The sequence below is a fragment of the Legionella longbeachae genome (genome assembly GCF_004283175.1).
Classification (GTDB): domain Bacteria; phylum Pseudomonadota; class Gammaproteobacteria; order Legionellales; family Legionellaceae; genus Legionella; species Legionella longbeachae.
Genome location: NZ_RXNW01000006.1, coordinates 1 through 115,343, shown reverse-complemented (window position 1 = coordinate 115,343; position 115,343 = coordinate 1). Strand labels below are relative to the sequence as shown.

Below are 115,343 nucleotides of genomic sequence, written 5' to 3'. Positions count from 1 at the left end.
GGGAGATACTCCACGTGTAGTGCAAACTACAGACAGAGACGTTTTGAATAATGCAATTGATATGCACAATGAGCGTCTTCAAAACCGTATGCAAGAGTGGGCTAAAATCTATCCCAATGCAGATTTTCTCTACATTAACATGCAAGAGTACATGGAAAGGGCTTTAAAAAATCCAGGAAACTATGGTTTTACTAATGTTCAGGATGCATGTATTGATGTGAAGCTGCCTATGTATGATGCATTTCGTACTTCGCCTTTTGCCCATAACTATGTACTACGTTATGCGCAAGTCCTCCAGTACAGAGATGAAAGCTTCGCAGCTGGAGATAAAAACTATCATGTTTGTGATACTCCTGATAGTTATTTATTCTGGGATGAAATCCATCCAAGCACCCGAGCTCACGGATTAATCGCTTTTGAAGTATGTAATGCTATGAAAGACCATGGGTATTCAGTAACCTGCAAAAATCCCATTGAGTAATTTAGATTGGTTTGCTAACTAACAGCCCTGGGGACAACTGCTATTTAAAGCTAATGGCAGTCTGTCTTTGGGAGGATAGCTGGAGACTGGGTTATTCTTGCTGTTTCAGAATCAAATCTCGATTTTAAACCCCGGGAATTTTCCACGGGGTTCAGTATTTTAGTCCCGTGCTTCTGCATTCTGCGGACAAGCCATGAAACTTCGGAGTAAAGGGCGAGACTGGAGATGTGAAGATTCAGGATATTCTTGGGAGGATAAAGGTGATTTAAATCCTTTCAAATTCTTTGGCCATGCGTGTTAGTGATTTATTTATCTTTATGGCATAATTCCAGTTTTTATTGATTTGTGTATCGTTCAACTACGGTTTAGTGAAACGAGGAGTAGGTAATGTGTGGAATAATCGGTGCTGTATCTGAAAGGGATATTAGTAAAATTTTACTCGAAGGATTACGACGTTTAGAATATAGGGGTTATGATTCTGCGGGCATTGCGGTAATTGATAGCCAGGGCTATTTAAAGCGCGTACGAATTCAGGGTAAAGTACAAAATTTAGCCGATGCCATGCAAGAAACCTCAGTTATGGGAAATATCGGTATTGCTCATACTCGATGGGCTACACACGGAAAGCCTTCAGAACAAAATGCACATCCTCATTTATCTCATGATCAGATTGCCCTGGTACATAACGGGATTATTGAAAATCATGAAAAGCTGCGTCAGGAACTAACCACTAGAGGATATATTTTTACTTCTGAAACAGATACGGAAGTTGCTGCTCATTTGATTCACTACTATTATCTTCAAAGTGAAAATTTACTTGCGGCCGTGCAGACCGCTGCTGCAGAAATGCATGGTGCTTTTGCCCTGGGGGTTATCCATCAGCAAAGGCCTATGGAGCTGGTTGCAATCCGCAAAGGAAGCCCTTTGGTTGTTGGCATGGGTATTGGTGAAAATTTCATCGCTTCGGATAGCCTGGCATTAAAAGCTTTTGCTCAATCAGTGCTTTATTTAGAGGAAGGTGATAGTGCGTATGTTACTTCCAAAAAAGTTGTCATTTATAATTCATCAAAAGAAATTGTTGAGCGCCCCTCTCATTTATTAACAAGCAATGCCGAAATTGTAACTAAGGGGCCTTATCGACATTTCATGCTCAAAGAAATCTCCGAACAATCAAGGGTCCTGGCTGATACTATAGAGGGGCGGGTGAGTACTGTTGAAGTGCTTAGAGCCAGTTTTGGCGAACGGGCTTCTCGTGTATTTCCGTTAATCAAACAAATTCACATTGTTGCTTGCGGTACCAGTTATCATGCGGGAATGGTTGCTAAATATTGGTTGGAGTCCCTGGCCGGGTTACCTACGCAAGTTGAAATTGCCAGTGAATATCGTTATCGCGATGTAGTCGTTCCTAATGATTCATTGTTTATCACGATTTCTCAATCAGGTGAGACAGCGGATACTCTTGCGGCCTTACAGAAGGCAAAGAGTATGCCGTATTTAGCCAGTTTGGCTATTTGTAATGTAGCAACGAGTACTTTAGTGAGAGAGGCTGACTGTGTCTTTCTAACCAGGGCTGGTGTCGAGATTGGTGTGGCGTCTACCAAGGCATTTACTACTCAATTAGCTGCACTTTTGATGCTTGCTACAGCCTTGTGTCACGATAGTCGAGCTAACGAGGTTCTCAAACAATTACAAGAGTTGCCCGCATGCTGTGAACGGGTCTTAAAGATGAATACTGAAATTGAAGGTTTAGCTTCTCTATTTGTGAATAAGGCACATGCCTTATTTCTAGGACGTGGTGTTGAATATCCAGTTGCTTTAGAAGGCGCATTAAAGCTTAAAGAAATTTCTTATATTCACGCTGAGGCTTATCCTTCCGGAGAGTTAAAACATGGGCCACTCGCTTTAGTTGATGAAAACATGCCCGTCGTGGCTGTTGCCCCTAATGATGAACTGCTCGATAAATTAAAATCTAATTTGCAGGAAGTAAGCGCGCGAGGCGGCCAATTGTTTGTTTTTGTGGATGACAGCCAAATCTGGCGGGCAAATGGAGCACACCTAATTAAGGTTCCCTCTTGTGGTTCTTGGGTTGCTCCTATAATTTATACGATTCCTTTACAGTTATTGGCTTATCATGTTGCTGTTGTTAAAGGTACAGATGTGGATCAACCACGTAATCTTGCCAAATCAGTAACTGTTGAGTGATAATGTGGCGTTTTTTTATAAGTCATCCTTAATTTGGTTTCTTGCTTTTTATCCTTAAAAAGAGAGAAATATAATTGTGTAGCTTGGTTGAAGCAGGTTATAGCGTATCATCACCAGTTACATGATATTAAGATTTAGGGGTGAGATAATTAATTGTTATCTATTTATGTGTTACGGGGATGTAAATGACTCAAGAGATGTCGGGATTAGCTGCAATTATTGCGCAAGAAATTAAAGTTAAGCCAGCGCAGGTAGAGGCGGCCATTCGTCTGCTGAATGAGGGAGCAACAATTCCTTTTATTGCTCGTTATCGCAAGGAAGCTACTGAAGGACTTGATGATATACAATTACGTTTTATTGATGAGCGTGTGCTTTATTTGCGTGAATTAGACGAACGTCGTGCTGTGGTTTTACAGTCAATCCGCGAACAAGAAAAATTAACTCCTGAACTTGAACAGAGCATTTTAGCTGCAGATACTAAAACGCGACTTGAAGATTTATATTTACCCTTCAGGCCTAAGCGTCGCACCAAAGCACAGATTGCTGTAGAGGCGGGGCTAGATCCATTGGCTCAAACGCTTTGGAAAAATCCAGAACTGGATCCTGAAGAGCAAGCTGCACTTTTTGTTAATCCTGATGCTGGAGTCGAGGATGTCAAGGCTGCATTAGAAGGGGCGCGCCATATATTAATGGAACATTTTGCTGAAGATGCAGATTTGATTAATGAATTACGTGAATATTTATGGCAACATGGTATCGTTAAATCAGTAGGAAGCGCCAAGAAAAAAGAAACAATAAATAAATTTTCAGATTATTTTGATTATGCTGAGCCAATTAAAAAAATTCCGTCACACCGTGCTTTAGCATTATTTCGAGGTCGCCGCGAGAGTGTCTTACAAGTGAGTTTGGTGTTACCTGAACATGATTTGTCTTACGGCGAAGATAAAGTTGCAGCCCATTTCCAAATCGCTGACCGCCAAAGAAAAGCTGACCATTGGTTGTTAGAAACCGTACGTCTTACATGGAAAGTCAAATTATTTACCAAGCTTGAACTCGAATTGCTTACTCGTTTACGTGAAATCGCAGATGAAGAAGCGATTAAAGTTTTTTCCAGGAATTTACGTGACTTATTACTTGCAGCCCCCGCTGGTCCTAAAATAACCATTGGACTCGATCCCGGAATTCGAACAGGAGTTAAAGTAGTTGTCGTTGATGAAACAGGTAAATTACTTGATTACACTGTTGTTTTTCCATTTGCGCCACAACACGAATGGCATTCAGCAATTACGGACTTAGCTAAACTTGCTGCTAAGTACCATGTTAATCTCATTAGCATCGGTAACGGAACAGGTTCCCGAGAAACGGAGCGATTAGTTTCCGAACTCATCAAAATGTATCCCGATTTGAAACTCAATAAAGTAATCGTAAGTGAGGCAGGGGCGTCTGTATATTCGGCTTCGGAAATTGCATCACAAGAGTTTCCTGATTTGGATGTAACGTTAAGAGGAGCAGTCTCAATTGCGAGACGGTTACAGGATCCACTTGCAGAATTGGTAAAAATCGAGGCCAAATCAATCGGTGTGGGTCAATACCAGCATGACGTCAATCAAACTCGCTTGGCTCGAAGCCTTGATGGTGTTGTTGAAGATTGTGTCAATGCAGTTGGAGTGGATGTTAATACGGCTTCAGCCGCTTTGTTATCCCACATTTCAGGTCTTAACGAAACTTTAGCTAAAAATATAGTGCTTTATCGTGATGAACATGGGGCATTCAAAAACAGGATGGAATTAAAAAATGTTGGTCGTATGGGCGAAAAAGCCTTTCAACAAGCAGCTGGATTTTTACGCATTATGAATGGTGATAATCCTTTGGATGCATCTTGTGTTCACCCAGAGGCCTATCCATTGGTTGAAAAAATTATTGCTAATAAAAAAGTAGATATAAAAAATTTGATTGGTAATAAAGAACAATTACGTAGCGTGAATGCAGAGCAATTTGTTGACGAACAATTCGGTTTACCGACCATTAAAGATGTATTGAGTGAGTTGGAAAAGCCAGGTCGTGATCCTAGGCCTGAATTTAAGACGGCACAATTTAAAGAAGGGATTGAAGATATTGAGCATTTACAAGAAGGTATGATTCTTGAAGGTGTGGTCAGTAATGTAACTAACTTCGGAGCTTTTATTGATATTGGTGTCCATCAGGATGGCTTAGTTCATATTTCGGCAATGACGCATAAATTTATCTCAGACCCACGTACTGTAGTGAAAGCTGGCGATATCGTAACCGTGAAGGTGGTCGAAATAGATAAAGAAAGGAAGCGCATTGGCTTGAGTATGAAATTAGAAGATGAACCTTTAAGTACCCCAGCCAAAAAAACAGCTAAACCTGCAGAAACAAAAAAAGTGCATCAGGCCAAAAAAACCGAACATAAGAAAAAACCGGAAATGAGTAAAAAAGCTGAACCCGTTAAAAAAACTGTATTTAATACAGCAATGGCAGATGCATTAGCTAAATTAAAACGAAATTAATAAATGATCATGTAGCTGAAGGCCTTGTAGCCAAAAGCTACTGGATAAGCCAATAGATTTTTCGTGGTGCCCACTGACTTTGGGCGCTCGCGAATAAGTCCTGACAAAGTGGCATAAACCTGCTGCCAGGCTTTTTCCGATGCTTCCTCAGGAAACAAGTCTTAGGACGTAGAGATAAAGATGACTTGAATGGCAAATAGATTAATTTTGATTTTATCGATACATAAATACGGTGGAAAATAATGACCAATACTCCAAAGGGAGACCTTGCTATCCAAACTTTGGCAATGCCCGCAAATACTAATGCTAATGGCGATATATTTGGTGGATGGATAGTCTCGCAGATGGACTTGGCGGCAGGAATCTTGGCAAAAAGATTGGCTTTGGGGCGCGTGGCAACAGTTGCTATCCATTCTATGAGTTTTTTAAAACCAGTCCATGTTGGTGATCTTGTAAGTTGTTATGTGAACCTGGTAAAGCAGGGTAATACCTCGATGACGATTTGCGTGGAAGTATGGGCTCATCCTGCGATTCAAAGAGAGGCATATCAAGTTACTGAAGGTGTTTTTGTGTTTGTGGCATTAGATGAAAAAGGTAAAGCAAGACAGGTGCCTAAGCAAACATGACCAGTAATTCTCCAGAGCTGTACCGTTTATTAACTGAAATGGCAACATTGATTGAGCAAAACTCCGAGCCTGATCCTCAATTATATATTTTATTTTTCCAGCAGCCAGAACTTGCCTTTAAGCTCATCGATATTATTAATAATTTAGAAGAAAAGTTAGATGAGGGACTTTCGGTTTATTCCGCTTGTATTTTCGCTTTGGATATTTGTGTCGCTCAATTACAAGGTGCTGCGGAATCGAATAAAATCAGTGCTAAGACATTAATCCAATTAATGGATCATTTAGCACAACTCATAAATTCTCAAAAACATACATTAAGTTTCTGGTTGCCTATACTGAATTCATTTTATGAGTCTCATGTTGAGCTTACAGAAGATTTAAAAAATGCTTACTATGATTTGGCAAGCGAAGAGGAGGAATTAATTAATGAAGATGAGTCTTTATCTCATTTAGATGCGATTCGTGATTTAATTCATGAATTATCAGATCTTTCTGTTTTTGATATTGCTGAAAATTTCTTTGCCCAAAGCTATGCCATGCCTGCTGATTTTTTTGCAGATCTTCTCGTTGATTTATACAACATCGACGAAGGTGGGGATATTGCCTTACTTATATTGCTGCATCCAAAGGCAGACGTGCGAGAAATAGCCATTGAGACAATGGGCCAAGTTATGGATATAGTCACTTTAACCTCTATTTCCCTTTCACGGTTACAGACTGTTAAGTATTGGTATCCTGATAACTATCATCCTCTCTTTGATTCCTGGATAAAAATACAACGTAAAAAGGGCGTTGTATTTGCTCCTGAACCGGAACCAGGTCATTCGACAATCAGGGCAACAGAAGTGGATGGAACTGGCTCTCAAGGTATTTTTCTTCATATAGGTAGCGGTAGAAAAAATAGGCTTTGTGGGTTATTGCTCAAATATGACCTCGGCCTTAAAGATGCATGGATAACACCTGCAATTTCTTCAAAAGATGTGAAAGATTATTACAAACAAGCTTTTGATGAGAATGTGACCCTACGCGAAGTTGATTTATCCTATTTTACCATGATTGTAGAACATTTCCTGGCGGTAACCGTAGAACATGGTGAAATACCCAGTGTTCATTTTTTAGAAATTCAAGAATTACTTGGAATTCGATTGCGACCGCAAAAATTGGATATGGACTATTTATTTGAACAATTAGGCGTGCAAATTACTCCTTTTACTCAAGAAACAATCAATGAGTCATTGCAGCGTTCAAAATCTTGGCTTAAGAGTAAATCATTTACTGAATCCTGGTATTTGGAAAACCCGATAATTGATAAGATAGTCAATCACAACAGCAGTTTTGTTGATGGAATCAGAGTTTGCCGCATGAAAGAAGCTATGGATGCAGTATTCAGCGAAGAGATGGAGTTACATCGTGTAAAATGGCAATTTCATTTTTTATGGGTTGCTTTATGGATGAAGGCTAAAGAAAAAAGAAATGAAAAAATATGGCGGGATAGTTTTCTAATCGCTTATTCAATTCATGAGGGTGTACCGCTTAGAGAGATTCCGGTAATGCAGGAGATTTGTAGGCAAACGGTAATTAATAGCGTAGAAACCATGCAAGAGAGACGGACTCATTTGAGCCAGGAGTGAAAAAAACATGTTTACTGGAATAATTGAAAGTAAAGGTGTAGTGATTAGTAATTTGAGCCAAGATGGTGCTAATCGGTTGATTATTTCATCCGCTTTTGAACAATTGCATGCAGGCGAAAGTATTGCCGTTAATGGTGTCTGTTTAACTTTATTACCTTCAGATGGCTTGGATTTGTGCTTTGATGTTTCTCCTGAAACTTTGAGTCGAACTACTTTAGGACGTTTAAAAACAAATGATGAGGTGAATTTAGAACGAGCTATGCTGGCATCTGCACGTTTTGGTGGCCATTATGTGAGTGGACATGTAGATACAATAGCTCAAGTTCATTCTATGAGGCAGATGAATGACTTTGTTGCAGTAGAACTTGGTGGGTTTGACGCTAATGCAATGTTGTATTTAATCCCCAAAGGGAGTATTACTGTTGAAGGGGTGAGTTTAACGATTAATTCGGTTGATGATCAATGCATTAAATTAATGCTTGTTCCCCATACATTATTGAACACCACCTTGAGTTTTTTAAAACCAGGGCAAGAGGTAAATATTGAGTTTGACTACCTTGTTCGTATTGTTGCCCATCAATTGCACGTTGCAGGAAAATTAAACGCTCAGACCCCGTTATGAATTAAAAGGAGGAGTTCATGACCCAATATAGAGCATCTCGCTGGCCTCTTCTTTTTTTTGCCACAGTAGTGATAGGTATTTTCTCAGGATTTGGCGGGATGTTTTTGGCTATATTGTTGCATTTTTTGCAGCACTTGGCATATGAGCATACTGTATTCCCAATTCTTGGAAATGAGAGCTTCCTGTTTGTTGCAAGTGTTGCAACTCCATCAATGAGAGTGATCATTCTACTGCTTTGTGGTTTCATTGCAGGGTTTGGTTGGTGGGCTGTTTTTCGTTATGGAAGGCCTTTAGTGAGTATTGCAAGTGCAATTAAGTCACCAAGACCTTATATGCCTATAAAAACAACTGTTGCCCATGTATTGCTTCAAATTATAACTGTTGCCTTAGGATCACCTTTAGGACGCGAAGTCGCTCCTCGGGAGTTTGCCGCAACGTTTGCATGCTGGCTTACTAATAAAATGAAACTCCATCCCAAGGAAAGTCGAATACTTGTCGCCTGCGCTGCTGGAGCAGGGCTTGCAGCGGTCTATAATGTTCCCTTTGGCGGAGCCATGTTTACTTTAGAGGTTTTACTTGGTTCTTTTCATCTATTTGCCGTGATTCCTGCAATTACTACGGCTGCTATAGCAGTAGTCATATCCTGGATTGGTTTGGGTAACCAGTCTTTATACCATACACCTTTTTTAGTACTTGATACATCAGTCGTTGTTTGGGCAATTATATCAGGACCTCTTTTTGGTTTTACCGCATATTGGTTTAAAGAAATGACCATCAGAGCTCAAAGTAGGGCTCCGCGAGATTGGAAAATCATAGTATGTTGTTTATTAAATTTTTTTCTCATTGGACTTATGTCGATCTATTTCCCAGAAATATTGGGAAATGGGCGCTCTGCTGCCCAGCTAGGTTTTGATGGAAATATGTTAGGATTAGGGGTAGCCATAGCTCTATTTATACTTAGAGTTTTAATTGTTTGTACCAGCATACAGGCGGGTGCTTCGGGTGGGTTACTCACTCCCTCTCTTGCAAATGGCGCTTTAATGGCTGTTATTCTTGGAATTCTTTGGAATTATATGTGGCCTGGAATATCTATATCTGCTTTTGCGGTAATAGGTGGCGCAGCGTTTCTTGCTGCGGCACAAAAGATGCCCATTACAGCAATTGTGCTTATCATTGAATTTACTGGTATTAATTTTAGCTTTTTTATTCCTATATTGTTGGCTGTTGCAGGATCAATTAGTATGTTTCATTATTGTGCGCATAGACGCTTGGTTATGGTGATGAGTTGATCCTTTTTCCATTGTTACTTCAATTCGGCGAAGATTGAGGAATTCTGTTATTGCCATTTATTTTATGATAAATTGGCGCTCTTTATCGTATAAATTGTGGATATTCTTAAATGCTCAAAGTAATGACTATAGTTGGAACAAGACCAGAATTGATCAAAATGTCTCGTGTCATTGCTGAATTTGATAAGTATACCCAACATGTTCTCGTTCACACGGGGCAGAATTTTGATTATGAACTTAATCAGATTTTTTTTGATGATTTAGAAGTTCGTAAGCCAGATTATTTTCTTGATGCAGTTGGTGATACGGCTGCACGTGCTATCGCCCAGATTATTGAAAAAGCAGATGAAGTTTTGGAGAAAGAGCAACCTGATGCCCTCCTTCTTTATGGTGATACAAATTCATGTTTGTCAGTTATTGCTGCCAAGCGACGAAAAATACCGGTATTCCATATGGAAGCTGGTAATCGATGTTTTGATCAGCGTGTTCCTGAGGAGCTTAATCGAAAGGTACTCGATCATTTGAGTGATATTAATCTGGTATTATCAGAGCATGCTCGCCGCTATTTAATCCAGGAAGGCATCCCCGCAGAACGGGTGATTAAAACCGGATCGCACATGCAGGAAGTATTGAATCATTTCATGCCTAAAATTTTAGCATCAAATGTTTTATCGCAACTTGATTTAAATCCACAACAATATTTCCTGGTGAGCAATCATCGTGAGGAAAACGTGGATATTCCAGCGAATCTAAATGACTTACTGGAAACCTTATGTGCGTTAGCCAAAGAATATGACATGCCTATTGTTGTTTCAACCCATCCAAGAACAAGAAAGCGTTTGGAAGCGCTCAATGTAACTCAACTGGATTCACGTATTCGCTTTTTAAAACCTTTTGGTTTTCTGGATTATGTTAAATTACAAATGGAAGCTTATTGTGTTTTATCGGATAGTGGCACAATTACGGAGGAAGCCTCCCTGTTAAATTTGCCGGCAGTTACTATACGGAATACGCATGAACGACCTGAAGGGATGGATGAGGCAACGTTAATAATGTGTGGGCTTAAAGCTTTTAGCGTCCTAAACGCGGTGCGTATTGTTACCTCCCAACACGATCAAAAAACACGTACATTTGCAGTCGTTTCTGATTATGAGGGTGGATCTGTCTCCAAAAAAATAGTTCGAATCGTGACCAGCTATGTCGATTATGTCAATCGTGAAGTATGGTCAAAATAGAGTGGTTTTAGGCGACCGTTTAAGAAAAGTTGATTCAAATTCTTCTTTGGCCCGGAGGCAAAGTCGTAAACTGGGGGCATGAAGCAAGAGATATCCGGATTACAACTATTTCTAATCTTAGCTTACCAAGAGGCAAGCTACTCCTTGAGCGGATAGAACTTATATTCTTTGAAAGTACTGATAGAGTTTCGTTTTTTCCCATCCTGGTTGCAGTTTTAGGGTTAATAAAAGAGGTATATTTTTGATGTCTTTTACGTAAGTAATATCCTTGATACACTGAGCATCAGTACTGGAGTACTCTAAAGAATCAATCCAATAAGAAGGAAGAAATGCTTCATCAAGAATGTCACGGCCTGCTCCATTATGAAAATTATAAATTGGCAAAAAATAGATTGTTGAATGTTCACTAGGGAGCGTTAGAGTTTCTTCCGTATTACCCAAAATAGGTGGTTTTTCAAGATAGTGGAGCTTAAATGAGATTTGACTTAAGGGGCATTTTGTTTTGCTTGTGATTTTGAGATAGAGCGTATCTAAATAAGAAGATTGAAGATCTTTGTTTTTCAAGGGTAATTTTATAGTGTAGTTTTTGTTATCTTCATTTAAAATTGGGTTAATTGTTTCCGTCCTTGCCTCTAAGTAATTGTTAAATAATTTATTTAAATTATTTTCTTGGTAAGAGCGCAGTGATACCATAGAAATACCCAAAATTGTAAAACTCATTGTTAGAGTTAACAAAATTACTTTCCATCGTGCTCTAATTTTGGCTTTAAGCTCTTCGAAAAGTACTTTGTTGGATTTGTTTTGGATGAGAAAAATGCATTGTTGACACAAAAAGCCAATGAACCATAAACCAACAAATTCCAAATAAAAATAATGCCTAGGATCAAACTGTAAAACAGGGTAAGTTCCTAAATATAGTAAAGCAAATATCAAAAATAATGCTTTTCTCAATTGAAAACAGGCTATGATTGCAGTTACAGCAAAAGGAAGTATGGCGATTATATTTCTTAACAGAGCATAGTTAAAAATGTGCTGCCAAAGTCCATGAATAAAAATTACTGGAACCTGTAGAATACTGGCGTAAATTCGCACTAAAAAATCTGCCGGGAATGTCGTGAGATAATGTAATAAAAATAGGGTGCTGTAATAACTGTAATTTTTTGTGGCTGTTGGGATTAATCCTTCAATACCGTAAATTCTTTGAGAAAAACTATTAACAGCGGTAAATGGTATCAAATCTCGGTAAGCAGGGATCACTGAGTAAGTTTCAGGTTGCCCTAAACCCAAGTTTGGAGTGAAGGAGTCGGCTAATCCAAGAATAATAATATGGGCAAGATCACCACCACCATGCTGATGCAAAGCATATAAAACTGGAAACCCAGCGCTGAAAAAAGCAATCAATAAAAGAACTATAGCTGCTAATTTATTTTGAAAGGTATTTTTATCGACTTTTACAAAAAAGAGCATAGTTATAAGAAAAAATGGCAGCATTACCAGTAAATCTATTCTAAATCCTAACCCTAGTCCTAAACATATCCCAGACAAAATAGAGAATAAGAGCAGGTTTTTTCTATTGGGAGGCGCGATTACTAATTTCCCCAGAATCCAGACTACAACGAGCAAAAAAGGAGCAACCGAATAATCTCTCAGATGAGTTACAAAGTACATTTGCAAAAAAGAAGTCGCTACAAATAGGGAGAAAAAAAAGGAAAGGAACTGATTCATTCCCAAGCGAAAAATAGAATAGGTAGCGAGCAGGCTGATACTATACAAAATCAAAAAAAGAGGAATTAAATAATCCCAATTAACACCTAATATTTTCCATAAGATTCCTGCACTTAAAATCATATAACGTTCTAAGCTCTGGAAATAATTTAGTGGAGTTGGATGTGTCTGAGGAAAGTTTCTACAATCAAATGTGTTTGTTTTATTGTCTAAGAAGGCTTTTAATGAATTGTTTATAGATGCTGGATTGGCAAACTCATTGCCACACGCGAACATCACTGCCGGAGCGAATTCATTTTGGTAAAAGAAGGATGGGTAATTATTATGAGTAATCGAATAATAAGTATAAAAATTACCAAATAATATCAGAAGAATGGGGAGTACAATTTTTTGCCAAGATAAGTTGGAGCTTAATTTTTTTATTTTAAAGAACATAATACTCAATAAAGTAGCTTTTGACATGGATTGTTTATCCCACTATTTCTGTATTTAAACTGTGAACTTGCTGAAGGAGTTCATTGATTCTTGATTGCGATAAAATATCAGTCTGATATTCTTCAATTTGTCTCATTGTCATCTTGCGCATGTCCTCAGCTTTTTCATAAGCTTTATACCAAGCAACAGTTTTTAGCAATGCTTTATCTAAATTCCAAATAGGTTTCCAATTTAAGCTTCGTTTTGCTTTCGAACTGTCCAACTTTAAAAGAGATGTCTCGTGTAATTGCGGTGAGGATATATATCGAATACAGAGTTTACTATCCCATAATTGTTTGACCCTATGGATTATCCAATCAACTGATTTAATATCCTGTTCCTCCGGGCCAAAATTCCATGCTTGTGCGTAATTATCAGGTAACAAAAAAAGAAGTTGCGCTAGCTGCAAATAGCCACAAAGTGGTTCTAAAACATGCTGCCAGGGTCGCAAAGCGTGTGGGTAGCGCACCAAGAATTCTGATTCGCTCAGAATACTACGTACAATATCAGGAATAAGTCGATCTTTGGCCCAATCGCCACCGCCAATAACATTACCAGCGCGTGCCGATGCTAAGCCACAAGGGTATTCTTTGTTTTGATAGTAGGAATTACGAAACGCTGAGGTAATTAGTTCAGCACAAGCTTTGCTATTGCTATAAGGATCATAGCCGCCTAAAGAATCTTCCTCTCGATATCCAATCAGGGACTCTTTATTTTCATAACATTTATCAGAGGTTACGTTGACCACTGCTTTTGTTGTTTTCGTAATTCTGATTGCCTCAAATAAATTTACAGTGCCCATAATATTTGTTGCGTATGTCTCTCTTGGATCCTCATAAGATTGGCGTACTAAGGACTGTGCTGCCATATGAAAGACTATTTCAGGTCGATGCTCAATGAAAACATTCTTAAGAGTATCAAAATCGCGTACGTCACCTATAAGACTGATCATATTTTGGCTGACATGAGCAAGAGTAAATAAATTTGGGGAACTTGGGGCATCAAGAGAGAAGCCTATTACTTCTGCTCCCAGTTGTTGTAACCATAAAGCCAACCAACTTCCTTTAAAGCCAGTATGTCCAGTAATTAAAATTTTTTTGTTTTTCCAAAAAGATAAATCCATTACCAAATTTTCCATGGAGCTTGATTGTTTGCCCATAATTCTTCCAAATAGTTTTTGTCCCGCAAGGTGTCCATTGCATACCAAAAATCTTCATGTTGGAATGCGGAAAGTTGATTGGCTTCGGTCAAGCGCTCCATGGGTTCGCGTTCCCAGATAGTCGTATCATCGCTAATGTATTCTATGACTTGAGGCGATAATACAAAAAATCCTCCATTTGCCCATCCATTACCACCATAAGGTTTTTCTTGGAAATTGATAATCTTTTCTCCGTCTATATTGATGGCACCAAATCGTGCGGGAGGTTTAATTGCTGTTACTGTAGCAAGTCTCTTTTGTAATTTATGGAATTTGATTAATTGGGTAATATTTACGTTTGCAACCCCATCTCCGTAAGTAAAACAAAAGTCTTCTTCTCCCAAGTGCTCTCTGATTCGTTTAAGACGTCCCCCTGTCATGGAGTTTTCACCAGTATCAACTAAGGTCACTCTCCATGGTTCAGAGTAGCTTTGATGAATTTCAGTAGTATTTTTCTGCATATCGATAGTTACATCAGAAGTATGATAAAAGTAATTAATGAAATACTCCTTGATGAGGTAGCCTTTGTAGCCTAAACAGATAATAAAATCATTAATATTGTGCGCAGAGTAAATCTTCATAATATGCCATAAAATTGGTTTTCCACCAATTTCGATCATAGGCTTGGGTTTTAAGAGTGTCTCTTCACTTATTCGGGTTCCCATGCCCCCAGCTAAAATTACTGCTTTCATAAAATGTACCATCCTATCTATTTTTTATGCTGCCTTGTAATAAACACTAAATGTTTATTCCCTAAGAAGCTTAAGCCAGATGTTATTAATATGGTAATAATGCCACTTAATGAACTATTGTTCAGAAAGCTATTACATCCTTTTAATAGGCCAATGCTTATTAAGTAAATGACACAATATAAGGCTACAAATTTTATTAATAACGCTTTGTCATTATTTTTAAAAACCCATTTACCTGTTGCTTTGAAACTAAAAAGCATGCCGACACACCAGGTTATTGATAGCGCATAGATATAATAAAAGCCTAATTGACTAAGAATTAAATACAGAAAGCAACTAAAAAGAGTGTTAATGCTGCCTACTAAAATATATCGACATAGTTGATTATCAATTTTAGAAATGATTTTACTAACCGGAGTGTTTTCTCTTCCCTTTTGTATGATTTTTTGAACAAACACGTTCTTATACACGTTGATGCTCATAATGATTTTGAAGAAAGTGTGTAATATTGTGCTCCAAGCGGTAACCATCCTAACATACGATCAAATTTTTGAAATAAGGGGTTATCAAAAGGAGTAAATAAAATATAAGTATTCTTTAATAACATTAGTCCTGTTTGTTGCATCATTTTTCTCATTAACTTACTACGAATTAATACCGCATCCTTATCAAGAGGGCAGTTCTTGACTACTTTGAGTGTGAAAGGATTAAGAGGATTATGCTCGAATATAACAACCAGGCCATTGACTTTTACTACTCGTTTCATTTCTTGTAAAAAATTATTCCATTGCATTGGGGGGACATGATGCATGACGCAAATTGCATAGGCAACATCAAAGGAGTTCTCAGCATAGGGCAAAGTGATGCCATCATATGTTTGATAAGCAACATTGGGATTCGTTGTCTGGGCAATATCGACTACTGAAGAGGCTACATCAACTCCAGATAATTTAAGCTTATTATTATTTGCTAAAAGATAAGGATGAATTAAGCCATGACCGCAACCGACGTCTAATACATTAATACTGGGATTATTTTTTAAGAAACTATTATTGTGAAATAAATGGGTTAGATAATCTGCTTTGATTCGAGTAAAAAAATCATGGGAAAGACCTGAAAAGGCCAAAGATTGATTGATTTGTTCCGAGTATGAGTCACTATATCGATCAAATTCGGCTGGTGCTTTAGATGTATTATCCTTTTTGTTTTCCATATTTAATTCTTGTTAATGATGTTGGGAAGATTGATTGATTGTTCAATTATGGTCATGGGATGATAACGCAGTTGTTTGTATATTCTACCTAAATACTCACCTATAATACCTAAAAAGATAGCATTCAATGCAGTAGAAAATAAGATTAATACCACCTGTGTTGTAAAACCTGAAGGCCAATTTCCACTAAGAAATAATTTCCCAAACATATAAAAAATTGCTAATAAAAAGGTTGTAGTGGCAACAAATAACCCAATAAGTGAGGCGAGGCGTAAAGGTACAATCGAATGACTTACGATACCATCGATAGCTAATCCAAACAAACGGAAGAATGGAAATTTGCTTTTACCATGTTGACGTGCTTGGCGATCATAAGGGAATGCTATCTGTTTGGTCGCTAACATGGAAATCAATCCTCGAACATAGGGTGTGGCGTCATGGATCGTTTGCAGCTTATCAAGAATTGAGCGATCAACTAAGCGAAAATCACCACCATCAATGGTGAGATTGTCCTCAGAAATCCGTTTTAATAATCTATAAAATATCTTTCGAGCACTTTGTAATAAATAATTTTCTTCGCGTTTGTTTCGCTTTCCTACTACGACATCATATCCCATTTCCCAGTAAGATAAGAGTGTTTCAAATAGAGCAGGAGAGTCCTGTAAATCACAATCTAATTGAATTGCCGCATGACCTTGTGCTAAGCGATAGCCTGTTAGCAATGATTTGTTGAACCCAAAATTTCGAGTAAATCTCGCTATTCGTACGCGAGAATCACGCATTGCGAGTGTTTGCAATTCCTGATAGGTATTATCCACGCTATGGTTATCGGTAAAAATGATTTCAAAGTCATACTTATTCGATAATTGATTTTCAAAAACCTGTTTCACTGCTTCATAGGCTCGATCTATATTGCCTTCTTCATTAAACACAGGGATAACTACGGAAATGAGAGGCTTATCTTTTTGATCAGACTTGATCATGCTAGTATCGATCTTATCCATAATGCGTAGGGTTTGATAATCTTGTTTTTGAAAAAAATTTAAAGTATCGTATCACATCGCAATTTTACTATCAAATAGGCTTATGTACGCACGATCAGGAATAAAAAGCAGGCCAAATCATAACCTTTCATCAGGATTTTTACAGTGTTGCCAAATTTGTGGTTCAGAAAATTTAGAGCAAGTACTTGATTTACGTAATCAACCTCTTTGCGATAGTTTGCTCACGGCCGAACAGCTCAAAGGACCTGAGACTTTTTATCCTTTATGCCAGCTGTGGTGCAAAGATTGTACTCTTTCACAATTGAACTATGTGGTGCAGGGGGAGGTGGTATATCATCAAAATTACCCTTATCGAACTGGCGTAACTCGAGAATTAGTAGCCTATCAACAACAGATGGCTTCGGAATTGGTTCATGATTTAAATCTTTGCAATGATGATTTAGTCTGCGATATAGGTTCAAATGATGGAACATTGCTGTCTGCATTCAAAGCCAAACAGATGCGTGTTATGGGGATTGAGCCAACCAATATTGCCCATATAGCTAATCAAGAGGGGATTGAAACGGTTCATTCACCTTTTAATCAAGAAATTGCAACCCAAATCGTTAAAACAATAGGTCATGCAAAATTAGTGACCGCTACAAATGTGTTTGCTCATATGGCGTCCTTAGGTGATGTGATCGAAGGTCTTGAGATTCTGGTTGCTGATGATGGTTTTTTCGTTCTTGAAAACCATTATTTGATACCAGTTATGGAGCGGTTACAATTTGATACTATCTATCATGAGCATTTACGCACCTATTCCCTACGCTCATTAATTACATTATTCAGCTATTACAATTTTACTGTGGTTGATGCCAAAGAGGTGTCGCGATATGGTGGAAATATTCGAGTATATGTTGCTAAAGGAAAAAACCATACGCCCAAGGCATCTGTCAATGAGCTCCTGGCTAAAGAAGAACGAACAGGTTTATCTAATCCTGATTATTACAGACAATTTGGTCAGAAATCGATAAACTTGAAAAATCAATTACTTGAGTTTATTGTTCAGTGCAATCAAAAAAACTTAAGTATTGTAGGAAACTCTTGCCCAGGCCGGTGCAGTACTTTATTAAACTTTGCTGGAATAGGTCCTGATTTGTTGCCTTACCTGGGCGAACAGCCAACTTCACTGAAGTTAAATAAGTATTTACCAGGAACTCATATTCCCATTGTTAACAATCAACGTTTGATTGATGAGCAACCGGAGTACGTTATTATTTTAGCTTGGCATTATGCTGAACCTATCATGGAGCAATTGCGAGCACGCGGCCTACGCTCTAAATTTATTCTTCCTATGCCAGAATTTAAAATTATTGAGTAATTGCATTGGTAAATTTGTTATGTCTTTTGGGTGGAGGGCGATGGTCGCGAGTATTGCTCTCCGTATTGCTTGAAAGCTATCCAGATCTGACGGTTATTTGGGTTACCAAAAATGGTTATGCAGCTAATGTTAATTGGTTGAAAAGTCAAAATATTAATAATGTGTTGATCACCCCTGAAGAGGATCTGGCTTGGAGTTTAAGTCCCCAAGCAGTAATTGTTGCAACTTCATCAAGCACGCATTCTAAATACATTAAGCAAGCCATAAGATTAGGAATTCCTGTTTTATCCGAAAAGCCATTTACTCTTGGTGTGAGTGAAGCACAAGAATTGATAACTCTAGGCAAGCTCAATAAAGTTGCTGTCGGTGTCAATTTTGAGTTTATATATGCAAGTTATTTACAGGACTTTGCAAGTTATCTAAAAAATACTGCAGTTTCTACCCTGGATCTTATTTGGCAAGATCCCTTTTGTGAAACACGACATGGCGAAAAGAAAATTGGTGATATCTATACCCCATTGATGCATGATAGTTTTCAGCATTGTTGGTCATTACTTTATTTTTTATTTCCTGATGAAACCCTGAACATCACTAGCGTTACTTATAATGAAGAAAATTCAGTGGCTGTAGTAGAGGCTACCTTAGGAGCAAAAGCGATAAATATTTGTCTCTCTCGTAGAGCATCACAAAGGACTCGAAAAATTGTGGTCAATGGAGGGAGTATCGTTCTTGACTTTGCAAGTGAACCAGGAAACTTATTAGTTGAGCAAAAAGTGATTCAAAATCAATGGAGAGGAGATCGTCCTCTTTGCTCCGTTTTTAATAGCTTCTTCAAGGTCATTAAGGAACCGCAATTACTGCAAGAATGGCCGCTTAATATCTGTAACTGTTTCGCTGTAATTGGTTTAAGCGTGCAAGCAACAGAGTTATTAGAGCAAACTCAAAAAGGTTGTATTGAAAAACGATACCCACTTTTAGCAGAAGATAGAGTTACTAGAAATTTATTAGTGGATTTTTTTCTCCCTAAACTCACTGCAATGGGTGAATACCATCAGGCGTCTGATTTGGAAGAACAGATTGCTTTCTCAAATCACATTATAAATATGCTGTTGTCGACTTCATAACGAATGCTAAAGTATTAATACCGCAAACTATCGGGAAAATGGGCGACCAGCATTCGCGAGCCTGTAGACGTCAAGTGCGCCTCATCCCAAGTCATTAATTCCTTTTTTTTGCCAGCCCTTGCTGTTGTCAAACATCCTTTTTGGTTACATAAAATTTTAATAGGAGAAATATAATTAATTTCTTGTTCTTTTGCAAAAAGAAAGAGTTTTTTATCAAGTTCTTGTGCGTGTAGATCCACTTCCAGTACTAATCGTTCCGGTAGGGTTTTGAGTCTGTTTTTTCTAATATTATTTAATAACAAAGAAGGTAAATTATCTATCCAGCTTGGGACTGGACCTATAAGAGTAATATTGGTTATCCCGAGAAGCTGTAGTTGCTTAATGGTAATTGCCACTTTTTGCCAATCATAAGCGTTCCATCTCGCGGCTAAAATGACTTCATTTGGTTTTTCTTCTTTTATCCGTTGAAACACAAAGTCGTTGATTTTCTTGCAGTGAGGGCGATCGGATTTATTCAATCCTAAAATTGGAGGACAAGCAGAAGCTGTCAATTGAGTAATGCTTTTGGTCATTTTTAATTGTTCTTTTAACCCTGGATACAGATGAGCGGCATGAGAATCACCCCACAAAAAAATAGATTTATATTTTGGGTTGCCAATCGTACAGCTCTTTGTTCTAAAGGCATCGTAACTTTGATTTGGTTTTAAAAAGCAACTACCTTCTCTATAAACAGTGCGATAATCATAATCAGCATAGTTGTTAATTTCATTCATCAGTGGAGGAAAACGAAAATGAAAACCGTTGTATCTATAGGTGATAAATCCTAAAGTACCTGACAGAATAAGTAATAGGGCAAGAGAAATGGTGATTGGTTTTTTATGTAAATTATAACGAACGGGTTTTTCGATAAAACAGTAAATAGACCATGCGCCTAAAACACTTATGAGGCAAATAAAAAGGCGAATCTCCCAATTTAAACTGTTTCCAGTCATTATTCGCGCAAATGATAAAAGAGGCCAATGAATTAAATAAATGGGAAAACTAATCAAACCAATCCAGACCAAGATCTTATTTTTCAATATCGTATGATTAATCCAGGCCTTGGGTCCCCCGGAAATGATTAAAAATGTCCCCATGGTAGGTAATAGAGCCCAAAACCCAGGAAAAGTTTTTTCTTGATTTAGTAATAAGGCGCTTATGGCGATAAATGTTACGCCTAATATGGATTGAAAGTTAGCTTGTCTGGCAAAATAATTAGGTTGATATAACTTAAAATATGCTAGAAATCCGCCTATTAGGAGTTCCCAAAACCGAGATAGAGGTGAATAAAAACCAGCAACAGAATTTGTTTTAATGTAAATAATATTTGTTATAAACGATAAAACGATAAAGGCAGTTAAAATAAAAAGGTTATATTTTCGTTTCCAGAGAAAGCTGATTAATAAAGGCCAGAAAATATAAAACTGTTCTTCAATAGCAAGTGACCATAAATGCAATAATGGCTTTGTTAGCGCACTTTGATCAAAATAGCCAGCTTCGTTCCACAAGGTAAAATTAGAAATAAAAAATGCGCCAGAAGCGATATGTTTTCCAAGTTGTTTGTATTCATTAGCAAATAAAAGGCACCACCCGATGGTATAGCAGCCAATCAATGTGACTATTAGGGCAGGAAAAATACGCTTGATTCGTCGTGCATAAAAATGTAAATAGTTAAATTGGTTTTTCTCTAAATTTTTAAAAATAATCGAGCTAATAAGAAAACCTGAAATAACAAAAAAAACGTCCACACCAATAAATCCACCAGGTAACCGTTCAGGAAAAGCATGAAAGATTAATACAAGCAAAATGGCAACGGCGCGTAAGCTATCTATATCTGGTCGATAACCCAAAGTACCATCCTCGAGAATCAACTGCTTTGGTGGAAGAGAACGGATGATGGTTGAATCCTTGTTCAAATAAAATCATAAGAGAAAGTTTGGATGCAACTATAATGTAAAAGGGGCCATTTTTTCAATAGAGGTTTTTACAACCGTGATGGTGCTGGTCAATTGCTAGGCCGATGATAAAAGAGCTCGACTTATGCACTTTGGTATAATATCGCAATTTAATATTCATGAGATAGCATCTCCTTTAATCAGGGAATGTATTGCTGAGTGTTTATTTTTCATTAAGTTGAAAAGATTGTGGTAAGAACTACATTTGCTACTTATAATTCTCTGCAATTAGGTATATCTTCAAAAATAAAGAAGACCATAAGTAAAATTAGATTTTAATGATGTAAAATATGATGCTTAAAAAGTTGCTTGCCCCATGAAAATATCCAGTAAATTATTACAAACTTCTTTTTTTTCCGGGATATCAACACTCGTTAAAATCCTGACGGGCATGGTAAGCCTAAAAATAATTGCATTGTATGCTGGGCCAGAAGGTGTAGCCATACTTGGCCAATTTATGTCATTGGCGAATATTTTTGCCACCATTGCCGGAGGAGGCATTGCTTTAGGAGTGATAAAATATGTTGCCGAATATGGACAGACAGGAGAGCTTCGGAGCTTTTTACCCACCGCGACTCTCTATACGTTATTATTTTCTTTTGTTACAACATTGCTAGGTTTTATTTATAGCCAAAAATTGGCGGAATGGATTTTAGGATCAACTCAATATGAATACTTGATACGTTGGACTGCATTTGTTCAATTGTTTATCGCCCTGCACTTATTATTGTGTGCCATTTTAAACGGGTTTAAACAGATTCGCCTGTTGGTCAGCATAACAATTATATCCAGTTTGCTTAGCCTTATAATGATGAGCTGTGCCGCCGTTTTTTATCCTTTAAAAAGTATTTTGTGCGCTTTTGTGATTGCACAATCATTGGCGGTTGTTATTTCATTATTATTTGTCTTCCGTAAAGATTGGTTTCGCCTCCTTTTTTCCTTGAATATCAAAAAACAATATTTAATTAATTTATTGCGTTATTCATTTATGAGTAGTGTCAGTACATTAACTGTGCCTCTTGCTCAAATCGTTGTTCGTAATGATTTAAGTGCATTGTTTGGATGGGAGAGTGTCGGTTATTGGCAGGCAGTTGTACGTTTATCGGATGCTTATTTATTGTTTGTTACTGCGGCATTAACCACCTATTATTTACCGCGTTTATCAGAGTTACAAACCCCCCAAGCTTTAAAACAAGAAATTAGAGATACCCATCGAATTTTTATGCCGCTTATTGGTTTTATTTTAATCGTCATTTATCTTTTTCGGGATTTTATCATTAACCTTCTGTATAGCAAAACATTCAACCCAGCAATGGAGTTGTTTTCCTACCAACTTTTGGGCGATTTTTTTCGCATAGCAAGTTGGTTATTTACTTATTTGCTCTTAGCTAAGGCATGGACAAAAACATATGTTTTTACTGAAGTCATTTTGAGCATCATTTTTGTAAGCCTTAGTCATTTGCTTGCAAGAACATATGGATTACCAGGAGTGACTTATGCTTTTGCATTGACTTATTTTGTTTATTGGTTGCTCATGGGCATGATTGTGCTTTTCTACTTTAAGCAAGAAAATAAAAATTATAAATTAGCAGCCACTTCTTAAGTAACTGCAGATGACTTAAAGATTCCATTCTGATTCCTATGTCCCGGAAACAAGCCGCGGGAGGTCAAGGTATTCAAGAATAGACAATTTGAAGAGACAGGTGTTATTCTACGTGCCACGAGACATTGTGCCTGGATTAAGCTTGCTTATTAGTTTTCAATGTGGTTTTTTTATTTTTATGTAGTTAGAACCTAAATATGGACACTTATCGATACTGTAGATTAAATGAAGCAAATTTTGCGGATTTGATGCGCTTAGTAAAAGTGGTCTATGGCGTTGATGTCAATATGGCCCAATTTAAAAAGAAATACGCAACTGATTGTTTTGGGGCATCTTACGTTGGCTATATTGCTTATCATAATGAGACCAATGAAGCTGCTGCCTACTATGGAATTTTACCACTGCGAGTCAAGCTCAATGAAACCGTTGTTATGGCAGCACAATCGGGCGATACCATGACCCATCCAGATCACCGCAATAAAGGGTTATTTGTCGCACTTGCCCAGCAGACTTATGAACTTGGAAAAAGCTTAGGTATCCAATTTGTGTATGGTTTTCCTAATAAAAACTCTTATCCTGGTTTAGTGAGAAAATTAGGATGGACGCATGCATATGATATGCTTTCTGTAAATTTGTTGGTGCCTACTTTGCCTTATGCGCGTTTACTGAAAAAAAAGGATCAAGCTGTTTGGCATAGCAATACTGTATTACGTTTATTAAAAAAATGGTTTACAGCGCATGAAGTCTTACCTGAAAAACTTCTTTCTGTTCAAAAAAAAGAGCAGGGTGTGATACATGATCACGATTTCTTTAATTATAAACTGGGTCATAATTGTATCCTTTTACAATATAAAGAGGTTTTCCTGGTTTTAAAAGTTGAAAATGATAGCATTGGAATAGGAGCTCTATATAATTATGGAAAATCTTCCGATGTAAGAAAGGCATTACGCCGGTTGAAATTTATTTGTGCGTTAATGGGGATTATGAGGATCAAAACGTATTGCTCACCTAATCAATTAGCAAATATTAATATGGGCGCGTTTGGATTTTCCAAAAAGAGCCTGGCTTATTGTTATATTAATTTCAGTGCTGATGCTGACTTAAGAACACTTAATTTTACCTACTTAGATTATGATACCTTTTAGACCTTTTCTGCGACATAGCTACCTTTCCATTTTGGGAAATTTCAAAAAAATTTCTCCTTGTGTGCACATTTTAAATGGCCATATTATTGGCGATCAAAGAAAGCGTGGTGAGTACAAATTTCGCCAATTATTAGACTATTTATCGAATCATGTTGACTTTTTAAATATAGAAAAAGCATGTGAGTTAATTATGGCAAAAAGCCAACTCACTCGCCCTGCTGTAGCATTTACTTTTGATGATGGCTTTGATGATTGTTATCATGAGATTGCTCCTGTTTTGGACGAGTTTGATGTTAATGCTGCTTTTTTTATTAATCCTAATTTTACTTATGGTAATGATGACTATATTCGTAAATTTCTTAAGGAAAAAGCACCACATCTAGCATTTAGAAGACCCATGAATGTGGACATGATACAGGAGTTACACCATAGAGGTTTTATTATTGGTGCACACGGGCTAGATCACGAACGCTTAGTAAGCAGTGATTCCATGTTTTTGGAACAACAAATTATCGAATGTAAGAGAAGAATAGAAGATATGTTGCAGAATGAGTGTGCTTATTTTGCTTGGCCCTATGGTAAGTATTCTGATATCTCTGAAAAAGCTATGGAGATGGTGCAAAACTTATATCAATATAATTTTAGCTCTGATAAATATACTTATTATACCTCAGATAAAGTATTTAATCGCAGACATTTCGAGTGTAATTGGCCGGCAAGCCATCTTTATTATTTTCTTTCAAGCCAGCGACAACATGAGCCTAGTTAAAGATTTGATCTGTTCATGTTATACAAATAGTGTTTATAATCTGGATAATTTACAGGATGCTGGTTTTCGATCCAGTAACTCATATTTAGTATTAAAGATTATATAAAAGGACAATGATGTTGGAGAACCCACAACCTTTAGTTTCTATTGTTATTCCTGCTTATAATGCTATGCCTTATTTGGAGGAAGCAATAGAGAGTGTTTTGTCTCAGGATTATCCGAATATTGAATTGATTGTTTTAAATGATGGTTCAAAAGACAACACGGCTGAATTTTTGCAAAAATACAAAGGTCAATTTTATTATGATTCTCATGCGAATATGGGACAAGCAGCGACACTGAATAAAGGTTGGCATTTGAGCCGAGGAGAGATTATTGGGTATTTAAGTGCCGATGATCTCTTAGCCAAAGATGCAGTAAGTACTGCGGTGGGTACGTTTCTGGAAAATTCGGATATTATCTTAACTTATCCTGATAATTTTGTGATTAATAGTCAATCTGAAGTCATTCGTAAATATACAGCGCCTGAATATGATTATTATGATTTTGTTTACCATGCAAAATGTAGAATTGGAGTAGGCTCCTTTTTTTTGAAAGCAGCATTCAATCAAATTGGCGGTTGGGATGCGAAATATCGTTTGATGCCTGATTATGCATATCAATTACGCTTAGCAAGAATAGGTAAGTTTAAGTACATACCCAAAGTACTTGGTTATTCTCGAGTGCACTCTCAGGCTTTATCCGCTAATAAAGTAAGTCCTGAAACAGCTGATGAATTCATAACTGTAATGAAAAATGAATTGACAATAACTCATGATAAAAAATTAATTGATGCAAAAGACGAAATATTAAGTCGGTCTTATTTATTTGCGGCTAGAACTCATTTAGAGTCAGGTCGCTATAAAACAGCGATACGTTACCTGGGGATTACGATAAAACTTGCTCCACGTCAATTGCTTAAGCAAGACATGTATCGAATTATTCTAAATTATTTTACAAAAAAACTTTATCTAAAGAAATTACCGAAGGTAAATAAATGACTGTGAAGATACTTAACCCCCAATATGGGTTTGTTTTAGTTTTATTTTTATTTCTGTTATCCCTGTTGGGATTAAATTCTTATCAAGGATTTTCTCTTCATTATTTTGCTTTTGACATCATTTGGTTAGCAGTGCTTTTCTCTGCGTTATGTTGTTCCCAATCGTATGTCATTTGTTACATCCAGATCATGTTATTCTTGGGGTTTTGGGTAAAATTAATGGCCCATCTAATTTTAGGCGTATTTTTTGTTGAGCCGACGGGATATTGGACCTCTAAATTTGCAAATCCAGAAATGTGGGATCAGGTTTTGCTGACATCTAGTTTCGCTGCATCTGGGGTTCTATTGGCTAATTTATTGTTTTTCATAGGTACGAAAAACGGACCTCAAAAAAAAGATGAATTGAATATTCCTCAATGGTATCTCAAACACAGTAACTTTCTCTGGTATTTTCTCGTTTTGTTTGGTGGCACAGTGAATCTCATCAATTCCATTTACTCTATTTCAGTGACAGGATTACGGCCGCAGCTTGTTTTGCCCTTTCATTTAAATGCGTTAATGATTTGGGGTATGGTGATTGTTGTTCCATTATGCATGGCGACATTTTTAGGATGGGAACGTGAACCGGAGCAAAAGAAGAAGCGATTTTATTGGGTTTGCTTCATGGCATTTATTACGGCCTTATCTGCCTTAAGCCGAGCAATTTATATTTTCTGGACTTTACCTTATCTATTAATCCTAATTTCAGGATCTAATTTTTCTTTGAGACGGTTATCTTTATGGGAAAATAGAAGGGTCATTTTTGTTTATTTGACTTTTGCCGCTTTGTCTTTAGTTTTAGTAAGCGTTATTCGCGCCCAATATTATACAGTAGATACAGTCAATACGAAGCAAAAAATTGCCACTTTAACTACCCCTCAATTAGAGGAGAGGGTTACAGAAAAGAAATTTTCTAATCAATTAAAAAAACTATTTGTAGGGCGATGGGTTGGGTTAGAAGCTGTTATGGCAACTACGGCTTTTCCTCAGTCTAGTTGGACTTTCTTTAAAAACAGTATCCTGGCCAAACCTTCCGTAGGTGATGTGGGATGTTATACACGTTATGTGTTAAAACTTAATAAGTATGTTAACGCTACTCCAAAAACTATGTTTTCATCATTACCCGGTTTAGTTGGTATATTAAATTATGCCCATTCTCACTTTTTAGTTTTTGGGGGTATGTTTGGTGTTTGTTTTTTATTGTGCGCTATAGAATGGATGAGTTTTTTGATGTTGAGAAATAAGTTCTTACTCTCACAACTAGGGTTAATATTGGGTTATTGGTGTGTTTCAGGACTAAATATCCCTTATTTAGGCTTCATTAATTTATTAGAATGTCTTTGTGTTTTATTGTTATTAAAATTAATGGATCCATGTTACAACTGGCTTATGAAGTATTGGCCCAATAGGTCCTCTCCTGCTATAGCATGATCTTTTCATTATAAAACTGAGGGAAAATAATAGGGTGCTTAAAAAAGTTACGGTTGTTAATGCTACAGCACTTAATTCAGGTGGAGCATTATCCATTCTACGTCAGTTTTTATCTCATGTTCGTGATGATGAAATTTATTATTTTTTTATTCATCCCTCTCTAAATCTAACTGTGGAAAATGAGAATGTTTATTTGATTAAAAAAGAAACGGCCACGATCGCAAAAAGACTTCTTTGGGACAGTTGGGGACTCAAGCGATGGTTAAAAAAGCATGGGATAGAGGCTAAAAGCGTAGTATCCCTGCAAAATACTTCTTTCGCTTATCAAAAGGGTATCTCTAAATTTATTTATTTACACCAAGGCCTGCCTTTGCATGCACAAAAATGGTCGTTTCTGAAGCGCCGAGAGCGGCGGCTTGCTCTTTATAAGTATATCTATCCCTTATTTATTTTTTTACACGTAGATAAAAAAACAAAATTCGTTGTGCAAACTCAATGGATGAAACACGCTTTATGTGCTCGTTTCAAACAAAAGGAAGAAAATGTCTATGTGATTAAGCCCGATATTTTGAGAAAGGACATCAACACCATTACTCCCTTGCAGTTGCCTTACACGTATACCTTGTTTTATCCTGCAACCAGCGCGTCTTTTAAAAACCATGAAGAGATTATTTATGCGTTAAATGAGTTTAAGAAAAAAAATGCAGCAACCTCTATTGGAGTTTATTTAACAATTACCGCAGAGGAAGATAAAGAGCTGACTGAATTAATTCAGAGTTTAAATTTGCAAGAAAATGTTCATTTTTTAGGCCCATTAAGTTATGAACAAGTCCTTATTTATTATAAATCATGCACTACGGTAGTTTTTCCCAGTTATATTGAAAGCTTCGGTTTGCCCTTGGTGGAAGCAGCCATGTTTGGAAAGCCATTAGTTGCTATTGATGAAGATTATGCGAAGGAAGTTATTTCTTGTTACCCAGGGGCGCTTTTTGCTCCACGAAACGATCCTGAAAAATGGATGAATGCTATAGAGAAGTCTTTTTCCTATATTAATATTGAGCCCTATTTCCCGCGCTATGAGACTTGTTGGGAGGACTTTTTCACATTAGTGCATGGAGGATAATTATTTAGCTAAAAAGTAAAAACTTATATCAGTTTGATTGATTTGTCCCTGGTTCATTGTTTATCATTAAGAAGCGGGATCTGTTGCTGATGCTCTTAAATGTAAGGCATCCTTTTTATACCTGAATAAAAATCGTTCTCCCCATGCTATTCCGGGTTTTTCAATAAATTTCCAAGACAAATGGGCCAGGCCAACAATAACGGTTAATACAGCAAGTACCAAGAGATTATTTCCTAACCACGAATCAGTAGTGATGTAGCGAATCAGCTCCCCAGTCTGAGGCTCTTTTAACATGGGAGCAAAATTATGGTGGCTTAATGCTGAGGCAACTATAGATGCACTTATTAATAGAAAAATCACTGCAAAATGAATCATATAAATGGAGTAAGATAATGTTCCTAATCTCCTAAAAAATGAGTGTTTCAATAGGGAAGAGAAAAAACCACCTTCTAGAGAATAGACAATGATGACCATACAGAACCAAATGCTGGCAATGATTCCTTGATGTTTGATATTCCAATTTAAAATAACAAATATCATAACTAAACCTAATCCTTCAAGTAGCGTCAGGGTTTGTTTTGATAAGGAATAACTTAAGATTTGTTGATAAACATAATATGCGAGGATGCCCGCAAAAAAACAAGAACAGACTCGTAAAATGTTATTATTAAGAATATCTAAATTCATTGCTAATGCAAAAAAGGAAAATCCAGAGATAATGGCAAAAAGTGAAACACTAAATTTACGGCTTGATATGAGTATTACAGCAAAAAGCATATAAACATAGAGCTCAGCACTAATACTCCATGAAGGGCCATTAAAGGATAAAGGCTCAACTTGATTAAGCCAGGATTGCAATAATAAAAGATTGGGGAGGACTTCCTTCAATGAATTTCTTCCTGAAAATGCATGACCATTGAAATTAAATCCTTTCGTTTCAGCGTACCATTTCCCACATTCAAAAAGAATGAATAAAGCAAGCATAAAAAAATGAAGAGGATAAAGTCGAAATATGCGTTTAATGATAAATGGGCTAAAATCACGATAATTATTGAAGGCGTCCTTATATGTATGAAATAGGACAAACCCGCTTAAAACAAAAAAGAACTCAACGAATAAATGAGCGTTCCTAAAAAAATTAAATTCTGTGATGGTGCCGGAGACGTGCAGATGAAAAATAACTACAGAAAGTGCACACACTCCTCTGAAGCTATCAAGCACGACAAAACGTTTCGTTTGTATCATTGAGATCTATTTATCCGGTCTTTGGTGTCATTAGTTTATAACAATTGAATTTACTTGAACATCTTAAATAGATTTGAAGAGAGCAGATTAGATAAAAAGCTTTTGAGTTACAGCTTAAGAGTTGCGAACTATTCTCCCTGCTTATAAATAAGCCCCTGCATTGGATCCTGATCCTTGTCCGCCGGAGCCTGCAAACAAGTCGTGGAAAGGGGGTAATTGCAATTAGAGGTTTAATTTTTAGTTGTGCTCAGTGGAAAAATCTCTTAACATCGGCGTAAAGATTTTCTTCATTTTATGACTTTGAGCATTTAATTCAAGAAACTCAACCAATCTATCTCAAGAAACAAGTGAAAATTTTAGTCGTCTCACAATATTTTTGGCCTGAAACATTTATCATAAATGAATTAGTGCAGTGTCTTGCAGCGCAAGGACATCAAATAGAGGTCGTTACGGGCAAGCCTAATTACCCTGAGGGCAACATTTTTGAAGGCTATAGTGCCTCAGGTCACCATACTGAAACCTTTCATGAGATTCCTATCCATCGCGCGCCTCTTTTCCCTCGAGGTAAAGGCAGTAAAAGATTAGTATTAAATTATTTATCTTTTATCGTTAATGGTCTTTATCATTTTCCCCGGTTTGTAAGAGGAAAGCAGTTCGATGTTGTTTTTGTATTTGTACCTTCGCCAATTACTTCGGTAATCCCTGCCATTTATTTAAAATGGCGTTTAAAAGCTCATCTTGCCGTATGGGTACAGGATTTGTGGCCTGATAGTGTACAATCTACGGGATTTATAAAAAATAGATTGTTATTAAAAATCATTGGTTATGTTGTAAAAGGTATCTATGCCGCTTCTGATACTTTATTAGTACAATCAAAGGCATTCCCTGCTTTGATGAAAAAGTATACTTCCCTGGAAAAAGTAGTTTATTACCCTAATTCATTTCTAGAACCAGTGACACCCATCACCCATAAAGAGCTCCCCGCACACCTATTATCGGAGCTTGAGTCTTATACTTGTTTTGTTTTTGCGGGCAACTTGGGTACTGCGCAAGCACTTGAGACAATTATCAATGCCGCGGAGAGAATTTCACATTTAACCCAATGTAAAATTCTCTTAATCGGTAGCGGCAGTATGAGCGACTGGCTGTTACTTCAAATAAAGCAACGAAAGATACAAAACGTATTAATCCCTGGTCGATTTCCACCGGTTGTAATGCCTGCTATTTTCTCGAAAGCAGCAGCTCTTTTAGTCACTTTAAAAAAGGATGAACTCTTTTCTAATACTATACCTAGTAAAGTTCAAGCTTATTTAGCGGCAGGTCGACCCATTCTAGCTGCATTAGATGGAGAGGGGGCGCGTATTGTTAAAGAAGCACAAGCAGGATTAGTTTCACCTGCTGAGGATGCTGATGCGCTAGCCAAAAATATGGAAAAATTATATTATATGCCTGTTTCTGCGCGCGAAAAGCTGGGAAAAGCCGCGAGAGATTTCTTTTTGAAACATTTTGAAATGACAACGCAGAGTCGTAGGCTCATTGAAATTTTTAATAATAAAATTAAAAAAGAGGTAAACTGATTTTGAAAATTCTGGTTCTAGGTATAACAGGTATGCTGGGTAGTGCAGTGTTTCATACGTTTAACCAGCAGCAGAATGATTTTGAAGTTTGGGGTACTTTAAGAAGCAGGGAAGGTTTAAACTATTTTCCAAACGGTGTTCATCCTTACCTCATTTCTGATACAGATGTACTTAATTTAGATGCCTTATGTAAAGTTCTTGAGCAAGTTCGTCCCAATGTTGTCATAAATTGTGTTGGATTAATTAAACAATTATCAAGTGCTAAGGATCCCTTATCTGCGTTGCCTGTTAATGCGATGTTACCTCATCAATTAGCCCGGTTGTGTCAATTAGCAGGAGCACGATTGATTCATATTAGCACCGACTGTGTTTTTTCTGGGAAAAAGGGTTTTTATACAGAGAATGACAATTCAGATGCCGAAGACTTATACGGTAAATCAAAGTTTATTGGTGAAATTACAGAGAGTTCAAATGCAATCACTCTGCGCACTTCAATAATAGGGCATGAATTCAACAGCAAATCCGCATTAGTTGAATGGTTTCTTTCACAGGAGCTATCTGTTAAAGGATATGTAAATGCTATCTTTTCAGGATTACCTACCTTCGAATTAGCGAGGGTCATGCGTGATTATGTTATTCCTAAACCCGAGCTTTCGGGACTTTATCATGTTGCAGCTACCCCTATTAATAAATATGAGTTGCTTTCCTTGATCGCAGAGGTATATAAGAAAAACATAAACATCATAGCTGACGAAGAATTAAGGATCGATCGCTCTCTCAATGGCGAACGATTTAAAAATGCAACGGGTTACGTTGCTCCTGATTGGCCACAATTGATTGCTTTAATGCATAAATCAAAAAATTTATATGAGGATAAATAAGCATGTTCAAAGATAAAGTTCTGATGATTACAGGTGGAACCGGCTCCTTTGGGCATGCTGTTTTGCAACGATTTTTAAAATCTGACATTCGTGAAATACGGATTTTTAGCCGTGATGAAAAAAAACAAGAGGATATGCGTAACGAACTGAATAACGATAAAGTAAAATTTTACATTGGTGATGTTCGTGATTATTCATCAGTAGCAGATGCAATGATTGGAGTAGATTATGTATTCCATGCTGCAGCGTTGAAACAAGTCCCATCCTGTGAGTTTTATCCAATGGAGGCAGTGAGAACTAATATTCTGGGTACAGATAATGTTTTGGCTGCGGGAATAGCCCGATCAGTAAAAAGAATAGTGGTGTTAAGTACAGATAAAGCTGTTTATCCCATTAATGCCATGGGCATTTCCAAAGCGATGGCAGAAAAGATTGTCGTTGCTAAATCCAGAGTTGTTCCTGAAAATGGCCCCATCATCTGCGCTACACGTTATGGGAATGTTATGGCGTCAAGAGGATCTGTGATTCCTCTTTTTGTCGCGCAAATCAAAGCAAATCAAGAGTTGACGATAACAGATCCTCAAATGACCCGTTTTTTAATGTCGCTTGAAGATTCTGTTGATTTGGTACTACATGCTTTTACTTATGCAAACCAAGGCGATATTTTTATTCAAAAATCACCTGCGTCTACTATTGCTGATTTAACCCAAGCATTAATTGAAATTTTTAAAAGCACGAGTAAAGTAAAAATTATTGGTACTCGACATGGTGAAAAATTATATGAGTCTTTAATTTCCAGGGAAGAAATGGCTAAAGCAGAGGACATGGGGCGATATTATCGTATCCAAGCGGATAACAGGGATTTAAATTACAAGAAATATTTTGTTGAAGGCGAGGAAATTATCTCCAATTACGAAGATTATACTTCACATAATACGCAGCAGCTAACCATACACGAAATTAAAGACTTGCTCCTCAAATTAGACTTTATTCAAAATGCACTCGATAATAATGATACAAAGTTATATTAACTGTTCGATAAGTCATTTATAAGGGATTTTATCTATTTAATCATAAAGAATCAGCTTTAAATATGTTGGTATTTTTTGTCTTTTATGAATCAGCGCTCATTTTGATTTAACTTTGATCCTGCTTTTTGTCAGGACGCATATTTTTTATATACTTACATGAATAGGTGAGTGAACGTTTACTACAATACCTAATGTTGTATTCATTGAATGAAACATTTGAGAAATGAATAATATGGCATATTGTCGGAATAAGTCGATTTTAGCGCAGGACAATTCACTAAAAGCAGGGGATTTTGATGCGGATGTTTTGATCGCAGGCGCAGGTCCTTCTGGGGCGATATGTGCTTATTATTTGGCACAAGCGGGCAAAAAAGTAATACTCATAGATTCTCATTCCTTCCCAAGAGATAAGGTGTGTGGAGATTTTGTTTCTCCAGTGTCTTTAAAAGAATTAATGACGCTCGGTATTACCGATCTTCCTGAATTCAAAGCAACTAACATGATTACAGAAGCGACAGTTTATGTAGATGGCCAGAAATTGATAACGGACAATATCCCTCAAATCAAAGACTTTGTTAATTATGGTAGAGTCATTCCGCGTGTCTTGCTTGATACTTGGATAGTTAACGCAGCAAAGCAACAGGGAGTTAACGTTATTACTGACTGTAAGCTTGTGAATTATTTCGTCAATGAACAGGATGTTAGGGTTGAATGCGAGCAACACGGTAAAAAAAGACGCTTTTTAATCAAAATTTTGGTTGGTGCAGATGGAAGCAATAGTACGGTTGCGAGAATTCTTCAAGGTAAAAAACCAAATCCAAAACATAAAATTGTAGCAGTGCGTGCCTACTGTGAAAATATTAATTGTATACCGCACCAAGCAACGCTTTTTTTTACACGAAACACTTTTCCGGGATACTTTTGGTTTTTTCCCACATCATCTACAACCGCTAATGTCGGCATTGGTATGGTATTAAAAACATTTCCCAAAAATGAAACTAATTTGAAAGCCATGCTGTTGGAAATGATAGGAAATGATCCTTTTTTTAAAACAAAAATTAGCCAGGGAATGCAAATAACTAAAATAGCAGGTTGGCCTTTATCTTGTTATGACCCCAGTACAATTAATGTAAAAGACAGAGTCTTACTCACTGGTGATGCAGCAGGATTTATCAATCCGTTTACTGGTGAAGGGATACAATATGCTTTACAAAGTGGAAGATTAGCAGCCGAAACCATCATCGGAAGCTTCGAAACAGAGAATTTTAGTGCTGGCTCATTGAAACGTTTTGATACTAAAGTGAGTGAAGAAATAACCCATGATTTGAGTTTTGTAAATATTGTGATGCAAATAACACGCAATCGCAATCTAAATGTGTTGTGGTTAAATATCCTAAAAATCATTTTATATCAAGCAAAGAAAAACCCCAAACACGCTTCTTTAAGCGGTGGTTTTTTTGTGGGAATAGTTCCTATGTATAGACTATTATCGATTTCATATACTAGCAAAACGATACTGGACAGCATCTCTTGTTTCTTCAAGACGAAGAACATTTTTAAACAAACAATCATTTTTATACGCCTACAAATTGTGCAGGTATTTAACCAAAAAATGACTCACTTAAGCTGGATGACATACCTTGGTAAGTCGGTACTTTTATTCATGCGACTTAGTATAAAAGTAGGATTTATAAAAATACGCATTTTTTTAAAACGATTGTGTAGTAGAGCCTGAGGCCTATGGAACAGTTAACGGCTCCATTGCAAAAACGAACGGTAGCTTTTCAAAAATATTTGCTTGGACGACGTCGCATTGTTGAAACAGTTTTGAGCAAAATCAATTTGCCCCCCGCGACATCGGAGGCTTGATAAGTTTTCCACTTCCCTCTTATCGGGCTTAGCTGCTTATATGCCCATGTAGAAAAAGGCTTCCCTAAAATACACTCACTAAATGAAAATTTGGAAATACTTAAGTCAAACTGAGGTCAACCCAATTTTTTCTTTAAGTCTGCCAGGGTTCTGCTTCCAGTACAAAACATAGCTACTTTTAATTCGTACTCTATTGTCTGCATGCATAAACTAACTTGTTCTGATGATTTCAGTGCTGCTTCAAGCATTGGTTTTGCATAACCAACAGTTGTTGCCCCAAGTGCAAAAAGCTTAGCGGCATTTAACCCGTTATATACTCCACCAGATCCCCAAATTTCGTAAGAGGGGTTTAGTTCCATTGCTAGTTTTACTGAGGTTGCAGTGTCTATTCCCCAGTTTTGAAAAGTTATGGCTGCCTGTTGTCTAATTGGGTCATCAGTGGCTCTATGCCCTTCAATTCGTCCCCAGTGAGTTCCACCCAATCCCCCTACATCAATCGCTGCAATCCCAATATCATTTAAGCGCACCATTGTTTCACGTGAAAAACCGCAACCAGTTTCCTTTACTATAATGGGCAATTCAAAGTTTTTTATTAGATGAGCTAAAGCATGCCAACAACCTCTGTAGGTTGTCGTTCCTTCAGGTTGTATGCATTCCTGCAATGGATTGCAATGAATGATTAATGCATCAGCCTGCAATGCATCGGTTAAGCGTTGTATGTCTTTTATGGATGTTTCAATTAATTGAGCTATCCCTAAGTTGCTGTATAAACTGACTTCTGGAAAATCTTGACGAAGATCTCGCCATTCAAAAGCTGCCTTGGGATCCGTCAGTTCGCGTCTTTGTGAACCAACGCCCATTGCCCAACCATTTTGTGCGCAGGCTTCAATAAGGTTTCGGTTGATGTGTTTTGCACGCCGATGTCCTGCAGTCATGGAGCTGATAAGAAAAGGTTTTTCAACTACCTGGCCCAATCGACTCCCTTTGATAGAAACATCATCAAAATTCAAATCAGGAAGAGCTTCATGGATTAAATTAATATTATCTAAAGTACTTAAATCAGCAGTTTGATTTTCAGGCATTAAGGCTAACTTAATATGATCTTGTTTGCGTTGTTCAAACTGCTCGAGGTGATTTGTCATGGATTTTATGCCTGCTATTTTATAATTGACTAAGGATATGGAACGCAGCTGTATTGGCTATTCTATATTCTTAAAATTATATTTTCCACCCACAGTGTGTTTAATTAGGTATTTAGTTCAACCCATGCAGCATAAGATTCCATGAACTTTTTAACGAATTGTACCGTTTCTTCTTTTTTGATTTTTCCCTGGCCATCAAATAAATCTCCTGCCCCCCCAATGTAGGCTTCAGGTTGTTGTAATATGGGAATATCCAAAAATACAAATGATTGCCTTAAATGATGATTGGCGCCAAATCCACCAATAGCCCCGGGAGAAACGCTAATCACTGCACCAGGTTTTTTGCCCCACACACTTTGGCCATAAGGACGAGAGCCTACATCAATTGCATTTTTCAGTACGCCGGGAACGGAGCGGTTGTATTCAGGGGTTATAAACAGTAACCCTTGACATGATTTTATTTGCTCACGAAATTGTGTCCAAGCAACTGGAGGCCTATTTTCATCATCAAGATCTTGGTTGTATAATGGCAATTCACCAATTTCAATAATTTCTAATTCCATTGAGGAAGGTGACAACGAAATGAGTTCGTGTGCCATTTTTCGGTTTAAGGATTCTTTGCGTAAACTTCCAACCACAACGCCAATTTTTTTAACCATAATACGATTCCTTGTATTTCAGCTGTTAATGCGCTTGTTCTTTGATATAAGACATGATAACCAAAGGTGAATTTTGATTATAACATCATTCAATGTATGTTGTTTATTTTGATGAAATATTATGATTTTCTTGAAAAACCCTACCCCAGTAATAACGATGTATTAAAGCAAATAGGGTTTTAAATAAATGTATTAGGCTACTACTTCAACTTCTTCAGCTTGCGGACCTTTTTGACCATTACTTGGTTTGAACACTACTGTAGCACCTTCTGCAAGAGTTTTAAACCCGGTGCCTGAAATTGCACTGAAATGAACAAAATAATCTTTACCGCCACTTTCTAAAAAACCGAAACCTTTGGACTCATTAAACCACTTTACTGTACCACGAATTTTATCTGACATTTTAATTTCCTAAATTGTAACTAATACATTGTAGCATTATTTTATTAATTGTGCTGTTTTTTTCTCAAAAAATTTTTATTTTTTGCAAAACAACAATAATGCATTTCTATCATAAATCATTTTGACTAAAAATTCTAATACATTACACGTGTTTGATCATATTTTGCTAAATATTGTTATGAATCGTGCCAAATAGATAACCGATTAGCGCTTTTGTTCATTTTAGATGATATAAGCCTTTATAAGGATTTGCTTGCAGGACTCTCAATAAGCTCCAAACCATCTTCTTTTTTTAGGAATGTAAAAATAATACCGGAAAAAAAAGTAAGGATTCCCAAGGTTATAAACGTATCATGGAATATTTTGACTGAAAAGGTCTGATGTAACGAGTATTTATAGGTGAAAAAATCAACCAATATAGCTGAAACAGCGAGTCCAAAACTTTGCGATAATTGTTGAATCGTACTCATAATGCTGGTGGCTGCACTTAGGTCATTTTCAGTAATGTTAGCATATGCAAGCGAGTTCATGCCGGTATACTGCAGCGAAACCAGAAATCCATAGGCAAAAGTTAAAATGGCAATATCATAAATGGATGAGTTTGCATTAATTGAAAAAAAAGACAATAAAGACAAGCTCACAAAAAAGGTATTAATTATTAATAAATTTTTATAACCAAGACAACGTAATATATACACAGAGAAAGGTTTCACTAAAAATACGCCCAATGCTATAGGGGTGAGAAGTAAGCCCGATAAGCTCGGTGAATAGCCTAAGCCCATTTGTAACAATAAAGGCAATAAAAAAGGAACACCACCAAAACTCAAGCGGGTTAATAGATTTCCCAGTACTGAAATACAAAAGGTACGGGTATGCAAAAGTTCAACCTGAACAATAGGATGCTTTCTTTTAGAGGAATGTTTGGTATATGCGCATAATAACAAAAAAGCGGTGATTAACATCATCGATGTTTGCGTCATTGTCACATTGGATTCACTGAACAGGGATAAACCAAAAGTTAAAACAGCTAGCCCGCAACCAAATAGGACAAATCCTAATTTATCTAAAGGAGGGACTTGGCGTGACGGTAAATTAGGCAGCAATTTACTTGCTAAACAAATGGTGATTATCCCTACTGGTATATTGACCCAAAATATCCACCGCCAAGAAAAATGGTAACTAATAATCCCTCCTAATAATGGACCCAACATCATGCCTACGGAGGCAACCATAATCACCATGGTCATTTTTGTAATTAGTTCATGTCGCGCACTGGTTCGAAAAATAATGAGGCGCCCTATAGGGACTGTAAATGAACCACCGATGCCCTGAGCAATACGGGCACAAATCAAGTCCAATAAGTTATGTGTGAATCCACACCAAATAGAACTTAAAGTAAATACCGCGACAGCGGTTATAAATACTGTTTTGATACCAAATCTGTCTGCTACCCAGCCACTTATAGGAATAAAGATTGCTAAACTCAAAAGATAGCTGATGAGTGCCAACTTTAAATCGATGGGATCGACATTCAGACTATGCGCCATCACAGGGATTGCTGTGTTAATAATGGTTGTATCTACTGCTTCCATAAACATGGCTAATGCAACAGTAAATAGGATGATGTTTTTTCTCATGGTATCAATTGAGCAATCAGGATGATTCATACATATTATTGTAGCTTGTACTGTATTGAAAGCTACAATAATATGTGTCAGTTACCGTTCAAGTAGAAGGCTTTTTAATCCTGCCAAATGAGTTTTTGCTAAATGTTTTGATTGTTCCTCAGAGCGCTCTACATTTTTTCCGAACCATTCAAGATGTTCGGGAGGAAGTTCGTCTAAAAATCTGCTTGGCAAACAGTCTTGTAACTCACCGGCGCGGCGTCTTTGTTTGGCTAAGGTAAAGCATAACCCTTTCTGGGCCCGAGTAATACCTACATAGGCTAATCGTCTTTCTTCTTCGATTTGGTCTTCATCAATACTGACCCTGTGAGGTAATAATTCTTCCTCCATCCCTACCAAGTAAACATAAGGGAATTCCAACCCTTTTGATGCATGTAGGGTCATGAGCTGCAAGGTATCAGTAACTTGTTCATCTGCTTGATCAAGAATATCGATTAAAATGAGCTTATTAATTACCTCAGCTAAAGTTTGTTCCTTATTTTTGGATAGCAAACGCTCAATCCACTCTAATAGCTCCCAAACATTATCCATCTTTTTTTGCGCTTTAGCTGGGGTATCGCAGAGTTCATAAACATGAGCTTCATAACCACTGTCCTCTACCATTTGTTTGAGGTGTTCTACTATAGAACCAGTGGTAACGCGTACTTTTATTTGTTCCATCCATGACTTAAAAGTAAGTAAAGCGGCACGAGGCTTTTCTGCGAGATATTCGCCAAGCGCAAGATGATCCGATGCAGCATAAAGGCTTATACCTTTATTTTGTGCATAATGCCCCAGGGCATCAAGACTTGTCTCCCCAATTCCTCGTTTGGGCGTATTGATGACCCGCAAAAATGCAGCGTCATCTGACGCATTGCATAATAATTTTAAGTAGGCAAAAACATCTTTGACTTCTGCTTTAGCAAACCAGGATTGGCCACCACTAATATTATAAGGGATCCCATAATGGCGAAGCACTTTTTCAAAAATACGGGATTGATGATTACCGCGGTATAATATTGCATAATCTCCATATTCGGTTCTAGCGCGTATCTTATGGCTAATTAAATCAGTAACGACCTGTTCAGCTTCATCATTTTCATCTTTACAACGAATGACTCTCAATAATTCACCATGGCCAAATTCACTCCATAATTTTTTTTCAAATAAATGTTGGTTATTCGCAATAAGATGATTTGCTGAATGTAAAATGATATTAGTCGACCGATAATTTTGTTCCAGTTTTATAATTTTTATTTGAGGGTAATCCAGTTGTAATTGCTTTAGATTTTCAGGCTTTGCACCTCTCCATGCATAAATTGACTGATCGTCGTCACCTACAACGGTAAAATGGGCTCTTATTCCGGTTAATTGTTTTACCAAAAGGTATTGGCTGGTATTTGAATCTTGATATTCATCCACTAATAAATGGCGAATTTTATTTTGCCAATAGGTTGATACGGAAGAATGTTCGCTTAACAGGCTTACAGGAAGACGAATCAAATCATCAAAATCTACCGCATTATATGCTTTAAGAGCCTGCTGATAGCGTGGGTAAAGCAAAGCTGCTTCTTCATAATATGGTGCATCAGCGGGATTATTAATGACTTGGTCCGGTGTGAGCAGATCATTTTTCCAACGTGAGATTTTTTGTTGGATTTGCAGGATAAACTCTTTTTCTGTAGCTCTATTCGCAGGTAAAAAACCACGCAAGATTTGGACGCAATCTTCACTGTCAAAAATTGAAAATCCCTTTTTTAAATCACATAAGTCAAGGTGACGTTTGATAATGCTTAAGCCTAAAGTATGGAAGGTTGCAACTTTTAAACCTCTTCGGGTCGCTGGTGGTAAAACGGCTGCAACCCGAGCACGCATTTCATTGGCTGCTTTGTTGGTAAAAGTTACTGCACATACAGTATTGGCGGCATAGCCGCATGTATTAATTAAATAAGCTATTTTTTGCGTGATTACTCGTGTTTTACCGCTTCCAGCTCCAGCAAGAACTAATAAAGGTCCGTCTATATGACGCACTGCTGCCATTTGTTGGCTATTCAACATATTAAAGACATCTCACTCCAAAAAGAGCGATTATTGCCCGCATAGGTATTAGGAATCAACTATTAATTAATAGAGCGTTCCACATCAAACTCTTCTTCAGTGTCAATCTCAATAAAATCAGGTTTGGTTTCAGGTTCTTCCGCATCCTCAATACCAAAAACAACTTTATCTATAGTTTTAAACAAGGGGGCAAGTATATTTTTGTCTATCATGATTTTATCCTTAAAATTTTAGTGTGGATTTTAAAAGCATAGTTCAAATTCATTTTTTATCCAGGGAAAATTACAAAAAAATTATGTTATACTTCGGGATTGCAACTGAGTTTTAATGGTTGCCGTAATTTTTTAGAGCTCGTTTATGAAACAATCAGATACCCTGCAACGCTTTATTTTTGAACATGCAAATATTCGTGGTGAAATTGTTCACATTGAAGACACTTATCAAACCATTATGAGTCAACGAAACTATCCTCCAATGGTTAAAAATTTATTAGGAGAAGCACTTGTCTCTTGTTTGCTTTTGGCATCCAGTATCAAATTTCAGGGAAGTTTAAATTTGCAGTTTCAAGGAGATAAGCGGCTTCCTTTATTGTTAGTGCAATGTGATCATGAACTTAACGTAAGGGCCTTTGCTCAATTTATTGAAAATCTCGAAACCATAGAGTACGCGAATGCATTTCTCGAAGGACAAATGGTTTTAACCATTAATCAAAATAATCAAACCAATGCCTACCAGAGCATGGTTCCTATTCAATCTACGGCGATGAGTGAAAATTTAATGAACTATTTTGCTCAATCGGAACAAATCGCTACTCGAGTTTGGTTAGCAGTGAATGAAAGTGCCGCTGCAGGAATGTTGTTGCAGTTAATGCCGGGCGAAGATACGCAACATAGGGAACAATTCTGGGAATATGCAGTGCAACTAGGCCAAACAGTGAGTGAGGAAGAGTTACTGACTTTAGATAATGAAATATTGCTGTATCGACTTTATCATGAAACTGAAATACGAATATTTGAACGGCGTCAAACTCGTTTTAAGTGCCGCTGTAGTCTCGATAAAATGAAGCAAGTGCTTACTGTTTTAGGTGAGGAGGATGCAAAAGAATTACTAAAAGAACAGGGGGAGGTATCTATTCGTTGTGATTTTTGCAATCAGAAATATACTTTTGATCCTATAGATATCACCATGTTGTTTCATAAGGGATAATTAAAGTTCCTGGAGCATCTCATGATTTAGATCACCCTGTGTTTATCATGTAGTGCTCTAAGTGGTTCAACTCAATTTAGCACATCCATTTATATCAATGTACCCAGAATAATTTCCTACCTCAGTTTTTTCGCCTTTTATTTTTTCATAAACCCAACAACGATATCTATTTAAGTTCATAAAAAATAATTGATATCAATTTAATCAATATGATATATAAACATAATGAATTGTACAAATAGGCGCCTTAATGTTTGAATTATGCGATGAAAGCATAAATTCGGAGCATTAAATGACTAGAAATATACCTCATGTAACAAACAAGGATTTTATATCTACTGCACCTACGGATGTAGTTACCCTTAGTACGTTTGGAATGCAAGATCGATGGAAATTAGATAAAGAAGGTGTGAAGCGGTTTATCGATGGTCAGATAGCTAATATCAGGATCATGAAAAAAAGTTTTGATGATGCCGCCCGAGAAATTGGGCGCGAACCGCCACAAATTGTTCTTTCAGCACTTATGATTCCTCATTGGAAAAGCGGCGAAAACTATACTGGGCAACACTATAATTCCGAAGATTACCAAAAAATTAAAGCAGAATATTTGGATTACCTTACAGAAAAATGTAAGGCAGAAGGGATCACTGTACAAGATTTCTACGAAGAGGCAGCTACATCACATGAAAAAGCCTATTTGCATCAATTAGAAGCTTTGGGTAGTACTGCTGATTTAATAAAAAATAGGGCCATCATTAACAATCAAGGAAAACGGCACCTGCAAATCGATACCAATACAATCATTGTTGATAGAAAAGCTTTTTATAATGCAACCCTAGGTTCCAGCATACAAAAAGACGGGATGAATGCCAGTTATTACGATGACTCAGGCTTATATGTATCTCCGCACAATAAGGTCGTTTATACTTGCGAAGATTCAAAATTTGTTGGACATCTTGCCAAACAACATGATAGCTATGTTGCTGAAAGCAAAGATCTTCTTGAAAGAAAAACACCTGGTTCAAACCAAATTTACTCTGTTGGCTTTTCTAAAGCGGCTATGGATAGCGATTTAGTATCCTATAATCGAAAATACTACCAACAATGGAATAATTTATGGGGTTGTTATTCAGTTAATTTTGAACACCCAATTTTTGATATGACTAAGCATATTGTGACTGCAATTAATATGTCTTGGAGTCAAGGTGATGGGAAGGTTGATTATTGTGCGGCGCTCAAAGGTATTAAAGTTTCCGTTCAATCCGAAAATAATGAGACAACAACGCTGGATTTTCCATCTTTTTCATATCTTATAAAAAAATATACTAATCCTAAACTCCCGGAAGATGACCGTGAAAAACTTCTTGCTGTTTCTGATACAAATTATGATGAATTAGCCGTAACGAGTTTTGTTAATCATGTGATTCAAAGTAAAAATATCTCTTTATTGGGGCCTTTACTAAGAACTATTCCTAATACTGAGCGGGGCAATCAACTTCTTAAAGAGTTATTTGATATCTTTAAAAATGATTCAAATCTCCAGGACATTATAAAAACTCCGGATATTAACGATAAGGTTACTCCTGAAGATCTGGAAGTGATTGCAAAATTTATACCTGAAGGTAAGTTTGTAAATGAAAAAGCGAAATTAATCCAATACAGCCAAGAACTGTTAGTAACTAGAAATGAGCAGTTAAAAAATAGTATGGAATTGATAAAAAAAGAAATCTGCGAAAAGGTTAAAGCGAAATTAGATACGCTCAAGGAACCATATGTTGTTTCAGATGCAGATAAAGCTGCTCTATCTGCAGCCATTGACTCTTTAAGCACGGAGAGTTGTCTTAAAGACTTAACTATAAACGGGTTTAAGGAAGTAGCTCTAAGTTTTGCTACGAACAAATTACTGAGTGATAAACTAAAGCAACAAACTGCTGTTGATGCGATTTTGAAACATCAAGACCAACGCGTTCAAGAGAAAATAAAAAATAAATTATACATCTCGCCCGCAAACGAAAAATTTAATAGGGCTGAAATTGATAAAATGGTAAATCGTATTATCAGTGACGTAGGTTTTATTCGAGCAGAAGAAACCAGAGAAAAATTTTTTGAAAACCCTGAAGTAAAAGAATACATTAAGGTTTTAAATAAATTAGCAAGTCAAAGGCCTATAGAAGCTACTCGAGAAGTTCAGGTTGAAAATATGGCTAATGCTCTTATAAGTGCGGTGAGTGCTTTTTCCCAAACCACTGAAGTACCCTCTAATATGGGTGATTATCTTGAGGGATACTATGATAAATTACAAAAACAAAATCCAAGATTGTTACCATACAGCGAATTAATAATAAAAGATAGATCAAATAATATATCTCAAAATACTTCAATAAATGTGACTGTCGATATCAAACAGCGTTTAGAAACAATTTTAAATGGGATTCAACTGGAAACTCATAATCCTGAAGAAACTAACTACAAAAAATCCCCTGCTATTTAGGTTTTTGAATAATAAATAAACTTGATGTAATAATTTTAATTCTTTACAATTTGAGGACAGTGAAATGGAAACTAATACTAAAACTAATATGAATCTTATACTGAAAGCTGTAGAAATTGGCCAGATTGGTGCAGTTAGGGCGCTTATTATAGAAGGCGGCGATGTTAATGAATTTTCTCAAGAAGGAAATTGTCCTCTTCTTGAAGCAGCCAGTCGTAATGACAGTAAGATTGTAGCGCTCTTGCTGCAACATGGAGCCAATCCAGGGGTGGAGGATTTAAAAGGTCATACCCCTTTATATTGGGCACAAAGATATAAAAATTCCGAAATGGAAGAAATGATTACTAATCGATTAAATGAGTCAACTAGACTACGAGCATCAATCTAATATTCCTTTAGTTAAATATCTTTGAGCGGTATAGCGTTGAACTATGGAGTTTAGTTCAACGCTCCCAAAACGACAATGGGGCATTTAGCGCATCGTCATCACTCTATGAGCAACAGAGCTTGGTTCAGCGATACCATAAAAAAGTGTGCCGTTATAGAAATCTTCAAAATCTTGTTGCTTAAGGGAACCACCGCAAAGATTCATTACGTTAGTGAACGCTATAATTTGGAGCGGTCTTAAAAGTTCAACGAATACCTTGCCCAAGCCGTTTTTGGGGTGTTGCTTTCCTATTTCATCAACCAACTCAATGATGTCTTTTTCTCCAAGCTGATCGCGTCCTTTCATCTTTCTTTCGATCATATTTTTTAGATATTTTGCATGGGCAACGTTGTTAAATTTAAATGGGTTCTGATTAAAAAGAGCGGTATGCGTGAGAGGATGTGCTAAGTTATGAACCTTTTCAATAGGAGGTTCTAGTTCTTGGGTACCTAGGATACCTCCACCTATAACAAGAGCCGTATTTAAATAAGCAGAGAGCGCACCAAAGCCTAAGTCCTTAAATCCTTGTACGACATCCATAAAGTGTAATGTTGACGTATTTTCAGAATCAAAAAAACTGACATGGCGCATCAGCCCGGTTCTGTGTTCTAGTTTCTCTTTGAAATAGTCCTGAATGGCTTCGCGATATTCTTTCGGATGCATTTGTGCTTGCTTCTGCAAATATTTTGCTAATTTATCTTCTGATTTCATATTTTTCAACGCAATCCGAAAAATATCCGGGAGAAAATTCGATTTCTTTTCCTCAGAAAAGGTTTCTGTTTCTGAATTTTGTTTTTTAACTGGAACGTCTAAAAAAAAACTTAAAATGCCTGCCATAACTTTATTCTCCTTTATATCGCTTTTGTTTTTTGGTGGTTTAATATATATTTAAATTCGTCAAAATGACTATTAATGGAGCATAAAATAACATGGTGAGCATGTTGTTGTGTATTTTTAACGCATAAGAAATACTTTTAAATCTTAATATGGAATTAAAAGTCAACAAATTAAGCCTATACTAAACATGTACGCTATAAGGTTAGTTATAAAGTTTAAAAAACATACCTGGGATTGCTGAGCGAACCCAGGTTTTAGTTGTTTATTGGAACTTTACTTTTATGGAAGATAAAATTGCAGGATCTGCTTGAATGAGTTCGGTGTATTCACCGCGCATAGCCTGTAATATCTGCTGTAAGATTAGAAATTGCTCGCTTAATTGAAAATATATATTTTGGGTATGTTTTCCCTCTAATTCGCCAATAGTCAAATAGGCTGCTTGCCCCATTTCGGAAAAATACTCAAGGCTCACATGCCTTCTTTTAGCAATTCCTGGAAAAAGGCCGCAAAATAATAAACTTTTATCTCCCACATCACGTAGTAATTCCATTTGCAATGTTCGCGGTCTATGCATAGACTCTAGGAAATCGAGTGCAACTATGGATTCAATTAATTTAGGTCCTTGAGAAAAACGCATTAATAGAAATACCAAATAACTTTCAGTGTTTTCGCTCAAAATAAGCTGGGTCGCAGCTTGAGCCTCATTAACTAATGCATGCCATTGGCAAATATCAGTGGGATGTAAAATTAGCTGTCTCATAATTACTCCCTATTTTTATCCCCTCATTCTTATTTTAGCAGTTAAAAAATAATTAGCTGCGCATAGCGTGAATAGTTAAAAGAAAATAATTGAATAAAACAATGTGTTGAAGATGGGGAAATTGATTTCAGAGGCATGCTTTTATTCACGCCAGCATGAAGTGAAGTTTGCTATGCTAAAATACAAGAATCAGATAGGTTTTACTGAGCGGTTGAGGTATAATGTCAAATCTATGTACAAGTACTTGCTTTTTCCATCAAAGGTTATTTTATGATTGATCAAATTCGCAACATTGCCATTATCGCACATGTTGACCATGGTAAAACTACTCTAGTTGATAAGTTACTACAACAAACTGGCACATTAAATGAGAGGGCCCCTAAAGTTGAACGGGTTATGGATTCTAATGCCTTGGAAAAAGAACGGGGAATTACTATCCTTGCGAAAAACACCTGTGTTTATTGGAAAAACCATCAAATTAATATAGTTGATACTCCAGGGCATGCTGATTTTGGCGGCGAAGTTGAGCGTATTTTATCGATGGTTGATAGTGTATTATTGCTGGTCGATGCAGTCGATGGCCCTATGCCTCAAACACGTTTTGTGACGCAAAAAGCTTTTGCTCGTGGCTTAAATCCTATTGTGGTCATTAATAAAATTGATCGTCCCGGAGCAAGACCTCATTGGGTTATGGATCAGGTTTTTGATTTGTTTGATAACCTGGGTGCGACAGATGCACAATTGGATTTCCCTGTCGTTTATACTTCTGCTTTAAATGGTTATGCAAAGCTGCATTTAGAAGATGAGGCCTCTGATATGAGTGCTTTATTGCAAACAATTATTGAAAAAGTTGATCCACCTAAAGTAGATGCAAATGGTCCTTTCCAGATGCAAATCAGTTCCTTGGATTATTCATCCTATGTAGGAACTATTGGTATAGGACGAATCACTCGTGGACAAATCAAAGCAAAATCTGCGGTTAAAATTATTGATAAGGATGGCAATATTCGTTCGGGTCGCCTGCTGCAACTATTAGGGTTTAAAGGCCTCGAGCGTATCGAGGTTGAGGAAGCAAATGCAGGAAATATCATTGCAATTACCGGAATTGAGGGACTTAAGATTTCAGATACAATTTGTGATGTCAATGTCGTTGAGGCATTGCCAGTGCTTTCGGTCGATGAACCAACAATCAGCATGACTTTCCAGGTGAATGATTCGCCTTTTGCTGGTCAAGAAGGCAAATTTGTTACCTCCCGAAAAATCCGTGAGCGCCTGGAAACAGAGTTATTGCATAATGTCGCTCTACGTGTTGAAGACTGTGATGATCCTGATAAATTTAGAGTTTCTGGTCGCGGTGAATTACATTTATCCATTCTTATTGAGACCATGCGGCGCGAGGGTTATGAGTTAGCTATAAGTAAGCCTGAGGTGATTATTCGTGAAGTGGACGGGGAACAACAAGAACCTTATGAACATCTCACTGTAGACGTAGAAGAAAATCATCAGGGTGCTATTATGGAAAAATTAGGCGAACGCCGGGGTGAGTTACAAAATATGGTACCGGATGGAAAAGGACGTGTACGCCTTGACTATATGATTCCTACTCGGGGCCTTATTGGATTTCACAATGAATTTTTATCGTCTACCTCTGGCACGGGTTTAATGTATCATGTGTATGATCATTATGGCCCAGCAATTAAAGGTCGAATTGGCAAACGAACCAATGGTGTCTTAATTGCTAATTGTCAAGGTATGGCACGTGCTTTTGCCCTGTTTAATTTACAAGAACGTGGACGGTTGTTTGTTGAACCCCAAACAGTATGTTATGAAGGAATGATTGTTGGAATTCATTCCCGCGATAATGATTTAGTGGTCAACGTAACTAAAGAAAAACAATTAACGAATATTCGCGCTTCAGGTTCAGATGAAAATATTATCTTGACACCTGCAGTAAAGTTAACTTTAGAGCAAGCATTGGAATTTATAGACGATGATGAATTAGTGGAAGTGACTCCTGATTCTATTCGCATAAGAAAAAAGTCATTGAAAGAACATGAACGAAAAAAAGCATCAAGAACAGCAAATGTCGATGAATAACTGCTCATTTAAACGGATTATTTTGTTTGCGCGTCAACATCGTGCCAACCAGGGAGTCAGTGAGAGCTTATATCGCTTAATTGACTTTCTGAAAAAGCAGGATGTGCAAGTTTATCAAGATATTGATACGGCTACAGGTTTTGGTGTGGAATTACCCATATTGGCTCGCGAAAATATGGGAGAAGAACAGGATTTAATTATTGTCATTGGTGGTGATGGAAGCTTGCTTTCCGCCGCGCGAATGGCAATTAAGGTAGATACACCAGTCATTGGTATCAATAGAGGGCGCCTTGGCTTTCTTACGGATATTTTACCCAATGAGCTGGAAACTCAGCTAAATGCTGTTCTAGCTGGACAGTATAAAGAAGAAAAACGTTTTTTATTACATACACGCATTTACGATGAAGATCATATTTATTTTGAGGGGGATGCGCTTAATGATGTTGTTTTAGGGCGTGGTAAGGAAACCCATCTCATTGAATTTTCAGTTTATGTGAATCAACAATTAGTCAGTCATTATCGTTCTGATGGCATGATTTTATCAACTCCTACAGGATCTACTGCCTATGCGTTATCTGCAGGAGGCCCAATTATGCATCCACAACTCAATGCGATTGTACTTGTACCTATGTTTTCTCATAGTTTGAGTTCTCGTCCTATTGTAATTGATGGGGAGTCTCAAATTGAGCTGCATATCAGTCAATTTAACGAAACCGATTTACGAGTGAGTTGTGATGGCCATGAGTCACGAATGGTCAAACCTGAACAAAAAGTGGCTATTCAAAAAAACAGTCACCACTTACGTTTACTCCACCCTCTTGATTACCATTATTATGATACATTACGATCGAAACTTGGTTGGGAATCCAAACATCAAGGATAGGATATGCTAACAACTTTGTGCATCAAACAATTCGCAATTGTGCACCATTTGGAGTTAGATTTTACACAGGGGATGACTGCATTTACTGGTGAGACCGGTGCAGGGAAGTCCATTATGATCGACGCATTGATGCTCGCTTTAGGTGAGAGGGCTGATGCTTCAGTGATTCGCCCTGGTCAAGAAAAATGCGATATCACAGCAGGTTTTTTTGTGAGCCAAGATTCTGATCCGGCACAATGGCTTGCAGATCATGATATCCCTTGTGATGATGGTGAGATTTATTTGCGTCGCGTTATTTATGCGGAGGGACGTTCTAAATCGTATATTAATGGGCAACCTTTCCCTTTGCAAAAAGTTAAAGAATTAAGTCAAAAGTTAGTACATATTCACGGACAACATCAGCATCAAGCTTTGATGCAGCATGCCACCCATCGCCAGCAACTGGATCAATATGGCAAAAATCAACCTTTGCTTGAAGAAGTGGCTCAACTTTATAAACAATGTCACAAGCTTCAACACGAAATAGAAATTTTGCAAAGTCAGGAGCTGCAGGCGGACAAAATTGAGCTACTTAAATTCCAAATCGAAGAGTTATCGGCATTAAACCTTCATGAAGGTGAAATTGAAACCTTATACCAAGAGCATCAAATGTTGCATCATGCCAAAGAGTATTTACTAAATTGTCAGCAACTACATGGGCTATTAAATGCAGATGATGAACCTAATATTTGTACGAGCCTAAACCAGGTTTTACACTTGCTTAGCCAGTTGCCTCAAGAACAAAGCCAAATCAAAAATGCCCAAGAGTTGATTAATGGAGCTCTGATTCAATGTGAAGAAGCTGTTGATGAAATGCAACAATTTTCTGAACGCGTGTCTTTAGATCCTGAACGTTTGCATGAAATAGAAACACGAATGAGTAGCATACATCAACTTGCTCGCAAATATCATGTGGACAGTAGCCAGTTACATACTCATGTTCAACATTTGCAACATGAACTTGAAAATTTACATCATAATGAGCGTCAATTAACTCAATTACAATCACAGCTAAGTCAGTTGCTTCATGCCTATGAAATATCTGCTTTAAAATTGAGGGATACAAGACAAAAACAAGCCCAAAAGCTGGCGCAAGAAATTACTTTAAGTATACAACAACTGGGTATGCCTAAAGGAAAAGTAGAAATTGCACTAACTCCACTGGAAAAAATGCAGGCACATGGGATGGATAAAGTTGAATATAAAGTTTGTACCAATCCTGGTATGGAGCTCGATTCACTCAGTAAAATTGCTTCTGGTGGAGAGCTGTCTCGAATTGGATTGTCCATTCAAATGATTACCGCGCAACAAGGCACAACTCCTACTTTATTGTTTGATGAAGTGGATGTTGGGATTGGTGGGGCAACGGCTGCTTTGGTAGGGCAAATGCTTCGTAAATTGGGTGAACGATTGCAAGTATTTTGTGTTACGCATCAACCCCAAGTAGCTGCTGCTGCACATAATCATTTTATGGTTGAAAAACAAAGTGATAATAAAGAAACATTCACCCGTATTAGCTTACTGCAACATGCTGAAAAAATTGATGAAATTGCACGTATGCTTGGTGGATTGAAAATTACCGAGCAAACACGTTCCCATGCTCAAGAGTTATTAATGCAAAGTAATTAACCTGCTGTAATCTGTGAAGGATACGGTCTGCTGGTTTACCTATGGCATCAATAGCTATTTCTTTACATTTGATGTCTGATGCAAAAAACAACAATCGAGCAGCTTGATTTGCAATGGTTCTGGTGATATTTAAAATGTCCAATGAGATTCATAAGATAACATCATGGCGTCATAATAATCTAATCAGACTATCATAGTGAGAAAACTATCCCATGCAATCACGATTTATAATTTTAAAAGATTCTGTGACACAACTTCATGAACTGATGTTGCAATGTTTACGCCAGAATAAAATACAAGACTCATTGTGCGAATTACAGAAATCGCCAAGCCATTTACCTTCAGGCAAAGACTTATCGAATCAATCCGTGCCTTCGTTTTCAGTTCTATTGACTAAATGGGATGAACTTTTACTGAATAAGAGAATGAATGAAAAAATTCATGACGAACCAAAGATGGCGTTTCATGTACGTTTAGTGAATCGCAAAGCAATTTCTTTATTAGCAGATACGATGACTAAAATGGCAAATGACGCCTATTCAGAGTTCGCTAGAACGGTTAATCAACGCTTAAACCAAGGTGAATCCATTCAAGCGATTACCCGAAAATTAGTACAGTTATCCAGTTACCAAAGTGAGTACATTCGTAATGAGCTCTTAAAACGGGTGGATACTGCGTCTTGTCGACTTTTACTTGAACGCTTCGTGTTACTGGCAAAACAGCTCACTGAAATGGGGAATTATTTTAGTGCACAAGCAGTGTACCAAGCCTTTGTTTATTCAGACATACAAAAAATATTTGATAAGAAAGACTGGGGTGGACTTTCTCCGCAGATAAAAATCATATTGCACTACTTGGAATCTTTATATGGCCCTGGTGAAACAAGCAGAAACAATCTTGCTTCGTTATTAGAAGAGCCCAGCCCCTTTAAATTACCTGTAATTAACCGTATTACCACTAAGTTTGAACTCACAATTGCTGGTAGAGATGAAAATTTAAAATGAAAAAAAATTCGCCTCGAAGAGCAGTTACATAATGCGCAGGCTGAATCATCTATTGGCGATATGGAAACTCAAACTTCATTGGTACAGAATGAAAAGCGAGACTCGGTTTATGGTAAAATTGAAAGCAGCATCGCACAAGGTTTGTCCGTTGGTATAACAAAAGAAATTGATGAAATTAATCTACAACGTACCCAACTTAATTTGTCTCGGGTGCAATTTATAAATGAAGAGCTCAAATGCCATTTATCACTTTTTAATAAACAAGATTTAGAGTTTTCTAAAGCGTTAAAACATGAAATCGTTAATGAAAAGGTAAGATTTTATTTATTCAATCAAAAATTATTAAGTGACTTAAATCAAATCTTAAAAAACTGTGAGAATAAGCTGCAGTTTATTTTAACCGATAAAAAAACAAATGCTGAAGAGCAATGCAAAAAGCTATTATGGGATAGTTTTCAGCAATTAACCCTAATTGTTGAAGAGGGTAGTCTTTTGGCATCTCAAAACATGGAAGCAGTCCGTAGGTTTTGTAAGGAATTTAAGCGAGCCTTGTTCAATCAGCAGAATGACTATTCATATCAAAATGGTTGCCAATCCCTGGTTAAAGAGTTAAGTGACTTAACTAATCAGATTAATAAAAATCAAAAACAATATGAGCGTAATTTGATGTGTCGCTCCAAGAATCAACTTTCCCATACTCATTTTATTGATCGCATGGTTTTGGTGAATCATATACAGAATCAACTTTATATTTTGCCTGATAAATATTTAAAAACTCTATTGGAAATGCAAAACAAGTGTATATTCAAACTGAAACAATTAGATAATAAAAAACATAATAAGCAAAAAAGCACCACTTTCTTTGGTCAAAAACTTTTAAATGACTTAGAGCGTCGAAGTAAAATATTTAAAAATATATTAATGAACGTAGAGCAAATTATCCAAATCCTTGTAAAGGCAATGGCGCATAATGATATTAAAAGATATTGCCATGCAGAAATGAACCGTTTGATGGTACAGTTTTTCATGTGTGAGCCATCTTTAAGATTACCAAAGAAAGAATTATCTCACTTATTTTCGTTATTGCAGGGCTTGAGAACATGTCTTGACCAACAGACCCAAAATGAAGGGTACAGGCATGCTACAATGCATCTTGGTATGGTGTTTGATGAAATCCTGTCCCATGCCCATGTTTTACAACTTAAAGATCCCAATGGCTTTGCTTTTAACCAAATGCGTGCCGTCTTGTTGGCATTGACTTCTCCCGCTTGTGAGACGGTGCAGACCAAAATTGGATACCTTGAGAACTTGTTATCTGCTCCTGTCTCTGTTCCTGATCGGATTGAGAAAGCGGGGAATAATACCGTGTATCAGCTATTGGATAAGTCATCTCTTCAGATGGAAACAAAAAAATCTAAATTTTTAACGCTGCTTCTAGAGTATTATGACGGATTGAAAACTTTACAGAAATTGGAACTGGATCAACATCAATCGCAAGAAACTTCCTCATACAATATAGTTACCTTCGGATCGAAATAAGGAAAAAGCAAAGCTTCAGGGCATCCAGGAATTATTTATGCTCAGAATAACTCAATTTTTATCAGCTTGGAAATTAGCTATAAGCATGAGGAAAAAGAGAAGTTGTTCTCACTGCTATTGGTTTTAAAGAACTAATAATCTGCTTCGTGCAAAGGGGGCACAATCCTCCTGTAGAAATGGATTTCCGCTTTCGCAAAAATGATGAAACCATTTTAAGTCAATGACAGCAGTGCAGATTATTCTGGACTATAAACTACAGCCGACGTTTTGCGGTTTTTCCGCAGGCTTTGGGAGTCAGGTGCTCTGGATCCTGTGGACAAGCCGCAGAGAAAGCAGCTCATCCTGTCTTATTGAGATATTCATCATAATGCCCATCCCTACTCGAAACAAGTAGAGACAATGGAGATGGGTAACTCAAACAATTTATACCATGGCGTTAACGCGCTCAGGTAAGTGCTCGACAAACTCTTGTGTTGCTGTTTTTTCGTTTTTAGAAAGGGAAAATAATCGATGTTGATTATAAACAGGATTATTTTTCGCATCGGTAATTAAGTTTTTGAGTGAATATCCATGAGACGAAGTTGCACGGACTTTTTCGCTCAACTCATGTAGGGCGCCGATTTTATCCTTGGCTAATTCAGTGCCAATTTTGACATGATTTAAGTGTTTTCGCGAATATTTATCAATCAAGAAGGTAGTATGTTCCACTTTCCATTCTTGTGAAGGATGTTTGGCATTTATAGGTAAGTCTACTTTTACATCTTTTTCAATTCCACGTTGTTTATCCCATGCACGGGCAAAAGTAAGTATTTCTTTTTTATCAGATCCCAAGTTGAATTGACTGGCTAAATAATCCCAACCCGCGGCCAGGGCGTATAAAGGCGATGCCAAGATCTTTAGAAGACGAGTAGGGATATCTGTGTTGGGCTCATTTTCTGCTTCTCCTGCTAAACGCTCTTCCAATAGTGATGCTGTTTCTTTAGAGTCCAGTGATGCTCTCTCTTCATGGCCAGCAAAATAATGGGCATCTTCGAAACCTTCACTAATTATACCTACGAGCGCAGATACGATTTGTGGCACGCCAGGCATTCGATCTGAAGTGACGGCAATGCTCACTAGATGACCTAAAAAGAGCAAAATGCGTAGCGGAGTAAGGGTCAGTTTTAAAAGAAGGCGAAATGGGTTGAAAATCTGGAGCCAATTTTCTGTATCGCGAACATGAGAAAGATTTTCGGTAACTGACTCATATACACTACGAAATATATTTTTATTAGAGCGGGTAGCCTCATCTACCATTTCCAGAGATTCAGCAGTATTTTGGATGTTAAAGAAGATAGCGGACAATCCCGTAATAATTGGATTAATTACACCCATAATAAAACTGGGCATCTTTTTCATCCATTCAAATAATGGGCGTGCATTGGTTGCGATAGTCCACCAGGTCCCTGCCGTACAAATCGTAAGCGCAACTGCCAAACCTGCTAAAAATACGGCCATAGAGGCCATAAACACATTGCGAACGGTTAATCCCTGGCTCAAATCATGGCGAAGTTTTTGATACCATTTATTAAGGGTATCGTTGTTAATCAGATCAGTGATGGTGTTATAGGTCAACATTCCATACGCAGCTCCGGCAATGACCGACATGGGGACGATTATGAATGGCCATAACGCAAAAGGAATAGTGGCAAACAAAGGAATTACGCTAAATGCTTCAACGATGAGATACGTACTGCCGAGACCCATAAAAGTTGCAGCAAAAGCACTAAAGCCTTTAACATAATTAAACGTTGATTGACGCTTTTCCAGGCGTGCTTCCCATTCATTTTGTCCATGTTCTGCAAGCCATTTTCTTAACTTAAGTTTATATGCAGAGGGCTTTTCTTCATCCTGATAATCTTTGGGGACAAAAAGTTGTAACGCAAACCATTTTTCCATATCTGCTAGAGATTTTTCGATTTGTTTTTTTTGTTTTTGGCTTTCCTTATCAAGTTGTTTATGCTGAAACAGGCTAAGAAGTTGCAGTTGCTTTTCATAATCCTTGAAAAATTGAGGGCAATTCGGGTGCTCAGTATTCTCGGGGAAATTTTGTAGTAGATACTCTTTTGCTAAATGATTTTCCAAGTAATTACTTTTGAATAATTTTTTAAAGGCGCCTTTAATATTTTGTAGGTAAATTTCACCTTCATAAGCGACTGAGAGGCCAAAAGTCGCAAATGCTAATGACAAAGCGGGAATCAATGCATACATGCCACCAAAACTTAAAAAACCAAGGATTAAACTAGCACCCGTGGTAAGAAGTGTAAGAAGCAGATAATAGGGGATTTTTTTTATAGGGAAATATTCTTTATTGATTGCCATATATTTGCTCATTGAGTGGATTAGGGACATCACTTTATCTCAAATGAAAATGATTATCAATAGCATATAGGGCAAAAAAAGGACATATGCTCATAGTTTGTTGTAATACCACTTTAATTAAGCAGTAGATCCGTTTGTAGAATTTAGGTAAAGTAAATGGCCGCGAGTTAATCTCGTTTTAAAATTAATTTAATCTAGGAGTATAAATGCGTTTGAATCAATGGATGACCTATATCGCAGCGGGTTCGATGTTTGCGAGTGCGAATGTTTTAGCAGCGAATGCTATTCACGAGCAGGTGCAAGTACCCCAATGTCTTGCAGCAAAAATAGCTACTCCCCATGTGGTTTTGGCAGAAAATAAGGATTTTAAAATCATTGATATTTCTGAGAGCGACTTGGATGCTTTAAGCCATTTAGCGGATCAAGTCAATTGTGGACGATTTGTCAATGTGAGCCACAAAATTGAAGGTTCGCAAATTGCAGTAAAAAAACAAACAGCACAAAGCCTTTTACAACAAAAGACAGTTAAAGCAAAACCTCTAAGTGATAATATTTATGAGATCAAACATCAAGAAGAGGTTAATGAAGAGTTAAAAAATATAGTGTCTGATAATATTTGGCATACCCTATCTCAATTAACTGCAATTCATAATCGTTCCGCAACTAAAGAGACAGGTGTTTTCACAGCTTATTGGTTAGAAGGCCAGTTTAATAAAATGGTTATTGAAAGTGGTCGCACTGATACAGAAACTTTCTTTGTGGAAACAGGCCGGTACAAACAGCCCTCCTTGGTGACTGTAATTGGTAAAGACATTAAAGCACCTGCGATAGTGATTGGGGCGCATATGGACACGCTTGATGGACGTATGCCAGGAGCAGGCGATGATGGTAGTGGCTCCTCATCGAATATGGAAATGGCGCGCGTATTATTAAATTCTAAAATAGCATTTAAGCGCCCCATTTACATTATCTGGTATGCTGCAGAAGAACGCGGTTTAGTGGGCTCTCAGCATGTAGTGAAACATTTCAGATCTAAATCTATTCCGGTAAAAGCAGCAATCCAATTTGATATGACGGGCTATCGCGTCCATGCGAATGATCCTACTATGTGGGTATTTACTGATTATACAGATGAGAAATTAAGTAACTTTGTCGCTCAATTAATTAAGACTTATGTGCATGTTCCAGTCAGGTATTCAGAGTGTGGTTATGGGTGTAGTGATCATGCATCGTGGGATGATGTAGGTGTTCCAGCTGCGTTCCCATGTGAATCTAACTTTGAAGATCATAATCCTTACATTCATTCGTCTGATGACACCATGGAAAAATTAAGTCTAGAACATATGACTAATTTTTCTAAATTGGCTTTAGCTTTCGCGATTGAAATGGCCTTAGAATAATTGCCAATGCCCCTGAGGGGGCATTTTTATTGTTTGTTTTTTTTCACCAGAATCAAAAAAATCTCTCTGTACTGATGAAGGCACATCTCATCCTGACCAAAGCCAGATATGCCTTATCTAATGAAATTCTTGGCCATAAAACCTACTTAATTCGTACATAAGCATCATGCATTAGGCAGCGCTTTCGGTGGACAATGGTATTCCTGGGTAATCTCATTTTCAGAATTTACTGCTTGCAATACGATAGGGAATTTCCATAAGGAATAAAGATGTTTGAGCACATCTGTGGTTGTATTACCCAAGGGAACTCGATTATGTTGGGCATATCTTAAGGTCATGGAGCGGTCACCTTGTAAATCAATGGAATAAACCTGGATGTCTGGTTCAAAATAACCTAAATTATATTGCCTTGATAAGGCTTCCCTTATTTTTTGATATCCTGATTCATTGTGTATGGCATTGACGTAAAGATCGGGACTGCGATCATCATCAACTATATGAAATAATTTTAAGTCTCGAATTAATTTAGGCGATAAATATTGGGCAATAAAACTTTCATCTTTATAATTGCGCATGGCGGTATCAAGGCTGGTTAACCAGTTTGTATTCGCTAAATATGGAAACCAGCGTTTATCTTCTTCAGTAGGGTTTTCACAGATCCGTTTGATATCTTGCATCATATGGTATCCCAATGTATAGGGATTAATGCCGCTATAATAGGGGCTGTTGTAAGGGGGTTGCATGATGACATTTGTGTGGCTTTGCAAGATTTCCAACATAAATTCGTCAGTAACCAAACCTTCATCATACAGCGCATGTAAAATCGTATAATGCCAAAAACAGGCCCATCCTTCATTCATTACTTTAGTTTGGCCTTGGGGATAAAAATATTGTGCCATTTTGCGCACGATACGTACAATTTCTCGTTGCCAGGGTTCTAACAAGGGGGCATTTTTTTCAATAAAATATAAAATGTTTTCTTGAGGCTCCTCTGGGAAACGCTTTTTCTGAGACTGACTTATCACTTGCTTGCTTTGTGGGATTGTTCGCCATAATTCATTTACTTGGGACTGCATGTATATTTCACGGTTTTGTTGGCGAATCTTTTCTTCTTGCATGGATAATGGGGCAGGGTGTTTATAACGATCTACTCCATAATTCATAAGGGCGTGGCATGCATCAAGTATTGCTTCAACCTCATTAATGCCATAGTGTTCTTCACAATCGCTGATGTATTTTTTGGCAAATACTAAATAATCAATGATGGCATCGGCCGAGGTCCACATTTTAAATAAGTAATTATTTTTAAAAAATGAGTTATGGCCATAGCATGCATGAGCAATAACTAAGGCTTGCATAGGCATGGAATTTTCTTCCATAAGATAGGAAATGCAAGGATTAGAGTTGATCACCAATTCATAAGCTAAACCCATCTGCCCACGTTTATAACTTTTTTCAACACTTACAAAATGTTTGCCAAAGGACCAGTGGTGATATCCTATAGGCATACCTACGGAAGCGTATGCATCCATCATTTGCTCAGCAGAAATAACCTCTATCTGGTTAGGATAAGTATCAAGTTTAAAGTCCTTCGCAATTCGTGCTATTTCGCGATCATAATCCTGAATTAATTCAAAGGTCCATTCTGCGCCTGTAGATAATGGTTTCTTTCTCATACAGTTTTCCTTTTAAATAGCTCATGAAATACAGGATATATATCCGCTACTGTATCAATATTTTCCATGGCAAAATTAGGGTAGCTCTCTTTAACAAGCTGATAAACTTCCCATAAACTTTGATGATGACGTGGCATGATTTCGATGTAAGCAAAATATTGCAATAAGGGCATAATTTTATCCTGAAGTAGCTCTTGGCAATAAGGCGAGTCTGCATTCCAATTATCACCGTCTGATGCTTGTGCGACGTAAATATTCCAGGATTCTGGTGGATAGCGTGCCTCAATAATGGTGCTCAAAAGTTCCAATGCACTGGAAACTACAGTTCCGCCAGTTTCCCGAGAATAAAAGAACTCTTCTTCATTGACTTCTTTGGCTGATGTGTGGTGTCGGATAAACACTAATTCAATTTTTTCATAATTCTTGGTGAGGAACATATAAAGCAAGATAAAAAAACGTTTTGCAATGTCTTTTTTAGCCTCATCCATTGAGCCAGATACATCCATCACACAGAACATAACTGCTTGAGTAGATGGAGAGGGTATGCGAATACGATAATTATAACGAAGATCAATCGTGTCTATGAAAGGGACTGTTTGTATTTTTCTTTTCAAAAACTCAATTCTATTTTCTAATTTTTTTATTTCATCTGTATCCAGAACAGGTTGTGCTTGCAGTTTATCCAATTCTTCGACAGCATTTTTTAATTGTTTTTTATAGGGTGATGCTAAAGCTACTCTTCGCCCTGTTGCTTGTTTCATGGAGCGAAGAACATTAATATTGTTAGGGATGCCACTGGTTGTAACTCCAGCTCGTACAGTTTTGAAGGTACTAATTTGCGCGAGTTCTTTTTTAACCAAATCAGGTAATTCAAGATCTTCAAAATACAAATCAAGAAACTCTTCTCGTGATAATTCAAAAACAAAATTATCTTCGCCTTCGCCACTATCACTCGCACTAGAACTATCGCCACCTCCCCCAGAGCCACCGCTAGGTCTTTTTATTCTATCGCCCGCTATAAAGTTGTCATTACCGGGCAATACGCGCTCTATGTGTCCACCCTGGCCTCGGCGAAACATGGGTTCAGAAATGTCTTTTGCTGGAATCGTAATTTGTTCGCCTTGGTCAATTTCAGTAATACTCCGTTTTCCAACAGCATCGGAGACAGCACGTTTGATCTGATTTTTATAACGACGAAGGAAACGTTGACGATTCACCGTGCTTTTTTTCCCTGCGTTTTGTCGTCTGTCAATCAATTGCGACATAATTTATCCCCATACAAAATCATTTTTGGTGAATATTTGTAGCTTTGGTGAAGCACAATTACAGCCTCGGAAGCCAAGCCGCTTTGAGCCCATCCTGGCTCCCTTCGCCGATGAGCGGTTTTAATTATTGTGACTTCCGTACTCGCAAATACCATTCGCAAAGCAAGCGTACTTGTTTGCGTGTATACCCTTTGTCTATCATTCGTGAAATGAATTCTTCATGTTTTTTCTTATCATCCTCAGAGGCCTTAGCATTGAAGGAAATAACTGGCAACAAGTCTTCAGTGTTGGTAAACATTTTTTTCTCAATAACCGTTCTTAATTTTTCATAACTGTTCCAAACAGGATTCTTGCCCCGATTATTTGCACGAGCACGTAACACAAAATTCACTACTTCATTACGAAAATCTTTTGGATTTGATATCCCTGCTGGTTTTTCAATTTTTTCCAATTCCTGATTCAATAAAGCCCGATCAAAAATTTCACCTGTATCCGGATCACGGTAATCTTGATCTTGTATCCAGAAATCAGCATAGGTTATGTAGCGGTCGAATATATTTTGTCCATATTCAGAGTATGATTCCAGATAGGCTGTTTGAATTTCCTTGCCAATAAATTCAACATACTTGGGAGCAAGATACTCTTTGATGAAGCCTAAGTATGATTCTTGTATTTCCTGGGGAAGCTGCTCTTGTTCAATTTGTCGTTCTAGCACATACATTAAATGTACTGGGTTTGCTGCTACTTCGCTGTGGTCAAAATTAAATACCTTTGAAAGTATTTTGAACGCAAAGCGAGTGGAGACACCGCTCATTCCTTCATCAACACCAGCAAAATCACGGTATTCCTGATATGATTTTGCTTTTGGATCAGTATCTTTTAAACTTTCTCCATTGTACACGCGCATTTTAGAGTAAATACTTGAGTTTTGTGGCTCTTTTAAACGTGTTAAGACGGAAAATTGGGCTAACATATCTAACGTGCCTGGCGCGCAATGGGCTTGGGTTAATGAACTGTTATCAATAAGCTTTTGATAAATTTTGGTTTCTTCTGAAATACGCAGGCAATAAGGCACTTTTACAATATTGATGCGATCAATAAATGCTTCATTATTTTTATTGTTTCTGAATGTTTGCCATTCTGATTCATTGGAGTGAGCTAAAATAATTCCTTCAAAGGGTATGGAGGATAAACCTTCAGTCGGATTGTAATTGCCTTCCTGAGTTGCTGTTAATAAAGGATGCAACACCTTAATGGGTGCCTTAAACATTTCCACAAACTCTAAAAGGCCCCGGTTGGCTCGGCATAGCCCTCCAGAATAACTATAGGCATCTGGATCATCTTGGGAAAATTGTTCTAATTTGCGAATGTCAACCTTACCCACCAATGAAGAAATATCCTGATTGTTTTCATCTCCAGGTTCTGTCTTGGCAATTGCAATTTGCTTTAAACGGGAAGGTTTTACTTTAATTACCCTGAATTTACTGATGTCTCCATTGAATTCATGTAATCTTTTTACAGCCCAGGGAGACATGAGGTAGCGCAAATAGCGGGAAGGGATGCCAAAACGCTCTCGTAATAATTCTGCATCTTCTGTCGGATTAAATAAAGACAGGGGAGATTCAAATACCGGAGAACCTTTAATGGCATAAAACGGAACTTTTTCCATCAAATCTTTTAATTTTTCAGCAATTGAAGATTTGCCACCACCAACAGGACCCAAGAGATAAAGCACTTGCTTTGTTTCTTCCAATCCTTGGGCAGCATGTTTTAAAAAACCGACAATTTGCTCAATGGGCTCTTCCATGCCGTAAAAATCTTGGAACACTTGATATCGTGGAATCACTTTATTAGAGAAAATTCTCGATAAAACGGGATCATGGCGAGTGTCGATCATTTCCGGCTCCCCTATAGCCATTAATAATCGTTCCGCTGGATTGGCATAAGCAGAAGGGTCATTTTTACACAATTCCAGGTATTCTTCCAAACTCAGTTCTTCTTCTTTATTATCAACAAAACGTTTGGTATATCCGGTTAAAAAGTCTTGAGTATTCATGTGCCATCCCCTTTTACATATCCTGGTGAAGGATATAAACATATGTTTCTTTACATTTAATACTTCTAGCGGATAAAAGCAATAAATGTTTTTAGTTAACTTCTCACTCTTAGTAATGTTTGATCTAAGAAGCTACCCCTTTATAATTATTATAGGCTAAACTAAGTAAATTTTTATATAACTCAATAAATTAATCGCTTTTTCGCAAAGGATGTCATAATCATGCCAAACACCACTGTTTTTTTGAAAAATTACCAGGCTCCTTTTTTTACAGTAGATACTGTAAATTTAAATTTTGACTTATATGATGATCATGTATTGGTGAGTAACGAACTTAAATTAGTCCGTCGCCACAAAGGTCCATTGCATTTATATGGCGATGAATTGGAGTTAGTAAGTCTGCATTTGAACGGTCAAAAACTAGAACCTTCTGCCTATACCTTGCAATCTGAGGCACTCATTATAGAAAATTGTCCTGATGAGTTGACCTTAACTGTAGTAACGCGTATTTATCCACAAAATAATACAAAATTATCCGGATTGTATCGCTCCAACCACTTATTTTGTACCCAGTGCGAAGCAGAGGGTTTTAGACGGATCACCTACTTTCCGGATCGTCCTGATGTATTAGCAACGTATACTACTCGTATCACGGCGGATAAAAAACAGTATCCTATTTTGTTATCTAATGGAAATTTAGTCGATTCAGGTGCCTTGGCTGATGGACGTCATTGGGTGATTTGGAATGATCCTTTTAAAAAGCCTTCTTATTTATTTGCTTTGGTGGCGGGTAAGTTAGCTCAGGTTAGCGATCAATTTGTTACCTGTTCTGGAAGGGCTATTGATTTGCACATTTATGTTGAACCCGGAAACGAGGATAAATGTGCTCATGCAATGAAATCATTGAAAAATGCCATGCGTTGGGATGAAGAGGTCTATGGGAGAGAATATGATTTGGATATCTTCATGATCGTAGCCGTCAGTGATTTCAATATGGGGGCAATGGAGAATAAAGGATTAAATATTTTTAATTCTAAATACATTCTCGTTCGTCCTGATACAGCAACTGATCAAGATTTTGCTGATGTTGAAGGTGTGGTTGCTCATGAATATTTTCATAATTGGACAGGTAATCGGGTTACATGTCGGGATTGGTTTCAATTAAGTCTAAAAGAAGGATTAACTGTTTTTCGGGATCAAGAATTTTCTTGTGATATGAATTCACGTGATGTGAATCGCATTATGGATGTGCGGGTATTAAGAAGCGCACAATTTCCTGAGGATGCTGGTTCAATGGCACATCCAGTGCGACCAGATTCCTACCAGGAAATAAATAATTTTTATACGGCAACCGTTTATAATAAAGGTGCCGAAGTAATTCGTATGCAACATACTTTACTTGGAAAAGAGGGATTTCGAAGAGGTATGGACTTGTATTTTGAACGCCATGATGGCCAAGCTGTTACTATTGATGATTTTGTTGCGGCAATGGAAGATGCGAATCAAGTAGACCTAACCCAATTTAAACGATGGTATAGCCAGGCAGGAACCCCTGAAGTTACGGTAGTCAGTTCTTATGAAAAGGGTAAATTAACTTTAAAGATGCAACAACATTGTCCTCCTACGCCTGAATGTCATCATAAGAAACCATTTCATATTCCTATTCGTATTGCTTTTTTTAATTCTCAAGGTCATATGATGCCTATAGATAGAGAAATATTGGAGTTAAAGGAAGCAGAGCAAAGTTTTAGTTTTTCTGATTTAAGCGAAAAACCGGTTTTCTCCTTATTAAGAGGTTTTTCTGCCCCTATCAAATTGAAACATAATCTAAGCCAAGAAGATTTACTATTCTTGCTGCGATATGAAACAGATGGGTATGCTAAATGGGATGCTGCTCAGAGTCTTGTATTGAGTTGTATTAAGGATTATTTAGAACAGCCATCAAATACCTGGCAAATTCCTTCGGCCTTGAGTGCAGCATTCAAACATGTCTTACTGGATGAGTCATTAGATGCTGATTTACGTGCAGAACTATTGACCCCTCCTGGTTTTGAAGAAGTTGCAGCAACATTAAATTCTGTTGACGTGGGTGCAGTGGAGACTGCCCGTGATTTTTTCCGTCAACAATTGGGGTGGTATTTGTATGATTCGGCACAAACACTTTATCAGCAGTTGTGGCAAGCAGAAGATCATCAGATACATGGCATAGCTTATGGCCGTAGAAAACTACGTAACATCTGTTTGTGGCTCATGATGAAAGCAAAGGAAGCCAATGCTTTAGATATTTGCCAACAGCAATTTATATCTGCACAAACCATGACGGATCAGATAGCGAGCTTTTCTTTATTAGCCAATTGTACTAACCAGGGATTACGTGAGCAGGCAGTTGAGGATTTTTATAAACAATGGGCTAAAGATGAATTGGTTTTGGATAAATGGTTCACAATACAAGCGACTAGTGAGCTCCCAGATGCCTTAACTCACGTCAAAACCCTATTACAACATGCTGCGTTTAATATTAAAAATCCTAATAAAGTTCGAGCTTTAGTAAGCGCATTTTGTATGGCAAATCCACGTAATTTTCATGCTGTTGATGGCAGTGGATATAGCTTTTTAGCCGATATATTAATGACTCTGGATAAGATTAATCCACAAATTGCAGCGCGTGTCGCCAATCCATTTACGAGGTGGCAGCGTTATGATAAATCCAGGCAGAATTTAATGCACAATCAGTTAGAAAGATTAGCGAAGCAGAGCTTGTCGCGTGATTTAGGTGAAGTAGTTTCCAAAAGTTTGGAACATCTTTAAGTTGTCTTTGCAACAGGGGGTGCTACCCTTCGCAAAAGCACATAAGTGTAAGGTACAGGAGCAATTAACTTTGCTCTTTGCCTTACAGCATTCCTCTGATCGGAACTTCTCCGCTTGCGCAGAGGGGATATTCCCATCCTGAGATTCTCGGTTTCGTCAGTTTCCGCAATAACTTAGAGGTTTAAATTTCAATCAATACTTTTGTTATAAAACATAAAAAAGATATCGAATTCGCATGAATCATTATCAAAATTGCATCGCAAAAGTAAGATATGTTTTCCTTCATATAGAGGTGGTAAATGAATTTATTGGAACAAGTATTATTGTTAGAGCAAGAGGCTGCTGATTTTGGCTTTCAATGGGAAACGACTACTCAAATTATGGAGCAAATTCAAAGTGAATGTATGGAAATTTCGGAACATTTACAGTCAAAACAAAACCTGAACCAATCTGAGCTACAAGAAGAAATTGGTGACCTCCTGCATGCGGTATTCTCCTTATGTGTTTATTGTCAATTTTCTCCTCAAGAGACGCTTAAAAAAGCATTAGATAAATTTGAGCATAGATTGCAGGCTGTGAAGGCAGTTGCAAAAGAAAAAAAATTAAATAACCTACAGGGACAATCTTTCGATGAATTGATGTATATTTGGAACCTGGCGAAAAAGCGTGTTGGCTAAGTAGGAGTATGGTTTTGAGTTGTATGTTAAGACCATTGATGGCAAAGGGCGTTGATTGCAACCCTGAATGAGTGGAATGGTACATTTAGAACCAGCGCTCCCCAAAGGTAATAAGCCTGCTATGAATACTCTTCATTTTAATTCAGAATATCAGAAACGGCTTGGCACTCGATGATGTTTTAAGCATCTATAACGAAACTTTTGCGCTTTCAGCAGGAAGCGCACTAATCCAATTACAAAAATCCATAGGGTTCAACTTATAATAAAGTCCTATACCCAATTCACATAAGAAAATAATTAGCACAAGCATGCTAAAGAGAGAAAAGAGAAGTTGCTTGTTTTGTCTTTTTTGCTCATGAATCTTATTTAAAATGGTTTCATTACTGTGAAATAATCGGTCACTAATAATTTTAATAATGGCTTCAACAATAACTTTATGGCAGCGTTGATTTTCTAAAGCATGTAATTGACTAATCGAAGTATGCAGTACAACAACCGACTCATTAGCGATTACTGTAAGCGCACAAGTACGATTTTGAATGGCCCTCATTTCATCAATCGTTTCGCCCATAGCTAGTGTTTCTATAAACTCAGGATCAGAACACTCGTTCTCTTTCTTATAAAGACCAACAGTTCCTGAAATAATAATAAAGAAATCATCACTTATCTCCCCCTCTTTAAGTAAGAGATCGCCTTTTCCAAAAGTAGCCCTGGAAGAAATAGCCATGAACAACTGATAGTTTTTTTCAGATAAATGTTTCAACAATGGGCTGTTTCTTAAGATATTTATTTCTTGTTCGGAAAAATCGCTCATTGAATTTTCCTTAATTCAAATTTAATGTTATTCGTAATCACTTTATGACAGCAAAAGATGATACGAAAAAGGAGGGTTTATTTTAATTATTGTAAAATTATGTATTTTTGCAAGAAAAGTTAAAGGATTCTTCTATGTGTCAGTATCTGTAGGACTAAAGTCCTGAAAAAACTACTGCGAGGGGGTATCATGTAAAATTAGATCAAAAATTTTTAGGGTGTCGTGATGATTCAACCATGTTTCTGATACTATTGAGCCCATCGTCATGTACCTTCTAGAATGAGTAATAAAATGGAGAGTGAATTGTCTCAGCGTTATGCAGTTATCGGTAATCCCATCGCACATAGTCTATCCCCAATCATTCATCATTATTTTGCCAAGCAAAGCAATGTTTCAATAACTTATGAAAAAATAAAAGCAGAAGATAGAACCTTTGAACAACAAGTGATGGATTTTTTTAATCAAGAAGGCAAGGGACTTAATGTTACCTTACCTTTTAAACAACGCGCCTTTGCAATGGCACAACAACAGAGTCCCCGCTGTCAGCAAGCTGGAGCAGCAAATACGTTATGGATAAAAGAAGGGCAACTACATGCAGATAATACCGATGGCATTGGTTTTATTCGCGATTTGAGCCGTTACCTCTCGGTACAAAACAAGCGCATATTAATCTTGGGGGCAGGAGGGGCTGCACGAGGGATTATTCATCCATTATTAAACGAACATCCTGCAACACTCATTATAGCCAATCGCACGCCTGCGAAAGCAGCAGCGTTGCAGCTGGATTTTCCACAAGCTCAATGTATCAATCTTCATGAAGTTGAAGGGGGGGTTGATATGGTTATTAATGCCACTTCTGCAAGTTTGACGGAAGAGTTTGTTGCTTTGCCTCTGGAATGTATGACTGCAAAACCGTTTTGTTATGATTTGTCTTACAAACATCAGGGAATAACAACTTTTGTTCAATATGCTAGAAACTTGGGTTGCGATGCAGTGGATGGTTTAGGGATGCTGGTAGAACAAGCTGCAGAAGCATTTTACATTTGGCATGGAACTCACCCTGAGACTAAAGATGTTTTGAGATTTTTGCGCTCATAATCCACGAGCGTTTTTTAATTTAGGCTCGTTTGGAGCTAACATTAAACAGTTAATCCATAAAGGTTACTCAAAGAATGCAGCTACCTCTTTTGCGTTGTTCATCGTATCTTGAAAACCTAATTGAAGAATCTCTCTTGTGAAATCTTGTTCGAAAAGAACAAAGCTGAGAAGATCACCAGAGTGCTTTTTTTCACCTAAAAAATTAAGCAAATATCTCAATAATGTGGGTAAGGCATTAAAATGTCCTTGTGCTAAAGGCGCTAAATCTTTACTGGGGCGCAGGTGCAATGTGGTAATAGGCCGCCAAGGAGAACGACGTTTTTTCCAGATGGACAGGAGCATGGCAATTTCGTTCATTCGATTTACCATCTCTATATCACGGTCAAGATTATCTAGAAAAAGTGCGTTTAGCATGTTTCCAAAAATATGTGAAAAGGGAATATCGTCGTTATTACGTAAATGTTCCTGTTCCACAAATGTAGGTATGGCCCGTGTTCCTAAAATTAAAATTTTATCTACTTCAAAACGAATGGCGCCACGAAGTGGTGCTGCTAAGCCAATACTTCCATCGCCATAATGAAACCCATCAAGCAGTACTGTAGGGAAAAATAAGGGTAAGGCGCTGGAAGCCAATATATGTTCCGCCTTAATGTTGGCGCGCTTACTGCTATGCCGTGGGTAATTCCAATCAATAAACTCAGGATTACTATGTTCGTAAAAAGAAATTGTTTGACGTGTTTCATAGCAATTACTAATTATTTCCAGTGCATTGAGTGTTCCATTGGCTATATTTTGGGTAATTTTGGTGAAATCAAGACCTTCTTCAATCAGTTGTCGCAGTGGGGTTGTATCCAATAAATGGGCTGCCTGACGCTGTTTAACCATCATCGCACTCATATTTCGTACTACTGATTTGCCTAACGCAAAGTTGCTGGCTTTATAGATCTGTTGACAATGGATTTCACTCCACATGGTTTCGAGTTTATCAAGGGCGGTGGGGAAATCATCCGCATTTTCAGCAAGTACAACGGCATTAATACTGCCTACGCTAACTCCACTGACTACATCAAATGGAAGTGTTTTAACTTGTAATATCTGGCCAATCGCTTTTAGGACACCTGCCTGATAAGCGCCGCGGGCACCGCCTCCAGCTAAATAAATGGCTTTTTTAGACATGATGATTATTTTTATCGCATTTCATTAAATCTTTATGTGAAATATAGTTGAGTTTGAGATGAATTAGCAAGCACTTCCAAGCCCTCTTCTTAAAAATTTACTCTATTTTTAGGTGGTTATGCTGTTTTGAGATTATGTGGTCTATTGCAAAAAAATTAAAACTCCTTTACTTTAGCTTAGAAAGAACAGCAAATTCGTATAACGCACTATAAGGAATTTAACCTACTAAATTTTTTGAATTTTTTAACCGTAAAGTTAGCTCTTGGGTTCATAAAAAATTCCAAAAAATACTGTTTTGCAACATCCTTATCTTGCTAACTATGCAGCCTGGCTGTTTTTCTGGATTTCAAAAAATTTACCCTTTAAGGAAGAACGCTTATGGTAAATATTCTTCGTGAACAACCGCGCGCATTTCATATGATTTTTATGTTGGAATTATGGGAGAGGTTTGGGTTTTATACAGTACAAGGCATTTTAACACTTTTTTTTATCCGTTACCTGGGATATACAGATACGGTTTCATATTATACATTTGGCGCTTTTTCGGCTCTTGTTTACGGAATGGTAGTTATTGGTGGGTACTTAGGCGATAGGATATTAGGTACCAAACGTACCATAGTTCTTGGTCTTATGGTTTTATCTGCGGGATATTTTTCATTAGCAATTACTGATAAAGAACATGTATTTTTTGCACTAGGTTTAATTTGTGTAGGAAATGGTTTATTTAAGGCAAACCCCTCGAATTTATTAGCAAAATGCTATGAAGAAAATGATCCCCGGTTACATGGGGGATTCACTCTGTATTATATGGCAATTAATTTGGGAAGCATCATTGCTTTATTTGCAGGGCCTGCAATTTCCAGTAAATATGGTTATTCGTATGCCTATATGATGAGCGCAATAGGTTTATTAGTAGGATTAGCTAATTATTGGTTGCAACACCAGTTTGTTGCTCATATTAATACTGATGCAGACAAGCGCGAAATCTCCTCACTTGATTGGTTAATAATCCTTTTGGGTATCGTTTTTCTAACAGAATTGTCAGCATATTTATTGCAGCATGTAATGCTCGCTAAAAATTTGTTTTGGCTTATTACCTTTGCGGTCATCGGCTATTACGTATTGATGCTACGTAAAGAAAATAAAGCGGTAAGGAATCGCATGTTGGTTGCTTTAGCATTAATGGTCGAAGCAGTAATTTTCTTTACATTATATCAGCAAATGCCGACCTCACTTAATTTATTTGCTGTACATAACGTTACTCCTGTGTTTTTGGGTATTACCATTGATGCACAAAGCTTCCAGGCATTAAACCCTATCTGGATTGTATTGATGAGTCCTGTTTTGGCTTACCTTTATCGTCTATTCAATAAAAAAGGAGTGATAATTTCAATTCCCTATAAATTTTCTTTAGGCATGACCATGTGTGGATTGAGTTTTCTAATGCTCTTTTTTGCCCGCTATTTTTATACGGAACATGGAATGGTTTCTTCGTGGTGGTTAATTACAAGCTACTTGCTCCAAAGTCTTGGTGAGTTATTAGTTTCTGCTTTGGGCGTGGCCATGGTTGCAGAATTAGTACCTGCACAAATTGCAGGTTTTGTGATGGGCATGTGGTTTCTCACTTCTGCTATAGCTGGATTCATTGGTGCGACGGTTGCTTCTTATACGGCACTTCCTGAGCAAATTAAACCAGGAGTTGGTTCCTTGATGATTTATACTCATGTATTTGCTTGTATTGGTATCGTGACTTTATTTATCGCTTTATTGATGTGGTTATTGTCACCTCGATTAAGTCGTTATCTCGAAGTAAAGAAAACAGAACCTTACCAAGAAATAAAAGAAGTAGAATACTCCGTAGCCAAGTGTTACATCATGCAATCTGGATTAGAAAATCATCCAAATCATTAAGACCGTGTCATTCGTACTCCAACTAAAAATAGTGTTTTCTTCAGTTTCATAAGAATGGAACTCAAGCCTAAATCCAGATAGTGGATTTAGGCTAACTGTGATCTATTAACGCCAGTGACCGCCGCCATGCCAACCGCCGCCATGCCAGCCGCCGCCATGCCAACCGCCGCCATGCCAGCCGCCGCCATGCCACCCAGTGTTCCAGCTACGGCCATACCAGTTATTACCGCCCCATCCGGAGTAGTAATAGTTTGGATAGTAACCAGAATAACCGCTATAATAGTATCCTCCTGGATAAGAAGTGACATAACAGCCGCTTAAAAGCAGTGTGGGTACAAGTACTAATACTGCGATTATCGTTTTTTTCATGCTCGCTCCCTCGCTCAATTATTGTACTTTAATTATAAAACATGAATCAAATTTGTACACAATGAGCATGAATAAATCTTAGGCTCGTCGCTAGGGAACTCAGAGGTAATACCATGGAATTACTGAGCCATGCTTCCCTGCAATAGCCTTGCCACGAAAATAATAATTCTAAGTCGCTGAAAAAAATTGAAATTTATTAGGTCCGAGGTTATTATTTAATTAATAAAAAATTTACAATAGTCCACAGATGAAAAGGATTTTCGGGATTTTCTTAATTTATCTTACATTTCATCTTCCTGTGAAGGCTGCTGTTATAATTGGTACGCCCATCTATGATCCACCTTATGCAGTTAATGACAAAATTATTGGTGTTAGAGGCCTTGATATAGATATAATGAATATTATTTGTAGTCGTCTCCAATGGGACTGTCACTATGTGCCCATGCACTATTTTGATTTATTATCTGCTTTAGATGCAGGCAAAATTGATTTTGCGATAGGTGCTTTAGTGATTACTCCGGACAGAGAAGGTAAATATCTCTTTACTTTGCCTTACATGATTTCTGATGGTGCCTTTTTATTAAAAATCGATAATCCCATTAGCAGCGTCAATGAATTAGAGGCCAAACGCATTGGCGTATTACAAGGAAGAGAATATCTAAACTATTTATCTCAAAATAAAGTTGGTAAATATACGATTATTGGTTATCAACGACCGGTTGAATTAGTAAATGCCTTATATAATAACGAAATAGATGCTATATTTGGAAACTATTTGACAGTATCGTATCTCCATTCCCAATATCCAGAATATACCAAGGTATTAAAACGTCACTTTAAAATAGGAAATGGACTGGGGATTGCTACACTTCCTGTCAATAAATTGAAAGTGGCTCAAATCAATGCAATAATTTTGCAGTTTTGGTCAGATGGTACTTTCCTTAAATTATATAAATATAATTTTCAATTTATTTCTTCTTAAATTTTTTTTAAATCAAGCATAAAAGTCAACTATCTTCATAAAGAGTAAAAGTCAGAATCCATTTTATTAACAATATTAATTTTGCCAGATTTGATGTAGCATTAAGTGTTTTAGTAAAATTTGAAGTAAAACGTTGTGATGGATATTACAATCAGTATAAGTTCACAAAAGTGGATAAAAAAATATTTACTTGCCAGCGGTGTACGACGAAATGAAAGCTTACCTTCTACCTCTATACAGTTCAAAACATTAATCGCCTGGTTAAGCACCGATCCAATTAGATCTTTTGGGAAGTCTAAAAATAGACAAAAGATAGAAATAATTCTTGTTTCTCTACAAACAGCACTTTTGCGTGATTTAAGCCTTTCTATGCAAGGCGAGTATGAAAAAGTAGAGAGAAAAGGCAACAATGATTCTTCTCGAATGAGTAAGATCAAATTTTTTTTCCTCACTTCTGCAGGAATTTTAGTCACTGCGTGCCAGGGATTTGATGGTGTTGTAACGATGCTAAGCGTGTTTGCTATGTCGCCCTCAATTTTGCTTGGGATAGGATTTGCTTTCATTTTACTGTCGGTCATTGTGTTTTTTGGGGTTGACTTAGTTAAAGTATCCAATGCTCTAGGTGTTAAATTAAGTGAATATAAATTATTAGATGCATATCTATTGCAATTACAAAGGATTAAGGCGATTAGGAAGAAAATTAATGATTATACTCTTGTCGCTATGTCGCAAGAAGATTTACAACAGTTGGAATTAGTACTATCTATGTTGCACAAACGGCTTAAATTTCTTGCCGTAGCCAGTAAACAATTTGAGGAGGCCTTAAATAATAAGAATGTACAAATGATTAAGACCGTTATTTCCGGAGTTTCAGCACTGTTTTTTTTTGGCGGTGGTTTTTTTGCAGGACAGTCAGTTGCTCTTTTTATTTCGAGCCTTGTTCTGGATTCAGCACTTCCTACATTTTGGCCAGTAATTGTTTTTAGTGCGCTTGTAGGATTAGCAGCACTTAGCATTTATTGGTATGTTGAGCGTCCTGAATTGGAAAAATTAGTGACTAACTGGTTTGGATTGAATGAAGAAAAAGTACAACAATTATGCGATAAAAGTTCAGTGGACAAAGAGGCAAACAAATTAACGAGTGTAAAAGAAAAAGTGATTAGCACCGCAAGACTCATTAAAAGACTGGCTCAATTAGAGCATGGGAATAGCAGGGATGAACAAACCCTGGCTTCAAATACAACTCAGAATAAAGCGGTGGCGGATCTACGGGTAAGTAGTAATTTTTATTCTTTTCTTAAATTGTCCGTTTCAGCAATTCCTCGTGAAAACCAAGATTTGCATGAAATCATGTTTTGTGGCGTTAAGTAGTTTGAAAATCAGCGTTTATAAGCACATTCATTCAAATATTTAAAATATCCTTTACAAAGGGAATTGTTATTTTTCGTTGTGCTGCGAGAGATGCATCATCCAGACGATTAAGTATATGATGTAGATCATGCATATTTCTTGAGCACCTATTAAGCAGAAATTGACCAACACTGTCTGGTAAATCAAAGCCTCGTTTTAATGCATGGTGTTTTAACGTATTAATTTTATCTTGATCGTCGAGCTCCATTAGTTGAATGACTAAGCCCCAGCTTAATCTGGAACGTAAATCTGGGAGTTTAATAGGAATGGTTGCCGGTGATTGATTCCCAGAAATAATTAAAATATTTCTCTCTGAATCTTTGACTTTATTATATAAATGAAATAATGCCTCTTCCCAAATAGAATCTGTAGCAATAATATGAATGTCATCAATACAGATTAATGTTTGATCTTCAATTCCTTCTATAGTTTGAGGTCCCCACTCTTTAAGGAGGGCCAAAGGAAGATAGATAGCTGATTGAGTTAAATTGACTTCCTGGCAGCATGCTTGTAATAAATGTGATTTTCCACTTCCAGAAACACCCCAGAGATAAAGTAAGCGATTTTCTCTGTAATGGAGCATGTTCTCCAGTTGTTGTTGCAGCAGCCTGTTATTTCCCCAATTAAAATCTTCCAGGCTTGCTTGCTCATTTAATTTTATAGCTAAAGCTAACTGCTTATTCATTTTGACAGTTCTTTTTTGGGGCAGGCTTTTCTACCCCAGGTCCAAAGATAATCAATGTAGGTAATTGCTGTGGTTATTGTCGTCAAACAGATCAACGTGGCGGATAGATAGGTAGGAAAAGGAAAATAAGCTAATTCAAACAGGCATGAAGTCACTAAAGTGAGCTGCAATGCAGTATTGACTTTACTCAAAACGGTAGGTTGAAACTCCAGTTTTTGGCGAATAAAGTGGTACCAGGCTACCACCCCAAGAGAAATAGTTAAATCTCTAAGAAAGACTAATGCAACTAACCACCAAGGCAGAATGCCGATTAACGCTAATGAAATGAAGCTGGAAGCGATTAATAATTTATCGGCCAAGGGATCGACAAAAGAGCCAAAAAAACTTTGCCAGTTAAAGCTCCTTGCTAAAAAACCATCTAAACCATCACTAAGACCAGCGAGAATAAATAAATAAAAAGCGATAACATATTCATGACGGTATAGATAGAATAAAAAAGGAACGATTAATATTAAGCGCAATAAAGTGAGCGCATTTGGTATGTATTTTAATATCATAGGCCATACGATAATTTAATTACCCCTTATGTCGTCCTTAAATAAAAATAAGGATTAGCTCTTGAAGGGAATATGTTATTTGCCAAATAGTAAGGTCTAGTGTATACAATACTTAGGGTTCTGTCACTTATGTTTCTCTTCATTTTTACGATACACAATGATCGTATTACCGATCATTTGTATGAATTCGGCTTGTAATTGATGGCATAGTTCATGAGCCATGCTAAGTCTGTCCTCTTTTTCCGCGCCATTTATTTTTACTTTGATGAGCTCATGGGAAAGTAAGGCAACATCCGTTTCTGCAATCACTGCTTCAGTTAAGCCCTTTGCCCCAAGAAGAACAACGGGTTTTAGATGATGGGCTTTTGCTTTAAGTGATTTTTTTTGTGAAGTATCCACTGTAATAATCCTAAATATCTCCCAGTTAACCTAAGTCATTTGGGGGGTAAATGATAAAATGGCAAATTATTGCACGTTTTGCTGGGAAAAGGTAGTGAAATTCAGTATCATAATGCATATTGAAATCCATATATAAATTTATGAAGCGTACTAAAAGCAGTAAACGCTGGTTGCAAGAACACTTTGATGATGTGTATGTAAAGAAAGCACAAGCAGAGGGTTATCGCAGTCGTGCTGTATACAAGTTAAAAGAAGTAGATGATAAAGAATCATTACTGAAGCCTGGAATGACTGTGGTTGACCTTGGCGCTGCTCCAGGGGGATGGACTCAGTATGTTTCTGAACAGTTGAAAGGTTGTGGACGTATTATCGCTTTAGATATCTTACCTATGGATGCTTTGCCTGATGTGGATTTTATTCTTGGTGATTTTCGAGAAGAAGAAGTATTACAAAAGTTAATAAATTTGATTCCTGAACGTAGCGTGGACTTGTTATTATCAGATATGGCCCCAAATATGAGTGGAAGTAAAGCGATTGATATTCCGCGAGCGATGTATCTTGTTGAGCTTGCTTTTGATTTTGCTGAAAAAATGTTAAAACCTGGTGGTGCTATGTTAATTAAAGTTTTTCATGGTTCAGGTTTCGATGATTTAGTAAAACAAGCGAGGATATCTTTTGAAAAAGTAGTGATTCGTAAGCCAATGGCTTCACGAGCTCGTTCAAAAGAAACCTATTTGCTGGCAAAGGGATACAATTTATAGTAACTTTATGATCTAATAATTTTAATTGTACAATATAAAGCAGTTCGTCACTAACGAGGTTAATACTTTGAACGACATGGTTAAGAATTTATTTTTATGGCTGATTATAGCAATAGTGCTTGTTTCAGTTTTCAGTAATTTCGGCCCTCGAAACTCGGTTGCTGAGAAACTTTCTTACAGCCAGTTTTTGAAAGAAGTTGATCAAGGTATGGTCAATTCAGTCACGATTGAAGATGATAAAATCATCAAAGGAATCACCAAAAACAATAAGCGTTTTGTGACTTACATGCCGATGCAAGATAATGCACTTCTTGGCGAATTGTTAAAAAGTAAAGTTGATGTAAGTGGCCAGGAAAAGCAGCAAGAAAGTTTCCTCCTGCATTTATTTATCAATTGGTTTCCGATGTTGCTTCTTATCGGTGTTTGGGTCTTTTTTATGCGCCAAATGCAAGGTGGCGGAGGCCGAGGGGCGATGTCTTTTGGACGTTCGCGCGCACGCCTGCTTGGTGAAGATCAAGTTAAAGTCACTTTTGCAGATGTTGCAGGAGTTGATGAAGCAAAAGATGAAGTTAAAGAATTGGTTGATTTTTTGCGTGACCCTACTAAATTTCAAAATCTTGGGGGGCGTATTCCACGTGGGGTGCTCCTGGTTGGTTCTCCCGGAACGGGTAAAACGCTCTTGGCAAGGGCTGTTGCAGGTGAAGCAAAAGTACCTTTTTTCACTATTTCAGGGTCTGATTTTGTAGAAATGTTTGTGGGGGTTGGCGCTTCGCGTGTTCGTGATATGTTTGAGCAAGCAAAAAAACATGCGCCGTGCATTATTTTCATAGATGAAATTGACGCAGTTGGTCGACATAGAGGAGCCGGTCTCGGTGGAGGGCATGACGAGCGTGAACAAACGCTGAACCAATTGCTTGTTGAAATGGATGGTTTTGAAGGCAATGAAGGCGTTATTGTCGTTGCAGCAACTAACCGTCCAGATGTTTTGGATCCAGCATTATTACGCCCAGGCCGTTTTGACCGACAAGTGGTAGTGCCTTTGCCTGACATACGAGGACGTGAGCAGATATTAAGAGTACATTTGCAAAAAACTCCCGTGGACACCAATGTAGATGTAATGGCTATTGCAAGGGGAACCCCGGGTTTTTCTGGTGCTGATTTAGCAAATCTAGTCAATGAAGCCGCTTTATTTGCTGCACGAGCCAATAAGCGTAAAATCAGTATGATCGAGTTGGATAATGCTAAAGATAAAATCATGATGGGCGCTGAGCGCCGCTCCATGGTAATGGATGATAATGAGAAAAAGTTAACTGCATACCACGAAGCAGGGCATGCGATTGTAGGTCTATGTGTACCTGAACATGATCCTGTTTATAAAGTATCTATTATTCCTCGTGGACGTGCTCTGGGTGTGACTATGTTTCTACCAGAACAAGACAGATACAGCCATAGCAAACGTCGTTTGGAAAGTCAATTGTCTAGCTTATTTGGTGGACGAATTGCTGAAGAACTAATATTTGGTCCAGAGAGTGTAACTACCGGTGCTTCAAATGACATTATGCGTTCTACTGAAATAGCACGTAAAATGGTTACTACGTGGGGGTTATCTACTTTGGGGCCGCTGACTTTTGGCGAAGAGGAAGAAGAAGTTTTCCTAGGTCGCTCCATGAATAAACATAAAGAAATGTCAGATAGGACAGCGCAACAAATCGATGATGAGGTGCGGGCAATTATTGATAGAAACTATAAGCGAGCCAAGGAAATCCTGGTTACTAATATGGATAAACTGCATTTAATGGCTCAAAGCTTAATAAAATATGAAACGATAGATTTTCAACAAATCCAAGAAATTATGTCGGGTAAAGAGCCTTCACCACCACAAGACTGGGGGTCATCGAAACCCTTAGATGGTTCTGAGGTAAAGAATAATAAAGAATTGCCTGAGAAACCAATTGATCCTGAAGTAATTGTAAATCCTGCTGAAGAGCACTGAAATGATAATTCATAAGTGAGAGAAGCAGGTGAATTCAAAGCAATTTATGGGTTGGCTGCAGCAACAAAGCCAACTCACGCCAGGTAGCCTTCCTGAAAATCCATTAATTATGGGGATACTAAATGTAACGCCAGATTCTTTTTCTGATGGTGGCCATTTTTTATCTGTGAATCATGCGTGTGAACATGCATTTCAATTAATTACCCAAGGGGTCGACATAATTGATATTGGAGGACAATCCACAAGGCCTGGTGCAGAGGAAATATCAGTAGATGTTGAATTAAAAAGGGTTATTCCTGTAATTGAACAAATTCGAATTGATTCAGATATTTGCATTTCTATTGATACAAACAAACCCGAGGTGATGGAGGCAGCTGTTAATGCGGGTGCGAATCTGATTAATGATGTTTATGCGTTACGAACCGATGGTGCACTTTCAATGGCAGCAAAGCTTGCGGTTCCTGTTTGCTTGATGCATATGCAGGGTGAACCGCATAATATGCAGAAAATGCCTTATTATTCAGAGGGCGTACTTCCTGCAATACAAAATTTTTTTAAAGAACGTATCACTGAATGCGAGCGCCAAGGAATTAATCGCCAAAATATCATTTTGGATCCTGGGTTTGGTTTCGGAAAGCGCGTACAAGATAATTTGCTCTTAGTTAAAAAGCTTGATGTTTTTTCTTCATTTGGATTGCCGTTGCTTTTAGGTGCATCACGCAAAAGCACTATTGGAGTAATACTTGGAAAAGAAGTTAACGATCGAATAACAGGCAGTATTGCAGTGGCTGTTTATGCTGCACTGAAAGGCGTTGGAATTATAAGAACGCATGATGTCGACGAAACAAAACAAGCGTTACATATGATCAATATGATATGTCGTGCGGATATTACATTCCCAGACAGTATCGATTAAATGAGAGGTAAGTAAGGATGAATCAGCGAAAATATTTTGGTACTGATGGTATTCGTGGACATGTAGGTCTATCAAATATTAATCCTGAATTCGTATTAAAGTTAGGCTGGGCCATTGGACAAGTATTGGCTAATGGGCATCGAAAAAAAGTTGTTATCGGAAAGGATACCAGGGTATCTGGCTATATGTTAGAGTCTGCTTTAGAAGCGGGTTTATCTGCAGCTGGAGTTGATGTAGCCTTATTAGGTCCGATGCCAACTCCAGGCATTGCTTATTTAACGCAAACGCTAAGGGCTAATGCGGGTATTGTGATCAGTGCCTCACATAATCAGTTTGAAGATAATGGGATTAAATTTTTTTCCGCTGAGGGGGGAAAATTACCTGATAGTGTAGAACTAGCCATAGAAGAAGAGCTGGAAAAAAAGATGCAAACAGTACCTTCTGAAAAATTGGGTAAGGCAACACGAATTAACGATGCAACAGGACGTTATATTGAGTTTTGTAAATCTACAATTCCATCTCTAACGCGATTATCTGGTTTAAAAGTTGTTGTAGATTGCGCAAATGGGGCTACTTACCACGTTGCTCCCAATGTATTTGCTGAACTTGGAGCCCAAGTTATTTCTATAGCTAATCGCCCTGATGGCTTTAATATCAATGATAATTGTGGCTCGACATCACCCGAATTATTAAGGCAAAAGGTAATTAGTACTGGAGCAGACATTGGTATTGGTCTTGATGGTGATGGAGATCGCGCAATATTAATTGATTCTGAGGGTAATATCGTTAATGGCGATCAAATTTTATATATTATTGCCAAAGATAGACACCAGCGTGGAGTTTTACATGGAGGAATAGTTGGCACATTGATGAGCAATTATGGTCTGGAACGCGCTCTTAAAGAACTAGGTGTCCCATTTATTCGTTCAAAGGTTGGTGATCGATATGTTTTAGAGGCCTTACACAAAAATGATTGGAAAATTGGCGGTGAACCCTCAGGGCATATTGTGTGTTTGGACAAAACTACTACAGGCGATGGAATAGTTGCTGCATTACAAGTCTTATCCATGATGGTAAAACAAGGTAAAACGTTACAACAGCTAACTCAAGGCATCACCCTATTACCACAAAGTCTTGTAAATTTTAAAACAAACCATGCTGAGCGCTTAGCAAAAAACCCACAAGTAATCGAACGAATTAAGGCTTTAGAAAAAAATTTAAAAGGTGACGGCCGAGTTCTGCTTAGACCATCGGGCACAGAACCGCTACTACGCGTAATGGTAGAAGGGATTAATGAATCTTTAGTAAAACAATATGCACAAAAGCTCTGCGATGATATAAGACAAATTGATGAACAAGAACTCATTAGGTAATCTTTTAGAACAAAAGGATTTTTTATAAGAAAAGCATTTAATAAAAAAAATGCGATAAGACTACACATCTTGTCTGAGTTTGGGTATAGTCCGCAGTGAAGAATATGAGGGTCAATTAATGAGACAGACAATAGTCGCTGGCAACTGGAAAATGAATGGTCAGCTACGCCAGGTAGTTCAATTAACCAATGAGATTAAAGAACTGCTCCAGTCTATTAAAAAGACCCGTGTTGTAATTATGCCGCCTGCAATTTATATACCGCAAGTAAGAGACTTAGTGGCGGAATGTGATATTGCGCTAGGGGCACAGAATGTATACCCAAAGGATTTCGGTGCATATACCGGCGAGATTTCTGCTCCCATGTTAAAAGACTTTAACTGCCGTTATATTTTGGTAGGTCATTCTGAAAGAAGACATGGATTTCAGGAAGATGAAAAATTTGTCGCGCAAAAATTCCACCATGTGAAAGAACATGGTATGATACCCATTCTTTGTGTCGGTGAAACTCTAGGTGAGCGCGAAAAAGGACATACAGAACAAGTAATTGCAAATCAACTACTGGCGGTAAGTGAAGCGGATAAAAACTGCTTTAGTGATTGTGTAGTGGCTTACGAACCTGTTTGGGCAATAGGTACTGGAAAGACTGCATCACCAGAACAAGCTCAAGAAGTTCATAGATTCATTAGGAAGTTGGTTGCAGGAGTAAATGATAGCGATGCACAACAACTACCCCTCCTTTATGGTGGTAGTGTAAATGAAGATAATGCTAGGGCACTATTTTCGATGCCAGATGTTGATGGTGGCTTGGTAGGGGGAGCATCGTTGAACGCGAAACAGTTTGTGGAAATTGTGAAATGTATCAATTGATATTAATGATTCATGTAATCGTTGCGGTTGTATTAATCGGATTGGTTCTTATCCAACATGGTAAGGGTGCTGATGTTGGTGCTGCTTTTGGTTCAGGTGCATCAAATACATTGTTTGGCAGCCAAGGAACCGGAGGCTTTCTGTTTAAACTAACTGGTGGTTTAGCGCTGACTTTTTTTGTTACCAGTTTATTGTTATCTTATTTAGTGTCTATACAATATCAAAAAACGGAACAACAAGTAATTCCTCAGCAAACCAGTGTACCGGTGAATTCAATTCCAGTTCCGATTGATAACAAGGATAAAAACAATAAATAAATCTTTTACTTCGTTGTTAAAGTAAAAGGAAATGGTTGGAAGTAATAATAAGTAAAAACATGCCGAAGTGGTGAAATTGGTAGACACGCCGTCTTGAGGGGGCGGTGGCGTAAGCCGTGCCGGTTCGAGTCCGGCCTTCGGCACCATTTTAATCCGTGCAAGGTACAAAAATGCTATCTCAATATTTTCCAGTTCTCATTTTCATAATTATTGGAGTCGCTTTAGGTTTAGCGATGATAGGTGCAGGTAGCCTGTTTTCAAAACACATGCCTGATAATGCCAAAAACGCACCTTACGAATGTGGATTTGGTGCTTTTGAAAATGCACATATCCCTTTTGATGTCCGTTTTTATCTTGTAGCCATACTTTTCATTATTTTTGATTTGGAAACGGCCTTCTTTTTCCCTTGGGCCTTGGTTTTGCGTAAAATAGGGTGGTTTGGTTTTGCAGGAATGATGCTATTCCTAGGGTTGTTAGTGATTGGCTTTATTTATGAATGGAAACGTGGCGCACTTGAGTGGGAATGATTTTAGGTGTAAACATGTTCACTTCTGATCGCTTTCTATAATTAGAAACATGGGGCCAGAAGTACTCTTTTTTTTATTAATATTTAACTGCTTAGAGGCTAGCTATGGCGGTTGCTGAATTGCAAAAAAGTGGATTTGTGACGACTTCTGTCGAAAAACTTGTTGGATGGGCTCGTAGTGGTTCTATGTGGCCTATGACATTTGGATTGGCATGTTGTGCAGTAGAAATGATGCATGCTGGTGCTGCACGTTATGATTTGGACCGATTTGGCATTATCTTTCGTCCCAGTCCACGTCAATCTGATGTGATGATTGTTGCAGGAACATTATGCAATAAAATGGCTCCTGCTCTGCGAAAAGTTTATGACCAAATGCCTGAACCCAGGTGGGTTGTTTCCATGGGATCATGCGCTAATGGTGGGGGATATTATCATTACTCCTACTCAGTTGTGCGCGGATGTGATCGTATCGTTCCTGTAGATGTTTATGTGCCGGGGTGTCCTCCAACTGCTGAAGCACTACTTTATGGAATTATTCAATTGCAGAACAAAATCAGGCATAAAAAAATCTTAGAAGCTTAAGATTATCAAAGGTGCATATTAGATGACAAAAAATGATTATTTGGTTGAACAACTCAAGAGCGAATTAGCAAGTTACGTCGACGGTGTGTCTGTCGCACACAATGAAGTAACCATTGAGGTTGATGTATCAAATCTAAAGGCCGTAATGCATGAATTACGTGATTTAGAATCTTTTTGTTTTGATCAACTTATTGATCTTTGTGCGGTAGATTATTTGCTTTACGGTCAATATGATTGGGAAACAGATGCAGCGACAGAAAAAGGTTTTTCTCGTGGCGTCGAGCGTCAAGAAACCAAAGCCTGCACACTTGATAAGCCCCGTTTTGCTGTAGTCTATCACCTGCTTTCAACTAAAAAAAATCATCGCATACGAGTTAAAGTATTTGTAGATGAGTCGCACTTAATTGTTCCGTCAGTACATGATTTATGGAAAGGAGCAAATTGGTTTGAGCGTGAAGCTTATGATTTATATGGTGTTTTATTTGAAGGACATCCCGATTTACGGCGTATTTTGACGGATTATGGTTTTATTGGACACCCATTTCGTAAAGATTTTCCACTCAGCGGTCATGTTGAAATGCGCTATGATGCGAAGTCTGAAAAAGTCATTTATGCTCCAGTAGATATTGAGCCTAGAATTTTAGTGCCCAAGGTTATTCGTAATGATAACCGTTATATTGGTAACAAAGGTGGCGAAAATGATTGAATTGAAAAACTATACTTTAAATTTTGGTCCTCAACACCCAGCGGCACATGGTGTATTACGTTTAGTTCTTGAGCTTGAAGGCGAAACAATAATACGGGCTGATCCTCATATTGGTCTATTACATCGGGCAACAGAAAAATTAGCGGAAACAAAACCCTATATCCAAACAATTGGTTACATGGATAGGCTCGATTATGTCTCTATGATGTGTAATGAGCATGCATATGTGCGTGCAATCGAAAAACTCTTAGGAATAGAAATTCCATTACGTGCCCAATATATCAGGACTATGTTTGATGAAGTAACACGTATTTTGAATCACCTCTTATGGTTAGGGGCCATTGCACTCGATATAGGGGCTATGACTGTCTTTCTATATTGTTTTAGAGAGCGTGAAGATTTATTTGACTGTTATGAGGCTGTATCTGGGGCGCGAATGCATGCTACTTACTATAGACCTGGAGGAGTTGCAAGAGACTTGCCCGATGCTATGCCTAAATATCAAACCTCAAAATGGCATAACGATCGCGAAGTTGAGAAATTAAATGAAGACCGTAATGGCAGCTTGCTGGATTTTCTTTGGGCATTTACAGAACGTTTTCCCCGTTGCGTTGATGAGTATGAAACATTATTAACTGATAACCGAATTTGGAAGCAGCGTACAGTTGATATTGGTATCGTTTCACCCGAAGATGCCTTGCAATGGGGATTTACAGGCCCTATGCTTCGTGGTTCTGGTATTGCTTGGGACTTGCGAAAAAAACAAAGTTATGCTGCTTATGATCGTGTTGATTTTGACATTCCTGTAGGTAAAACGGGTGATTGTTATGATCGCTATTTGGTTCGTGTAGAAGAGCTCAGACAATCAAATCGCATAATTAGACAATGTATCGAGTGGCTGAAAGCAAACCCTGGCCCTGTTCGAGTAGATGATCATAAAGTTACTCCTCCTCGGCGTGTAGAAATGAAAGCAGACATGGAAGAGTTAATCCATCACTTCAAGTTATTTACTGAAGGCTTTTGCTTACCTGCGGGTGAGGTATACAGTGCTGTTGAAGCTCCTAAAGGTGAATTTGGCATTTATATGGTCTCTGATGGGGCTAACAAACCCTACAGGATGAAAATTCGTGCTCCTGGATTTGCGCATCTGTCCAGTTTTGATGAAATGAGCCGGGGACATATGATAGCTGATGGCGTTGCTATTTTAGCAAGCCAGGATATAGTATTTGGTGAAATTGATCGTTGATTATCATGATGTTTTCTTGCAAATATTTTGCTATGACATTATATGAGTTTAATTAAAGATCACAGGAATTTATTAGATTTGTGCTTGAATGGCTATCAAATTGACAGATTTGATAAAGCGCGGGCGCATTAGTAGTAGTATGTAAACTATTTTGCAAAAGAAGTGTCCAGATGATGGTTAAGATATGATGTGAGTCATGTAAGTTTTTTACACGACCCCTAAATATAAGGTTTAGAAATGTCTGATAATTCAGCAAAAATATTGCGTCAACTAGTCTCGGCCGAGAGAATAAAAGAAATTGACCATTGGATAGCAAAATATCCAATGGAACAAAAACAATCTGCCGTAATGAGTGCTTTAAGAATTGCTCAAGAAGAGCATGGCTACTTAACTAATGAGCTCATGGATGCAATCGCCGATTACCTTGATATGCCTCCAATAGCAGTGTATGAAGTGGCTAGTTTCTATACAATGTATGAGCACAAGCAAGTTGGCAGACATTTGATAAATGTATGTACCAATATTTCATGTATGCTCTGTGATTCTGCTGCGGTTGTGAAACATCTAGAAAAAAAATTAGACATAAAATTAGGTGAAACTACGGATGACGGGCGCTTTACATTAAGAGCAGTAGAATGCTTGGGTGCTTGCGTTAACGCACCGATGATGCAGGTGAATAAGGACTATCATGAAAAATTGACTCCTGAATCAATAGACAAAGTGTTGGAACAATACCAATAAAAGATAGAGGTGGTTGCCGTGGTTGAATTAAATCAAGTTTGCTATCGAACATTTCATCTACCAGAGCCTTGGACGCTATCTGCATATGAAAGTGTTGGTGGTTATAGTGCTTGGAGAAAAATATTAAAAGAACAGACTTCTCCCCAGCATATTATTGACGAATTGAAAACTTCTGCATTACGAGGTCGAGGCGGCGCTGGGTTCCCTACTGGATTGAAATGGAGCTTTATGAACCGCAATAATCCAGTGCAAAAATACGTTGTATGTAATTCAGATGAAGGTGAGCCTGGTACATGTAAGGATCGAGATATACTAAGATTTAACCCCCATCAACTTATAGAAGGTATGGCTATAGCTGGATATACCATGGGGGCAACAGTTGGTTATAACTATATCCGCGGTGAATTTTGGCTACCCTATGAACATACAGAGATGGCTATAAAAGAAGCTTATGCTGCAGGTTTATTGGGGAAAAATATTTTAGGATCTGGGTTTGATTTTGATTTATATAATCACTTAGGAGCAGGTGCCTATATTTGTGGTGAAGAAACTGCCTTGCTTAATTCCCTTGAAGGAAAAAAAGGCCAACCACGTTTCAAACCACCATTTCCTGCAAATTATGGTTTATATGGTAAGCCCACAACAATAAACAATACTGAAACATTTGCTTCCGTTCCAGTTATTATGGAAAAAGGCGGTGAATGGTTTTTAAAATTAGGTAAACCCAATAATGGGGGAGCTAAATGCTTCAGCGTAAGTGGACACGTAAATAAGCCTGGAAATTTTGAAATTCCACTAGGAACCCCTTTTAAAATGCTTGTAGAATTGGCGGGGGGCGTTCGGGAAGGACGAAAGATAAAAGCCGTAATTCCTGGAGGAACATCGATGCCTGTCTTACCAGGCGATGTTATGATGGGTCTCGACATGGATTATGATAGCATACAAAAAGCCGGTTCTGGGTTAGGATCCGGTGCAGTAATCATCATGGATGAAACTACGTGTATGGTAGATGCGTTATATCGCATTGCAGAGTTCTACATGGATGAGTCTTGTGGTCAATGTACTCCATGTCGAGAGGGTACCGGTTGGATGGTTCGTCTATTGCACCGCATTAAAGCCGGTCATGGAGAACCTGGCGATGTAGAGAGATTAGTCAATGTTGCGAATAATATCGAAGGACGCACTATTTGTGCATTAGGTGAGGCAGCAGCTTGGCCTGTACAAAGTTTTATTAAGCATTTCCGCGATGAATTTGAATATTTCGTGAAAAATAAACGCTCAATTGTCGCAGCATAAAATAAAAGGTTTGACTATGACTACTACTATTGAAATCGACGGTAAAGTATTTGAAGCAGAAAATGGTCAAATGATCATTGAGGTGGCAGATGAGGCAGGTATCCATATTCCACGTTTTTGCTATCATAAAAAATTATCAGTGGCCGCAAACTGCCGCATGTGTTTAGTTGAAGTTGAAAATGGCAGAAAGCCTGTTCCTGCCTGTGCAACCCCAATTACAAATGGGATGAAAGTATTCACTAAATCGAAAGAAGCATTACATTCTCAAAAAGCTGTTATGGAGTTCCTACTTATTAATCACCCGTTAGATTGTCCAATTTGCGATCAAGGTGGGGAATGTGAATTACAAGATAATTCTATGGGATTTGGTTCGGGGTCATCAGAATACAAAGAAACTAAGCGCTCTGTAGATGACGATAATTTAGGGCCGCTTATCTCTACTGAAATGACACGGTGCATCCATTGTACACGTTGTGTTCGATTTGGCGAAGAAATTGCTGGACTAAGGGAGTTAGGAGCAACAGGACGCGGTGAACATATGCAAATCGGCACATACGTTGAGCATAGTATGAAGTCAGAAGTTTCTGGAAATATTATTGATTTGTGCCCTGTAGGAGCCTTAACATCTAAACCATTTCGCTTCACGGCCAGAGCTTGGGAGTTAACACAACATGAAGGTATTGCACCACATGATTGTTTAGGCTCAAATGTTTATTTGCATACACGTCGAAATGAATTAATGCGTGTTGTTCCTAAAGAAAATGAAGGAATTAATGAAACTTGGCTCTCTGATCGAGATCGATTTAGTTATCTAGGATTAAAAAGCGCAACAAGGGCTTCACAGCCACAAATTAAGCGCAATGGCCAATGGGAGTCTGTTGATTGGGAAACGGCTTTAAAATATACGGCAGATGGTCTGGCCCGAGTTATAAAAAATAATGGACCAGAGCAAGTTGGCGCATTTGCATCAAGTTCTTCTACTTTAGAGGAGCTGTTTTTATTGCAAAAACTTATGCGCGAAATTGGCGTGCACAATCTTGATCACAGAATGCAGCAAGTGGATTTTAAAGACCAGGAAAATCAGACTACAACCCCGAAAAGCTCACTAACTTATGGGGATATAGAGAATCAAAATTCAATATTACTCGTTGGATGTAATATAGATCGCGAAGTCCCTTTAGCTGGGGTTCGAGTTCGGAAGGCTTTTCGAAATGGAGCTAAAGTTTTTGCAATTAATCCAGTAGATTTTGAATACCGTTTTGATTTGACTGAACGCTTTATAGTTTCCCCATTGGAAATGCCAATGCAATTGGCAAAACTTATTTTAGCCCTTACTGATAATATAAAAACGCTACCAGAAGAAATACAAAAATTATTAATCGGCTTAGAGCCAAACGAAGCAATTCGAAATGTTGCAAAGGCACTAAAAGAAGGCAATGCATGTTTGGTTACAGGCGCTCTTTGCGAAAATCATCCCGAAGCGTCCTTGTTGCGAACTTTTGTATTCCTGATCGAAAAGTTAAGTGGTGCAAAAGTACTCAGACTTACTCAAGGTGCTAATACTGCCGGAGCATGGATGGCGGGGATGGTTCCACATAGAACAACAGCTGGTAAATCCGTTTCTACTTTTGGAATGGATGTCCAGTCAGCGATCAATGCAAAACTTAAAGCTTATTTTTTAATGGGTGTTGAGCCTGGTTATGATTTTGCTAACCCGTTTGGTGCAAGACAAGCCATGCTTGCCGCAGAATTTGTGGTGCTTCTCACTGCCTATGATCATGATTCAATGCGTGATTATGCCGATGTGATTTTACCTATAGCACCTTACGCAGAAACTTCAGGGACATATATTAATGTCGATAATACTTGGCAAACAGTAAAAGGTGCTTTAACTCCATATGGGGATTCCAGACCCGCATGGAAGATTTTAAGAGTACTAGGCAATTTGCTCCACTGCCATGATTTTGAATATATGTCGACTGAAGATGTCTTAACAGAAATTAAAAATATTATTGCAATTACAATGGAGCATGAATATAAACCATATTATCCTGAGTGTTTGCCACCAATGAATCAATCTCTGGCTCGAGTAGGAGAATGGCCTTTATACCGTAGTGACGCAATTGTCAGAAATGCTAAAGAACTGCAAACATGTGCTGCAGCTGAATCGGCATGTATACGTATTAATCCTGAAACAGCAGATAGATTAAATTTAGATGAAGTTGCTACTGTATCTCAGGGAGATATTGAGATAACATTGCCGCTTAAACGTGATGAGCGTATTGCGGCTGATGTTGTATGGGTAGCAAACGCGATGCCTGAGACGGTAGATTTAGGTCATTCATTTGCTGCAATAACTATTAAGCGCTAGGCAGGAAAAAAAATGCTGCAAGATATTAGCATATTAATTTGGGTCATCATTAAAATATTAGTGATAGTAATCCCTTTATTACTTTGTGTTGCCTATTTAATTTACGCTGAGCGTAAAGTAATAGGATATATCCAGGCTCGGATAGGTCCAAACCGGGTTGGAGTTAAAGGTTTACTTCAGCCTATTGCTGATTTAGTTAAATTGATTACGAAGGAAATAATTATTCCTACACGATCAAATAGATACCTTTTTATTGCTGCACCATTGTTTGCATTGGTACCTGCTTTAGTCGGATGGGCTGTTGTGCCTTTTCAAGAGGGCGTTGTTCTCGCAAACATTAATGCAGGTGTGCTCTATATTTTTGCAATGAGTTCACTGGGGGTTTATGGAGTTCTTATTGCAGGTTGGGCATCTAATTCTAAATATGCAATGTTTGGTGCCTTACGAAGTACTGCTCAGACCGTATCTTATGAAATAGCGATGGGATTTGCTTTAGTAGGTGTACTGCTAGCCGCGGGAAGCATGAACTTAACTGACGTCGTTAATTCACAAAAAGGAGGTATTTTACATTGGTGGTTTATTCCGTTGCTGCCACTCTTTTTTGTATTCTGGATCGCAGGTATCGCTGAAACCAATAGAGCACCTTTTGATTTGGCTGAAGGTGAGTCTGAAATTGTTGCTGGTTTTCATGTTGAATACTCCGGGATAGGGTTTGCATTATTTTTCTTGTCCGAATATGCCAGCATGATTCTTATTTCGGTATTACTAAGTGTCTTGTTTCTGGGGGGATGGATGTCTCCTTTTGAGGGAATACCGATTTTAGATGAAATCTTTTTTGTTGTTCCTGGTTTTGTTTGGTTGCTCGTAAAAGTATGCTTTTTCCTTTACGTGTATTTGTGGATAAGGGCAACATTTCCTCGTTATCGTTATGACCAGCTTATGCGTTTAGGTTGGAAAGTACTTATTCCAGTCACCATCGTTTGGATTATTGTAACTGCCTTAATGGTTATAACACATCTTAAACCTTGGTTTTGATGATTAATAGAGAAGCCGATGAAAAAAGCATATCAAAATATAAAATATTACCTGCGTAGTTTTCTTTTAGTAGAATTGTTACTGGGTTTAAAGTTAACCGGTAAATATTTCTTTAAGAAGAAAATTACGGTGCAATTTCCTGAAGAAAAAACGCCTATTTCGCCACGTTTTAGAGGGTTACTCGCATTACGCCGATATCCAAATGGTGAAGAGCGATGCATCGCGTGCAAGTTATGCGAGGCGGTTTGTCCAGCTTTGGCGATAACTATTGAAGCACAACCACGTGAAGACGGTACACGCCGTACAACACGATATGACATAGACATGTTCAAATGCATAAATTGTGGTTTATGCGAAGAATCATGCCCAGTGGATTCTATAGTTGTTACCCCAATACATCATTATCATGTCAGTGAGCGCGGTCAGAATATTATGACGAAAGAAAAACTATTGGCACTTGGTGATTTGATGGAACCAAAACTCGCAGCTGATCGAGCTGCTGACGAAAAATACCGATGATGAGGTAATTTTTATGCATGATTTATTAGTTCAAGTGATTTTTTATATTTTTGCAGCATTGGCAATAGGCGCTGCTTTTATGGTAATTATCCAAGATAACCCAGTACGAAGTGTTTTATTTCTTGTACTAACCTTTTTCGCCAGTGCGGCGCTATGGATACTTGCAGAGGCAGAATTTCTTGCACTTATACTAATATTGGTATACGTAGGCGCAGTGATGACCTTGTTCTTATTTGTTGTCATGATGCTCAACATTGATGTTGAAATAATGAAGAGCCATTATAAGCGATATTTACCATTTGGACTGATTCTTGTTGCTTTGTTTATCGGGCTTTTAATGGTGTCTATCCCTTCTGGAACCTTTAAGAAAAACGTAGAGGTTAAAGGCTATGCAATAAACTCTCAATTGCTTGAAGTAAAACAAAATGGCGCTGAGCAACAACCATTATCAAATACTGAAGCTTTAGGCATGGTACTGTATACCGATTATTTACTGGCTTTTGAAATTGCAGCTGCTTTATTGTTAATAGCAATCATTTCCGCAATAACTTTGGTACATAGAGGCCCGAGAAAATCGAAAAGGCAAAATGTGAAACAACAGATTCTAACGCATAAAAATCAGCGAGTAGAATTAATTAATATGAAAGCAGAAAAATAAATATTGGGGAATTCTAGATGATACCTGTTAATCATTACCTAATTTTAGGGTCTATTTTATTTGGTTTTGGGCTTATCGGCATTATGATGAATCGTAGAAACATCATTTTATTGCTTGTATGCATCGAATTAATGTTACTTGCGGTAAATACGAATTTTGTTGCATTTTCACATTATTATAGCGAAATTAGTGGACAAGTCTTTGTCTTTTTTATATTAACTGTTGCTGCTGCTGAAGCGGCTATAGGTTTAGCCATAGTGATGTTGCTTTTTAGAAATAGAGGTAACATTAACGTTGATAAGATGAATCATTTAAAAGGTTAACATTGTGAGTATCCAACAACTTTGTCTAATAATTGTTTTAGCGCCTCTTGCAGGTTCTATGATTGCTGGCTTTTTTCGTAATCAAATAGGACGAGCCGGAGCTCATACAATCACAATTTTGGGTGTTGCGATTTCTTTCGCATTATCAGTATATTTAGCGTGCCAGCTTTTCTCAGGACATATCACAACTGATAACACCGTTGTTTATCATTGGGCGACTGGCGGCTTAATTCTCCCATTCGAATTTAATGTTGGATTCTTGATTGATCCGTTAAGTACAGTCATGCTGGTTATCGTCAACTTTGTATCCTTACTCGTACATATATACAGTATTGGATACATGGCTGAAGATGACGGATATCAACGCTTTTTTAGTTATATTTCATTATTTACCTTTATGATGTTGATGTTGGTCACTGCCAACAATTTCTTACAGTTATTCTTTGGTTGGGAAGGTGTAGGTCTCGTATCTTATTTACTTATTGGATTTTGGTATCAAAAAGAATCTGCCATTGAAGGCAGTTTGAAAGCATTTATTGTAAACCGTGTAGGTGATTTTGGATTTCTAATAGGCATCGCGTTAGTTTTTGCTTATACAGGAAGTATTGATTATGCAACTGTGTTCCAAAATGCAAACTACCTGGCTAGTCAAAATATTGAGTTAATTCAGGGGCATCCCTGGTCATTAATGACTGTAATTTGTTTGGCTTTATATGTCGGGGCTATGGGAAAATCAGCACAAATTCCTTTACATGTTTGGTTACCTGAATCTATGGAAGGTCCAACACCGATTTCAGCCCTCATACATGCTGCAACAATGGTTACGGCAGGGGTATTTATGATAGCGCGTATCTCGCCGCTTATTGAATACTCTACTACTGCACTAAGTGTGGTATTAGTAATTGGTGCAAGCGGTGCGCTTTTCACGGGAATTTTAGCTCTGGTCATGAACGACATTAAAAGAGTTGTTGCTTATTCGACTCTCTCACAACTTGGGTATATGATGGTCGCAATGGGCGCATCAGCCTATAGCGCCGGGATTTTTCATCTGCTCACTCATGCATGTTTTAAAGCATTGTTATTCCTTGGTGCCGGATCAGTCATCATTGGCATGCATCATGAACAAGATATGCGGAAAATGGGTGGTTTGTGGAATAAAATGCCGATTACATATGTGACCTATGTTATAGGCTCTCTAGCTTTATGTGCGTTTCCGCCCTTTGCAGGATTTTACTCAAAAGACACAATTATTGAAGCAGCACAATTATCACAGATCCCTGGTAGCAGTTATGCATACTTTTGTGTAGTTCTTGGAGCTGGTGTAACAGCACTCTATACCTTTAGATCTTTATTTATGACCTTTCATGGCAAACCGCGTATGGATGAACATACCCAAAGTCATATTCATGAATCACCCTGGGTAGTATGGGTTCCGCTTGTTCTGCTTGCCATACCTTCTGTTATATTAGGGTATGTACTTTATATGCCAATGCTGTTCAATAGCCCTGGATTAATTAGTTCCTCTCTTTTTGTCCTGCCTCAACATAATGTGTTGGCAGAGTTGGCTCATGAGATTACTTCTCCTTTTGCAAGTATGCTGCATTCAGTGTACTCGTTGACGCTTTGGATTACTTTAGCTGGAGTAGCTATCGCTTGGGTTTGTTATATAGCAGTTCCATCTTTTCCAGGACAATTGGCACGTCGATTTTCACTTATTTATAAAATACTTATCAATAAATATGGCTTTGATGCCTTTAATAATTTATTTATTGTAAAGGGCTCAAAAGGAATAGGACGAATATTTTATAGCGTCGGTGATCAAAAATTAATTGATGGAATGGTTGTAAATGGCAGTAGTCGACTTATTAGATGGTTTTCAGCTAAGGGTCGCGCGATACAAAGTGGCTATCTGTATCATTATGCGGCAGTAATGGTATTAGGGTTATTTGGATTTTTATGCTGGTTGATACTCGGCTGAATATAGGGTGAAGGTATGCATTATTTGCTCAATTTACTAATTTGGTTGCCCATAATAGGCGGTGTTTTTGTTCTTCTCGTCGGAGATGATCGTAACCCGAATATTTCGCGCTACTTGGCTTTATTCACGGTTATACTTTGCTTATTGCTTTGTATTCCTCTTGTTGCAGGTTTTGATACAAAAATATTAGGAATGCAATATCTAGAAGAATTTCGGTGGATGCCCGCTTTAGGGATTAGCTATAGCTTAGGCATTGATGGATTGTCTTTGCTTCTCATCGTTCTTAGTGTTTTTACTAATCTAATTGTACTTTTAGCTACCTGGGAAAGTATCACCAGTAGAGTTTCTCAGTATCTAGCTGCATTTCTAATTATGCAGGGACTATTAGTCGGGGTATTTTCTGCCTTAGATGCCATTTTGTTCTATGTATTTTGGGAAGCTACTTTAATTCCCATGTATCTTATCATCGGTATATGGGGCTCTGATAATCGAGTCTATGCTGCGATTAAATTTTTCTTGTATACCTTTTTAGGCTCAGTTTTAATGCTGGCGAGCTTTTTGTACATGGGATATATCGCAGGCACATTTAATATTGAAGCCTTTTATGCGATTAAACTTGGAATGACTGCACAAACATTGATTTTTATTGCCTTTTTCCTGGGCTTTGCAATAAAAATACCTATGTTCCCTGTTCATACATGGTTGCCTGATGCCCATACAGAAGCACCAGCAGGTGGCTCGGTAGTTTTAGCCGCAATTTTATTGAAGCTCGGAGCATACGGATTTATTCGTTTTTCTTTACCTATAGTACCAGATGCATGTAATCGATATGCAGGGGTAATGATTGCACTATCCTTAATTGCGATTGTCTATATTGCTTTAGTTGCAATTATTCAGAAAGATATGAAACGACTTATTGCATATTCTTCTATCTCGCACATGGGATTTGTGACCCTGGGTTCCTTTGCTATTTTTGCTATTGCCAAACAATCAGGACTTAGTGGCGCAGGTTTGATATTGGAAGGCGCAATTGTCGTAATGATTTCACATGCTTTTGTCTCTAGCGGTCTTTTTGCTGGTGTTGGGTACATTTACGATCGTATGCATACACGAAAACTAGCGGATTTTGGAGGAATCGTAAACACCATGCCCATGTTTGCCTCGTTCTTTATGCTTTTTTGTATGGCAAATGCCGGGATGCCAGGCACTTCGGGATTTGTTGGTGAATTTATGGTTATTGTTGGTTCGCTTAAAGCTGGTTTCTGGGTTGCATTTTGGGCCGCTACTACGTTAATTACTTCAGCAGGCTATAACCTCTGGATGTATAAACGAGTTATTTTTGGTCCTATAGCTAATGAGAAAGTTGCAGCATTAAAAGACCTTACGGGCTTTGAGTTAAGTGCTTATATCTTGCTTGCGTTAGCAGTAATTGTTATGGGTGTTTATCCAAAGCCCTTGTTAGAGTATATCCATCAAACTGTAAGCCATACTCTAGCATTAGCAAGCCAATCAAAACTGTAATCAAGGTTAATCAATATGACAGCATTACTAGAAAATATTCATGTAGCCCTTCCTGAAATGGTAGTTTTGGCTACTGCCTGTATCGCATTGCTTGCCGATTTATTTATAAAGCATCGATATAAATCAATCGCCTATTTTATATCCTGTATAGGATTGATTATAGCTGCCTTAATTACCTTCTTTTATATCGGGATGTATAAAGTAGTTACTTTGAATGGTTTATTTATTAGTGACGATGTAGCTAACATCATGAAGTTTTTCATTTACATTACCGTTTTGCTTAGCTTCATCTATTCAAGAAATTACATTGATGAGCGCCAAATGCCCTCTGGTGATTATTATGTACTCGGTATGTTTTCTACGTTAGGTATGATGCTTCTTGTGTCTGCACATTCATTGTTAACAGTATTTTTAGGTTTAGAATTATTATCGTTACCTTTGTATGCAATGACAGCTATTCGCAGGACAGATGGTGATTCCTCTGAAGCTGCAATGAAATACTTTGTAATGGGATCCATTGCGTCAGCTATGCTTTTATACGGCATGTCATTAATTTATGGGGCTACCGGAAAATTAGATTTATTAGATATTTCCAATGCAATTGCGGCAAATTGGCAACAGCAAAATGCATTATTATCTTTTGCTTTAGTTTTCATTTTATCCGGGGTTGCTTTTAAATTAGCCGCAGTACCGTTTCATATGTGGGCTCCTGATGTATATCAAGGTGCGCCTAGTTCCGTTACAGTATTTATCAGTGCGGCACCCAAAATAGCTGCAGTTGGCATGACATTTAGACTTCTTACCCTTGGTCTGGTAGATATTAGTTCGCAATGGCAACAAATTTTATTGGTAGTTACACTTCTTTCGACAGGTTTAGGAAATCTATTTGCTGTAGTCCAGAGTAGTATTAAACGGTTACTGGCATACTCAGCAATTTCGCATATAGGCTATGCCTTGTTTGGGATTCTTGCAGCAAGTGCATCAGGGTATTCAGCAGCCCTTTATTATATCGTTGTCTATGCGATCATGTCAGCAGCAGCTTTTGGATTGATTGTTTTAATGTCAAGCCATGGAATGGAAATTGATAATGTTGATGATTTAAAGGGACTTAGCAAAAGAAGTCCTTGGCTGGCATTTATGATGCTAATCATTATGTTTTCAATGGCAGGTGTCCCTCCTACTGTTGGATTTCTTACCAAACTACTTGTACTTAAGGCTTTAGTCGATGCACAAATGACTTGGGTTGCTGTTGTAGGTTTATTCTTTACAGTGATTGGGGCTTATTACTATTTGCGAATTGTGAAATTAATGTATTTCGATAACCCCGCTCATAATGAACCAGTTATTGTAAATAAAGGTAATGCCTTAATTTTTTCTTTTAACTGTTTATCATTACTTTACCTGGGAATTTTCCCCAGTGCGCTCATTGTTATGTGTATCAATGCTTTTGCCTCTTAACTCATAATAACGTATCTCTGCATCATAAATTGACTCTTTTTTGATGCAGAACATATTTTTCAAAAACTTTTACGAAAGTACTTGCTAAGAAAGAAGAGTCTCAGTATACTTCTCTTCAGTTGACGCGGGGTGGAGCAGCCTGGTAGCTCGTCGGGCTCATAACCCGAAGGTCGTAGGTTCAAATCCTGCCCCCGCTACCACTTATTAAGAACCCCATTTATGGGGTTTTTTATTATCTTAAAAAACATAATTGAATTCCAGTGACATGGTTATTATAAAATCCTTCACGGTGAATCAAATTTTTAGGATTATATTTAATTTGTAACTGCACAAGAAAATAGTAGCCCTGAAGAATAAAGTCATTCTGAGAAATTTCTATTTACGGGAGATTTCCAAATGGATGTTTATCTTTAGCTTGGTTACTGTACTGTATTTGTACCAGGCTAATATGCCTTTAGAAATTAATAAATATTATGATACAAGATGAATTAGAACATTTATTAGCTCCTTCAATTGCTGATATGGGCTATGAACTTTGGGGCTGTGAGTATCTTTCTCAAGGTAGGCATTCTTTATTGCGAATATACATCGATAAATCTGATGGAATAACTATTGATGATTGTGAGGCAGTAAGCCATCAAGTAAGTGCTTTACTTGATGTCGAAGATCCAATTCATGGGAACTATAGTTTAGAAGTATCATCTCCTGGTATCCCCAGACCTCTATTTAAAAGTTGGCAATATCAACGATATTTAGGGCAAGAGGTTCAGGTCAAAACTTTTAAACCCGTTTGTGGTAAACGTAAATTGCTTGGTACTCTAGTTTCAGCGTCTGAAACATCTATAGTGCTAAATCTAGGCAATGAAGATCAAGAATTACTTTTTTCAAATATTGTGAAAGCAAGTTTGACAGTATAGAGAGGCGAACAATGAGCAAAGAATTGTTACTGGTTGCAGAGGCGTTATCAAACGAAAGAGGTGTAAGTAAGGACGTTATTATACTTGCTATTCAGGCCGCATTAGAGTCTGCAACTCGCAAGATCTTTGGGCTAGATATCGGAGTCAGAATTAAACTAGATCCTCGTACAGGGGACTATGAAACATTTAGATATTGGGACGTTGTTACCGATGATGATCTTGAAGATCCAGATCGCCAACTCACTTTAGAACAAGCAAAGACCCGTAATCCATCAGTAAATGTGGGTGATCGTATCGAAGAATCAATCCCTTCAATTGAATTTGGTCGTATTGAAGCTCAAGCTGCTCGTCAAGTAATCATGCAAAAGGTTAGAGAAGCGGAGCGCGAACTTGTAATAGATCAATTCAGAGGCAAACTGGGGCAATTGATTTATGGTACTGTAAAAAAAGTAACTCGAGACAATATTATTATTGACCTTGGTGGAAAAGCAGAAGCATTCTTGCCTCGTACGGAAATGCTCCCTCATGAAATGTTCCGTCCCAATGACAGAGTTCGTGCTTATTTATATGAGATAACACCACAGGCACGTGGCCCTCAACTATTTGTCAGCCGTACACGCAATGAAATGCTGATTGAACTTTTCCGCATTGAAGTACCAGAAATAGGTGAAAATGTTATTGAAGTTAAAGCTGCCGCCCGTGACCCTGGAAATAGAGCAAAGATCGCTGTCAAAACGAATGACGGCCGTATTGATCCAGTAGGGGCTTGTGTTGGTATGCGTGGTGCTCGTGTTCAGGCCGTTTCTAGTGAACTTGGCGGGGAACGAGTTGATATTATTTTATGGGATGACAACCCAGCGCAATTAGTTATTAATGCCATGGCACCAGCAGATATATCTTCTATTGTTGTTGATGAAGATACACATACTATGGATCTTGCCGTAGAAAAAGATCAGTTATCGCAAGCTATTGGTAGAAATGGACAAAATGTTCGCTTGGCGAGCCAATTAACAGGTTGGACTTTAAATGTTATGACTACAGATGAGTTTGAAAATAAAAACTTGGAAGAGTCGAGCAAAATCATCAAATTATTTACTTCTGCACTGGAAATTGATGAAGAAATAGCTACATTATTAGTAGCACATGGCTTTTCTTCACTCGAAGAAATTGCCTATGTACCTAAAGAAGAGCTTTTAGCTATAGAAGAATTTGATGACGAAATCGTTGAAGAACTGAGAAACAGAGCCAACGATAACTTACTTACCATGGCTCTTTCTTCCAACAAAGATTTATCTGGCCAACCTGATGATTCTTTGCTCACAATGGAAGGAATGACTCAAGATCTCGCTAACCAATTAGCTACTCGAGGAATAACATCTATGGAAGATTTAGCTGAGCAATCTGTAGATGAACTACTAGAACTTGATGGTATGACAGAAGATAAAGCCGCTGCTTTAATTATGAAGGCTAGAGAGCCATGGTTTTTATAGAGCCTTGGATTTTTGATAATATTGTAGTACAAATGATACGCAGATAATAAAATTACTGCAGAAAGGGGATTAAAATATGGCGGATGTGACGGTTAAGCAATTAGCTCAAGTTGTGGGTATTCCGGTTGAGCGCCTATTGAACCAGTTACAGGAAGCAGGATTGTCTTTCAAAGATGATCAACAAACTGTGAATGAAGAGCAAAAGCGAATTCTTCTCAATCACTTGAAGAAAACTTCTTTGCGCGATACTAATGTTTCGCCAGAAAGAATTACTTTAAGACGAAAAAGCTTATCGCAAGTTACTATTGGCCATGATGCTTATAGTGGCAAGACTATAAATATTGAAGTTCGTAAAAAGAAAGTATTTGTGAAGCGGAGTCCTGTCATAGAGCAGCCTGAACCCGAGGAGCCTGTTATTGTAGCAGAAGAGAATGTATCAGTACCAGAACAGCAACCTGCGGAGATTGTACATGAAACACCTGCTATTGCCGAATCTGCAGAATCATCCTTAGAACAAAAAGAGACAATTCCCGAAACATCAGTTGAGCAGAATCAAGAAGTTAAGGAGAAAGATTCTGTTATCGAAGAAGAAAAAGCGGAACAACTTTCAGATACATTGGCTGCGGATACCCTGGAAGAGACATCTGCACTTGAAGAAATAGCTGAGCTAACAATTAAAGAAGATCATAAAATTGAAAAACCAAGTAAAAAGAAACACTTGGAACAAGCTACTGAGTCTGAGTCAGCTGAATTTAGAAAAGCCAAGAAAAAGCCAAAATACCAAACCTACGATCGTGATGAAGAGGAGCAAGAGAATCATAGACGTGGTGGGCGTAGCAAATTTAAAAAACGGAAAGGCACCGAAAAATCAGATAAATATAGAGAGGCGGAAGAATCATTAAAGCATGGTTTTGCCTTGCCAACAGCACCGGTAGTTAGAGAAGTTTTACTTCCCGAAACGATTACAGTTGCAGAGTTAGCGAAAAGAATGTCAGTAAAAGCTGCAGAAGTGATTAAAGTGATGATGTCACTTGGTGCAATGGCCACTATCAACCAAGTAATTGATCAAGAAACTGCAGTGATTGTTATTGAAGAAATGGGCCATAAAGCTCATGTTATTAAAGAAGACGCAATTGAAGCAGGTTTAGGTGAGTCTATTACTGAGGGAAGTCATCGTGAATCCAGAGCCCCTGTTGTCACAATCATGGGGCATGTTGATCATGGAAAAACATCCTTACTTGACTACATTCGACGCACAAAAGTTGCTTCAGGCGAAGCAGGGGGCATTACACAACATATAGGTGCTTATCATGTGAGTACCCCTAAAGGTGATGTTACCTTCCTGGATACACCGGGGCATGCGGCATTTACTGCGATGCGAGCTCGTGGGGCTAAGGTAACAGATATTGTAATTTTGATTGTTGCAGCAGATGATGGAGTTAAGCCCCAGACGATTGAGGCAATCCAACATGCAAAAGCAGCAAAAGTACCTATTATAGTAGCCATTAATAAAATGGATAAACCAGATGCTGATCCTGAGCGAGTTATGAATGAATTGACAGTTCATGAAGTAATTCCAGAAGCATGGGGTGGAGACACCATGTTTGTTAATATTTCTGCTAAATCTGGAATGGGGATTGATGATTTACTCGATTCAATACTATTGCAATCAGAAGTTCTAGAGCTAACCGCAATTACCGATGGTGCTGCAAAAGGTGTGGTTATTGAATCTCGTTTAGATAAAGGTAGGGGGCCAGTTGCTACTGTGTTGGTACAAAGTGGTACCTTACATAAAGGAGATATTCTCCTGGCTGGTTTCCAATATGGTCGCGTCCGGGCTTTAGTTGGTGATAATGGCGATATGGTAGAAAGTGCAGGTCCCTCAATCCCTGTAGAAGTACTTGGCCTATCCGCAATTCCTCATGCAGGAGATGAAGCCGTAGTCGTTTCTGATGAGAAAAAGGCCAGGGAAGTAGCTTTATTTCGCCAAGGCAAATTCCGCGATGTAAAATTAGCGAGACGTCAAAAGTCAACGCTTGAAGGCATCATGGAAAACATGGCTGCTGGAGAATCTAAAGCACTTAACGTTGTCCTCAAGGCAGATGTACAAGGTTCGCTTGAAGCAATTTCAGATGCTTTAGTGAAGCTATCTACTGATGAAGTTAAAGTTGCAGTTATATCTAGTGGTGTAGGCGGTATTACTGAATCGGATGTTCATCTTGCTATTGCATCTGATGCAATTTTAGTTGGTTTTAATGTGCGGGCTGATAGCAGCGCTAAAAAACTCGCGGAACATGAATCAGTGCCGATACATTATTACAGTGTTATTTATGACATCGTTGATCAAATCAAAGGTGCTTTATCGGGTATGCTTGCACCACAATTTAAAGAAGAAATTATTGGTACTGCTGAAGTTCGTGATGTATTTAAGTCACCCAAAATTGGTGCAATTGCCGGTTGTATGGTTGTAGAGGGAGTGATTAAGCGTAACAATCCTATTCGTGTGTTGCGGGCCAATGTGGTTATTTACGAAGGTACTTTAGAATCTTTACGAAGATTTAAGGATGATGTTATTGAAGTTCGCCAAGGATTTGAATGCGGTATTGGCGTGAAAAATTACAATGACGTGAAGCCTGGTGATTTAATCGAAGTATATGAAACAGTTGAAATTAAGCGTGATCTATAGATGAGTCATAATTTTAAACGTACAGACAGAGTAGCTGAAATGATTCAGCGAAAGCTGGCACAAATTATACCGAAAGAAGTAAAAGATCCACGACTAACTGGATTTGTGACTATATCAGCAGTAAAAGTCGCTGCTGATTTGGGGCATGCTAAAGTGTATTTTACAGTGCTTAATGACGACCGTGAAATGGTTGCATCCATTTTAAATGCGGCTTCAAGTTATTTGCGTAGTGTTTTAGCGCGTAGCATTACCTTACGTACAGTACCACAACTTCATTTTGTTTATGATGAGTCAATTGAATATGGACAACGATTGAGTCGGTTAATTGATAAAGTCGCGCCTCCTGATGACCATGAAAGCGAGTAGTTCATCATCGACAAAAATTGATGGAATCCTTTTGCTTAATAAAGCGCAAGGAATGACCTCAAACGTTGCGTTACAGAAAGCAAAAAAACTATTAGGCGCTAAAAAAGCTGGACATACTGGGAGTCTAGATCCCCTTGCTACGGGCATGTTACCCCTCTGTTTTGGTGAGGCAACAAAAATATGCCAGTTTTTGCTCGATGCAGATAAATGTTATCAAACTACTGGTTTACTAGGCATTAAAACAAATACAGCAGATGCAACAGGGGATGAAATTGCGCGGGTAGATGCGTTTACAATTTCTAAACAGCAATTAATCGAAGTATTAGAAAAGCATAAGGGAGTTATAAAACAGATCCCGTCCATGTTTTCTGCATTAAAACATCAGGGAACCCCACTTTATTGTTTCGCTCGAAAAGGGATAGATATAGAACGACCAGCGCGTGAAATTTTTATCAGCGAGTTGGAACTCAATGCATTTGATGGGGTACAGTTTTCTTTGACGGTCACTTGCAGCAAGGGAACCTATATTCGAAATTTGGTGGAAGATATTGGTGATGCATTAGGAGTCGGAGCACATGTGACGCGCTTACATCGAGTATATACTGCTGGCTTAAATGATATGCCTATGTATTCTCTTGATGAATTAGAGGAAATGTCTTTGACTGAAAGAAAAGCTTGTTTAATTCCTATAGATAGAGCTGTTGATTATCTTGAACAAGTGACGCTTTTGGACGATGAAGTGATTTCTATACGGCAAGGTAGAGCAATCACAAATAAAATAAATGTTAAACTGGCTGATTGTGTTCGTCTATATGATGCGAGGGCACAATTTATTGGGTTGGGTGAACGCAGCACTAATGGCACTATTAAAGCGAAACGGTTACTTTCTTTTTAATTTTTTCATTTTAGATAACGAAAGAAGCGAACTAAATATGAAATTTTTGCACAAAATTAATTTGTAGTACTTGTTTCGTTGACTTTGCCTTGGTAGAATGTTCGCCTTTGAATGAACACATAGTAGTTCCGGGAGTGTATAATGTCGCTAAACAGCGCGGATAAAGCAGCAATTGTGAAAGATTACCAACGTTCTGATAAAGATACTGGTTCACCAGAAGTTCAGGTTTCTATCATTACAAGCCGTATCAAATATTTAACAGAGCATTTTAAAGAACATAAGAAAGATTTTCATTCTCGACGTGGACTACAAGAGTTAGTGAATAAGCGTCGCAAATTATTAAAATATTTAAAGCGTAAAAATGGAGCACGTTATCAAACATTAATTCAATCTTTAGAGTTGAGAGATTCTTATTGATTAATGAGAAAAAACATTTCTTTAGAAATGTGCTTTATAAAAACAAATACTTTAAATAAAGGCGCAATTTTCTGCGCCTTTTTTTCGTTATAATTACTTAATGAGGGAGCTTACGTGGCGAAGTTTACAAAAGAAATAGCATTTGGTGACCACACTCTTATATTAGAAACTGGTGAAGTAGCACGACAAGCTGATGGAGCAGTTTTTGCCAGTATGAATGGTACCCAAGTGTTAGCTACTGTAGTTGGAAAAAAAGACGGTGGTGAAAACAGTGGATTTTTTCCTTTGACAGTAAATTACCAGGAAAAATTTTACGCTGTTGGAAAAATCCCAGGGGGATTTAACAAACGCGAAGGCAGACCTACAGAACTCGAAACATTAATTTCCAGGCTCATTGATCGTCCAATTAGACCTCTTTTTCCTGAGGGTTTTTGTAACGAAGTGCAAGTAATCGCTACAGTTCTTTCATTAAATCCTGAAGTGTCTCCAGACATTGTAGCAATGATAGCGTCATCTGCTGCTTTAGCTCTTTCCGGGGTTCCATTTAATGGGCCAATTGGCGCTGCGCGTGTGGGTTACCGAGATGGTATTTATTTATTAAACCCAAGTCGAAAAGAGTTGGAACACTCTAAATTAGATCTAGTTGTTGCTGGAACTAAAAATGCTATTTTGATGGTTGAATCAGAAGCTAAAGAATTAAGTGAAGACATTATGCGCGGAGCGATCATGTTCGGTCATGAAATGATGAAGAACGTGATTAAAGCAATAGAAGAACTTGCTGCACAAGCAGGTAAGACACGTTGGGACTGGAGTCCTCGTGAAGTAGACGTTAATTTGCAGTCACGTGTGTCTGATATGATAAAACATGAAGTTGAAGCTGCTTATCTTATTAAAGACAAACAAGAGCGCTATCAACGCTTGGCCGAACTAAAAGACCAAACTATTACGGCCTTACAAGCGGAAAATGAAGAGTTAAATGCCGACGTAATAAGTAATATATTTGTAGAACTAGAAAGCGCCACAGTGCGAAATCGTATACTTGATGGTGAGCCCCGTATTGATGGTCGTGATTGTAAAACAGTACGGCCTATATCGATTCGCACAAAGCTACTAGAAAGAGCTCATGGTTCTGTTTTATTCACCCGCGGCGAGACCCAGGCTATAGTTGTTGCTACCTTAGGAAATGAGAGGGATGCGCAAATACTTGATAACATTACTGGCGAATCAAAAGACCGCTTTATGCTTCATTACAATTTTCCTCCTTATTCTGTAGGAGAAACTGGTATGATTGGCAGCCCTAAGCGTAGAGAAATCGGACATGGCCGTTTAGCAAAACGTGCGATTATGGCAGTCCTGCCTGAGTCAAATGACTTCCCCTATGTACTTAGAGTTGTTTCAGAAATTACTGAATCGAATGGTTCAAGTTCTATGGCTACAGTTTGTGGCACAAGTTTGGCACTTATGGATGCTGGTGTTCCTCTTAAGGCACCTGTTGCTGGGGTAGCAATGGGTTTGATCAAGGAAGGTGATCGTTATGCTGTTCTTACAGATATATTAGGAGATGAAGATCATTTAGGTGATATGGATTTCAAAGTAGCCGGTACTGAACATGGAATAACCGCGTTGCAAATGGATATCAAAATTCAGGGAATCACCAGTGCGATTATGGAACAAGCTCTAGATCAAGCTCTAGAAGGGCGTATGTACATTCTTGGTGTAATGAATAATGCATTAGCAGAACATAGAGAAGAGCTATCACAACATGCTCCTAGAATTACTACCATGAAAGTTGCTGAAGATAAGATTCGCACAATTATCGGTAAAGGTGGGGCAACAATCAAAGGTCTTATTGATAGTACTGGAGTTTCTATCGATATAGATGATACAGGTGTCGTGCAATTATTTTCACCTGACTTGCAGGCCTTAGAAGAAGCCCAAAAGCAAATTAAATCGTTAATCGCTGAAATTGAAGTAGGTCAAACTTACCAAGGAAAAGTGAGTAAAATAGTTGATTTTGGTGCTTTCATTAATCTCTTACCAGGTAAAGATGGTTTGCTTCACATTTCGCAAATCTGTAATGATAGAGCGCAAAAGGTAGACACTGTTTTACAGGAAGGGCAAGAAATAGAAGTTTTTGTTGCTGGTATTGATAAACAAGGCAGAGTAAAACTTGAGTGGAAGGACAAACCAAAGAATGAAGAGGCAGTGGCTCTCGCAGAAGAAAGCAGTAGTGAAGTCGCAAGTGTAGAGTCTCCTCAAGGAAGTAATGAGGAAGAGTAGTTTAAGCGCTGTTTATCTTATCATGATGTTCATATAATCTAAGCTCGATATAAAAGTGAGATAGCATTTTATGTCGAGCTTAGGCTGTAATTTTTTGAGATGCCCATAACGCCCTAAAGTCTACAAAACGATTCACCGGGCATACCATTATTTGAACAATAAAATAAATTCTTAATGTAAACGAAGCGAACAGTGATCCAGTTCAAATCCTCAATGCAAGATCCTTATGAATTGATTTGTCAAAACTGGCAAAAGAGATAGAACTATCCAGAGAATGGTTGAGAGACAAGACCGAAATTTCCAAAACAGTAACAAGTCATATTATAAATTTTACTTTTCAGCTTGTTATCAGGGCGTGTTCGCACCTCATTTAATGATGGCAGCGGTTAGCATTTCGCGCGAAAACTGTACTTAAAGCACACAGCACATACAGAGGTATCCCCCGTTACTTAAGTACCATTTTAAAGCAATTTTCGCTCAAACCCATTTTTCACAATGGGTATTTTTATGAATGCATAGAGAATAGGATTAAGTAACATCAAATAATTATTGATTTTGAGATTATATCGCGGCCTCATTCATACACATTTTCTATGCAGTATCTTGGTTGTGAACAAATTCAGATAATTTAAGTTTATTTCCCATGAATTAAAGTTAAAAACTCAGCCCTACTTGTAGGGTTATTACGCATTTCACCCAGCATTACTGACGTCTTCATTACAGAATTTTGTTTTTCCACACCACGCATCATCATACAAAGATGTTTTGCTTCGATAACTACGGCTACACCACGTGCTCCTGTAATTGATTCAATACAGTTCGCTATTTCTGTAGTTAAGCGCTCTTGAATTTGTAAGCGTCTTGCAAAATAATCAACAATACGTGCAATTTTAGATAAACCAATTACTTTTCCGTGAGGAAGGTAGCCCACATGACACTTGCCAAGGAATGGGAGTAGATGGTGTTCACACATAGAATACATTTCTATATCTTTAACTATAACCATTTCACCCATATCTGATTCGAATAGAGCACCATTGATAATGTCGTCAAGATTTTCTTGATAGCCTTTAGTCAAGTAATGCATAGCATTTGCAGCACGTGCTGGAGTGTCTACTAATCCTTCACGGGTTACATCTTCACCAATTAGTTTTAATAGTTCTGTATATATTTGTTCCATAGTAATTCCTAACCTGGTGGCCAAGTCATGTGACGTCCGCCCAGTAAATGTAAATGAATGTGATATACTGTCTGGCCTCCGTCTGGATTGATGTTAAGAACTAATCGATATCCTGAATCACTAATTCCTTCAGCGTGAGCAATTTTTTTTGCTCCTAACATCATTCTTCCCAACAGGGCCTGGTGTTCATCGCTGGCATCATTCAGCGTAGAAATATGCTGCTTGGGTATTATCAGCACATGTTTGGGAGCTTGCGGATTCAGATCACGAAACGCTATTATCTCATCATCTTCAAAAACTACTGATGCAGGGATTGCACCTTGTGCAATTTTGCAAAACAAGCAATTCATAAGCAATCTCAATATTATGTATAAACAGGTTATTATACATTGCTAACTTATATTACGACAGCTTATCTTTGCCTTTTGGTACGATTTTTCGCATAATAGCCGCCTAACGAACTCTTCACAATTTTAGAACAAATTTATTTTGTGAGGGATTATTTATTTTTATTCGATTATTAAAGGGAGAGGGAATCAATGAGTTTAATGAAAATCAGTAGTGGTCGAGATTTACCAAAAGAGATTAATGTTGTTATTGAAATTCCTATGCACAGTGAACCTGTAAAATATGAAATGAATAAAGAGTCCGGGGTATTATTCGTGGATCGCTTTTTAACAACACCCATGTTTTATCCCGCTAATTATGGTTATATTCCTCAGACTTTATCTGAAGATGGGGATCCTGTTGATGTACTAGTTGTAACTCCAGTGCCTTTAGTAGGGGGATCTGTTATTCCATGCCGTGCGGTAGGAATGTTGAAAATGACCGATGAATCAGGTATTGATGCCAAGATTTTGGCTGTTCCAACGAACAAATTGACTAAAATTTATGAATCCATTCACTCTTATGAAAACTTACCTCAGCATTTATTGCGCTCGGTAGAACACTTTTTCAGTCATTATAAAGACCTGGAAGAAGGGAAGTGGGTGAAGCTCGATGGTTGGGTTGGTCCTGACGAGGCTTTTAAAGAAATTTTATCCAGTGTTGCTCGTTTTAATGAGAAAAATTAACGTCCTGAGATAGGTAAACTGGTTTTCTTTTATAAGGTAATAGAATCAAATTTTATTTAAGCTAAGCACAGCACCGCTCTGGCTGAATGGATCCGATCCAATGTTAATAAAGACTTAGGGTAGTGTTGTGTTTTTGCTTAGATTAAATCACTGAAGTATGCTTAAATGTACCTGCGTGAACAAGGAACTCCAGTTGAGTATGGCTGGTATGCTCAACTGATGTATAGGATTATCTACTAACTTGATTCTTGTACTTACTCCTCATCTCGCTTTCTTGTGAGCCTTATGATAATTTATTTCCTGTTATAAAAGCTTAAGGAAACTCGGTGGAACTTCAACTTTCTACTCTATCCATCCTATTATTATTTTTAATTATCCTGGCTGCGTTTTTTGCTGGTACTGAAATAGGCATGATGTCAATTAACCGGTACAAATTAAAGCATTTAGTCAAGAAAGGAAATAAGCAAGCCATTAGAGTAAATCAGATACTTGCTCGTCCTGACCGATTGTTAAGTGTTGTGTTAATCGGGAATACATTGGCTAATATTTTTGCCTCAACGATCGCAACTTTGATTGGTCAACGTCTCTATGGAGATGTTGGAATCGCTGTAGCCACAGCCCTTCTAACATTGGTAATACTCGTATTTTCGGAAATGATTCCTAAAACATTTGCAGCAATTCATCCACAACAGGTTGCTTTTGCTACGTCACTGCCATTAGGAGTTTTGCAATGGATTTTTGCTCCTTTAGTCTTTGTGAGCAGTTCACTGTCTAATGGTGTTTTACGCTTATTTCGTGTTTCTGTAGATAAAATGCAAAAAGAATCATTAACCGGCGAAGAGTTACGCTCAGTGGTTCATGAGGCTGGAGGGTTATTGCCTGTTGAACATAAAAGTATGTTAATTAGTCTTTTAGATTTAGAAACAGCGACAGTAGAAGATATTATGATTCCTAAATCAGAAATTGTTGGAATTGATATCGAAAGACCCTGGTCAGAAATATTGGAGCAATTGGAAACCGCAAAACATACCAGACTTCCTCTGTATCGTGATTCAGTAGATGATTTAGTGGGAATGCTGCATATGCGTGATGTTTTAAATCTGGCTATAGAAGATAAATTGGATCTTAACAGCTTATTGCACGCAGCTGATGAGCCCTATTATATTCCGGAGGCTACTCCATTAAATGTCCAGATCTTGAATTTTAGAAAAATGAAAAAGCGCAGTTCTTTTGTAGTGGATGAATATGGAGACATTCAGGGATTAGTAACTATGGAAGATATTCTTGAAGAAATTGTAGGTGAGTTTACTACCGATGTCGCAGCATTAAGTCGAGATATTACACCTCAAAATGATGGCTCAGTTATTGTGGATGCGAGCCTAACTTTACGCCATTTAAATCGCTTGATGGGATGGCAATTACCGCATATAGGACCAAAAACGTTAAGTGGTTTAATTGTGGAACATCTTGGCTACTTTCCACCTGCAGAATCATGTTTAACCATAGAAAATTATCGTATTGAAATACTAAAAGTAGGAGATAATACGATTAAAAGTGTAAAAATGTTTAAAATTGGCAAAAAAACACAAATTCTGGAGCTTTTTGCTACAAAAAAATAGCACTACGTTAGCCTGTAGGGAAGGTGCAATTAAAGTGATCTGAAGAAATGTACACAGTATAGGACTGAGGTAAAAATATTGCGATGATGTAAAGAGCCATGCTGCTGGATCTATGCTGATTTATAGAAGTGTTTTAAATAGTTACAAATTACTAGGCGATACAAGATTAAGATCATAGATCACTTTCTTTTAAGGTTATGACTTGTGCGGTAAACATATAGCCACCATTGCGAATTGTTTTAATTAATGCTGGTTTTTTTGCATCTATCTCTATTTTTTGACGAAGTCTACTTATTTGTACATCAATTCTTCGATCAAAAGGATTTAGATCACTATTTTTAGTAATTTGTAATAACAGTTCCCTATCTAAAACGCGTTGGGGTTGTTGCACAAAAGTCAGTAATAAATCATATTCACCTGCACTCAATGGCAACTCCTGGTGATCATCTCGAAAAACTTGTCTGGATGCAGGATAAAGTCTCCAGTTGGAAAAAATAAGTACCTCCTTTTCTTGATCTATGTGGTGCTGTGCTCTTAATACTCGTCGATTAATAGCACTTATCCGTGCATGAAGTTCGCGGGGATAAAGAGGTTTAACTATAAAATCATCAGCACCGGCTTCGAGTACCTCAATGCATGCATCTTCATCCGCATTATCATTTATTACCAATAAAGGTACGGGATAGTTTGTATAAAACTGATGAATTATCTGTGGCTCTCGTTTTAAAATCGCCCAATGAATTAGAATTGCTGCAGGTGTCCCCGATATACTTTGCATAGGTTCAAGCTGCTTTTTTTGAACTATCTGAATATTAAATTGTGCGAAATAATTTTTTAGATCGTCACTGATTGGATCTTGATCAATAAATAGCAGATAGCTTGATTGTAGCATTAAATTCTCTTGGTTTAGGCATGATATTGAAGTTCAATTTTGGCAAGTTTATTGTCTGCTTGCAATTATTTTCGATAACCGTGATCTCAAAATCTCATTTTGCTTATAGATAAACTGATTAGATTGTGTAGGCAAATGATTCCCATAGCCTACGTGCTTTATGTGCAACACGTAGGAGCATCATGAGTGTTAGCTACTTTTATGATTTTTTCTTTTTGTCCAATAAAATACTACGTAATAATTGAATAACAAAGGCTCCCAATTTTCTTTGTCTACCTGATTGAGTCAGCGGGATACCAATCTTTCTTGATATTTTAGCTTTTAAGGCAGAGATACCAACAAGTCTTTTCCAGGAAAAACCACCACGATTCATTTTTGCACCCTTAGATCAATATAATAAATTCAATTATCCTGGAAAAAACAAGGAAGTTCTACTGGGTAACTATAACCTGCTCGTTACGAATTATGTTTCTACAGCACCACGTACTAAATTTTATATATGTGGTTATCAATAAAAAATGTACGTTTGGTAAAATATATTTAGATTCAAACTACCCCGGGAAGTCAAATAAATTCCATCAATTTTGGGTAAATGGAAAATCCAAATTTTTTCATTAAAGATCGGTCGTTGTGCTATTAATATGCCAATTATAGATATATCCATCAATACTATTGATATGTTTCAGTTGACTTTGTAACGGCTCATTAGCAAATATTAATAAATGAAAAACTACATCTTGTTTCGTACCGCCAAAATCCTCTTCATACCATTCATAAATCTTGGAGGTTATGAGATTTCCTTCGACAACATGCACTCCTCTAAGAGAATTAATATAAGTTGAAGCTGCTTGATTTAATTGCTCCTCCAGCTTATTTCCCTGATAGGCCTTTCTACTTATGTTTGGAGCCCCGATAGTGGCGTTATTTAAAGCATAATGAGTACGAGGATCGTTCCAAATTGCTCTTATAATACGATTATTGATATCATCTAGAGTCAATGGTGTGTTCTTAATAGTGATTAAATTAGCTCCCCATGGACCTACACTGAATAAACCCGGAGAAATATTAATTTCTTGAATCGAAGTAATAGGATAGTAGTTAGCAACAATTTGTACTGTCAACGCATTATAAACATTAATCCAATAAGCGAGTTGTTCATTACGGTTGTAATTATCGATATTAATTTCAGACATGCTTTTTAAATAATCTTTCAATAGGTTTAAATCTATTTGAGTCATATGATTATAATCAACGAGATTGATATTTTCTTCATTGGTAATGACTCGACGGCTTAGAAAGGTTTGCCAAAGTTGATGGTTAATTACTTTTGATGATGATGGATTATTCACTTCCCATTTTGGCCATAAATTTTTATAAAAAGACGCGTTTGCTAGCCCCGTAAAGAGGAGCATTAACAATAGGAAAAGGGATTTTTTCGTAATCATTGTTAAAGAGCGAGACTGCTTTTTCAACAAGGTACTTGAGCCCACATGTAATGGCGTAGATAAGCGCTCAAAATTTTCTCGTATCTTTCTCGCTGTTGAGAGTTTCGGAAAAAGTCTCATATACTTGTTGCGGCATAGTGTTTTAAACATGAATTATTGCTCTGTTACGAAGAGCGTTTCCTATAGTATTACCATCCAAAAATTCTAACTCTCCGCCTGACGGTATACCATGAGCCAATTGCGTCATATTTACTGGCTGATCACGCAAAAGTTGATGAATAAAATGGATGGTCGTTTGTCCTTCTACACTAGGACTCAACGCTAATATTACTTCTTTAATATTCTCTTGAATAATAAGTCTTTTAAGTCGTGGAAGGCCTATGTCATCGGGCCCTAATCCATCAAGTGGAGAGATTTTTCCCATAAGGACGAAATATTTACCTTGAAAGGCATTACTCTGCTCTATGGCAGATACATCAGCTGGACTTTCTACGACACAAAGTAAAGAGGAGTCTCTATCTGAGTTTTGGCAGAGAGCACAAAGCTTGTGCTCTGTGTAATTAGCACAACGTTCACAATGTTGTATTTGATTCATTGCTTGCTCCAAACAAGAAGCAAGGTGCAACCCTCGCTGCCGTTGATGCTGGAGCAAGTGAAAAACCATACGCTGCGCAGATTTTGGACCTACGCCTGGAAGACAGCGGAGTGCTTCGACCAAGCGAGTTAAAATATCCATGCCAGGGATTATTCCTTATCGCCCTTATCACCACCCATTAAGTCAGTAGGAATATTAAGGCCTGCGGTTAATTGGCTGATTTTTTCTTTGGATGCTTTTTCAATTTTTCGTACTGCATCGTTAATGGCTGCTGCTACTAAATCTTCGAGCATTTCAACATCTTCTTCCATCATAGATGGTTTAATTTTCACTTCAGTTGCGTCATGTCGGCCATTCATTTTAATTACTACCATGCCACCACCAGCTTCACCGGTAACCACTAATTGGCTTAGTTGCTGCTGCGCTTCTTGCATGCGTTGCTGCATTTTTTGCGCTTCTTTCATTAGGTTACCAAGATTTTGATTCATATCCATTTGTTAGGACCTCATATGTTTAGGGTTTAATTCGCATATATTATAAGTCATCTTTTAATGAGACAATAGAATTTTTGACCAATTCAGCTGAAAATTCTTGCTGAAGTTGCTGAAATACGGGGTCATTAATTAATGCACTCTCCGCATTTTTTTGCTTTTGTTGCATTATTTGTTCTTTTTGTTGGGCAGGAGAGGACTGAACTGACTCATCGCTGTTAAGAGTAATTTTTACCTGACACTGGTAATATTGACTTAATGCATTTTCAATCCGATTAAGTACTGTTGGTGTAAAAAGGGATTGATGCCCCTTGGCCACACGTAAAGTAATGTCCCGGCCTTCTTTTGAAATGAGTTCAGCATTTTCAACAGCATTAAGAGCTAAACCAGTCAGTTTAAGATTTTGAATAATACTCGACCAATCCCTGGTTTCCTGATGAGTCACTTGGAGGATTTCATCACTGTCCTTCATGGTCAAACCTATGGCAGGAGCCGCTTTCTCCTCAGTATGTATCCCAGAAGGATTTACCGTAGCGCTCGTTTGAGCAGCAGGGGTTTGTTGCTGAGGTACCTTATCCTGATAGGAGGCTAAAGGGGGGAGGGCTACTTTAGAAATCGGTCTAAACGTTTGCATCCGTAAAAGTGTCATGTTAAAACCAATAACTAATTCTGGGGCGAGGTGTATTTCTTCTCGTCCTTTTAGTCCAATTTGATAAAATAATTGAATATCTTCAGCAGAGATATGATGAGCAAAATTTATTATTTCTGATGAGGGGGTAATTAATGGATTATTGTCTCCAACATTTTGGTAGATAGCTATCTGATGGAGGTAATTAAGAAGCTCATCTAAAACATATTGAAAATGGCCTCCTTCAAGAGAAACCTGGTGGCTGATTTTTAAAAGCATGGAAGCATTTTGCTCTGCTAATGCCTGGAGTAATTGTAAGGCATAATCCTGTTGGGTATAACCCAAGAGCATTTTAACGTCACTTGCACATAATTGCGTGCTGCAGCCAGCAATTGCTTGATCGAGCAGACTTAGTGCATCACGCATACTGCCGCGAGCTGCTTTAGCTAATATATCTACAGCCTGACTCTCAAAATCTAATTGCTCATCTTTTAGAATAAGCTGCAACTGTTGACTAATTAATTCGGTACTTAAATGCTTCAAATGAAATTGCAAACAACGAGATAAGACTGTAATTGGGAGTTTTTGCGGATCTGTGGTTGCTAAAATAAATTTAACATGTTCTGGTGGTTCTTCCAGTGTTTTTAGTAGTGCGTTAAAACTATGTTGTGACAGCATGTGTACTTCGTCGATTAAATAAATTTTAAAGCGACCGCTAGTAGGAAGGTATTGTACGTTATCTAGTAAATCACGCGTATCTTCCACTCGCGTTTTAGAGGCTCCATCAATTTCAATAAGATCAATAAAGCGGCCTTGCTCAATGGCACAGCATGTACCACATAGCAAACAGGGCATGGAGTTTATACCTTGTTCGCAATTTAGTGATTTAGCTAAAATTCTTGCAATACTTGTTTTTCCGACACCGCGTGTTCCTGTAAATAAATAGGCATGGTGTAAACGCTGTTGATTGAGGGCATTGGTTAATGCAGTTTTAATATGATCTTGTCCAACCAGCTGAGAAAAAGTACGCGGTCTCCATTTACGGGCAAGTGCCAGATAGCTCATATTATTTTCATACGTTGGGTGGCGGCTCTAAGAGCCACACTTCGGCGCTCGAATCAATCGTTACCGCTGCTCCCTTCCGGGCCTGACGGGGTTCACAATCTATCGCCGCGAAGGGACCAATAGAGCCACCATAGTTGAAGGTCGAAGATTAACAAAAAAAAAGAGGAATAGCCAGCCCTGTAAAAAATTATTTAAGTACTAAGCTTGAATTTGAATCATCGTGTACTACATTAATATACGTTGTCTTATTGAAAATTTAAAATTAAATGCGAAATATTTTATAAAAAAAACAAAAAAGTGTTTGACACTGAGTCTGAAATGAGTAGAATACGCAGCACACCTTGAGGGTGAAGTTCATTAAGAATAGAGAAGACAAACTGTGTGGGCACTTTGAAAGACTTTGAGTGCTGATGAAGTATATAAAGAAGTAAGAAGCTGGTTTAAGACTAGCACAGGAATTGAACTGAAGAGTTTGATCC

General features: G+C 37.8%; 97 protein-coding genes, 2 tRNA genes, 1 other RNA gene and 2 pseudogenes (1 of these 102 running past the window's edge). 67 read left to right on the top strand and 35 right to left on the bottom strand.

The window, feature by feature from the left end; genetic code table 11:
* The 8 genes from plaC to wecB all read left to right on the top strand — a co-directional run.
* Window positions 1–481: the end of a lysophospholipase/glycerophospholipid:cholesterol acyltransferase PlaC gene (gene plaC / locus EKG34_RS07655; protein ID WP_003633464.1), read on the top strand. 818 nt of this gene lie to the left of the window's left edge; the window shows 481 of its 1,299 coding nt (coding positions 819–1,299); the start codon falls outside the window, past its left edge; it ends in the stop codon at window positions 479–481.
* A gap of 387 nt (window positions 482–868) precedes the next feature.
* Window positions 869–2,683 carry a glutamine--fructose-6-phosphate transaminase (isomerizing) gene (gene glmS / locus EKG34_RS07650; protein WP_003633463.1) on the top strand — a complete coding sequence of 605 codons (1,815 nt, stop codon included), beginning with the start codon at window positions 869–871 and terminating at the stop codon, window positions 2,681–2,683.
* Window positions 2,684–2,868: 185 nt separating this feature from the next.
* Entirely contained in the window at window positions 2,869–5,214 is a 2,346-nt protein-coding gene (locus EKG34_RS07645; protein ID WP_003633462.1) for a Tex family protein, read from the top strand.
* 242 nt (window positions 5,215–5,456) lie between these two features.
* Window positions 5,457–5,840 carry an acyl-CoA thioesterase gene (locus EKG34_RS07640; RefSeq protein ID WP_003633460.1) on the top strand — a complete coding sequence of 128 codons (384 nt, stop codon included), beginning with the start codon at window positions 5,457–5,459 and terminating at the stop codon, window positions 5,838–5,840.
* Entirely contained in the window at window positions 5,837–7,471 is a 1,635-nt protein-coding gene (locus EKG34_RS07635) for a hypothetical protein (protein ID WP_003633459.1), read from the top strand. The genes EKG34_RS07640 and EKG34_RS07635 overlap by 4 nt, the downstream gene beginning before the upstream one ends.
* Window positions 7,472–7,478: 7 nt before the next feature.
* Window positions 7,479–8,093, top strand: coding sequence for a riboflavin synthase (gene ribE, locus EKG34_RS07630; protein WP_012978754.1), 615 nt, complete (start codon window positions 7,479–7,481; stop codon window positions 8,091–8,093).
* A 17-nt stretch (window positions 8,094–8,110) separates the two neighbouring features.
* Complete coding sequence (locus EKG34_RS07625; RefSeq protein WP_003633457.1) at window positions 8,111–9,382, top strand: chloride channel protein; 1,272 nt, start codon at window positions 8,111–8,113, stop codon at window positions 9,380–9,382.
* 110 nt (window positions 9,383–9,492) lie between these two features.
* Window positions 9,493–10,617, top strand: coding sequence for a non-hydrolyzing UDP-N-acetylglucosamine 2-epimerase (gene wecB, locus EKG34_RS07620; protein ID WP_080619836.1), 1,125 nt, complete (start codon window positions 9,493–9,495; stop codon window positions 10,615–10,617).
* Window positions 10,618–10,776: 159 nt separating this feature from the next.
* Here the strand turns inward: wecB and EKG34_RS07615 are convergent, their stop codons facing one another.
* From EKG34_RS07615 to EKG34_RS07590, 6 genes are read right to left on the bottom strand one after another with little or no spacing between them, the layout of a single operon-like run.
* Window positions 10,777–12,804: a hypothetical protein gene (locus EKG34_RS07615; RefSeq protein WP_003633454.1), complete on the bottom strand. Its 2,028-nt coding sequence runs from the start codon at window positions 12,802–12,804 to the stop codon at window positions 10,777–10,779.
* A 7-nt stretch (window positions 12,805–12,811) separates the two neighbouring features.
* Complete coding sequence (gene rfbG, locus EKG34_RS07610; RefSeq protein ID WP_223800090.1) at window positions 12,812–13,975, bottom strand: CDP-glucose 4,6-dehydratase; 1,164 nt, start codon at window positions 13,973–13,975, stop codon at window positions 12,812–12,814.
* On the bottom strand, window positions 13,939–14,706 hold the full coding sequence (gene rfbF, locus EKG34_RS07605; RefSeq protein WP_003633451.1) for a glucose-1-phosphate cytidylyltransferase: 768 nt from the start codon (window positions 14,704–14,706) through the stop codon (window positions 13,939–13,941). The genes rfbG and rfbF overlap by 37 nt, the downstream gene beginning before the upstream one ends.
* Before the next feature lie 17 nt (window positions 14,707–14,723).
* Window positions 14,724–15,188: a GtrA family protein gene (locus tag EKG34_RS18975; protein ID WP_223800091.1), complete on the bottom strand. Its 465-nt coding sequence runs from the start codon at window positions 15,186–15,188 to the stop codon at window positions 14,724–14,726.
* On the bottom strand, window positions 15,185–15,919 hold the full coding sequence (locus EKG34_RS07595; RefSeq protein WP_003633449.1) for a class I SAM-dependent methyltransferase: 735 nt from the start codon (window positions 15,917–15,919) through the stop codon (window positions 15,185–15,187). Before EKG34_RS07595 ends, EKG34_RS18975 begins: the two co-directional genes overlap by 4 nt.
* A 2-nt stretch (window positions 15,920–15,921) precedes the next feature.
* Complete coding sequence (locus EKG34_RS07590) at window positions 15,922–16,902, bottom strand: glycosyltransferase family 2 protein (RefSeq protein ID WP_003633448.1); 981 nt, start codon at window positions 16,900–16,902, stop codon at window positions 15,922–15,924.
* Between the two features lie 103 nt (window positions 16,903–17,005).
* Here EKG34_RS07590 and EKG34_RS07585 point away from each other — a divergent pair, with 103 nt between their 5' ends.
* The gene (locus EKG34_RS07585; protein ID WP_003633447.1) at window positions 17,006–18,286 is read left to right on the top strand and encodes a class I SAM-dependent methyltransferase; all 1,281 of its coding nucleotides are present in this window, start codon (window positions 17,006–17,008) and stop codon (window positions 18,284–18,286) included.
* A gap of 5 nt (window positions 18,287–18,291) precedes the next feature.
* Window positions 18,292–19,410 (top strand): Gfo/Idh/MocA family oxidoreductase, encoded by a 1,119-nt coding sequence (locus EKG34_RS07580; RefSeq protein ID WP_003633446.1) that lies wholly within the window; start codon window positions 18,292–18,294, stop codon window positions 19,408–19,410.
* 14 nt (window positions 19,411–19,424) lie between these two features.
* On the opposite strand, the gene EKG34_RS07575 is transcribed toward EKG34_RS07580, so the two are convergent.
* A complete protein-coding gene (locus tag EKG34_RS07575; RefSeq protein ID WP_003633445.1) occupies window positions 19,425–21,365 on the bottom strand; it encodes an acyltransferase family protein in 1,941 nt (646 codons plus the stop codon).
* A 355-nt stretch (window positions 21,366–21,720) separates the two neighbouring features.
* On the opposite strand from EKG34_RS07575, the gene EKG34_RS07570 reads away from it, so the two are divergent.
* From EKG34_RS07570 to EKG34_RS07545, 6 genes are all read left to right on the top strand, one after another.
* A complete protein-coding gene (locus EKG34_RS07570; RefSeq protein ID WP_003633444.1) occupies window positions 21,721–23,007 on the top strand; it encodes an O-antigen translocase in 1,287 nt (428 codons plus the stop codon).
* A gap of 197 nt (window positions 23,008–23,204) precedes the next feature.
* Window positions 23,205–24,152: a GNAT family N-acetyltransferase gene (locus EKG34_RS07565; RefSeq protein ID WP_012978759.1), complete on the top strand. Its 948-nt coding sequence runs from the start codon at window positions 23,205–23,207 to the stop codon at window positions 24,150–24,152.
* Window positions 24,153–24,213: 61 nt separating this feature from the next.
* Complete coding sequence (locus tag EKG34_RS07560) at window positions 24,214–24,921, top strand: polysaccharide deacetylase family protein (protein WP_158304175.1); 708 nt, start codon at window positions 24,214–24,216, stop codon at window positions 24,919–24,921.
* 116 nt (window positions 24,922–25,037) lie between these two features.
* Entirely contained in the window at window positions 25,038–25,961 is a 924-nt protein-coding gene (locus tag EKG34_RS07555; RefSeq protein WP_003633441.1) for a glycosyltransferase, read from the top strand.
* On the top strand, window positions 25,958–27,430 hold the full coding sequence (locus tag EKG34_RS07550; protein ID WP_003633440.1) for a hypothetical protein: 1,473 nt from the start codon (window positions 25,958–25,960) through the stop codon (window positions 27,428–27,430). The genes EKG34_RS07555 and EKG34_RS07550 overlap by 4 nt, the downstream gene beginning before the upstream one ends.
* 34 nt (window positions 27,431–27,464) lie before the next feature.
* Window positions 27,465–28,553 carry a glycosyltransferase gene (locus tag EKG34_RS07545; RefSeq protein ID WP_012978761.1) on the top strand — a complete coding sequence of 363 codons (1,089 nt, stop codon included), beginning with the start codon at window positions 27,465–27,467 and terminating at the stop codon, window positions 28,551–28,553.
* A 66-nt stretch (window positions 28,554–28,619) separates the two neighbouring features.
* On the opposite strand, the gene EKG34_RS07540 is transcribed toward EKG34_RS07545, so the two are convergent.
* Window positions 28,620–29,798 carry an acyltransferase family protein gene (locus EKG34_RS07540; RefSeq protein WP_003633438.1) on the bottom strand — a complete coding sequence of 393 codons (1,179 nt, stop codon included), beginning with the start codon at window positions 29,796–29,798 and terminating at the stop codon, window positions 28,620–28,622.
* A gap of 347 nt (window positions 29,799–30,145) precedes the next feature.
* On the opposite strand from EKG34_RS07540, the gene EKG34_RS07535 reads away from it, so the two are divergent.
* The 4 genes from EKG34_RS07535 to EKG34_RS07520 all read left to right on the top strand — a co-directional run bounded on the left by EKG34_RS07535 (window position 30,146) and on the right by EKG34_RS07520 (window position 35,022).
* Complete coding sequence (locus tag EKG34_RS07535; RefSeq protein WP_003633437.1) at window positions 30,146–31,375, top strand: glycosyltransferase family 4 protein; 1,230 nt, start codon at window positions 30,146–30,148, stop codon at window positions 31,373–31,375.
* Window positions 31,376–31,377: 2 nt separating this feature from the next.
* Window positions 31,378–32,256: a dTDP-4-dehydrorhamnose reductase family protein gene (locus tag EKG34_RS07530; protein WP_012978762.1), complete on the top strand. Its 879-nt coding sequence runs from the start codon at window positions 31,378–31,380 to the stop codon at window positions 32,254–32,256.
* Window positions 32,257–32,258: 2 nt separating this feature from the next.
* Window positions 32,259–33,287, top strand: a complete 1,029-nt coding sequence (locus EKG34_RS07525; RefSeq protein ID WP_003633435.1) for a polysaccharide biosynthesis protein — start codon at window positions 32,259–32,261, stop codon at window positions 33,285–33,287.
* Window positions 33,288–33,510: 223 nt separating this feature from the next.
* Entirely contained in the window at window positions 33,511–35,022 is a 1,512-nt protein-coding gene (locus tag EKG34_RS07520; RefSeq protein WP_003633434.1) for an NAD(P)/FAD-dependent oxidoreductase, read from the top strand.
* 250 nt (window positions 35,023–35,272) lie between these two features.
* Here the strand turns inward: EKG34_RS07520 and fni are convergent, their stop codons facing one another.
* The 6 genes from fni to EKG34_RS18200 form a co-directional block, all read right to left on the bottom strand.
* Complete coding sequence (fni, locus tag EKG34_RS07515; protein WP_003633430.1) at window positions 35,273–36,298, bottom strand: type 2 isopentenyl-diphosphate Delta-isomerase; 1,026 nt, start codon at window positions 36,296–36,298, stop codon at window positions 35,273–35,275.
* Window positions 36,299–36,402: 104 nt separating this feature from the next.
* Window positions 36,403–36,957, bottom strand: a complete 555-nt coding sequence (locus EKG34_RS07510) for an NADPH-dependent FMN reductase (RefSeq protein ID WP_003633428.1) — start codon at window positions 36,955–36,957, stop codon at window positions 36,403–36,405.
* 192 nt (window positions 36,958–37,149) lie between these two features.
* A complete protein-coding gene (locus EKG34_RS07505; protein WP_003633424.1) occupies window positions 37,150–37,359 on the bottom strand; it encodes a cold-shock protein in 210 nt (69 codons plus the stop codon).
* 239 nt (window positions 37,360–37,598) lie between these two features.
* Complete coding sequence (locus EKG34_RS07500) at window positions 37,599–38,996, bottom strand: DHA2 family efflux MFS transporter permease subunit (RefSeq protein WP_012978763.1); 1,398 nt, start codon at window positions 38,994–38,996, stop codon at window positions 37,599–37,601.
* A gap of 81 nt (window positions 38,997–39,077) precedes the next feature.
* Window positions 39,078–41,081, bottom strand: a complete 2,004-nt coding sequence (locus EKG34_RS07495; RefSeq protein ID WP_003633421.1) for a UvrD-helicase domain-containing protein — start codon at window positions 41,079–41,081, stop codon at window positions 39,078–39,080.
* A gap of 62 nt (window positions 41,082–41,143) precedes the next feature.
* Window positions 41,144–41,293, bottom strand: coding sequence for a hypothetical protein (locus EKG34_RS18200; protein ID WP_003633419.1), 150 nt, complete (start codon window positions 41,291–41,293; stop codon window positions 41,144–41,146).
* A gap of 145 nt (window positions 41,294–41,438) precedes the next feature.
* On the opposite strand from EKG34_RS18200, the gene hslO reads away from it, so the two are divergent.
* The 3 genes from hslO (at window position 41,439) to EKG34_RS07480 (ending at window position 45,166) form a co-directional block, all read left to right on the top strand.
* A complete protein-coding gene (gene hslO, locus EKG34_RS07490) occupies window positions 41,439–42,287 on the top strand; it encodes an Hsp33 family molecular chaperone HslO (protein ID WP_003633418.1) in 849 nt (282 codons plus the stop codon).
* Between the two features lie 292 nt (window positions 42,288–42,579).
* Window positions 42,580–44,778 (top strand): hypothetical protein, encoded by a 2,199-nt coding sequence (locus tag EKG34_RS07485; protein WP_012978764.1) that lies wholly within the window; start codon window positions 42,580–42,582, stop codon window positions 44,776–44,778.
* 64 nt (window positions 44,779–44,842) lie between these two features.
* Window positions 44,843–45,166, top strand: a complete 324-nt coding sequence (locus tag EKG34_RS07480) for an ankyrin repeat domain-containing protein (RefSeq protein WP_003633414.1) — start codon at window positions 44,843–44,845, stop codon at window positions 45,164–45,166.
* An 84-nt stretch (window positions 45,167–45,250) separates the two neighbouring features.
* Here EKG34_RS07480 and EKG34_RS07475 read toward each other — a convergent pair whose 3' ends face one another.
* Window positions 45,251–46,042, bottom strand: a complete 792-nt coding sequence (locus tag EKG34_RS07475) for a caleosin family protein (protein ID WP_003633412.1) — start codon at window positions 46,040–46,042, stop codon at window positions 45,251–45,253.
* 262 nt (window positions 46,043–46,304) lie between these two features.
* Window positions 46,305–46,802: a hypothetical protein gene (locus EKG34_RS07470; RefSeq protein WP_003633410.1), complete on the bottom strand. Its 498-nt coding sequence runs from the start codon at window positions 46,800–46,802 to the stop codon at window positions 46,305–46,307.
* Between the two features lie 270 nt (window positions 46,803–47,072).
* Between EKG34_RS07470 and typA the strand changes: the two genes are divergently transcribed.
* The 5 genes from typA (at window position 47,073) to EKG34_RS07445 (ending at window position 53,993) form a co-directional block, all read left to right on the top strand.
* Window positions 47,073–48,899, top strand: coding sequence for a translational GTPase TypA (gene typA / locus EKG34_RS07465; RefSeq protein ID WP_003633408.1), 1,827 nt, complete (start codon window positions 47,073–47,075; stop codon window positions 48,897–48,899).
* On the top strand, window positions 48,856–49,782 hold the full coding sequence (locus tag EKG34_RS07460) for an NAD(+) kinase (RefSeq protein ID WP_049774959.1): 927 nt from the start codon (window positions 48,856–48,858) through the stop codon (window positions 49,780–49,782). Before typA ends, EKG34_RS07460 begins: the two co-directional genes overlap by 44 nt.
* A 3-nt stretch (window positions 49,783–49,785) precedes the next feature.
* Window positions 49,786–51,450: a DNA repair protein RecN gene (recN, locus tag EKG34_RS07455; RefSeq protein WP_003633404.1), complete on the top strand. Its 1,665-nt coding sequence runs from the start codon at window positions 49,786–49,788 to the stop codon at window positions 51,448–51,450.
* 212 nt (window positions 51,451–51,662) lie between these two features.
* On the top strand, window positions 51,663–52,454 hold the full coding sequence (locus EKG34_RS07450; RefSeq protein ID WP_003633402.1) for a RasGEF domain-containing protein: 792 nt from the start codon (window positions 51,663–51,665) through the stop codon (window positions 52,452–52,454).
* Window positions 52,455–52,514: 60 nt separating this feature from the next.
* A complete protein-coding gene (locus tag EKG34_RS07445; protein ID WP_003633401.1) occupies window positions 52,515–53,993 on the top strand; it encodes a hypothetical protein in 1,479 nt (492 codons plus the stop codon).
* 423 nt (window positions 53,994–54,416) lie between these two features.
* On the opposite strand, the gene iroT is transcribed toward EKG34_RS07445, so the two are convergent.
* Window positions 54,417–56,354, bottom strand: coding sequence for a T4SS effector ferrous iron transporter IroT/MavN (iroT, locus tag EKG34_RS07440; RefSeq protein ID WP_003633397.1), 1,938 nt, complete (start codon window positions 56,352–56,354; stop codon window positions 54,417–54,419).
* 206 nt (window positions 56,355–56,560) lie between these two features.
* Here iroT and lapA point away from each other — a divergent pair, with 206 nt between their 5' ends.
* Window positions 56,561–57,754 (top strand): aminopeptidase LapA, encoded by a 1,194-nt coding sequence (lapA, locus tag EKG34_RS07435; RefSeq protein ID WP_003633396.1) that lies wholly within the window; start codon window positions 56,561–56,563, stop codon window positions 57,752–57,754.
* 164 nt (window positions 57,755–57,918) lie between these two features.
* Here the strand turns inward: lapA and EKG34_RS07430 are convergent, their stop codons facing one another.
* The 3 genes from EKG34_RS07430 to EKG34_RS07420 all read right to left on the bottom strand — a co-directional run bounded on the left by EKG34_RS07430 (window position 57,919) and on the right by EKG34_RS07420 (window position 62,751).
* Window positions 57,919–59,430, bottom strand: coding sequence for a SpoVR family protein (locus EKG34_RS07430; protein WP_003633393.1), 1,512 nt, complete (start codon window positions 59,428–59,430; stop codon window positions 57,919–57,921).
* Window positions 59,427–60,695 (bottom strand): YeaH/YhbH family protein, encoded by a 1,269-nt coding sequence (locus tag EKG34_RS07425; protein ID WP_003633391.1) that lies wholly within the window; start codon window positions 60,693–60,695, stop codon window positions 59,427–59,429. The genes EKG34_RS07430 and EKG34_RS07425 overlap by 4 nt, the downstream gene beginning before the upstream one ends.
* Before the next feature lie 124 nt (window positions 60,696–60,819).
* Window positions 60,820–62,751, bottom strand: a complete 1,932-nt coding sequence (locus EKG34_RS07420) for a PrkA family serine protein kinase (RefSeq protein ID WP_003633390.1) — start codon at window positions 62,749–62,751, stop codon at window positions 60,820–60,822.
* Between the two features lie 222 nt (window positions 62,752–62,973).
* Between EKG34_RS07420 and pepN the strand changes: the two genes are divergently transcribed.
* A complete protein-coding gene (pepN, locus tag EKG34_RS07415) occupies window positions 62,974–65,559 on the top strand; it encodes an aminopeptidase N (protein ID WP_003633389.1) in 2,586 nt (861 codons plus the stop codon).
* 299 nt (window positions 65,560–65,858) lie between these two features.
* Window positions 65,859–66,236 (top strand): MazG nucleotide pyrophosphohydrolase domain-containing protein, encoded by a 378-nt coding sequence (locus EKG34_RS07410; protein ID WP_003633388.1) that lies wholly within the window; start codon window positions 65,859–65,861, stop codon window positions 66,234–66,236.
* 187 nt (window positions 66,237–66,423) lie between these two features.
* On the opposite strand, the gene EKG34_RS07405 is transcribed toward EKG34_RS07410, so the two are convergent.
* Window positions 66,424–67,050 (bottom strand): cyclic nucleotide-binding domain-containing protein, encoded by a 627-nt coding sequence (locus tag EKG34_RS07405; RefSeq protein ID WP_003633387.1) that lies wholly within the window; start codon window positions 67,048–67,050, stop codon window positions 66,424–66,426.
* A gap of 303 nt (window positions 67,051–67,353) precedes the next feature.
* Here EKG34_RS07405 and aroE point away from each other — a divergent pair, with 303 nt between their 5' ends.
* Window positions 67,354–68,148 (top strand): shikimate dehydrogenase, encoded by a 795-nt coding sequence (aroE, locus tag EKG34_RS07400; protein WP_012978766.1) that lies wholly within the window; start codon window positions 67,354–67,356, stop codon window positions 68,146–68,148.
* A 63-nt stretch (window positions 68,149–68,211) separates the two neighbouring features.
* Here aroE and EKG34_RS07395 read toward each other — a convergent pair whose 3' ends face one another.
* On the bottom strand, window positions 68,212–69,324 hold the full coding sequence (locus tag EKG34_RS07395; RefSeq protein ID WP_003633385.1) for a patatin-like phospholipase family protein: 1,113 nt from the start codon (window positions 69,322–69,324) through the stop codon (window positions 68,212–68,214).
* Between the two features lie 378 nt (window positions 69,325–69,702).
* On the opposite strand from EKG34_RS07395, the gene EKG34_RS07390 reads away from it, so the two are divergent.
* Window positions 69,703–71,235 (top strand): oligopeptide:H+ symporter, encoded by a 1,533-nt coding sequence (locus tag EKG34_RS07390; protein ID WP_003633384.1) that lies wholly within the window; start codon window positions 69,703–69,705, stop codon window positions 71,233–71,235.
* A 105-nt stretch (window positions 71,236–71,340) separates the two neighbouring features.
* Here EKG34_RS07390 and EKG34_RS07385 read toward each other — a convergent pair whose 3' ends face one another.
* Entirely contained in the window at window positions 71,341–71,604 is a 264-nt protein-coding gene (locus EKG34_RS07385) for a hypothetical protein (protein WP_003633382.1), read from the bottom strand.
* Window positions 71,605–71,851: 247 nt separating this feature from the next.
* Here EKG34_RS07385 and EKG34_RS07380 point away from each other — a divergent pair, with 247 nt between their 5' ends.
* Window positions 71,852–72,586, top strand: coding sequence for a transporter substrate-binding domain-containing protein (locus EKG34_RS07380; protein ID WP_012978767.1), 735 nt, complete (start codon window positions 71,852–71,854; stop codon window positions 72,584–72,586).
* A 138-nt stretch (window positions 72,587–72,724) separates the two neighbouring features.
* On the top strand, window positions 72,725–73,957 hold the full coding sequence (locus EKG34_RS07375; RefSeq protein WP_012978768.1) for a hypothetical protein: 1,233 nt from the start codon (window positions 72,725–72,727) through the stop codon (window positions 73,955–73,957).
* Window positions 73,958–73,988: 31 nt separating this feature from the next.
* Here the strand turns inward: EKG34_RS07375 and hda are convergent, their stop codons facing one another.
* From hda to yhbY, 3 genes are all read right to left on the bottom strand, one after another.
* Entirely contained in the window at window positions 73,989–74,681 is a 693-nt protein-coding gene (gene hda / locus EKG34_RS07370; RefSeq protein WP_003633378.1) for a DnaA regulatory inactivator Hda, read from the bottom strand.
* A complete protein-coding gene (locus EKG34_RS07365) occupies window positions 74,678–75,238 on the bottom strand; it encodes a CDP-alcohol phosphatidyltransferase family protein (RefSeq protein WP_003633377.1) in 561 nt (186 codons plus the stop codon). Before EKG34_RS07365 ends, hda begins: the two co-directional genes overlap by 4 nt.
* A gap of 123 nt (window positions 75,239–75,361) precedes the next feature.
* On the bottom strand, window positions 75,362–75,637 hold the full coding sequence (gene yhbY / locus EKG34_RS07360) for a ribosome assembly RNA-binding protein YhbY (protein WP_003633376.1): 276 nt from the start codon (window positions 75,635–75,637) through the stop codon (window positions 75,362–75,364).
* A gap of 140 nt (window positions 75,638–75,777) precedes the next feature.
* Here yhbY and rlmE point away from each other — a divergent pair, with 140 nt between their 5' ends.
* From rlmE to pnp, 30 genes and pseudogenes are all read left to right on the top strand, one after another.
* Window positions 75,778–76,398 (top strand): 23S rRNA (uridine(2552)-2'-O)-methyltransferase RlmE, encoded by a 621-nt coding sequence (gene rlmE / locus EKG34_RS07355; RefSeq protein ID WP_003633375.1) that lies wholly within the window; start codon window positions 75,778–75,780, stop codon window positions 76,396–76,398.
* A gap of 76 nt (window positions 76,399–76,474) precedes the next feature.
* On the top strand, window positions 76,475–78,391 hold the full coding sequence (gene ftsH, locus EKG34_RS07350; protein ID WP_035904596.1) for an ATP-dependent zinc metalloprotease FtsH: 1,917 nt from the start codon (window positions 76,475–76,477) through the stop codon (window positions 78,389–78,391).
* A gap of 28 nt (window positions 78,392–78,419) precedes the next feature.
* Window positions 78,420–79,307, top strand: a complete 888-nt coding sequence (folP, locus tag EKG34_RS07345; RefSeq protein ID WP_035904594.1) for a dihydropteroate synthase — start codon at window positions 78,420–78,422, stop codon at window positions 79,305–79,307.
* Between the two features lie 17 nt (window positions 79,308–79,324).
* Window positions 79,325–80,680, top strand: a complete 1,356-nt coding sequence (gene glmM / locus EKG34_RS07340; RefSeq protein ID WP_003633372.1) for a phosphoglucosamine mutase — start codon at window positions 79,325–79,327, stop codon at window positions 80,678–80,680.
* Window positions 80,681–80,798: 118 nt separating this feature from the next.
* Window positions 80,799–81,548: a triose-phosphate isomerase gene (gene tpiA / locus EKG34_RS07335; protein WP_003633371.1), complete on the top strand. Its 750-nt coding sequence runs from the start codon at window positions 80,799–80,801 to the stop codon at window positions 81,546–81,548.
* Entirely contained in the window at window positions 81,536–81,865 is a 330-nt protein-coding gene (secG, locus tag EKG34_RS07330; RefSeq protein WP_003633370.1) for a preprotein translocase subunit SecG, read from the top strand. Before tpiA ends, secG begins: the two co-directional genes overlap by 13 nt.
* Window positions 81,866–81,926: 61 nt before the next feature.
* Window positions 81,927–82,011, top strand: a tRNA-Leu gene (locus EKG34_RS07325).
* A 24-nt stretch (window positions 82,012–82,035) separates the two neighbouring features.
* Entirely contained in the window at window positions 82,036–82,392 is a 357-nt protein-coding gene (locus tag EKG34_RS07320) for an NADH-quinone oxidoreductase subunit A (protein WP_003633369.1), read from the top strand.
* Between the two features lie 104 nt (window positions 82,393–82,496).
* Window positions 82,497–82,973: a NuoB/complex I 20 kDa subunit family protein gene (locus tag EKG34_RS07315; RefSeq protein ID WP_003633367.1), complete on the top strand. Its 477-nt coding sequence runs from the start codon at window positions 82,497–82,499 to the stop codon at window positions 82,971–82,973.
* 22 nt (window positions 82,974–82,995) lie between these two features.
* The gene (locus EKG34_RS07310; protein ID WP_003633364.1) at window positions 82,996–83,679 is read left to right on the top strand and encodes an NADH-quinone oxidoreductase subunit C; all 684 of its coding nucleotides are present in this window, start codon (window positions 82,996–82,998) and stop codon (window positions 83,677–83,679) included.
* Entirely contained in the window at window positions 83,672–84,925 is a 1,254-nt protein-coding gene (locus EKG34_RS07305) for an NADH-quinone oxidoreductase subunit D (RefSeq protein ID WP_003633363.1), read from the top strand. Before EKG34_RS07310 ends, EKG34_RS07305 begins: the two co-directional genes overlap by 8 nt.
* Before the next feature lie 237 nt (window positions 84,926–85,162).
* The gene (gene nuoE, locus EKG34_RS07300) at window positions 85,163–85,666 is read left to right on the top strand and encodes an NADH-quinone oxidoreductase subunit NuoE (protein WP_003633362.1); all 504 of its coding nucleotides are present in this window, start codon (window positions 85,163–85,165) and stop codon (window positions 85,664–85,666) included.
* An 18-nt stretch (window positions 85,667–85,684) separates the two neighbouring features.
* Complete coding sequence (nuoF, locus tag EKG34_RS07295) at window positions 85,685–86,962, top strand: NADH-quinone oxidoreductase subunit NuoF (protein WP_003633360.1); 1,278 nt, start codon at window positions 85,685–85,687, stop codon at window positions 86,960–86,962.
* A gap of 16 nt (window positions 86,963–86,978) precedes the next feature.
* Window positions 86,979–89,333: an NADH-quinone oxidoreductase subunit NuoG gene (gene nuoG, locus EKG34_RS07290; protein ID WP_003633356.1), complete on the top strand. Its 2,355-nt coding sequence runs from the start codon at window positions 86,979–86,981 to the stop codon at window positions 89,331–89,333.
* A gap of 12 nt (window positions 89,334–89,345) precedes the next feature.
* Window positions 89,346–90,368 carry an NADH-quinone oxidoreductase subunit NuoH gene (nuoH, locus tag EKG34_RS07285; RefSeq protein WP_003633355.1) on the top strand — a complete coding sequence of 341 codons (1,023 nt, stop codon included), beginning with the start codon at window positions 89,346–89,348 and terminating at the stop codon, window positions 90,366–90,368.
* Window positions 90,369–90,386: 18 nt separating this feature from the next.
* Complete coding sequence (gene nuoI, locus EKG34_RS07280; RefSeq protein WP_003633353.1) at window positions 90,387–90,887, top strand: NADH-quinone oxidoreductase subunit NuoI; 501 nt, start codon at window positions 90,387–90,389, stop codon at window positions 90,885–90,887.
* A gap of 13 nt (window positions 90,888–90,900) precedes the next feature.
* Window positions 90,901–91,545, top strand: a complete 645-nt coding sequence (locus EKG34_RS07275) for an NADH-quinone oxidoreductase subunit J (protein ID WP_003633351.1) — start codon at window positions 90,901–90,903, stop codon at window positions 91,543–91,545.
* 17 nt (window positions 91,546–91,562) lie between these two features.
* Complete coding sequence (nuoK, locus tag EKG34_RS07270) at window positions 91,563–91,868, top strand: NADH-quinone oxidoreductase subunit NuoK (protein WP_003633350.1); 306 nt, start codon at window positions 91,563–91,565, stop codon at window positions 91,866–91,868.
* 4 nt (window positions 91,869–91,872) lie between these two features.
* Window positions 91,873–93,846 carry an NADH-quinone oxidoreductase subunit L gene (gene nuoL, locus EKG34_RS07265; protein WP_012978770.1) on the top strand — a complete coding sequence of 658 codons (1,974 nt, stop codon included), beginning with the start codon at window positions 91,873–91,875 and terminating at the stop codon, window positions 93,844–93,846.
* 15 nt (window positions 93,847–93,861) lie between these two features.
* Window positions 93,862–95,367: a complex I subunit 4 family protein gene (locus EKG34_RS07260; RefSeq protein WP_003633348.1), complete on the top strand. Its 1,506-nt coding sequence runs from the start codon at window positions 93,862–93,864 to the stop codon at window positions 95,365–95,367.
* 15 nt (window positions 95,368–95,382) lie between these two features.
* Window positions 95,383–96,825 (top strand): NADH-quinone oxidoreductase subunit NuoN, encoded by a 1,443-nt coding sequence (nuoN, locus tag EKG34_RS07255; RefSeq protein WP_003633347.1) that lies wholly within the window; start codon window positions 95,383–95,385, stop codon window positions 96,823–96,825.
* Between the two features lie 123 nt (window positions 96,826–96,948).
* Window positions 96,949–97,025 (top strand) — tRNA-Met (locus tag EKG34_RS07250).
* 273 nt (window positions 97,026–97,298) lie between these two features.
* Window positions 97,299–97,742, top strand: a complete 444-nt coding sequence (gene rimP, locus EKG34_RS07245) for a ribosome maturation factor RimP (RefSeq protein ID WP_003633346.1) — start codon at window positions 97,299–97,301, stop codon at window positions 97,740–97,742.
* An 11-nt stretch (window positions 97,743–97,753) separates the two neighbouring features.
* Window positions 97,754–99,232 carry a transcription termination factor NusA gene (gene nusA / locus EKG34_RS07240; protein ID WP_003633345.1) on the top strand — a complete coding sequence of 493 codons (1,479 nt, stop codon included), beginning with the start codon at window positions 97,754–97,756 and terminating at the stop codon, window positions 99,230–99,232.
* A gap of 76 nt (window positions 99,233–99,308) precedes the next feature.
* Window positions 99,309–99,662: pseudogene (locus EKG34_RS18970) on the top strand (translation initiation factor IF-2 associated domain-containing protein); the annotation flags it as partial.
* 246 nt (window positions 99,663–99,908) lie between these two features.
* Window positions 99,909–101,918 (top strand): annotated as a pseudogene (gene infB / locus EKG34_RS07235) (translation initiation factor IF-2); the annotation flags it as partial.
* A complete protein-coding gene (rbfA, locus tag EKG34_RS07230; protein ID WP_012978771.1) occupies window positions 101,919–102,284 on the top strand; it encodes a 30S ribosome-binding factor RbfA in 366 nt (121 codons plus the stop codon).
* Window positions 102,271–103,179 (top strand): tRNA pseudouridine(55) synthase TruB, encoded by a 909-nt coding sequence (gene truB / locus EKG34_RS07225; RefSeq protein WP_012978772.1) that lies wholly within the window; start codon window positions 102,271–102,273, stop codon window positions 103,177–103,179. The genes rbfA and truB overlap by 14 nt, the downstream gene beginning before the upstream one ends.
* A 141-nt stretch (window positions 103,180–103,320) precedes the next feature.
* Window positions 103,321–103,596 (top strand): 30S ribosomal protein S15, encoded by a 276-nt coding sequence (gene rpsO / locus EKG34_RS07220; protein WP_003633340.1) that lies wholly within the window; start codon window positions 103,321–103,323, stop codon window positions 103,594–103,596.
* Between the two features lie 114 nt (window positions 103,597–103,710).
* Complete coding sequence (pnp, locus tag EKG34_RS07215; protein ID WP_003633339.1) at window positions 103,711–105,876, top strand: polyribonucleotide nucleotidyltransferase; 2,166 nt, start codon at window positions 103,711–103,713, stop codon at window positions 105,874–105,876.
* A 634-nt stretch (window positions 105,877–106,510) separates the two neighbouring features.
* Here pnp and folE read toward each other — a convergent pair.
* Window positions 106,511–107,056, bottom strand: a complete 546-nt coding sequence (gene folE, locus EKG34_RS07210; RefSeq protein WP_003633337.1) for a GTP cyclohydrolase I FolE — start codon at window positions 107,054–107,056, stop codon at window positions 106,511–106,513.
* Window positions 107,057–107,064: 8 nt separating this feature from the next.
* Window positions 107,065–107,406, bottom strand: a complete 342-nt coding sequence (locus EKG34_RS07205) for a histidine triad nucleotide-binding protein (RefSeq protein ID WP_003633335.1) — start codon at window positions 107,404–107,406, stop codon at window positions 107,065–107,067.
* A gap of 189 nt (window positions 107,407–107,595) precedes the next feature.
* Between EKG34_RS07205 and ppa the strand changes: the two genes are divergently transcribed.
* A complete protein-coding gene (gene ppa / locus EKG34_RS07200) occupies window positions 107,596–108,129 on the top strand; it encodes an inorganic diphosphatase (RefSeq protein WP_003633333.1) in 534 nt (177 codons plus the stop codon).
* A gap of 326 nt (window positions 108,130–108,455) precedes the next feature.
* Complete coding sequence (locus tag EKG34_RS07195) at window positions 108,456–109,748, top strand: HlyC/CorC family transporter (protein ID WP_003633332.1); 1,293 nt, start codon at window positions 108,456–108,458, stop codon at window positions 109,746–109,748.
* A 172-nt stretch (window positions 109,749–109,920) separates the two neighbouring features.
* Here EKG34_RS07195 and EKG34_RS07190 read toward each other — a convergent pair whose 3' ends face one another.
* From EKG34_RS07190 to ffs, 7 genes are all read right to left on the bottom strand, one after another.
* Window positions 109,921–110,640, bottom strand: a complete 720-nt coding sequence (locus EKG34_RS07190; protein WP_003633331.1) for a winged helix-turn-helix domain-containing protein — start codon at window positions 110,638–110,640, stop codon at window positions 109,921–109,923.
* A 199-nt stretch (window positions 110,641–110,839) separates the two neighbouring features.
* On the bottom strand, window positions 110,840–111,013 hold the full coding sequence (locus EKG34_RS18195) for a hypothetical protein (protein ID WP_003633330.1): 174 nt from the start codon (window positions 111,011–111,013) through the stop codon (window positions 110,840–110,842).
* Between the two features lie 241 nt (window positions 111,014–111,254).
* Complete coding sequence (locus EKG34_RS07185) at window positions 111,255–112,085, bottom strand: DUF547 domain-containing protein (protein WP_041819221.1); 831 nt, start codon at window positions 112,083–112,085, stop codon at window positions 111,255–111,257.
* 142 nt (window positions 112,086–112,227) lie between these two features.
* A complete protein-coding gene (recR, locus tag EKG34_RS07180; protein ID WP_003633328.1) occupies window positions 112,228–112,821 on the bottom strand; it encodes a recombination mediator RecR in 594 nt (197 codons plus the stop codon).
* A gap of 8 nt (window positions 112,822–112,829) precedes the next feature.
* Complete coding sequence (locus EKG34_RS07175) at window positions 112,830–113,174, bottom strand: YbaB/EbfC family nucleoid-associated protein (RefSeq protein WP_003633327.1); 345 nt, start codon at window positions 113,172–113,174, stop codon at window positions 112,830–112,832.
* Window positions 113,175–113,214: 40 nt separating this feature from the next.
* On the bottom strand, window positions 113,215–114,864 hold the full coding sequence (gene dnaX / locus EKG34_RS07170) for a DNA polymerase III subunit gamma/tau (protein ID WP_003633326.1): 1,650 nt from the start codon (window positions 114,862–114,864) through the stop codon (window positions 113,215–113,217).
* Window positions 114,865–114,889: 25 nt separating this feature from the next.
* An RNA gene (ffs, locus tag EKG34_RS07165) (signal recognition particle sRNA small type) lies at window positions 114,890–114,986 on the bottom strand.
* Window positions 114,987–115,343: the final 357 nt, after the last annotated feature.

What these genes read in the sequence shown, in the direction of transcription:
- nuoE (WP_003633362.1), top strand. Translation starts at nt 85,163, where the DNA reads ATGTCTGATAATTCAGCAAAAATATTGCGTCAACTAGTCTCGGCCGAG.
- EKG34_RS07555 (WP_003633441.1), top strand. Translation starts at nt 25,038, where the DNA reads ATGTTGGAGAACCCACAACCTTTAGTTTCTATTGTTATTCCTGCTTAT.
- hslO (WP_003633418.1), top strand. Translation starts at nt 41,439, where the DNA reads ATGAAACAATCAGATACCCTGCAACGCTTTATTTTTGAACATGCAAAT.
- wecB (WP_080619836.1), top strand. Translation starts at nt 9,493, where the DNA reads ATGCTCAAAGTAATGACTATAGTTGGAACAAGACCAGAATTGATCAAA.
- EKG34_RS18200 (WP_003633419.1), bottom strand. Translation starts at nt 41,293, where the DNA reads ATGATAGACAAAAATATACTTGCCCCCTTGTTTAAAACTATAGATAAA.
- EKG34_RS07475 (WP_003633412.1), bottom strand. Translation starts at nt 46,042, where the DNA reads ATGGCAGGCATTTTAAGTTTTTTTTTAGACGTTCCAGTTAAAAAACAA.
- EKG34_RS07420 (WP_003633390.1), bottom strand. Translation starts at nt 62,751, where the DNA reads ATGAATACTCAAGACTTTTTAACCGGATATACCAAACGTTTTGTTGAT.
- EKG34_RS07425 (WP_003633391.1), bottom strand. Translation starts at nt 60,695, where the DNA reads ATGTCGCAATTGATTGACAGACGACAAAACGCAGGGAAAAAAAGCACG.
- EKG34_RS07485 (WP_012978764.1), top strand. Translation starts at nt 42,580, where the DNA reads ATGACTAGAAATATACCTCATGTAACAAACAAGGATTTTATATCTACT.
- EKG34_RS07375 (WP_012978768.1), top strand. Translation starts at nt 72,725, where the DNA reads ATGGATATTACAATCAGTATAAGTTCACAAAAGTGGATAAAAAAATAT.
- rlmE (WP_003633375.1), top strand. Translation starts at nt 75,778, where the DNA reads ATGAAGCGTACTAAAAGCAGTAAACGCTGGTTGCAAGAACACTTTGAT.
- EKG34_RS07470 (WP_003633410.1), bottom strand. Translation starts at nt 46,802, where the DNA reads ATGAGACAGCTAATTTTACATCCCACTGATATTTGCCAATGGCATGCA.
- EKG34_RS18195 (WP_003633330.1), bottom strand. Translation starts at nt 111,013, where the DNA reads ATGAATCGTGGTGGTTTTTCCTGGAAAAGACTTGTTGGTATCTCTGCC.
- EKG34_RS07615 (WP_003633454.1), bottom strand. Translation starts at nt 12,804, where the DNA reads ATGTCAAAAGCTACTTTATTGAGTATTATGTTCTTTAAAATAAAAAAA.
- glmM (WP_003633372.1), top strand. Translation starts at nt 79,325, where the DNA reads ATGAATCAGCGAAAATATTTTGGTACTGATGGTATTCGTGGACATGTA.
- EKG34_RS07450 (WP_003633402.1), top strand. Translation starts at nt 51,663, where the DNA reads ATGCAATCACGATTTATAATTTTAAAAGATTCTGTGACACAACTTCAT.
- EKG34_RS07260 (WP_003633348.1), top strand. Translation starts at nt 93,862, where the DNA reads ATGCATTATTTGCTCAATTTACTAATTTGGTTGCCCATAATAGGCGGT.
- EKG34_RS07625 (WP_003633457.1), top strand. Translation starts at nt 8,111, where the DNA reads ATGACCCAATATAGAGCATCTCGCTGGCCTCTTCTTTTTTTTGCCACA.
- typA (WP_003633408.1), top strand. Translation starts at nt 47,073, where the DNA reads ATGATTGATCAAATTCGCAACATTGCCATTATCGCACATGTTGACCAT.
- EKG34_RS07495 (WP_003633421.1), bottom strand. Translation starts at nt 41,081, where the DNA reads ATGTTGAATAGCCAACAAATGGCAGCAGTGCGTCATATAGACGGACCT.
- EKG34_RS07505 (WP_003633424.1), bottom strand. Translation starts at nt 37,359, where the DNA reads ATGTCAGATAAAATTCGTGGTACAGTAAAGTGGTTTAATGAGTCCAAA.
- hda (WP_003633378.1), bottom strand. Translation starts at nt 74,681, where the DNA reads ATGAATAAGCAGTTAGCTTTAGCTATAAAATTAAATGAGCAAGCAAGC.
- EKG34_RS07645 (WP_003633462.1), top strand. Translation starts at nt 2,869, where the DNA reads ATGACTCAAGAGATGTCGGGATTAGCTGCAATTATTGCGCAAGAAATT.
- EKG34_RS07185 (WP_041819221.1), bottom strand. Translation starts at nt 112,085, where the DNA reads ATGATTACGAAAAAATCCCTTTTCCTATTGTTAATGCTCCTCTTTACG.
- EKG34_RS07385 (WP_003633382.1), bottom strand. Translation starts at nt 71,604, where the DNA reads ATGAAAAAAACGATAATCGCAGTATTAGTACTTGTACCCACACTGCTT.
- EKG34_RS07275 (WP_003633351.1), top strand. Translation starts at nt 90,901, where the DNA reads ATGCATGATTTATTAGTTCAAGTGATTTTTTATATTTTTGCAGCATTG.
- nuoN (WP_003633347.1), top strand. Translation starts at nt 95,383, where the DNA reads ATGACAGCATTACTAGAAAATATTCATGTAGCCCTTCCTGAAATGGTA.
- EKG34_RS18975 (WP_223800091.1), bottom strand. Translation starts at nt 15,188, where the DNA reads ATGAGCATCAACGTGTATAAGAACGTGTTTGTTCAAAAAATCATACAA.
- EKG34_RS07175 (WP_003633327.1), bottom strand. Translation starts at nt 113,174, where the DNA reads ATGGATATGAATCAAAATCTTGGTAACCTAATGAAAGAAGCGCAAAAA.
- EKG34_RS07395 (WP_003633385.1), bottom strand. Translation starts at nt 69,324, where the DNA reads ATGTCTAAAAAAGCCATTTATTTAGCTGGAGGCGGTGCCCGCGGCGCT.
- recR (WP_003633328.1), bottom strand. Translation starts at nt 112,821, where the DNA reads ATGGATATTTTAACTCGCTTGGTCGAAGCACTCCGCTGTCTTCCAGGC.
- EKG34_RS07405 (WP_003633387.1), bottom strand. Translation starts at nt 67,050, where the DNA reads ATGAGCGATTTTTCCGAACAAGAAATAAATATCTTAAGAAACAGCCCA.
- EKG34_RS07640 (WP_003633460.1), top strand. Translation starts at nt 5,457, where the DNA reads ATGACCAATACTCCAAAGGGAGACCTTGCTATCCAAACTTTGGCAATG.
- EKG34_RS07635 (WP_003633459.1), top strand. Translation starts at nt 5,837, where the DNA reads ATGACCAGTAATTCTCCAGAGCTGTACCGTTTATTAACTGAAATGGCA.
- EKG34_RS07460 (WP_049774959.1), top strand. Translation starts at nt 48,856, where the DNA reads ATGAACGAAAAAAAGCATCAAGAACAGCAAATGTCGATGAATAACTGC.
- EKG34_RS07445 (WP_003633401.1), top strand. Translation starts at nt 52,515, where the DNA reads ATGGAAACTCAAACTTCATTGGTACAGAATGAAAAGCGAGACTCGGTT.
- rimP (WP_003633346.1), top strand. Translation starts at nt 97,299, where the DNA reads ATGATACAAGATGAATTAGAACATTTATTAGCTCCTTCAATTGCTGAT.
- nusA (WP_003633345.1), top strand. Translation starts at nt 97,754, where the DNA reads ATGAGCAAAGAATTGTTACTGGTTGCAGAGGCGTTATCAAACGAAAGA.
- EKG34_RS07410 (WP_003633388.1), top strand. Translation starts at nt 65,859, where the DNA reads ATGAATTTATTGGAACAAGTATTATTGTTAGAGCAAGAGGCTGCTGAT.
- EKG34_RS07305 (WP_003633363.1), top strand. Translation starts at nt 83,672, where the DNA reads ATGATTGAATTGAAAAACTATACTTTAAATTTTGGTCCTCAACACCCA.
- EKG34_RS07390 (WP_003633384.1), top strand. Translation starts at nt 69,703, where the DNA reads ATGGTAAATATTCTTCGTGAACAACCGCGCGCATTTCATATGATTTTT.
- rfbF (WP_003633451.1), bottom strand. Translation starts at nt 14,706, where the DNA reads ATGAAAGCAGTAATTTTAGCTGGGGGCATGGGAACCCGAATAAGTGAA.
- EKG34_RS07430 (WP_003633393.1), bottom strand. Translation starts at nt 59,430, where the DNA reads ATGAGAAAGAAACCATTATCTACAGGCGCAGAATGGACCTTTGAATTA.
- pepN (WP_003633389.1), top strand. Translation starts at nt 62,974, where the DNA reads ATGCCAAACACCACTGTTTTTTTGAAAAATTACCAGGCTCCTTTTTTT.
- EKG34_RS07510 (WP_003633428.1), bottom strand. Translation starts at nt 36,957, where the DNA reads ATGGTTAAAAAAATTGGCGTTGTGGTTGGAAGTTTACGCAAAGAATCC.
- EKG34_RS07310 (WP_003633364.1), top strand. Translation starts at nt 82,996, where the DNA reads ATGACAAAAAATGATTATTTGGTTGAACAACTCAAGAGCGAATTAGCA.
- EKG34_RS07205 (WP_003633335.1), bottom strand. Translation starts at nt 107,406, where the DNA reads ATGAATTGCTTGTTTTGCAAAATTGCACAAGGTGCAATCCCTGCATCA.
- EKG34_RS07365 (WP_003633377.1), bottom strand. Translation starts at nt 75,238, where the DNA reads ATGATATTAAAATACATACCAAATGCGCTCACTTTATTGCGCTTAATA.
- lapA (WP_003633396.1), top strand. Translation starts at nt 56,561, where the DNA reads ATGCGTTTGAATCAATGGATGACCTATATCGCAGCGGGTTCGATGTTT.
- EKG34_RS07315 (WP_003633367.1), top strand. Translation starts at nt 82,497, where the DNA reads ATGGCGGTTGCTGAATTGCAAAAAAGTGGATTTGTGACGACTTCTGTC.
- rbfA (WP_012978771.1), top strand. Translation starts at nt 101,919, where the DNA reads ATGAGTCATAATTTTAAACGTACAGACAGAGTAGCTGAAATGATTCAG.
- nuoK (WP_003633350.1), top strand. Translation starts at nt 91,563, where the DNA reads ATGATACCTGTTAATCATTACCTAATTTTAGGGTCTATTTTATTTGGT.
- EKG34_RS07500 (WP_012978763.1), bottom strand. Translation starts at nt 38,996, where the DNA reads ATGAGAAAAAACATCATCCTATTTACTGTTGCATTAGCCATGTTTATG.
- EKG34_RS07525 (WP_003633435.1), top strand. Translation starts at nt 32,259, where the DNA reads ATGTTCAAAGATAAAGTTCTGATGATTACAGGTGGAACCGGCTCCTTT.
- nuoI (WP_003633353.1), top strand. Translation starts at nt 90,387, where the DNA reads ATGAAAAAAGCATATCAAAATATAAAATATTACCTGCGTAGTTTTCTT.
- EKG34_RS07540 (WP_003633438.1), bottom strand. Translation starts at nt 29,798, where the DNA reads ATGATACAAACGAAACGTTTTGTCGTGCTTGATAGCTTCAGAGGAGTG.
- truB (WP_012978772.1), top strand. Translation starts at nt 102,271, where the DNA reads ATGAAAGCGAGTAGTTCATCATCGACAAAAATTGATGGAATCCTTTTG.
- EKG34_RS07520 (WP_003633434.1), top strand. Translation starts at nt 33,511, where the DNA reads ATGAATAATATGGCATATTGTCGGAATAAGTCGATTTTAGCGCAGGAC.
- ppa (WP_003633333.1), top strand. Translation starts at nt 107,596, where the DNA reads ATGAGTTTAATGAAAATCAGTAGTGGTCGAGATTTACCAAAAGAGATT.
- EKG34_RS07320 (WP_003633369.1), top strand. Translation starts at nt 82,036, where the DNA reads ATGCTATCTCAATATTTTCCAGTTCTCATTTTCATAATTATTGGAGTC.
- nuoH (WP_003633355.1), top strand. Translation starts at nt 89,346, where the DNA reads ATGCTGCAAGATATTAGCATATTAATTTGGGTCATCATTAAAATATTA.
- EKG34_RS07190 (WP_003633331.1), bottom strand. Translation starts at nt 110,640, where the DNA reads ATGCTACAATCAAGCTATCTGCTATTTATTGATCAAGATCCAATCAGT.
- ftsH (WP_035904596.1), top strand. Translation starts at nt 76,475, where the DNA reads ATGGTTAAGAATTTATTTTTATGGCTGATTATAGCAATAGTGCTTGTT.
- iroT (WP_003633397.1), bottom strand. Translation starts at nt 56,354, where the DNA reads ATGGCAATCAATAAAGAATATTTCCCTATAAAAAAAATCCCCTATTAT.
- tpiA (WP_003633371.1), top strand. Translation starts at nt 80,799, where the DNA reads ATGAGACAGACAATAGTCGCTGGCAACTGGAAAATGAATGGTCAGCTA.
- recN (WP_003633404.1), top strand. Translation starts at nt 49,786, where the DNA reads ATGCTAACAACTTTGTGCATCAAACAATTCGCAATTGTGCACCATTTG.
- rpsO (WP_003633340.1), top strand. Translation starts at nt 103,321, where the DNA reads ATGTCGCTAAACAGCGCGGATAAAGCAGCAATTGTGAAAGATTACCAA.
- EKG34_RS07570 (WP_003633444.1), top strand. Translation starts at nt 21,721, where the DNA reads ATGAAAATATCCAGTAAATTATTACAAACTTCTTTTTTTTCCGGGATA.
- folE (WP_003633337.1), bottom strand. Translation starts at nt 107,056, where the DNA reads ATGGAACAAATATATACAGAACTATTAAAACTAATTGGTGAAGATGTA.
- EKG34_RS07480 (WP_003633414.1), top strand. Translation starts at nt 44,843, where the DNA reads ATGGAAACTAATACTAAAACTAATATGAATCTTATACTGAAAGCTGTA.
- fni (WP_003633430.1), bottom strand. Translation starts at nt 36,298, where the DNA reads ATGACAAATCACCTCGAGCAGTTTGAACAACGCAAACAAGATCATATT.
- EKG34_RS07380 (WP_012978767.1), top strand. Translation starts at nt 71,852, where the DNA reads ATGAAAAGGATTTTCGGGATTTTCTTAATTTATCTTACATTTCATCTT.
- EKG34_RS07595 (WP_003633449.1), bottom strand. Translation starts at nt 15,919, where the DNA reads ATGGAAAACAAAAAGGATAATACATCTAAAGCACCAGCCGAATTTGAT.
- EKG34_RS07565 (WP_012978759.1), top strand. Translation starts at nt 23,205, where the DNA reads ATGGACACTTATCGATACTGTAGATTAAATGAAGCAAATTTTGCGGAT.
- EKG34_RS07590 (WP_003633448.1), bottom strand. Translation starts at nt 16,902, where the DNA reads ATGATCAAGTCTGATCAAAAAGATAAGCCTCTCATTTCCGTAGTTATC.
- dnaX (WP_003633326.1), bottom strand. Translation starts at nt 114,864, where the DNA reads ATGAGCTATCTGGCACTTGCCCGTAAATGGAGACCGCGTACTTTTTCT.
- nuoG (WP_003633356.1), top strand. Translation starts at nt 86,979, where the DNA reads ATGACTACTACTATTGAAATCGACGGTAAAGTATTTGAAGCAGAAAAT.
- ribE (WP_012978754.1), top strand. Translation starts at nt 7,479, where the DNA reads ATGTTTACTGGAATAATTGAAAGTAAAGGTGTAGTGATTAGTAATTTG.
- secG (WP_003633370.1), top strand. Translation starts at nt 81,536, where the DNA reads ATGTATCAATTGATATTAATGATTCATGTAATCGTTGCGGTTGTATTA.
- glmS (WP_003633463.1), top strand. Translation starts at nt 869, where the DNA reads ATGTGTGGAATAATCGGTGCTGTATCTGAAAGGGATATTAGTAAAATT.
- rfbG (WP_223800090.1), bottom strand. Translation starts at nt 13,975, where the DNA reads ATGGGCAAACAATCAAGCTCCATGGAAAATTTGGTAATGGATTTATCT.
- EKG34_RS07550 (WP_003633440.1), top strand. Translation starts at nt 25,958, where the DNA reads ATGACTGTGAAGATACTTAACCCCCAATATGGGTTTGTTTTAGTTTTA.
- EKG34_RS07585 (WP_003633447.1), top strand. Translation starts at nt 17,006, where the DNA reads ATGTACGCACGATCAGGAATAAAAAGCAGGCCAAATCATAACCTTTCA.